This window comes from Pseudomonas sp. H1_F01, from assembly GCF_054681425.1.
In genome coordinates this window covers 3,837,564-3,951,769 of record NZ_CP162823.1, presented here as the reverse complement: position 1 = coordinate 3,951,769, position 114,206 = coordinate 3,837,564, and the positions used below count along the sequence as shown (strand labels likewise).

96 protein-coding genes and 2 pseudogenes (2 of these 98 cut by a window edge) are annotated in these 114,206 nt (G+C 61.0%); 53 read left to right on the top strand and 45 right to left on the bottom strand.

Going from position 1 to position 114,206, the window contains the following annotated elements; genetic code table 11:
* The 8 genes and pseudogenes from AB4O09_RS17985 to AB4O09_RS17950 form a co-directional block, all read right to left on the bottom strand.
* Window positions 1-453 (bottom strand): annotated as a pseudogene (locus tag AB4O09_RS17985) (hypothetical protein) (it extends 689 nt beyond the left edge of the window).
* Window positions 432-1,877 carry an alkaline phosphatase family protein gene (locus AB4O09_RS17980; protein ID WP_003201051.1) on the bottom strand — a complete coding sequence of 482 codons (1,446 nt, stop codon included), beginning with the start codon at window positions 1,875-1,877 and terminating at the stop codon, window positions 432-434. The pseudogene AB4O09_RS17985 and the gene AB4O09_RS17980 overlap by 22 nt, the downstream one beginning before the upstream one ends.
* Window positions 1,867-3,096 (bottom strand): metabolite traffic protein EboE, encoded by a 1,230-nt coding sequence (gene eboE / locus AB4O09_RS17975; RefSeq protein WP_003201053.1) that lies wholly within the window; start codon window positions 3,094-3,096, stop codon window positions 1,867-1,869. The genes AB4O09_RS17980 and eboE overlap by 11 nt, the downstream gene beginning before the upstream one ends.
* Complete coding sequence (locus tag AB4O09_RS17970; protein WP_003201055.1) at window positions 3,093-3,977, bottom strand: TatD family hydrolase; 885 nt, start codon at window positions 3,975-3,977, stop codon at window positions 3,093-3,095. The genes eboE and AB4O09_RS17970 overlap by 4 nt, the downstream gene beginning before the upstream one ends.
* Before the next feature lie 39 nt (window positions 3,978-4,016).
* Window positions 4,017-4,790, bottom strand: coding sequence for an EboA domain-containing protein (locus AB4O09_RS17965; protein WP_460107281.1), 774 nt, complete (start codon window positions 4,788-4,790; stop codon window positions 4,017-4,019).
* A complete protein-coding gene (locus AB4O09_RS17960) occupies window positions 4,787-5,677 on the bottom strand; it encodes a UbiA family prenyltransferase (RefSeq protein WP_003201058.1) in 891 nt (296 codons plus the stop codon). The genes AB4O09_RS17965 and AB4O09_RS17960 overlap by 4 nt, the downstream gene beginning before the upstream one ends.
* Window positions 5,674-7,548, bottom strand: a complete 1,875-nt coding sequence (locus tag AB4O09_RS17955; protein ID WP_013693132.1) for a 3-dehydroquinate synthase — start codon at window positions 7,546-7,548, stop codon at window positions 5,674-5,676. The genes AB4O09_RS17960 and AB4O09_RS17955 overlap by 4 nt, the downstream gene beginning before the upstream one ends.
* Before the next feature lie 243 nt (window positions 7,549-7,791).
* Window positions 7,792-8,607 (bottom strand): helix-turn-helix transcriptional regulator, encoded by an 816-nt coding sequence (locus AB4O09_RS17950; RefSeq protein WP_013693133.1) that lies wholly within the window; start codon window positions 8,605-8,607, stop codon window positions 7,792-7,794.
* A gap of 93 nt (window positions 8,608-8,700) precedes the next feature.
* On the opposite strand from AB4O09_RS17950, the gene AB4O09_RS17945 reads away from it, so the two are divergent.
* The gene (locus AB4O09_RS17945) at window positions 8,701-9,657 is read left to right on the top strand and encodes a threonine dehydratase (protein ID WP_039011729.1); all 957 of its coding nucleotides are present in this window, start codon (window positions 8,701-8,703) and stop codon (window positions 9,655-9,657) included.
* 356 nt (window positions 9,658-10,013) lie between these two features.
* Entirely contained in the window at window positions 10,014-10,961 is a 948-nt protein-coding gene (locus tag AB4O09_RS17940) for an ABC transporter substrate-binding protein (RefSeq protein ID WP_003201065.1), read from the top strand.
* 16 nt (window positions 10,962-10,977) lie between these two features.
* Here AB4O09_RS17940 and AB4O09_RS17935 read toward each other — a convergent pair whose 3' ends face one another.
* From AB4O09_RS17935 to gstA, 3 genes are all read right to left on the bottom strand, one after another.
* Window positions 10,978-11,937 carry a quinone oxidoreductase family protein gene (locus AB4O09_RS17935; protein ID WP_013693135.1) on the bottom strand — a complete coding sequence of 320 codons (960 nt, stop codon included), beginning with the start codon at window positions 11,935-11,937 and terminating at the stop codon, window positions 10,978-10,980.
* Between the two features lie 75 nt (window positions 11,938-12,012).
* Entirely contained in the window at window positions 12,013-12,804 is a 792-nt protein-coding gene (locus tag AB4O09_RS17930; RefSeq protein WP_038859257.1) for an AraC family transcriptional regulator, read from the bottom strand.
* A gap of 180 nt (window positions 12,805-12,984) precedes the next feature.
* Window positions 12,985-13,602, bottom strand: a complete 618-nt coding sequence (gene gstA / locus AB4O09_RS17925; RefSeq protein ID WP_038859346.1) for a glutathione transferase GstA — start codon at window positions 13,600-13,602, stop codon at window positions 12,985-12,987.
* Between the two features lie 112 nt (window positions 13,603-13,714).
* Here gstA and AB4O09_RS17920 point away from each other — a divergent pair, with 112 nt between their 5' ends.
* The 3 genes and pseudogenes from AB4O09_RS17920 (at window position 13,715) to AB4O09_RS17910 (ending at window position 16,060) form a co-directional block, all read left to right on the top strand.
* Entirely contained in the window at window positions 13,715-14,620 is a 906-nt protein-coding gene (locus AB4O09_RS17920) for a transcriptional regulator GcvA (protein WP_028237081.1), read from the top strand.
* A gap of 84 nt (window positions 14,621-14,704) precedes the next feature.
* A pseudogene (locus AB4O09_RS17915) lies at window positions 14,705-15,472 on the top strand (PAS domain-containing protein); the annotation flags it as partial.
* Window positions 15,446-16,060, top strand: a complete 615-nt coding sequence (locus AB4O09_RS17910) for a methyl-accepting chemotaxis protein (protein ID WP_371914646.1) — start codon at window positions 15,446-15,448, stop codon at window positions 16,058-16,060. The pseudogene AB4O09_RS17915 and the gene AB4O09_RS17910, both read left to right, overlap by 27 nt.
* Here AB4O09_RS17910 and AB4O09_RS17905 read toward each other — a convergent pair.
* From AB4O09_RS17905 to AB4O09_RS17895, 3 genes are all read right to left on the bottom strand, one after another.
* Entirely contained in the window at window positions 16,041-17,678 is a 1,638-nt protein-coding gene (locus AB4O09_RS17905; protein WP_003201074.1) for an ATP-binding response regulator, read from the bottom strand. The two genes, AB4O09_RS17910 and AB4O09_RS17905, sit on opposite strands and share 20 nt — an antisense overlap.
* A 105-nt stretch (window positions 17,679-17,783) precedes the next feature.
* Entirely contained in the window at window positions 17,784-18,281 is a 498-nt protein-coding gene (locus AB4O09_RS17900; protein WP_003201077.1) for a hypothetical protein, read from the bottom strand.
* A 320-nt stretch (window positions 18,282-18,601) separates the two neighbouring features.
* Entirely contained in the window at window positions 18,602-19,240 is a 639-nt protein-coding gene (locus tag AB4O09_RS17895; protein WP_003201079.1) for a response regulator, read from the bottom strand.
* Between the two features lie 103 nt (window positions 19,241-19,343).
* Between AB4O09_RS17895 and AB4O09_RS17890 the strand changes: the two genes are divergently transcribed.
* From AB4O09_RS17890 to AB4O09_RS17870, 5 genes are all read left to right on the top strand, one after another.
* On the top strand, window positions 19,344-20,951 hold the full coding sequence (locus tag AB4O09_RS17890; protein ID WP_460108426.1) for an ATP-binding response regulator: 1,608 nt from the start codon (window positions 19,344-19,346) through the stop codon (window positions 20,949-20,951).
* A gap of 199 nt (window positions 20,952-21,150) precedes the next feature.
* Window positions 21,151-23,205, top strand: coding sequence for a 2Fe-2S iron-sulfur cluster-binding protein (locus AB4O09_RS17885; protein ID WP_038856975.1), 2,055 nt, complete (start codon window positions 21,151-21,153; stop codon window positions 23,203-23,205).
* A 135-nt stretch (window positions 23,206-23,340) separates the two neighbouring features.
* Complete coding sequence (locus AB4O09_RS17880) at window positions 23,341-23,970, top strand: glutathione S-transferase family protein (RefSeq protein ID WP_003201089.1); 630 nt, start codon at window positions 23,341-23,343, stop codon at window positions 23,968-23,970.
* A gap of 78 nt (window positions 23,971-24,048) precedes the next feature.
* Complete coding sequence (locus AB4O09_RS17875; RefSeq protein WP_003201095.1) at window positions 24,049-24,969, top strand: LysR family transcriptional regulator; 921 nt, start codon at window positions 24,049-24,051, stop codon at window positions 24,967-24,969.
* Window positions 24,969-25,874 carry a LysR family transcriptional regulator gene (locus tag AB4O09_RS17870; RefSeq protein WP_003201098.1) on the top strand — a complete coding sequence of 302 codons (906 nt, stop codon included), beginning with the start codon at window positions 24,969-24,971 and terminating at the stop codon, window positions 25,872-25,874. Before AB4O09_RS17875 ends, AB4O09_RS17870 begins: the two co-directional genes overlap by 1 nt.
* Window positions 25,875-25,877: 3 nt before the next feature.
* Here AB4O09_RS17870 and AB4O09_RS17865 read toward each other — a convergent pair whose 3' ends face one another.
* Entirely contained in the window at window positions 25,878-26,801 is a 924-nt protein-coding gene (locus AB4O09_RS17865; RefSeq protein ID WP_013693143.1) for an AraC family transcriptional regulator, read from the bottom strand.
* Window positions 26,802-26,911: 110 nt separating this feature from the next.
* Here AB4O09_RS17865 and AB4O09_RS17860 point away from each other — a divergent pair, with 110 nt between their 5' ends.
* Window positions 26,912-27,259 carry a carboxymuconolactone decarboxylase family protein gene (locus AB4O09_RS17860; RefSeq protein WP_003201101.1) on the top strand — a complete coding sequence of 116 codons (348 nt, stop codon included), beginning with the start codon at window positions 26,912-26,914 and terminating at the stop codon, window positions 27,257-27,259.
* 280 nt (window positions 27,260-27,539) lie between these two features.
* Window positions 27,540-27,764 (top strand): hypothetical protein, encoded by a 225-nt coding sequence (locus AB4O09_RS17855; RefSeq protein ID WP_123350860.1) that lies wholly within the window; start codon window positions 27,540-27,542, stop codon window positions 27,762-27,764.
* A gap of 164 nt (window positions 27,765-27,928) precedes the next feature.
* Here the strand turns inward: AB4O09_RS17855 and AB4O09_RS17850 are convergent, their stop codons facing one another.
* Window positions 27,929-28,327 (bottom strand): VOC family protein, encoded by a 399-nt coding sequence (locus AB4O09_RS17850; protein WP_003201106.1) that lies wholly within the window; start codon window positions 28,325-28,327, stop codon window positions 27,929-27,931.
* A 90-nt stretch (window positions 28,328-28,417) separates the two neighbouring features.
* Complete coding sequence (locus AB4O09_RS17845) at window positions 28,418-29,374, bottom strand: DMT family transporter (RefSeq protein WP_003201108.1); 957 nt, start codon at window positions 29,372-29,374, stop codon at window positions 28,418-28,420.
* Between the two features lie 74 nt (window positions 29,375-29,448).
* Between AB4O09_RS17845 and AB4O09_RS17840 the strand changes: the two genes are divergently transcribed.
* Window positions 29,449-30,303 carry a LysR family transcriptional regulator gene (locus AB4O09_RS17840; RefSeq protein ID WP_460107278.1) on the top strand — a complete coding sequence of 285 codons (855 nt, stop codon included), beginning with the start codon at window positions 29,449-29,451 and terminating at the stop codon, window positions 30,301-30,303.
* A gap of 50 nt (window positions 30,304-30,353) precedes the next feature.
* On the opposite strand, the gene AB4O09_RS17835 is transcribed toward AB4O09_RS17840, so the two are convergent.
* The gene (locus AB4O09_RS17835) at window positions 30,354-32,060 is read right to left on the bottom strand and encodes an amidase (RefSeq protein WP_460108423.1); all 1,707 of its coding nucleotides are present in this window, start codon (window positions 32,058-32,060) and stop codon (window positions 30,354-30,356) included.
* A 244-nt stretch (window positions 32,061-32,304) separates the two neighbouring features.
* Here AB4O09_RS17835 and AB4O09_RS17830 point away from each other — a divergent pair, with 244 nt between their 5' ends.
* The 7 genes from AB4O09_RS17830 to AB4O09_RS17800 are packed head-to-tail and all read left to right on the top strand — an operon-like array spanning window position 32,305 to window position 38,599.
* On the top strand, window positions 32,305-32,982 hold the full coding sequence (locus tag AB4O09_RS17830; RefSeq protein WP_003201114.1) for a thermostable hemolysin: 678 nt from the start codon (window positions 32,305-32,307) through the stop codon (window positions 32,980-32,982).
* A complete protein-coding gene (locus AB4O09_RS17825) occupies window positions 32,972-34,453 on the top strand; it encodes an AMP-binding protein (protein WP_363806663.1) in 1,482 nt (493 codons plus the stop codon). The genes AB4O09_RS17830 and AB4O09_RS17825 overlap by 11 nt, the downstream gene beginning before the upstream one ends.
* A complete protein-coding gene (locus AB4O09_RS17820; RefSeq protein WP_003201118.1) occupies window positions 34,450-35,124 on the top strand; it encodes a TenA family transcriptional regulator in 675 nt (224 codons plus the stop codon). Before AB4O09_RS17825 ends, AB4O09_RS17820 begins: the two co-directional genes overlap by 4 nt.
* Window positions 35,111-35,920, top strand: coding sequence for an SDR family oxidoreductase (locus AB4O09_RS17815; RefSeq protein WP_053162455.1), 810 nt, complete (start codon window positions 35,111-35,113; stop codon window positions 35,918-35,920). The genes AB4O09_RS17820 and AB4O09_RS17815 overlap by 14 nt, the downstream gene beginning before the upstream one ends.
* The gene (locus AB4O09_RS17810; RefSeq protein ID WP_003201121.1) at window positions 35,917-36,561 is read left to right on the top strand and encodes a tetratricopeptide repeat protein; all 645 of its coding nucleotides are present in this window, start codon (window positions 35,917-35,919) and stop codon (window positions 36,559-36,561) included. Before AB4O09_RS17815 ends, AB4O09_RS17810 begins: the two co-directional genes overlap by 4 nt.
* Before the next feature lie 11 nt (window positions 36,562-36,572).
* Window positions 36,573-37,235: a response regulator gene (locus tag AB4O09_RS17805; RefSeq protein ID WP_003201124.1), complete on the top strand. Its 663-nt coding sequence runs from the start codon at window positions 36,573-36,575 to the stop codon at window positions 37,233-37,235.
* Window positions 37,232-38,599: a sensor histidine kinase gene (locus AB4O09_RS17800; RefSeq protein ID WP_003201126.1), complete on the top strand. Its 1,368-nt coding sequence runs from the start codon at window positions 37,232-37,234 to the stop codon at window positions 38,597-38,599. Before AB4O09_RS17805 ends, AB4O09_RS17800 begins: the two co-directional genes overlap by 4 nt.
* Before the next feature lie 46 nt (window positions 38,600-38,645).
* Here the strand turns inward: AB4O09_RS17800 and AB4O09_RS17795 are convergent, their stop codons facing one another.
* From AB4O09_RS17795 to AB4O09_RS17765, 7 genes are all read right to left on the bottom strand, one after another.
* Window positions 38,646-39,737 carry an ArsO family NAD(P)H-dependent flavin-containing monooxygenase gene (locus tag AB4O09_RS17795; RefSeq protein ID WP_013693149.1) on the bottom strand — a complete coding sequence of 364 codons (1,092 nt, stop codon included), beginning with the start codon at window positions 39,735-39,737 and terminating at the stop codon, window positions 38,646-38,648.
* A gap of 96 nt (window positions 39,738-39,833) precedes the next feature.
* Window positions 39,834-40,022, bottom strand: a complete 189-nt coding sequence (locus AB4O09_RS17790) for a YgaP family membrane protein (protein WP_013693150.1) — start codon at window positions 40,020-40,022, stop codon at window positions 39,834-39,836.
* A 13-nt stretch (window positions 40,023-40,035) separates the two neighbouring features.
* Window positions 40,036-40,455, bottom strand: coding sequence for a DUF6691 family protein (locus AB4O09_RS17785; protein WP_003201132.1), 420 nt, complete (start codon window positions 40,453-40,455; stop codon window positions 40,036-40,038).
* Between the two features lie 2 nt (window positions 40,456-40,457).
* A complete protein-coding gene (locus AB4O09_RS17780) occupies window positions 40,458-40,892 on the bottom strand; it encodes a YeeE/YedE family protein (protein ID WP_003201134.1) in 435 nt (144 codons plus the stop codon).
* Between the two features lie 40 nt (window positions 40,893-40,932).
* Window positions 40,933-41,736, bottom strand: a complete 804-nt coding sequence (locus tag AB4O09_RS17775; RefSeq protein WP_013693151.1) for a sulfite exporter TauE/SafE family protein — start codon at window positions 41,734-41,736, stop codon at window positions 40,933-40,935.
* A 28-nt stretch (window positions 41,737-41,764) separates the two neighbouring features.
* Window positions 41,765-43,435 carry a bifunctional protein tyrosine phosphatase family protein/NAD(P)/FAD-dependent oxidoreductase gene (locus AB4O09_RS17770; RefSeq protein WP_003201137.1) on the bottom strand — a complete coding sequence of 557 codons (1,671 nt, stop codon included), beginning with the start codon at window positions 43,433-43,435 and terminating at the stop codon, window positions 41,765-41,767.
* Between the two features lie 46 nt (window positions 43,436-43,481).
* Window positions 43,482-44,360, bottom strand: a complete 879-nt coding sequence (locus AB4O09_RS17765; protein WP_003201139.1) for an MBL fold metallo-hydrolase — start codon at window positions 44,358-44,360, stop codon at window positions 43,482-43,484.
* Window positions 44,361-44,586: 226 nt separating this feature from the next.
* Between AB4O09_RS17765 and AB4O09_RS17760 the strand changes: the two genes are divergently transcribed.
* The 6 genes from AB4O09_RS17760 (at window position 44,587) to AB4O09_RS17735 (ending at window position 49,381) form a co-directional block, all read left to right on the top strand.
* Window positions 44,587-45,909: a sigma-54 interaction domain-containing protein gene (locus AB4O09_RS17760; RefSeq protein WP_013693153.1), complete on the top strand. Its 1,323-nt coding sequence runs from the start codon at window positions 44,587-44,589 to the stop codon at window positions 45,907-45,909.
* Window positions 45,910-46,077: 168 nt separating this feature from the next.
* Window positions 46,078-46,254, top strand: coding sequence for a cytochrome oxidase putative small subunit CydP (gene cydP / locus AB4O09_RS17755; protein WP_033028102.1), 177 nt, complete (start codon window positions 46,078-46,080; stop codon window positions 46,252-46,254).
* Window positions 46,251-47,822 carry a cytochrome ubiquinol oxidase subunit I gene (locus AB4O09_RS17750; RefSeq protein WP_027912290.1) on the top strand — a complete coding sequence of 524 codons (1,572 nt, stop codon included), beginning with the start codon at window positions 46,251-46,253 and terminating at the stop codon, window positions 47,820-47,822. Before cydP ends, AB4O09_RS17750 begins: the two co-directional genes overlap by 4 nt.
* Window positions 47,815-48,951 (top strand): cytochrome d ubiquinol oxidase subunit II, encoded by a 1,137-nt coding sequence (gene cydB, locus AB4O09_RS17745; RefSeq protein ID WP_027912289.1) that lies wholly within the window; start codon window positions 47,815-47,817, stop codon window positions 48,949-48,951. Before AB4O09_RS17750 ends, cydB begins: the two co-directional genes overlap by 8 nt.
* Window positions 48,952-48,974: 23 nt before the next feature.
* Window positions 48,975-49,097 (top strand): cytochrome bd-I oxidase subunit CydX, encoded by a 123-nt coding sequence (cydX, locus tag AB4O09_RS17740; protein WP_003201151.1) that lies wholly within the window; start codon window positions 48,975-48,977, stop codon window positions 49,095-49,097.
* Entirely contained in the window at window positions 49,094-49,381 is a 288-nt protein-coding gene (locus tag AB4O09_RS17735; protein ID WP_027912288.1) for a cyd operon YbgE family protein, read from the top strand. The genes cydX and AB4O09_RS17735 overlap by 4 nt, the downstream gene beginning before the upstream one ends.
* 91 nt (window positions 49,382-49,472) lie before the next feature.
* On the opposite strand, the gene AB4O09_RS17730 is transcribed toward AB4O09_RS17735, so the two are convergent.
* Genes AB4O09_RS17730 through AB4O09_RS17720 form a run of 3 tightly spaced genes read right to left on the bottom strand, consistent with a single transcriptional unit; the run spans window position 49,473 to window position 53,732 of the window.
* Window positions 49,473-49,958 carry a hypothetical protein gene (locus AB4O09_RS17730; RefSeq protein WP_003201154.1) on the bottom strand — a complete coding sequence of 162 codons (486 nt, stop codon included), beginning with the start codon at window positions 49,956-49,958 and terminating at the stop codon, window positions 49,473-49,475.
* Window positions 49,959-50,001: 43 nt separating this feature from the next.
* A complete protein-coding gene (locus AB4O09_RS17725; RefSeq protein ID WP_039011752.1) occupies window positions 50,002-52,749 on the bottom strand; it encodes a cation-transporting P-type ATPase in 2,748 nt (915 codons plus the stop codon).
* Window positions 52,750-52,808: 59 nt separating this feature from the next.
* Window positions 52,809-53,732 (bottom strand): universal stress protein, encoded by a 924-nt coding sequence (locus AB4O09_RS17720; RefSeq protein WP_003201159.1) that lies wholly within the window; start codon window positions 53,730-53,732, stop codon window positions 52,809-52,811.
* Between the two features lie 257 nt (window positions 53,733-53,989).
* Between AB4O09_RS17720 and AB4O09_RS17715 the strand changes: the two genes are divergently transcribed.
* Both AB4O09_RS17715 and AB4O09_RS17710 read left to right on the top strand, forming a co-directional pair.
* On the top strand, window positions 53,990-55,240 hold the full coding sequence (locus AB4O09_RS17715) for an MgtC/SapB family protein (protein WP_003201161.1): 1,251 nt from the start codon (window positions 53,990-53,992) through the stop codon (window positions 55,238-55,240).
* 100 nt (window positions 55,241-55,340) lie between these two features.
* Window positions 55,341-56,252, top strand: a complete 912-nt coding sequence (locus tag AB4O09_RS17710; RefSeq protein WP_003201162.1) for a universal stress protein — start codon at window positions 55,341-55,343, stop codon at window positions 56,250-56,252.
* A 51-nt stretch (window positions 56,253-56,303) separates the two neighbouring features.
* Here AB4O09_RS17710 and AB4O09_RS17705 read toward each other — a convergent pair whose 3' ends face one another.
* Window positions 56,304-56,867: a GNAT family N-acetyltransferase gene (locus tag AB4O09_RS17705; RefSeq protein WP_003201164.1), complete on the bottom strand. Its 564-nt coding sequence runs from the start codon at window positions 56,865-56,867 to the stop codon at window positions 56,304-56,306.
* A gap of 246 nt (window positions 56,868-57,113) precedes the next feature.
* Here AB4O09_RS17705 and AB4O09_RS17700 point away from each other — a divergent pair, with 246 nt between their 5' ends.
* Window positions 57,114-58,007 carry a universal stress protein gene (locus AB4O09_RS17700; RefSeq protein WP_003201166.1) on the top strand — a complete coding sequence of 298 codons (894 nt, stop codon included), beginning with the start codon at window positions 57,114-57,116 and terminating at the stop codon, window positions 58,005-58,007.
* On the opposite strand, the gene AB4O09_RS17695 is transcribed toward AB4O09_RS17700, so the two are convergent.
* A complete protein-coding gene (locus AB4O09_RS17695) occupies window positions 57,997-58,980 on the bottom strand; it encodes a zinc-dependent alcohol dehydrogenase family protein (RefSeq protein WP_003201167.1) in 984 nt (327 codons plus the stop codon). The genes AB4O09_RS17700 and AB4O09_RS17695 overlap by 11 nt on opposite strands.
* Window positions 58,981-59,149: 169 nt before the next feature.
* Here AB4O09_RS17695 and AB4O09_RS17690 point away from each other — a divergent pair, with 169 nt between their 5' ends.
* From AB4O09_RS17690 to AB4O09_RS17680, 3 genes are all read left to right on the top strand, one after another.
* A complete protein-coding gene (locus tag AB4O09_RS17690; protein ID WP_043042589.1) occupies window positions 59,150-61,522 on the top strand; it encodes a phosphoketolase family protein in 2,373 nt (790 codons plus the stop codon).
* Window positions 61,523-61,588: 66 nt separating this feature from the next.
* Window positions 61,589-62,479: a universal stress protein gene (locus AB4O09_RS17685; RefSeq protein WP_003201170.1), complete on the top strand. Its 891-nt coding sequence runs from the start codon at window positions 61,589-61,591 to the stop codon at window positions 62,477-62,479.
* A gap of 100 nt (window positions 62,480-62,579) precedes the next feature.
* The gene (locus AB4O09_RS17680) at window positions 62,580-63,935 is read left to right on the top strand and encodes an MBL fold metallo-hydrolase RNA specificity domain-containing protein (protein ID WP_003201172.1); all 1,356 of its coding nucleotides are present in this window, start codon (window positions 62,580-62,582) and stop codon (window positions 63,933-63,935) included.
* A 197-nt stretch (window positions 63,936-64,132) separates the two neighbouring features.
* Here the strand turns inward: AB4O09_RS17680 and AB4O09_RS17675 are convergent, their stop codons facing one another.
* The 4 genes from AB4O09_RS17675 to ftsH all read right to left on the bottom strand — a co-directional run bounded on the left by AB4O09_RS17675 (window position 64,133) and on the right by ftsH (window position 69,192).
* The gene (locus tag AB4O09_RS17675) at window positions 64,133-64,672 is read right to left on the bottom strand and encodes an Hsp20/alpha crystallin family protein (protein WP_027912285.1); all 540 of its coding nucleotides are present in this window, start codon (window positions 64,670-64,672) and stop codon (window positions 64,133-64,135) included.
* 88 nt (window positions 64,673-64,760) lie between these two features.
* Window positions 64,761-66,254 (bottom strand): arginine-ornithine antiporter, encoded by a 1,494-nt coding sequence (gene arcD, locus AB4O09_RS17670; protein ID WP_003201174.1) that lies wholly within the window; start codon window positions 66,252-66,254, stop codon window positions 64,761-64,763.
* 129 nt (window positions 66,255-66,383) lie between these two features.
* Complete coding sequence (gene fnr, locus AB4O09_RS17665) at window positions 66,384-67,136, bottom strand: fumarate/nitrate reduction transcriptional regulator Fnr (RefSeq protein ID WP_003201177.1); 753 nt, start codon at window positions 67,134-67,136, stop codon at window positions 66,384-66,386.
* Between the two features lie 229 nt (window positions 67,137-67,365).
* Window positions 67,366-69,192, bottom strand: coding sequence for an ATP-dependent zinc metalloprotease FtsH (gene ftsH, locus AB4O09_RS17660; protein ID WP_003201179.1), 1,827 nt, complete (start codon window positions 69,190-69,192; stop codon window positions 67,366-67,368).
* A 259-nt stretch (window positions 69,193-69,451) separates the two neighbouring features.
* Between ftsH and AB4O09_RS17655 the strand changes: the two genes are divergently transcribed.
* The gene (locus tag AB4O09_RS17655; protein ID WP_003201181.1) at window positions 69,452-69,712 is read left to right on the top strand and encodes an Lpp/OprI family alanine-zipper lipoprotein; all 261 of its coding nucleotides are present in this window, start codon (window positions 69,452-69,454) and stop codon (window positions 69,710-69,712) included.
* Here the strand turns inward: AB4O09_RS17655 and AB4O09_RS17650 are convergent, their stop codons facing one another.
* On the bottom strand, window positions 69,713-70,684 hold the full coding sequence (locus AB4O09_RS17650) for a DMT family transporter (RefSeq protein WP_028237066.1): 972 nt from the start codon (window positions 70,682-70,684) through the stop codon (window positions 69,713-69,715). It lies immediately after the preceding gene.
* 93 nt (window positions 70,685-70,777) lie between these two features.
* Between AB4O09_RS17650 and AB4O09_RS17645 the strand changes: the two genes are divergently transcribed.
* Window positions 70,778-71,719, top strand: coding sequence for a LysR substrate-binding domain-containing protein (locus AB4O09_RS17645; protein ID WP_460107273.1), 942 nt, complete (start codon window positions 70,778-70,780; stop codon window positions 71,717-71,719).
* Between the two features lie 43 nt (window positions 71,720-71,762).
* On the opposite strand, the gene AB4O09_RS17640 is transcribed toward AB4O09_RS17645, so the two are convergent.
* Window positions 71,763-73,106, bottom strand: a complete 1,344-nt coding sequence (locus AB4O09_RS17640; RefSeq protein WP_013693164.1) for an OprD family porin — start codon at window positions 73,104-73,106, stop codon at window positions 71,763-71,765.
* 42 nt (window positions 73,107-73,148) lie between these two features.
* Window positions 73,149-73,571: a helix-turn-helix domain-containing protein gene (locus AB4O09_RS17635; protein WP_003201189.1), complete on the bottom strand. Its 423-nt coding sequence runs from the start codon at window positions 73,569-73,571 to the stop codon at window positions 73,149-73,151.
* 275 nt (window positions 73,572-73,846) lie between these two features.
* On the opposite strand from AB4O09_RS17635, the gene AB4O09_RS17630 reads away from it, so the two are divergent.
* The gene (locus AB4O09_RS17630) at window positions 73,847-74,836 is read left to right on the top strand and encodes an MBL fold metallo-hydrolase (protein WP_013693165.1); all 990 of its coding nucleotides are present in this window, start codon (window positions 73,847-73,849) and stop codon (window positions 74,834-74,836) included.
* Window positions 74,837-74,907: 71 nt separating this feature from the next.
* On the opposite strand, the gene AB4O09_RS17625 is transcribed toward AB4O09_RS17630, so the two are convergent.
* The 4 genes from AB4O09_RS17625 to AB4O09_RS17610 form a co-directional block, all read right to left on the bottom strand.
* Window positions 74,908-75,867 carry an FAD:protein FMN transferase gene (locus tag AB4O09_RS17625; protein WP_460107270.1) on the bottom strand — a complete coding sequence of 320 codons (960 nt, stop codon included), beginning with the start codon at window positions 75,865-75,867 and terminating at the stop codon, window positions 74,908-74,910.
* Window positions 75,851-78,031, bottom strand: a complete 2,181-nt coding sequence (locus AB4O09_RS17620) for a PepSY domain-containing protein (RefSeq protein WP_460107268.1) — start codon at window positions 78,029-78,031, stop codon at window positions 75,851-75,853. The genes AB4O09_RS17625 and AB4O09_RS17620 overlap by 17 nt, the downstream gene beginning before the upstream one ends.
* Window positions 78,032-78,055: 24 nt before the next feature.
* Window positions 78,056-78,526: a DUF2271 domain-containing protein gene (locus AB4O09_RS17615; protein ID WP_003201197.1), complete on the bottom strand. Its 471-nt coding sequence runs from the start codon at window positions 78,524-78,526 to the stop codon at window positions 78,056-78,058.
* Between the two features lie 86 nt (window positions 78,527-78,612).
* A complete protein-coding gene (locus tag AB4O09_RS17610; RefSeq protein WP_013693168.1) occupies window positions 78,613-78,936 on the bottom strand; it encodes a PepSY domain-containing protein in 324 nt (107 codons plus the stop codon).
* Window positions 78,937-79,067: 131 nt separating this feature from the next.
* Between AB4O09_RS17610 and AB4O09_RS17605 the strand changes: the two genes are divergently transcribed.
* The 10 genes from AB4O09_RS17605 to AB4O09_RS17560 all read left to right on the top strand — a co-directional run bounded on the left by AB4O09_RS17605 (window position 79,068) and on the right by AB4O09_RS17560 (window position 89,539).
* The gene (locus AB4O09_RS17605) at window positions 79,068-79,727 is read left to right on the top strand and encodes a response regulator transcription factor (RefSeq protein WP_028237064.1); all 660 of its coding nucleotides are present in this window, start codon (window positions 79,068-79,070) and stop codon (window positions 79,725-79,727) included.
* Window positions 79,724-81,082 (top strand): sensor histidine kinase, encoded by a 1,359-nt coding sequence (locus tag AB4O09_RS17600; protein WP_149632304.1) that lies wholly within the window; start codon window positions 79,724-79,726, stop codon window positions 81,080-81,082. The genes AB4O09_RS17605 and AB4O09_RS17600 overlap by 4 nt, the downstream gene beginning before the upstream one ends.
* 89 nt (window positions 81,083-81,171) lie before the next feature.
* Window positions 81,172-81,903: a GntR family transcriptional regulator gene (locus AB4O09_RS17595; protein WP_363806694.1), complete on the top strand. Its 732-nt coding sequence runs from the start codon at window positions 81,172-81,174 to the stop codon at window positions 81,901-81,903.
* A 122-nt stretch (window positions 81,904-82,025) separates the two neighbouring features.
* Window positions 82,026-83,315 carry an MFS transporter gene (locus tag AB4O09_RS17590; RefSeq protein ID WP_060613807.1) on the top strand — a complete coding sequence of 430 codons (1,290 nt, stop codon included), beginning with the start codon at window positions 82,026-82,028 and terminating at the stop codon, window positions 83,313-83,315.
* Between the two features lie 28 nt (window positions 83,316-83,343).
* Window positions 83,344-84,174, top strand: coding sequence for an amidohydrolase family protein (locus AB4O09_RS17585; RefSeq protein WP_013693171.1), 831 nt, complete (start codon window positions 83,344-83,346; stop codon window positions 84,172-84,174).
* A gap of 109 nt (window positions 84,175-84,283) precedes the next feature.
* Entirely contained in the window at window positions 84,284-86,467 is a 2,184-nt protein-coding gene (locus AB4O09_RS17580; RefSeq protein ID WP_363806698.1) for a PAS domain-containing sensor histidine kinase, read from the top strand.
* Entirely contained in the window at window positions 86,464-86,865 is a 402-nt protein-coding gene (locus tag AB4O09_RS17575) for a response regulator (protein WP_003201215.1), read from the top strand. The genes AB4O09_RS17580 and AB4O09_RS17575 overlap by 4 nt, the downstream gene beginning before the upstream one ends.
* 238 nt (window positions 86,866-87,103) lie before the next feature.
* Window positions 87,104-87,547, top strand: a complete 444-nt coding sequence (locus AB4O09_RS17570; protein ID WP_003201216.1) for an HIT family protein — start codon at window positions 87,104-87,106, stop codon at window positions 87,545-87,547.
* Between the two features lie 181 nt (window positions 87,548-87,728).
* Entirely contained in the window at window positions 87,729-88,247 is a 519-nt protein-coding gene (locus tag AB4O09_RS17565; protein ID WP_013693174.1) for a hypothetical protein, read from the top strand.
* Between the two features lie 110 nt (window positions 88,248-88,357).
* Complete coding sequence (locus AB4O09_RS17560; protein WP_003201222.1) at window positions 88,358-89,539, top strand: (R)-mandelonitrile lyase; 1,182 nt, start codon at window positions 88,358-88,360, stop codon at window positions 89,537-89,539.
* Here the strand turns inward: AB4O09_RS17560 and AB4O09_RS17555 are convergent.
* Entirely contained in the window at window positions 89,527-90,420 is an 894-nt protein-coding gene (locus AB4O09_RS17555) for a LysR family transcriptional regulator (protein ID WP_038859072.1), read from the bottom strand. The two genes, AB4O09_RS17560 and AB4O09_RS17555, sit on opposite strands and share 13 nt — an antisense overlap.
* Window positions 90,421-90,672: 252 nt before the next feature.
* On the opposite strand from AB4O09_RS17555, the gene AB4O09_RS17550 reads away from it, so the two are divergent.
* The 5 genes from AB4O09_RS17550 to AB4O09_RS17530 all read left to right on the top strand — a co-directional run bounded on the left by AB4O09_RS17550 (window position 90,673) and on the right by AB4O09_RS17530 (window position 109,182).
* A complete protein-coding gene (locus tag AB4O09_RS17550) occupies window positions 90,673-92,379 on the top strand; it encodes a ShlB/FhaC/HecB family hemolysin secretion/activation protein (RefSeq protein ID WP_460107266.1) in 1,707 nt (568 codons plus the stop codon).
* 24 nt (window positions 92,380-92,403) lie between these two features.
* A complete protein-coding gene (locus AB4O09_RS17545) occupies window positions 92,404-107,136 on the top strand; it encodes a two-partner secretion domain-containing protein (RefSeq protein ID WP_460107265.1) in 14,733 nt (4,910 codons plus the stop codon).
* Window positions 107,114-107,701, top strand: a complete 588-nt coding sequence (locus AB4O09_RS17540; protein ID WP_233839781.1) for a hypothetical protein — start codon at window positions 107,114-107,116, stop codon at window positions 107,699-107,701. Before AB4O09_RS17545 ends, AB4O09_RS17540 begins: the two co-directional genes overlap by 23 nt.
* 122 nt (window positions 107,702-107,823) lie before the next feature.
* A complete protein-coding gene (locus tag AB4O09_RS17535) occupies window positions 107,824-108,378 on the top strand; it encodes a hypothetical protein (protein ID WP_123423063.1) in 555 nt (184 codons plus the stop codon).
* 462 nt (window positions 108,379-108,840) lie between these two features.
* Window positions 108,841-109,182 carry a DUF6124 family protein gene (locus AB4O09_RS17530; protein WP_003201229.1) on the top strand — a complete coding sequence of 114 codons (342 nt, stop codon included), beginning with the start codon at window positions 108,841-108,843 and terminating at the stop codon, window positions 109,180-109,182.
* Between the two features lie 114 nt (window positions 109,183-109,296).
* Here AB4O09_RS17530 and AB4O09_RS17525 read toward each other — a convergent pair whose 3' ends face one another.
* On the bottom strand, window positions 109,297-111,156 hold the full coding sequence (locus AB4O09_RS17525; RefSeq protein WP_039011776.1) for an ABC transporter ATP-binding protein: 1,860 nt from the start codon (window positions 111,154-111,156) through the stop codon (window positions 109,297-109,299).
* 171 nt (window positions 111,157-111,327) lie between these two features.
* Here AB4O09_RS17525 and AB4O09_RS17520 point away from each other — a divergent pair, with 171 nt between their 5' ends.
* The 3 genes from AB4O09_RS17520 to AB4O09_RS17510 all read left to right on the top strand — a co-directional run bounded on the left by AB4O09_RS17520 (window position 111,328) and on the right by AB4O09_RS17510 (window position 113,014).
* Window positions 111,328-111,630: an ArsR/SmtB family transcription factor gene (locus AB4O09_RS17520; RefSeq protein WP_046062264.1), complete on the top strand. Its 303-nt coding sequence runs from the start codon at window positions 111,328-111,330 to the stop codon at window positions 111,628-111,630.
* A gap of 62 nt (window positions 111,631-111,692) precedes the next feature.
* Window positions 111,693-112,667, top strand: coding sequence for a zinc-dependent alcohol dehydrogenase family protein (locus tag AB4O09_RS17515; RefSeq protein WP_460107263.1), 975 nt, complete (start codon window positions 111,693-111,695; stop codon window positions 112,665-112,667).
* A 41-nt stretch (window positions 112,668-112,708) separates the two neighbouring features.
* Window positions 112,709-113,014, top strand: a complete 306-nt coding sequence (locus AB4O09_RS17510) for an antibiotic biosynthesis monooxygenase family protein (protein ID WP_431093314.1) — start codon at window positions 112,709-112,711, stop codon at window positions 113,012-113,014.
* 26 nt (window positions 113,015-113,040) lie between these two features.
* Here AB4O09_RS17510 and AB4O09_RS17505 read toward each other — a convergent pair whose 3' ends face one another.
* Together AB4O09_RS17505 and AB4O09_RS17500 are read right to left on the bottom strand one after the other, a co-directional pair.
* The gene (locus AB4O09_RS17505; protein WP_431093387.1) at window positions 113,041-114,000 is read right to left on the bottom strand and encodes a hypothetical protein; all 960 of its coding nucleotides are present in this window, start codon (window positions 113,998-114,000) and stop codon (window positions 113,041-113,043) included.
* A 115-nt stretch (window positions 114,001-114,115) separates the two neighbouring features.
* A protein-coding gene (locus AB4O09_RS17500) for a LysR family transcriptional regulator (RefSeq protein ID WP_028237056.1) crosses the window boundary here: on the bottom strand, window positions 114,116-114,206 show its 3' portion. The gene runs 794 nt beyond the window's last position; only the last 91 of its 885 coding nucleotides appear in the window; its start codon lies off the right edge, out of view; it ends in the stop codon at window positions 114,116-114,118.

The following is a 114,206-nucleotide window of genomic DNA, read 5'->3' as shown; positions in this document are numbered from 1 at the left end:
CAGCAACTGAAAGCGTACGGGGTGGCCTTGTTGGGCATCGGGCACGGCACCCCCCATTTGCAGGATCAGGCCATCGACCTGTTGGGTGGCATTGATGTTATGGAAGGATCGGGACAGGTCCATGCCTTGTGCCTTGGCTTGCGTCACCACCGCGGCCGGGAGCGGTGCGGAGCTGTCATAGGCGCCCGGTGGTGCGCCGTTGGGCAGGTAGACCTGGTCCGAGGGCTTCATCATCTCCCACACCAGATTGCTGCTTTGCGCGGTACTGGGTTGGTTCAAGCAGACGAACCAGTTCCAGGCCATGGTCTCGGGACTCTGGGCAAACGCGGTCCGAGTCTGGTTGATGTCTGCTCCAAATTGCAGGAAGTTGCTGCAATCGAAGTTGTTGGTGTCCTGTGCCTGGGCCAAACCGGCCAGGGCACTGAGAACGGTTATGGAAATGGCTCGCCGCATGGAAGCTCCTTGGCATTCGCCGTATCGGCATGAGGGTGCCCCCGGAAGTGTTCCAGGAGCAGTTGCTTCACCGCCGTGGCCGCAAGGTGCTGTGGCAACGACAGATCACAATTGGTGATGAGCAGCGGGCCGGTCTTCTCGCTCGTGGGCAGCCGTCCGTGGCTGCCGCGGACCAGGCGGGTGTCCAGCGGAATCAGGTCCATGTAGTAGCGAAAGCCGAGCTTTTTCTGGAGCAGGCGGCGCGCCACTTTCAATTTCGGGAAGCGAATGGCCGGGTCGATGAACAGCTCGAGCGGGTCGTAACCTGGCTTGCGATGGATATCCACGGTGCGGGCAAAGTCGGGAGCCTTGCGCTCGTCGAACCAGTAGTAGTAATCGAACCAGTAACCGGGCGCGGCCACGGCCACCAGCTCGCCGCTGCGGGGATGATCCAGTTGCCAGGCCTGTTGTTCGGTTTTATCCAGTACCTGTTCGATGCCGGCCTGGCGTTGCAACAGCGCCTTGACGCGGGGGATGTCGCGCGCATGCTTCACGTAGATGTGCGCGACCTGATGATCGGCCACGGCAAACGCTGCACTGGCACCGGGATCGAGCAACTCCCAGGTCAGCGATTGGCGTACCTGCAACAAGCCCTCGGCACGTAACAACCGGTTGATGGAAACGGATTGGGTGACGGCTTCGATCCCGTATTCGGACAGCAGCATCACTGCCGCGCCTTGCGCTTGGGCAAAGTCCAGCAGACGCCCGACTTCGCTGTCGATGGCGCGTACCTCGTCGGCAATCGACGGGTGATCGGGCCCCAGGCGTTGCAGGCTGTAGTCGAGGTGGGGCAGGTAGATCAATTGCAGGTCGGGGTGGTTGAGCTGGAATTCGGCAATGGCACAATCGACGATCCAGCGACTCGAGGCGATGCCGGCCGCCGGTCCCCAGAAGCTCGGAAAGGGAAACTCGCCGATCTGCTGTTCGATACGCTCATGCAACGAGGCCGGCGCCGAATACAGGCCGAACATCTTGCGACCATCGGCCGGGTAGTGGGGCCGTGGGGTAATGGCGGCGTCCACGTCGGCATACATGTTGTACCACCAGAACAACTGGCTGCAGCGAAACCCGGGGTACTGACGCTTGAGTGTCTGCCAGACCTTTTCCCCCTGGATCAGTGCGTTGGGTTGCAGCCAGAAACGCACTTCGGCCTGGTCGCGGAAATACCAGCCGTTGCCGATGATGCCGTGTTCCGACGGTGGCTGTCCCGTGAGGATCGAGGCCTGCACGGTCGAAGTGACCGCCGGGAACACCGGTTGCAGCGTGGCCATCTTGGCCGTTTTCAACAGGGCATTGATGCAGGGCGTCGCGGCACCCAACAGCGCGGGCGTCAGGCCGACCACGTTGATCAGCAGCAGCGGCTGGCGCGCAGGATCAGAGCGCATGGGCATGGGCCTCCAGCGCTTGAGGTTGCAGCAAGCGGCGCTGCTGCAACTGGTCCTCGACCCAATGCAACTCCGCCGCGATGCCCTGGAGTTGGGCGTGCTCGGTCGTGGGCCGCAATTGGCTGGGCAGGACGCCCCAGCTGTAGGTTTCCACTTCCAGTACGGGGCGAAAATCCCCATGGTCGGCCAAAAAGTCGAACGTTTGCGACAGGGCAACCTGGCTGCCGCTGAGTTCGGGCAGCAGCAACTGCTCGCTGAACAGCGGAATGTGGAAGTGAATCCTCAGTTCGGGATGAGAGACGCGGTTTTGCTCACAATCATCCAGGGCCGCGGGGAGGTCCGCCCAGGCCGATAACCGGTCCTGTCCATTGCGGGCCTTCACTTGATGCAGGTAGGTGGGTTCGGCAAAACCGCTCAATGTCTTGAGCACCTGTTCGCGCCGGTGCTCGTCCTCAGGCAGGCGACAAATCAGTGCATTGGATAACTGGATCTTGCCGATGGGGACCCGGGCCTGACGCAATCGGTCCAGTGATTGATAGCAGTCTTCGAACATCACGGCCTGGTGGCAAACGTCAAAGCACAGCGCCAGGTGTTCATGGTGCGGGTCCGTGGCTTGCCAATGGCGGAAGAAGGCGATGGCCTGGTCGGTGTTTTCCAGCACGCAATCGGGCTCCATTTCCAGGCAGACCACGATCTTCTTGCCCGTCTCCCGTTGCAGCCGGGCCAGCCCGGCAGTGAGCTCGCGCAGTTGGTGCTCGGCATGTTGCTGTAGCGTCGGGCTCCAGTGGGCGGCATAGCCCAGCGGCAGGCTGGAGATCACCCCCTGGGCACAGTCCGCTGGCAGGGCCTGGGCGAGAAATCGAGCCAGGTCCAGGCTGTACGCCAGCCGCTGCGGATCGGCCCAGCTGGGCAGGTAGACGTCGGCTTTCACCGCGCCCTGGTGAAATTGGCCGTAGGGAAACCCATTGAGTGAGGTCAGGCGTAGCCCGCTGCGTTGCAGCAGGTCGAGGAAATCCGCACGGGTCGGCGCTTGTTGGAGTTCGGCGACGGCGAGGGCGCTGATCCACAATCCACTGTCCTGCGTGTCGAGCCCGCGCAGTGTGCGCACGGTGTGGAAATGCCGTTCGACGGATGCGCGCAGCCCGCCCAGGTCATGGGTCGGGTGCACGTTGCTGCAATAGCCGATCTGCGTGGCCGTCCAACCCGTGCGGGCGCTCATTTGATCACCGGTTCCTGGCCCCGCAGGGCGGAGTTGTCCTGCCATTGCCGCCGCTGATCGATGGGCAGGGGCGTGCTGACCAGGGCTTTGTCCAACTGGCCGCTCTGGGCAAAAAAGTCCACCGGGTTGTGGAACAGCACTTGTTCGACCTGGTCTTCACTGAAGCCTGCGGCCAACATTGCCTGGCCGGTCTTGGGCACCTTGAGCGGGTCGCTGATGCCCCAGTCGGCGGCGCTGTTGACCACCATTTTTTCCGTGCCGTACTGCTGCAGCAGCGCGACCATGCGCTGTTCCGACATCTTGGTGTTGGGGTAGATGGAGTGGCCGCGCCAGCAGTCGCTGTCCAGCACCAGGGGCAGGGTCAGTTCGTTGAGGTGGTCGATGATCACCATATGTTCGGCAATGCCGACCTCGCGAATGACCGCGAGCGTGCGTTTGGTGCCGCCGATCTTGTCGCGGTGCGGCGTGTGCACCAGCACCGGCAGATTGAATTGCTTGGCCAGCTCCAATTGCGCGGCGAGGAAGCGATCCTCTTCCGGGGTAATGTCGTCGTAGCCGATTTCACCCACCGCCACCACGCCGTCTTTCACCAGGTAGCGCGGCAGAATCTCCAGCACCTCGTTGGCCACCGACAGGTCATTGGCCTCCTTGGGGTTCAGGCCAATGGTGCAGAAGTGATGGATGCCAAACATGCTGGCGCGAAAGCGCTCCCAGCCCAACAGTGTGTCGAAGTAGTCGATGAAGCTGCCGACGCTGGTCCTGGCCTGGCCCTGCCAGAAGGCCGGCTCGATTACCCCGGTGATGCCGGCGGCCGCCATGTTCTGGTAGTCGTCAGTGGTGCGGCTGACCATATGGATATGCGGGTCGAAGTACTTGAGCATGGTGAATCCTCGTCAAAAAAAGCGGGGGACGGTGGGGCATCAGTTCGGCGAAACGCCGCCCAGGTGCTCGTGCCATTGCGCCGGCAAGCGTCGTCGCTGGCCCAGGCCGGCCAGGCGCTGACGCTGCGCCGGGCTCAGCAGGTCGAAGGCAATCACGTGGGGCAGTCCGGCGGACACCGTTCGTTCGGCGGCGAGTTGTTCGTCCAGCAGGTCGAGGGCCAACTGGTTGAGGGTGACGCTTTGTCGTTGTGCCAGGCCGATCAGGCGTCGTACGTCGAGGCCCATGCCCAGCGCTTTCAACACCAGTTGGCTGAAGGCCTGTTCGTTGTAGTGACGCGACGGGTAGGCGGTGTCCAGGGCGAGGGCGGCGAACACCTGGCTGTTGCTGGTGCGTCCGGCCTGGCGTGCAAGCTCCACGCACGTCCCGCGGCTATCGAGCCAATCGAGGGCTTTCAAGGTGGCGACCTTTTCCTGGTCGTCGCCCCACAGGAACAATTGGTGCAGCAGGGCGACTTGCCCGGCGGCGGGCTGCTGTTCCAGCACCTGGGCCAGCAGCAACGCCCGCGCCATTTGGACGTTACTCCAGCCGGCGATATCGGGCAGTGCTCGCTCCTTGAGGTTGCGCTTGCACTGGCTGCTCAAGAGTGACGAGGTATTGGAGTCCGGGCGCTGGGCAAGTTGCTCCTGTGCCTGACGCCACCATTGCCGCTCGGTTTCTTCGAGTTGACGAATGAAATTTTGCCGTTGTTCGTTCACGCAGTCGTGGCGCATGTCGAGGGCCGCCGATGCCGGTGCAGTAACGTCCGTGTTCATGTTGGTTTGATCCAGCGCTGGAAATGAGGAAGCAGGAAAAACACCAGGACACATAACAGGCTGCCCAGGGGCTGGTTAGCCACGGCCAGCACCAGGGCATCGAACAGCGGCAGGGCTGCCAGGCCAGCGCCGATAAAGACGCGGACCTGCCGTTGCCGAGGGTTGGCCAGGTTGCGCCAGTAGTGCCAGCCCAACCAGCCAAGCCATAACAGCAGCACCGGCCAGAACCAGGCGCTGCCTGCGTAGATCGCCAAGGCCAGTGGGCTCAGCATCAGCAGCAGGGGGAGGCGGCTGATCAGTTGGTTGCGATGTTCCTGGCGAGCCAGGTAGGTCAGGCCGCTGATGTAGACACCGAGCAAAATGGCGCAGAGCCAGATCGGTCCCGGCGGCACCGCCAGGCTTGCCGCTGCGGTGAGGTAGAGCGCCGAGCGGCAGGCTCCCATCAGCCAGACGCTGTGGGCGTATTTCTTGTGCAGCAGGTTGTAACCGAGGATGCAGCCCACCAACAGGGTGGCGCTGCCCAGCAGCCAGTGCGGCTGCTCGATCAACCGGCTCAGGCCCAGCAGTGAGGCCGCGGCCAGCACCAGCAACAACGCAGTGGCCAGCAGCACTTGCTGGCGGCTGACCAGGCCCAGGGTGATGGGGCGGGGGTTGTGGTGTTGTTGGTCCCAGTCGGCGTCCAACAGGTCGTTCAACAGCATGCCGGCCAGGTACAGCAGCGACAGTGCCGCCAGCAGCAGGATCCATACCAGGGAAGACGGCGGAGCCAGGGCCCCGGCGCTGCTGGCGAGCAGGGCGGCGGCCAAGGTGTTGGTCCACACCGTGGGCAGGTTGGACACACGGCCGAGGGTCAGCCAGGCCTTGAGGTTCGGCGCGGTCTGGTTCATTGCGCACAGCGCTCGTTCAGGGGTAGCGCAAGCTCGACCTGGGTGGACAGCCGCTGCAATGCCTGCTCCATTCGCGCGGTATCGATTTCATGCAAGTCCACCGACTCGCCGATCCGGCTGAGCATGGGGATGGAGAGTTGCCCACCCAGATGCTGGCGGAACTCCTCCAGCCCCAGCAAAACCTGCGAGCGGCCCAGTGCATCTTTCAAGATCAGTTCCGGCGGGTTCAGGCAGAAGCCGAGCTTGAGCAGCAGGTTCAGCACCCGTTCGGTGTCGCTGTCGTTCAACAACCCCAAGGCATTGGCGTAGAGTCCATCCAGAGCCATGCCCACCGCGACGGCTTCACCATGGCGCAGTCGGTGCTGACTGAGATTTTCCAGTTTGTGAGCGGCCCAATGCCCGTAGTCCAAGGGCCGCCCGTTACCGCGTTCGAAGGGGTCGCCAGCACCGGTGATGTGCGCCAGGTGCAATTCGGCGCAGCGGCGGATCGCATAGCGGCTGGCCCCATGTTCGAAGCAGGCGAGGGCGTCGGCCTGTTGCTCCATCCACTGGAAAAACGCCTGGTCCTTGATCAGCGCCACCTTGACCGCCTCGGCCAGCCCGGCGATCTGGTCGCGCCGGGTCAGGCTGGTCAGCAATTGAAAGTCGTTGATGACTGCGGTGGCGGGATAGAAGGCCCCCAGCAGGTTTTTCTGGCCGAAGGCGTTGATGCCGTTTTTCACACCGATGCCGGCGTCGTTCTGGGCGAGCACGGTGCTGGGGATGCGAATCAGGCGAATGCCGCGGTGGAAGGTGGCGCAGGCGTAGCCCACCGCATCCAGCACCGCGCCGCCACCGACGGCCAGCACATGGCAATGCCGGTCCAAGCCATGTTTCAGCATGTCGGTGTACAGCCGCTGCAACACCTTAGAATCCTTGCTCGACTCGCCGGCCGGGACCGCGATCGGCGGCGCCTGCAGGTGCAGGTCTGGAAAGTGGCTGACGAAGTAGGCGTTGATCTGTTCCAGCAGGTGCGAGGCGCTGTGCAGCAGTTGTTCATCGGCGAATATCAACACCGTGACCGGGCCCCTGTGGCCGGCCATGAGCTGGCGGTGCAGGCAGGGATTGAGTGGATCGAATACATGATCGGTGAATACCACCGGGTAGTCGTAGCTGACCTTGAAGCGCCCGTGCAACGGTTGCTCCGCGTCGCTGCGGCGAAGGCTCTTGAACAGGCTGTACCCGGCGATGAACAGCCCGGGCAATACCATGCTGGCGAGCAGGGTCACCAACAGCGCGTTCTGCTCGACGAGAAAGGTGCCAATGGCGCTGTAGGCCAATGCCAGGCCAGCATTGGCCAGGGTGGTGACGAGGATGAACGCGCGCAGCGGGTAGCGTTGCATCCCGGCGGCGACGACCGAGGTTTCCGCCAGCACCGGGACCCCGCGCAGGCAGATCAACGACAGTGTGCCCAACCGGTACGCCAGTTGCCCCGGCTGGCGCTGATGCAGGCCCAGGCGGCCGGCCAACAAACGCAAATAGCCGGCTCCCAAGGCATAGCCCAACCCGGCGCCCAGGCACAGCCCCACGAAAATCGCCAGGTAACCCCCCACGCTGCCAAGCATCGCTACGGCCAGCAGCGCGACCATGCTCGACGGCACCGGCAGCACCACGTCCAGCGCCAGCAGGGCGATCAGCAGCAACGCCAGGTAGAGTTTCTGCGCGGGCGTCGAGGGCTGGTACAGGTTGAGATGGGTCAGGAAATCCTGGATCTGTTGTTCGAACAGCAAGAAGCTGGCGATCACCAGGGCTGAAAAGCAAACCAACGACAGCCAGAAATGTCCGGCTGCGCCTTTTTGCGAGAGCAAACGATACCCACGGCCATGCTTCATCAAGCATCCCTCTTGTTGTTATTGACTGATTCCGTGTCAGTAATTGAAAGCAACGCCAAGTGTGTGTTTTAGGCCAATAGACGCTCTCGCCCGAAGGGCTGTCAGGTGTGGTTGATGATGTGGTTGGAGACAGGTTTGAATCTAGACGGCCCGGGTGTTTTTGCAAGGTCATCTGATGGCAATTTGATTTGGGCTGCCACTGCGCGTTTCAGGTACCCCGTACCAGCGGCTTGTCCCGCTCGTTCAGGGCCTCGAATACCCGCGCAACTGCGCCGGGCTGACGCCAAGGCGTTGCTTGAACAGCGTGGTCATGTGCGCCTGGGAGTTGAAGCCACAAGTGTGGGCGATATCGGTCAGTCGGGCGGTTGAATCGCGCATCAGCGCCCGTGCCTTGGCCAGGCGCCGGTCGATCAGGTAGCTGTGTGGACTTTTGCCGGTGGCATTCTTGAATGCCCGCATGAAATACCCTTCGGACAAGCCAAGCAGGCCGGCCATTTCCTTGACCCCCAGCGGACCGTCGAGACCGGCGTCGATGAACTCGTCGAGCAGGCGCATTCGCCCGCCGGTGATGGCCCCTTGTACGGGGGCCGAAAACGTCTTGGGGTCCTTTACCCGTTCAGCCAATCCGAGCGCCCAGGCCTCCCAGTCATCCTCTGCGCTGGCACGCAGCAATGCGCTGCGCATTCTCAGCGCGAGGGTGATGGCCTGCGGGTCAATACGGTTGTTGAACGCATGCTCCCCCGGCAACGCCATACCGTCGGTGCGCACGACCCGCAGGTATTCACCGCCCCTGGGGGACTCGGAGAACACGTCGCATTCGGCGGGGACGAATGCCAGGCCGTTGGGGATCGCCTCGAAGGGCTGCACGCGGTCGCTGCCGATGGCATGCAGGCCGCGCTGGCTGTCGAAGGCGAAGCCGATCGCCGACTGGGTGGCGACATAGCGGGTGGCGTAGGCGCAGCCGGGCAGCAATTCGATCGCCCACGGTCCTGCCTCGATGCGACGGACCGGTTCGGACTGGGGCGGCTGGTGGCGGTTTCGAGGGTTCATGAACAGCATAGTAGTGAAGAGAGGGCCTGAAAGTCAGGTCAGTTTTCTGAAAGCCCGCCGGTGGTGCCCTGATTAGACTGGGCAAAAACCCGGAGGCCCATCATGCACACACTGACTCGCGACGATATCGAACAAGCTGCCCGCCACTTATACGAAGTCATGCCCGCCACCGCCCAGTACGCCTGGCCCTTGCTGGCTGAGCGGTTGGGTTGCACGGTGTGGGTCAAGCACGAGAACCACACCCCGACGGGGGCCTTCAAGGTGCGCGGCGGCCTGACCTTCGTGCGCTGGCTCATGCGCGAGCACCCAGAGGCAAAAGGCATCGTCACGGCGACTCGCGGCAACCATGGCCAGAGCCTGGCGCTGGCGGCCAGCGCATTGGGTTTGAAAGCGTTGATCGTCGTGCCGCGCGGTAACTCGCTGGAGAAGAACAACGCCATGCGCGGTTTTGGCGGCGAGGTGGTCGAGTATGGCCGCGATTTCGATGAGGCCCGTGAAGAGGCCGCACGCCTGGCCCAAGTGCATGGCCTCTACCTGGTGCCGCCGTTCCATCCCGAGTTGGTCAAGGGCGTGGCGACCTATGGGCTCGAGCTGTTCAACGCGGTGCCGGACCTGGACACTGTCTATGTGCCGATAGGCTGCGGCTCGGGGATCTGCGCGGTCATCGCCGCCCGCGATGCCTTGGGCCTGAAGACCCACGTGGTGGGCGTGGTGTCCACCGAGGCCGTCGCGGCGAAGTTGTCGTTTGAAACGGGCAGGCTATGCGAGACCGATTCGGCGAATACCTTTGCCGACGGCTTGGCCGTGCGCAGACCCATTCCCGAGGCCTTTGCCATCTATGGAGCCGGGGCGGCGCGAATCGTAGCGGTCAGCGACGCTGAAATTGCCGGGGCCATGCGGGCGTATTACACCGACACCCACAACCTCGCCGAAGGTGCCGGCGCTGCCGCCTTGGCAGCGCTGATGCAGGAGCGTGAAACGATGCGGGGGAAAAGGGTGGCGGTGATTCTGTCCGGTGGGAATATCGACCGGCCGGTGTATGCGAATCTGATTGGCTGAGGTTGGGCTTGCCGCCGTCATCGCGAGCAAGCTCGCTCCCACAGTGGTTCTGTGTCGGATATGAATTTTTTATTCAATGGAGATTGAATCTGGGAGCGAGCTTGCTCGCGATGAGGCCTGTAAGCCCAATATCCATCGTTATTGCAGGCTCTGTGTCATAGCCGGCGAAAGGGCGGTCTGCGGGCGCTGCCACAAAGTGAAAGCTTCAGGGAGATGTTGCCCAGCCAACAGTCTGTTGCGGCACTGTTGCGCCCTGGACATTGGCTGCCTGTGACTATGAGCTTATGCTTTAAAAGAATTTCTAATGTGAATTCCAAGAGCGTTATGTTCTATGAAATTCACTCAGGAATGTCTTCATGAAGTTCGCCCGATCCCTGCGCCGTCTGTTCCTCAGCACATTGTTCGCCGCCCCTTTGGTCCACGCCAGCGAGCCCTTGGTACTGCACGTCGGCGACCAGAACTATTACAACGTACGGGCATCGGTGGAGGCTTCGGGTGTGCTTGAGGGCGCACCTTACCAAGTCGACTGGAAACACTTCCAGGCCGCCGCGCCCCTGGCCGAGGCGCTGAATACCGGCGACCTGGACCTGGGTTTCCTCGGCGATTCGGGTTTTCTGTTCCTGGCTGCCAAGCAGGCACCGGTGAAATTGATCGGTGTCTCGCGGCAGAACCCGGACACTATCGCGCTGCTGGTGCCCAAGGATTCACCGGTCAAGACCATCGCCGACCTCAAGGGCAAGAAAGTCGCCTATTGGCCCGGTGCCTGGAGCCAGCAACTGACTTTGCGCGCCCTGGAGCAGGCCGGTTTGCCAGAGAACCATGTGGCATTCATCAAGCTGATGCCGATCGACGCGGCGGCGGCCTTGCCCCAGGGCAGCATCGATGCGTTTCCGGTGTGGGAGCCCTACATCTCGCAACAGATCCTGTTCTCCGGCGCCCGACCGATCCTGACGGCGAAAAACCTCATGCCCGGCCTCAGCGCCATTGCCGCTTCGACGCCGGCCATCGACAGCAAGCGCGAAGCCATCGCCGACTTCCTCGGGCGTGTGAAACAAGCCCGCGCCTGGGTCGACAACCACACCGACCAATACGCGGACCTGTGGGCGAAAAAGGCCAACCTCGACCAGAACGTCTCGCGTCATTGGTTGCGTCAGGCACACATGAGTGTCGGCCCGGTGGACCAACAGGCTGCCGCCGACCTGCAAAGCACGGCGGACTTCCTGTTCAAGGTCAAGGCGCTGCCGGCACCGCTGGCCACTGCCGGGATTATCGACACGTCCTTCAACCAGGCCTTGAGCGAATAAACCGAGCCGCTCTGGATCAGGGCACCAGTACGGCTTTTGCGCTGCTGCCCTTGGCGATCAGCGCGTACTGGGCCTTGCCGTCCACCAGGGGGATTTCAAGAATATCCGTGGGAGCGTCGATGACGCCTGCCTCGAAGTGCTTGCCAAATTCTTCAAGCATCCGGGCGCAATCGGTATTGTCATAGAGCAGCGAGTTCACCCCGATCAAGATGCCGCCTTTGCGATAGAGCGCCAGGGCGGGGAAGTGCACCATCCCATCCGGCGGGGCAGCAATGATCGCGATGCGACCGAAGTTGGCCAATGCCGATACCGCCTCTTGCAGCCAGAAGCCGGTGGTGTCGAAGATGACCTGCGCCCCTCCCGGAAACACCGCGTTGACCTGCTCTGCAAGGCTGCCGGGCGCGCTGGTCACGATGACGTCGTAGCCTTTGGCTTGCAACTCGGCGGCCCGCTCCGGTCGCCGTACCGCCGCAAGCACACGGGCCCCGCGGGCCTTCGCCAGGGCAAGCGCCGCGCTGCCTACCGCGCCATTGGCGCCAATCACCAAGAATGTCGTGTCGCGCTGCACGTGGGATCGTTCAACGGCATCGTAGGCGGTGGTAAAAGGCACGCCCATAGCCGCCGCCTGGACGAAGGACAAACGCTCGGGCTTCAGGGCCACGCCACTTGCCGGAACCGTGAGGTATTGCGCATGGGAGCCGTCACGCAGGAAACCTGGGCCCCTGCCGGTTCCCCAGACCGCTTTGCCGAGCAGGTGTGCCGGGCCTTGCTCAACCACCCCGGCGAAATCACGGCCGGGCACGCGGGGCAAGGTGGTATAGGGGAAGCGGCCCTCGACATTCTTGACATCACTGGGGTTGAGCCCAGCCGCCTTGACCCGGATGAGGACCTCGTCGGGGCCCGGGACGGGTGTCGGCAAGTCAACGAGGCAGAGGTGGTCCAGGCTGCCGGTGGCGGAAAACTGTAGGGCTTTCAAGCTGCAATACTCCTCGACGAAATGTGCATCGAGGATAGCGTCCGGGCCGATAGTGAGCCCGCCAGAGAGTTTCGTCTATCGGACAAATCCCCTTGATGCCATCGCGTTTTTATACGCCGACGGTGCAACGCCCAGGGAACGGCGGAACATCTCGCTGAAACTGCTCAGCGTGTAGCCCAACCGCGCCGCTATCGTCCCCACCGAGTCACCCTCCAGGAGTGCGGCGACGGCGTGGGCCAACTGCACTTGGCGTCGCCACTCGGTGAACGTCAGGCCAAGCTCGGCATGGAACAACCGGGCCAAGGTGCGGGTGCTGGCCCCCACCGACTCGGCATGCTGCTCAAAGGACATGGCCAGGCCGGGGACGTCGAGCACCGTCTCGCACAAATTGTGCAAGCGCCTATCCCCGCCGGCAGGCATGGGCACCTTGAGCACCGCCGAGCGCTGCTCGCGAAGTTCCAGCACCAGCAGGTTGTCCAAGGCATCACGCAACGCAGGATCAGGACGGTTACCCAGCGCCACTCGCCGGATGATCAGCTCGCGCAGCAGTTTGCTGACATCGAGCACTTCCAGCTCAAGCCCCACGCCCATGGCCAGTTCTGCGCGTAAATAGAGATTGCGCATCTCCAAGGGCGAAACCACTCGGATCCCATGTGTGACCCGCGGCGGCAGCCACACCGCGCGCTGCGGCGGGACCAGCAGCGCAGCACCGGGTGTATCGACCCACATGAGACCACTTTGCGCGTAGAGAAGCTGGCCCCATTCATGATGATGAGGCGCGATCAACGTCCCGGATGAGTAGGTGCGGGAAAGCGGTTGAACAAGATGCGTCGTGTCCGTCAGATCGGGAGGTGAAGCAAGGGCCATGACCGGAACTCAGAACGATAACGGTGCTTTTTAGCACAAGTGCGCAAGCGTTGGGGCCTGGCGTGGCTGTACCGCCGCTATCGCGAGCAAGCTCGCTCCCACAAGGGATCCGGGTGTATCTCGAATCTCACAATCACCCCGGACACCTGTGGGAGCGAGCCTGCTCGCGATAGCGGTGGGTCAGATCGCACCGAGATTGGATGCCGCCTCCGCAGCCATGGCCGCCCGGACGCTAGGGCGTGCGGCGATTCGCGCCATGAACGCCGCCAGCGCCGGCCAGTCCCTGATCTGGATATTGAATAACGGCAGCCAGTTCAGGACGGTAAACAAATAGCCGTCGGCCAGGCCAAAGGTGCCCATCAGGTAATCCTGTTGTTCAAGGGCCTGGCTGAGGTAATCCAGGCGCCTGAACAGCTTTGCCCTGAAGATGGCCTTGGTCGGCTCTGCAATATCGGCGTTGAACAGTGGCGCACATCCGCTGTGAATCTCGGAGGTAATGAAGTTCAACCATTCCTGCAGGCGAACCCGCTCCCAGGTGCCATTGACCGGCGCCAGTGTGTTTGCGGGAACCAGATCGGCCAGGTATTGGACGATGGCGGGCCCCTCGGTCAGGACATCACCGTTATCCAGCACCAAGGCTGCCACGTAGCCCTTGGGGTTGATGGTCAGGAAGTCGAGCCCATCGGCAGTTCGTTTGGTCTGGTTGTCGACCCGAATCAATTCAAAGGGCAGGCCCAATTCCCGCAGCACGATGTGCGGGAACAATGAGCAGGTCATGGGGGCGAAGTACAGTTTCATGGTTTCCTCAAGGTCGGGGGGCGTGCCGCCAGAATCCGCGAGGGCCGGAACATTTTCAAAGGACATCTTCAGTGCTAGCGTATGACAAAATCTCATGAGAAAGCCAAACCCAATGGCCACACGAATCCCATCTCTAAATGGCCTGAAAGCATTCGAATCGGCCGCTCGCCACATGAGTTTTACCAAGGCCGCGCTAGAGCTGAACGTCACTCAAACAGCCATCAGCCATCAAATTCGCCGGCTCGAAGAGGAGCTGGGCGTGCGCCTGTTCCTGCGGCTCAAGGATGGTCTGGCCCTGACAGACGAAGGACATGGCTATTTCCCAGGCGTTCGTGCGGCGTTCCATGAGTTGCGCTATTGCACGCAGACGTTGCTGGAGAGCCGCAACAACAGCGTCTTGACCATCAGTACGCTGGTGTCCTTTGCCTCCAAATGGTTGTTGCCGCGACTGGCGTCTTTCCAGCAGGTATTTCCCAACATTGACGTACGCGTTACGGCCTCCACCGAACGGGTGGATTTTCGCAAGGGCGGCGTCGATGCGGCCATTCGTTACGGTTCCGGGGATTGGAAGGGCTTGCGGGCGGACTGGCTGATGGCCGATGAGATCTTTCCGGTGTGCAGCCCCAGGCTGCTGCAAGGTCCGACAGCCCTGGAGAATCCGGGCGATCTGGCCCGGCACACCTTGTTGCAGGTCAGTGGGGTGACCCACGACGACTGGAGTGCCTGGTTGAGTGCCGCCGGCCAACCGAAAAAACTGGCCGAAGGCAGCCGGTTGACTTTCGACCTTGCCATGATGGCTGTTCAGGCTGCGGTTGACGGCCTGGGGGTCTGCATCGGGCGTTCAACCTATGTCGAGGATGACCTGAAGGCCGGACGATTGGTTGCCCCCTTTGATCTGCGATTGAAATCTGACCTCGGCTTTTATTTCGTGAGCCCGCTTGAAACAGCCGACACCCCAAAAGTGCAGGCCTTTAGAACCTGGTTGATGGATTCGGTGAGTTTTGGCGCCAAAACATAATTACAGCGTACCGTTCAGCCTCCAGCCAGCGAGCCGATATGAATAAAAGGTCCGGTTACTTTCAGGGTTCACCGAGGGTACGTCATGTTTAATAAAACACTAAAAAATGAACTGACGGCTAGGACGGCCGAATTGGCAACATACAAAGGACTGGTCGGCGCCTTGGAGCGGTCGATGGCTGTCATCGAGTTCAGCCCCGATGGCAAGGTCCTTCGGGCGAACGAGAATTTTCTTGGCACGATGGGCTACCGTGCGGATCAGTTGGCCAGCCTGTCCCATCGGGATTTTTGCACCCCAGCGCTGGTGGGCAGCGCCGAGTATCGTGAATTCTGGAACCAGCTGCGCGCCGGCCAATTTGTTTCCGGCACGTTTCAGCGCCGTAGCGCGCAAGGCCAGAACGTGTGGCTGGAAGCTAGCTATAACCCGGTAGTGGACGAGCAAGGCCGCGTCGTGAAGGTGGTCAAGTACGCACTCGATGTCACCGCCAAGGTTGCCAGCGAGGCAGAAACACGTGGCCGGCTGGCGGCACTCGACCGGGCCATGGCAGTGATCGAGTTTGACCTGGGCGGCAACATCCTGACCGCCAACGACAACTTCTTGAATGTCATGAATTACACGTTGGCAGAGCTCAAGGGCAAGCATCACCGGATGTTTTGCGAACCGAGCCTGGTGGGCAGTTCGGAGTACAGTGATTTCTGGCGTCGTCTCAACGCCGGCGAGTTTTTCAGTGGCCAGTTCAAGCGCCTCGGCAAAAACGGCAAAGTCGTCTGGCTGGAAGCCAGCTACAACCCGGTCTACGACGCCGAAGGCAAGTTGTGCAAGGTTGTGAAGTTCGCCAGTGACATCAGCGAACGGGTGGAGAAGTTCGAAGAGGATTCGCGTGGCGCTTCCCGTGCGTACCATATCTCCGCCGAGACCGAGCGAGTGGCCGAACAGGGCGCCCAGGTGATCCACCAGACTGCCAAGGAGATGCGCGAGATCGCCGACAACATTGGCTCTTCCGCGCGTCTGGTTGGGCAGTTGGGGGCGCGTTCGGAAGAGATCACAGCCATCGTCAACACCATTCGCGGCATTGCCGACCAGACCAACCTGCTGGCCCTCAACGCGGCTATCGAGGCCGCGCGGGCCGGAGACCAGGGGAGGGGATTCGCGGTGGTGGCCGACGAGGTCCGGCAACTGGCCGGGCGCACCAGTCGCTCCACCTCGGAGATTGCCGAAATGATCGGCATGATTCTCTCCGAAACCCGCGACGCCGTCGCCAGCATGAACGTGACCCATGAAGGCGCATTGCGCGGTGTAACCCTGGCAGACCAGGCCGGCTCGGTCATCGTGCAAATCAGGAACGGGACCACGGATGCACTCGAGGCCGTGAGCATGTTTGCGTCCAAACTCGACGAGTCCGAGGTGATTCCCAAGACGGCTATCGGCTGGGTGGGCTGAGGTGAGCTGAGTCCTCGCCCCAGCGATCCATGCGCTTGACCAATTCAAGCAATACCGCTCGCAGTTCCGGCGGTCGCACGGGCTTGGCCAGCACCGAGATACTCAGGCTTTGCAGCGATTGGCGTATCCGCTCGATCTCATGCCCGGTGATGACCAGCGCCGGGACTTGCCAGCCGCGCTGCTCGCGTAGCGCGGCAATGCATTCGGCGCCCGAGACTTTTGTGCCCAGGTCGAAATCGGCGATGACGATGTCGCAATCGCTGGTCAGCCCTTCACCGTCGCTGTGGGCCTCCACCTCGCAGCCCCATTTTTCCAGCAGCGCCGAGGTCGCCATCAGCACGTTGGCGTCGTCTTCAACCAAACACACCCGCAACCCGTCCAGGCGATTCTGGACGGGCACCACCTTGGGCGCCATGACACGTGGTACCGCCGGTTTCAGGCCGCTGATCGCCACCCGGGTGCCTTGTCCGACCTTGGAACGGATGTGTATATCGACATTGAGCATCTGGCTGATGCGCTTGACGATGGACAGGCCGAGGCCGAGCCCCTCGACATCCTTGTCGCGCGCATGGCGAACGCGGTAGAACTCCTTGAACACCTCGGGCAAATGTTCGGCGGCGATGCCGCGCCCCTTGTCGTAGATCACCACGGCCAGGCGCTGGCCCTGGCGTCGCACGCCGATCAGCACGGGTTGGCCGGGTGCGTATTTGAGCGCGTTGGACAGCAGGTTCTGGACCATCGTGGTCAGCAAGCCGGGATTGACGCTGACCCAGTAAGGACAGGCGCGCAAACGCAGCTCGACGCCGGCCCAGCGGGCCGCTTCGGTGTTCTGCTTGACGACGTCCTGCAGCAATTGGCCCAGGTGTACGGTGTCGGCCTTCGGCATCGGTTGGCCGTGATCGAGGGTGTAGATATCGAGGATCGAGCGGAACAGTTGCGACACGGTGTGCAGCGAACGGTCGATGTTGTCCACCAGCCGCAATTCTTCCAGCCCCAGCCTGGCGTCACGCAGGCAGGCCGTAAACAGACCGATGGAGTGGATTGGCTGGCGCAGGTCATGACTGGCCTGGGCCAGGAATCGCGATTTCTCCTGATTGGCCAAAATGGCTTCTTCGGAGGCAATGCGTGTGCGCTTGAGCAAAATGTGCGCGTAGGCGGGCACCACAATGGTGGTGACGATCAACATCAGGAACATGTAGGGCTGCGTATGCCAGAACGGGGTCAGCCAGAAAACCAGTACCAGGGTCGACAGCGCGATAACGGTCGCCAGCGCCAGGTAGCGCGAGCCGAAGCGCATGCCATTGCCCAGCGTGACCCAGAGTAATGCAGCGTACACCGGGAGCGTGCCCTCTCCACCCACGATCATGGCAAATGCGATACCGGCATAGTCATGCAGCATCGTGAAAAGGCGCCGCCAGAAGAAGTGTCCAGGCCAGCGCTTGATGATCATGCGCAGGAACACCGAGACGAAGATGAACGTACAGATGTAGATAATGATGGGTACGTAGCTCGCGGCCTCTTCTGGATAGAGGCCGGCGAGGATGACGATATACAACAGCGCACAGGCGCTGACGGTCAGGCGTAACGTGGCCTGGTCGAGTTCACTGTTCTTTTCCACTGGCTTTGGCACCGCATGACCTCTGATGCCTCCAAGCGTAGCGGCTAGCCTCGGTGAAGGTTGGGAACAGACGTGATGCTGTCCCCAACGGGCGATGCCATTGCGTCAGTAGACCCTGTAGTACTTCACGACATCATCGACGAAATAGATGGTCAATACCGAACCCTGGCTCTGGCTCTGGCCTGTTTTCGTGCCGGTCACGCTGCTGACGTCATTGGCTACGGTTTGCGCCTTGGACAGTTGTGCCGAGGTTTCATACATCTTCAGGCTGGTTTCGGTCGAGACGTACTTATGGGCCAGCTTCATGTACTTATCCAGGCCTTCATCAGTCTTTTCATAGGTCCAGTTCGACTCGTTGCTGGAGCTCGTCGAATTGAGTTCTTCATTGGTCGGCGCGCCGAACATTTGAGTGATCTGGCCTTTTGTCGTCTTGCCCGGAATGATTGTTTGCTTGAGGTACGAGACGTCGTATTTTTTGGCGCCCTGATTCAAGGAACCCATCAAGTTGCCCAAGTCGCCGGTGTTTGCACAACCGTTCAGTACGCCCGCCAGCACGCACAGCGCCATTCCATTTCTAAGTGTTTTTCCATATTCGAAGGACATGATGACTTACCTTGAGTTAATGTCAGGACCATTCCATTTCAACCGTGCAGACGGTGAAGTTGACCCAGCATTGCGCCGCCTATCGATTTATAAAATCCATAGGCTTCGCACGTCATAACGTTTCAATAGGTACAGTGATACTGCACGGCGCATGGCATGTTGGCTTTCTTTATGTTTGGCTGTTCGAACAGCCTTTTTATGGAGCGTCCACAGCTTAGGGGGAGAGTACTGGGCGACGCTATAGTACAAGTGTGCTATGGCCTCGGAGATGGGCAGGCAGGGAGGGTGATGCTCAATTAATATTCGCGGTCGTTATACATTTAATTGTCTTGTTTTCCCGGCCATCCACCATTGCCTGGGAAGTTGGAAAACTGCGCCGCAGCCGCCGCGCGCGTGGGCACCCCCAGGGATTTGAGCAGGCTTGAGACATGGATGCGCACCGTGAACGGGGAAATGCCCAGGTCCCGGGCTATCTCCTTGTTGGTCTTGCCGGCGGCGATCAAGCCAAGCACTTGCCGTTGGCGCGCGGTCAGTTGGGAAAGTGCATCGTCCAGGATCGCGTTTTCGGCCTGATACTTCACCACCACTTCGCCTTCGCGTATTGCCATGATGGCGTCGGCAATACCGGCGGGGTCGATATTCTTGCCGATGAATCCGTCGGCACCCAGCGCCATCACTTGGGAAATAACGTCGACATCATCCACCATTGAAACCACAATGATCGAGGTGCGCTTGAACTCACTGCGCAACTGGCCGATTACTTGCAACGATTTGATCCCGGGAAAGCGCAAGTCGAGTATCAGGGAGTCCACTTCCATTCCGGAACGTGCCAGCGCCAATACTTCGTCCAGATTTCCAGCCTGTTCTATGGATGCTGTCGGTATGAGTCGTTCAATGGTCCTCAGCATACCTTCGCGAAACAAAGGATGGTCATCTGCCACAATTACTCTGCACGTCATGCTTCAGATCCTTCTGATCTTCCAGTTCACGAATCGTAACCTAAACTGCCCCCTTGGGTTTCAAGTTTGAAACAACCTTTCATGTTGGAATAATCCAGTGACTATGACGGAAAAGAATAGCGAGCTTGATCAGGCTACCTTGAGATTGACGGTCGGGGCCTGTGCTTCACTCTACGTCATTGTGGTGGCCTGTCTGGCCAGTGACTTCGATACCTATGTACCGATCCTGTGGTACATGGCCTTTTTTTTCGGCGTCGCGGTCCCGCTGCGCATGGCGATCAAGCGTTGGCCCGGGCACTTCATCCTGCGTCGTCTTTTTGCCATGACCCTCGACTATGCAAGCCTCGCCTTCGCCTTGATCGTGGGTGGGGAGGGGTTGCTACCGGTGTACGCCGCATTGCTCTGGGTCACGTTGGGCAATGGCATGCGCTTCGGCTCGCGCTACCTGGCTGCCGCGACGTTGATCGCTCTCGCTACCTTGGTGGTGATCTTCCTGCTCACGCCGTTCTGGCGTGGTCAGCCCTACGTGTTCCTGATGCTGATCGTCACCACCATAGTGGTGCCCGCCTACGCGCATATCCTGCTGACCCGAACCCGCATCGCTTCGGAGGAGGCGATTGCCGCGAACCAGGAGAAATCCCGCTTCCTGGCCCAGGCCAGCCACGACTTGCGCCAACCGATTCACTCGATCGGCTTGTTCACCGCCTGCCTGCGCGATGCCCGGTTGGGCCAGGAAGAGTTGCGACTGGTGGACAACATCGACCGCTCGTTGCACATCGTCTCGCAGCTGTTTCGTTCGATCCTCGATATCTACACCCTCGATAACGGGCAGCTTGAACCGCAGGCCGAACCTGTACACCTGGGCGCGTTGCTTCAAGATGTGGTCAAGCAGAACACCGAAGCCGCACGCTGGGCCGGTGTCGAGTTGCGCCTGCGGCCTTGCCGGCATTGGGTCAATGTCAACGCCGGCCTGTTGGCGACCATGGTGCAGAACCTGGTCTCCAACACGCTCAAATATGCCTCCGGCCAACCAGTGTTGATCGGCGTGCGGCCGAAAGGCAGCGGCCTGGCCATCGTCATCTACGACAAGGGCCGGGGCATTGCCGCCGAACACCTGCCCGAGGTGTTCAAGGAGTTCTATCGGGTGCGCCACGTTCGTGACAAGGACGTCGAGGGGCTGGGCCTGGGGTTGTCCATCGTCAAGCGAATCAGCCTCCTGATCAATCTGGACATCCAGCTGGACTCCCGGCTCGGCAAGGGCACGCGCGCCATGATCCAGGGGCTGGAAACGGTTGCGCCAAGGGCGATGGTGGACAGGCCGGTGTCCACCCATAGCCGTTTGCAAGGCTTGCGGGTGTGCCTGGTGGAGGATGACGCCAACGTGCTGATGGCGACATCCGCGCTATTGGAGAAGTGGGGGTGCGAAGTGGAAACCCACATCGACGGGGTGGGCGTGACCAGCGACTGCGACATCATCATTGCCGACTTCGACCTGGGCACGAAGGTCTCCGGTTCCGAATGCATCGCCGCGATTCGCGAGCAACGGGGTTGGGAAGTCCCCGCCATGATCATGACCGGCCATGAAATCGAAAGAATTCGCCACGCGCTGCACCACATGAACATCTCGATCCTGGCCAAGCCTGTGCGGCCTCCGGAGTTGCGGGCGACCTTGCTCGAGCTGACCAAGAACTTTGCCAGCGTCAGGACCTGACCTCCGTTCGGGCCATGCCTCGTGCTTCCACCATTCCATTTTATGAAACGGTGGATTGCAGTTTGTGCGTATTCCTGCGCCGTCGCTTTGGGCAGAAGATGAGTCCAGCCATTTGCACAGCCGTGCAAACGATGGCGGAGAATCCCTAACCGTAGCGCACTGGCGCAGGCGTTCATGCTGCGAGCGCGAGGAGTAGCTGATGGACGAAGCCTTGCAAGCAAAAACCTCGCCCTGGCACGAAGGAGAGCTGGCCTTGCAGCGCTCCGTCGGGGCAGTCGACATGATGGCCGGTGTCGGGCAACGGCAACTGGCGCGCACGTGGATGCCGGACCAGCATCGGGAGTTCTACGCCCAACTGCCTTTCGTGGTGCTGGGGGCGGTGGATCGGCAAGGCGATGTCTGGGCGACCTTGCGCGCCGGGCAACCAGGCTTCATGAACTCGCCCGATCCGCAGACCCTGCACATCGACCTCGAGCCTGAGCCGAACGACCCGGCCCAGGAGGGCATGGGCGAGGGCGATGCCATCGGGATGCTGGGGATCGAGTTGCACACCCGCCGGCGCAACCGCATGAACGGTGTCGTGCGTCGTCAGCTCGACCCTGGGCTCGAGATTTCAGTGAGCCAGGCGTATGGCAACTGCCCTCGCTACATCAACCTGCGCCAGTACCACTTTGTCGACGCGCAGGCCGTTGCGCCGCGTCAACTGACCGTGTCCGACCCACTGGTGCGGCGCCTGGTGACGGCGGCCGATTCGTTCTATATCGCCACCTACGTGGTGCGCGACGGCGAGCGGCAGGTCGATGCTTCCCACCGTGGCGGCAAGCCGGGGTTTGTGCGCATGGACGAAGACGGATCGCTGACCATTCCGGACTTTTCCGGCAACCTGTTTTTCAACACGCTGGGCAACATCCTGCTCAATCCGCGGGCCGGGCTGGTGTTCGTCGATTTCCAGACGGGCGATCTGCTGCAAATGAGCGGCTCGGCGCAAGTCCTGCTGGACGACCCCGAGATCAGCGCGTTCCAGGGCGCCGAGCGGCTGTTGCGCTTTACCCCGCAACGCATCGTGTATCGCCCGGCGGCCATTGCCCTGCGCTGGAAGGACCAGGACGAAGGCGACTCGCCCAATTCAATGATGACCGGCAGCTGGGAGCAGGCCGCCGAGCGCTTGCAGGCCGAGGCGCTGCGTAGCCGCTGGCGTGCATTGCAGGTCGCGCGGGTGGTGGATGAAAGCCACAACATTCGCTCGTTCTACTTGCAGGCAAGCGATGGCTTGGGTTTGCCCCGGTTTGAAGCCGGGCAACATTTGCCGGTGCGGATCTTGCTGGAAGGACAGAACGCGCCATCGATCCGGACCTATAGCGTATCCAGTGCGCCGTCGGATGATTTTTTGCGCATCAGCGTCAAGCGCGATGGTTCGGTGTCGTCTCACCTGCATGATCAGGTGCAGGCGCTGCACGAGCTTGAGGCGCGGGCGCCCCAGGGCCATTTCACCGTCCAGGCCACCGAGCGACGTCCGTTGGTCTTGCTGGCAGCGGGCGTGGGCATCACACCGTTGTTGTCGATGTTGCGCGAGGTGGTTTACCAGGGCCAACGCATCAGCCGCATGCGCCCGGTCTGGCTGGTGCAAAGCGCCCGCTCGGTGGCCGACCTGGCTTTCCGTGACGAGATCGACGAACTGGCCGCCCGTGCCGGCGACAAGCTGCAGGTGCTGCGCATGGTCAGCCAACCACCCACTGATGGAGGAGGCGCTGAAGGTTATGACCTGACCGGCAGGATCGATGTGGAACTGCTCAAGAAGCTGCTGCCGCTCAACGACTACGACTTCTATTTGTGCGGGCCGGGCAGCTTTACCCAGGCGCTGTACGACGGGCTGCGCAAACTGCGCATCCCTGACGATCGCATCCACGCGGAGACCTTTGGGCCCTCAACGCTCGTGCGGGATCTCGAAGTGAGCATGCCGGCGCCAGAGCAAGTGCCGGCTGCGAGTGAAGCGGTGAAGGTCTTGTTCGCCAGTTCCGGCAAGGAGGCACGTTGGGAGCCGGGCAGCGGGACGTTGCTGGAGCTGGCCGAAGCGCGCGGCCTTAATCCGGAATTCAGTTGCCGCGGCGGTTCCTGCGGCACCTGCAAAACTCGCTTGAGCCGCGGCCAGGTGCATTACCTGAGCCAGCCGGCCGAACCGGTTGGTGAAGGTGAGGTGCTGATCTGTTGCGCGGTGCCGGCCCAGGGGAGCGAGCCGTTGGTGCTCGAGGTCTAGGCTGACCGCCTGACTGTTTCACCGGATGAAATGCTGGATTGTAGAAGCTGGTTATTCCGCTGTCCGGGGCAGGAGCAGAGGATAGCGCCATCGACGCGATCACCGCTTCGAGCCCAAAACAACATGGAGTACGTCATGTCTGAGAAAGCGATCAAACTTTATCGCCACCCGCTGTCGGGGCACGCCCATCGTGTCGAGCTGATGCTCTCGCTGCTTGGCTTGCCAACCGAGTTGATATTCGTGGACTTGATGAAAGGTGAGCACAAGACTCCGGAGTTTCTCGCCATCAACAGTTTTGGCCAGGTGCCGGTGATCGACGACAACGGCACCGTCCTGGCCGACTCGAACGCGATCCTGGTCTACCTCGCGGCCAAGTATGGCAAGGGGCAATGGCTGCCCAGCGATCCGCTTGCCCAGGCGCGGGTGCAGCGCTGGCTGTCGGTGGCGGCGGGCCAGATCAACCAGGGGCCGGCCAACGCCCGGTTGATCACCGTGTTCGGCGCCGGCTATGACGCCGAAGACGCCATCAAGCGTTCCCATGCCCTGTTGAAGGTGATGGAGACGGAGTTGGAGCAGAGCCGGTTCCTGGCCGGTGAGCAACCGACCATCGCGGACGTGGCCGCGTACACTTACGTGTCCCATGCGCCGGAAGGCAACGTCGCGCTGACCGACTACCCGAACGTCCGGGCCTGGCTGGGCAGCATCGAAGCCTTGCCGAATTTCGTCGGCATGCAACGCACCGCCAAGGGCTTGCAGCAAGCCTGATTCACACCGCAGGTGCTTGCCGGGGGGCATCTTCCGGCAAGTACATTCAAGCCACGTGCCCTCAAGGCTGGATCGCCCATGGATCGCTTTCAGGAAATGCAGGTTTTCATGGCGGTTGCCGAGGAGGAAGGGTTCGCCGCTGCCGCCCGTCGACTGCGTATATCACCGCCAAGCGTGACGCGCGCAATTGCGGCGATGGAGGAGCGGATTGGCACCCAGCTGTTGTCGCGCACCACCCGCAATGTGTACCTGACTGAAGCGGGGCAGCGCTACCTGGAGGATTGTCGACGGATCCTGAGTGAGCTCGATGAAGCCGAGGAGGCCGCTGCCGGCAGCTATTCGATCCCCTGCGGGTATCTGACGGTCACCGCCCCGGTGCTGTTTGGCGAGCTGTACATCGCGCCTTTGCTGACGGATTACCTGGATCAATTTCCCTCGGTACACCTCAACGCCTTGTTGGTCGACCGCGTGGTGAACATCGCTGACGAAGGCATCGACGTGGCGATCCGCATCGGCCATTTGCAGGAAAACAATCAGCACGTCATCAAGGTAGGTGAAGTGCGCCAGGTGATTTGTGGCGCCCCGGCCTATTTCCAGCGACACGGACGGCCAACCCATCCTGGCGAGTTGAGCAAGGCCAATATCGTGATGTCTTCGGCCAGTCATTTGCTGAGCCACTGGCAGTTCATGGACGAAGCCAATTCGCTGAGCCTGCGCTTTGATCCACGCCTGGTGGTGACCGCTAATCAGGCGGCAATCAACATCGCCTGCCAGGGTTGGGGCGTGACCCGGGTCTTGTCCTATCAAGTGGCCCGGCAGGTCGCCGACGGCGAGCTTGAGGTAGTGCTCAAGGCGTTCGAGCCACCAGCGTTGCCGATTCACGTGGTGTATCAGAAGAGCAATCGAGTGCCGGCCAAGGTGCGCACGTTCGTGGACTTCCTCGCTGATCGGTTGGGGGACGACGTCACGCTCAAGCCTGTCGTAAAAGGCATCGCCTGATGGCTCGCCACCATGAAATGCTGATGTTCCATGCGCTGTCGCAGTGCCCCAGTCTCGCCTCGGCAGCCCAGCGCCTCAACGTTTCCGGACCGACCGTGATGCGTGCCATCGCTCGGCTGGAGGCGCGACTGGGTGTGCAGTTACTGTCACGCAGCACGCGCGGGGTCGTGCTGACTGAAGCCGGGGTCGGCTTCATGGCTGACTGTTCACGGATCCTCAATGCGATTGACGAGGCCGAGGCGTCGGCCAAGGGCTGGCATGTCCAGGCCCAAGGCAACCTGACGATCCTGTTGCCCTTGCTGTTCAGCCGCTATGTCATGGCCCCGGTGCTGGCCGGCTACATGGATCAGTACCCCGAGATCAGGGTATTTGCCCACTACCACGATCGTTTTCCGAACATGCATGAGGAAGGGCTGGATGTGGCGGTGTTGGTGGGGAATCTGCCCAACTGCTCATTGATCGCACGACCGGTCGGCAGCGTTCGTTCGCTCGTCTGCGCCAGTCCTGGCTACCTGGCGATTCATGGTGAGCCGGTTGTGCCGCAGGATCTGCACAATCATCGATTGATCGCCACGCAGGCCAACCAGGATTGGGTCCAGTGGCCTTTCCAGCAGCAGGCCAGCGGCCTCAAGGCACGCACGCGGCTCAGTTGCGCCACGCTGCAGGCGGCCATCGACGCGGCGGCTCATGGGGCTGGGTTGATGCGCTGCTTGAACTATCCGCTGTACGACTATCTGAACAGCGGACGCTTGCGCCGGGTCCTGCAACCCTATGAACCGCCCTCGATACCGGTTCATGTGGTCTACCGCGAAAGACGCAAGGCGCCGATGCGCGTGCGCAGTTTCGTGGACTACATCGTCGAGCACCTGCGCGAGCACCCGGCGCTGCGAGCGGATGTTTCTTGAATATCAGCTCGCGCGTGGACCCAGGATCCCGCGGCGCACACGGCCTGGCGCCTCACCGAAGACTTCCTTGAATTTCTTGCTGAACGCGGCCTGGGATTGGTAGCCGACCTGTACGGCAATATCGCTCAGCCCCAAGTGTGAGTGACTGAGCAGGCTGAAGGCCAACTCCATGCGGACTTGCGTCAACAGCACCCACGGCGAGACACCGGCCACCTTGACAAATGCACGCATGAAGTTGGCCCGGGACATGCTCGCGATGTCCGCCAGGCCTTGGATGGTCCACTCGTGCGCAGGGTCCGCCAGCATTGCCTGCCAGGCCCGGCCCAGACGCTTGTCGCCGAGCAGGGCCAGCGAGCCGCTGTCCTGTCCCTGGCTGGCCAGATGCGCACGCAGAATCAGGGTGAACAGCGCCTGTGACAGGGCATCGAGCAAGAAGCGCGCGCCGACCTTATTCCCATCTGCTTCTGCGCGCATGACCTCCACCAGCGCCGGCAACGGCCCATTGGCCGGTAATGCGCCGCTGGGAATCACCAGGTATTCGGGCAAGGCGCCGAACAGCAACGAAGCCCGGTTGAAGTGAAAGCCTCCGCAAAGCATGTCCAGCTCCGCGCTGGCGCCGCCAATGCGATGAATCGGCAAGGTGCCCCCGGTCAGGATTCGGGGGGAGGTCGGCGTTACCGTTTTGCCAGGGCTGTGCATGACGTGAGGGGCACCGCGCGGCAACAGCAGGATGTCACCGGCACGCATGGGCAAGCGCTGCCCATCGGCAAACTCGACGCGGCATTCGCCGGCCAGCACGATGTGATAGGGCGCTGTGCCCAGGGCTTGCTGCCCGTGATCCATGGCCCAGTCGCCCTGGAACTGACAGCGCAGGTCCAGGCTGCCGCGCACGTTGGCCAGGCTGATGAGTTTATCGATCGCATTCATTTGAGCATTTCGCCAAAAAAACTGAGCGCATTGAGCAAACCCGAGTGGCGCCAGGGTGAAAAACTGAGGGCGTCAAAACAGTACACCCAACCCACTCAGGAGTTAATGCCATGTTCAATAACTGGTCCGAATTGTTGCCCACCATTCAGAAGGCCTTTGGCGCACTGGGCCGCAGCAACCCGAAAATGGTCAAGGCCTATATGGCGCTAGGGGAAGCCGCCAGCGAAAACAATGTGCTCGATGCCAAGACCCGCGAGCTGATCTCGATCGCCATCGCCGTCACTACCCGCTGCGACGGTTGCATCGCCGCCCACACGGACGCGGCGATCAAGGCCGGCGCGAGTCGCGAGGAGGTCGCCGCGGCCCTGGCAACTGCTATTTCGTTGAATGCGGGGGCGGCCTATATCTACTCGCTGCGGTCGCTTGAGGCGTATGACATGCTGAAAGCGCCGGTGTGATTTATATGGGGGCATATCCGTTGCTGCGGTAAGGGCGGAACCATAAGCCGCCGTTACCGCAACAACGGATATACACACCAAAAAAACACCCCTCTCGGAACGAAATATCAAAACCTCGGTAAGCCTTTTTTGTTCAGTCAGCTGCGATTGTTTCAGATTACGCAATCAAGTCATGTAATTCCTGGACATTCTCTAAAAACCGTCCGCCAGTGAAACTGATCCCAGAAGCGATTGACCGTTTCGGGTCGTCGCAGCGTTCTCCATCCATCGGGAGATTCCCATGATCGACACGACTTGCACCGGCAACCCTCGGCCCGATACCTCCGTTGCGACTTACCAGGAGCACGAAAGCGGATTCCTGTTGCCCCAATTGATGGGCGCCTTGGCAAGCGAGTCCGCAGGTTTCGTCTCGAACGACCTGTGTCAGCAACGCGCGCACGGCACTTTGCTGGCGAAGGCTGGCGCCTTGGTGATGCGGGTGCTGAAGCTAACGCCGATCGGCTAACGCAGAACCCGTGGCGAGGGCGCAAACAATGAAGCGTCGCTTCGTGCGCACTTGAACATGGGGATGAAAGAGGTCGCTACTTTTCCGTTCAACGGGTTTGAGTTCGCTGTTTATTCGTACATTGGCTAGGCAGAAAACGAAAGCGGGCCATGCATTACGATCGACTAAGTCGACACCGAATCATGGCAGCAGACGCAAAGCTTGTTGCCATCGAGATCTCGAAAGTAGGCGCCGTAATAATCAGGGTGGTAGTGGGGTCTCAAGCCGGGTTCTCCCTCACACGTCCCGCCCAGTGCCAGCGCTGTCGCGTAGCTGTTCCTCACCGCTTCCCGGCTGGGGGCAAGCAGAGCTACCATTTGTCCGTTGCCGGGTTGGTGCACCTTGCCGTCAAAGGGTTTTCCAATCACGAAGATCGGGCGCGGTGAATGCTCGGCAATCCAGCCCGCCCAGCCTTTGTGGGCGTCGCTAAATTTCAATGTCAGGCCCAGCCCGGCCATGACCTTTGAATAGAACCCGAAGGCGCGATCAAAATCGGCGATACCTAGAAAAACATGCGAGATCATGATGACTACCGTTTTGCCGTGGGCGCGAGGGTTGTTTGAAATTCCAGCCTACGCTGCCACAGGAATCATCGCGCTGCCAAGTCCGGGCGGTTAGCGCTCCGGCTCAGACGCTCGGCGCCTGGCCTGCCGGGCTTCGGTGCCGACGACCAGCCAGATGCCAATCCCGGAGACCGCCATGCCCGAGACCATTTGCCATGAAAGCGGCTCGTTGAACATGGCCCACGCCCAGAGCATCGTAATGGGCGGGCTGAGGTACAGGACGCTGGCGACCCGGGTGGCGGTTGCGCGGCGCAGGCACAGCCAGTAGAGCCCATAGCCGCCCATCGTCGACAGGCCCGCGGTCCACAATACGCTCAGTGCAAAGCCTGTGCTGGGTATCGGGGCGAGGCTGCCATGGGCGGCTTCGACCAGGGCGAAGGCCAGTCCCGAAACGCAGCATTGCAGCCACAGGTTAGGCAACAGACCCAGCGATTGCGCGGGGGGGAGATATTTCTGCCACAAGGTCGCGACAGCGAGCGAGAGCATGCCAAGCAGCGGCAGGCCATAGGCCCACCAAGGCGCGTTGCCCCACGCCAGCGCGCCTTGGGTCACCAGCATGACGCCGAGCAGGCCGATGAGCAGCCCGGCCCAGATCTGCCAGGCCAGTCGTTGCCGCAGTACACCCGCAGCCAACAGCGCCAGGCCCATCGGCAGCAGGTCGGCGACAAGCGCGGCCAGGCCCGCCGGCACACCCAGGGCAATGCCTTGGGTGATACCGGCCAGGTAGCCCGCCATCGCCAGAAGGCCGATACCGGCATTTTTCAACAACACGACGGGCGAGGTTCGGCGCAGCGCTCTGGCGACGAAGGGCAACAGGACGAGCGTGACCACGACGCAACGCCAGAACACCACCAGCAATGCTGGCGCGTAATCAATGGAAAAACGCGCGCCGACGAAGCCGGAGCTCCACGTCAGCAGCAACGCCGCCTCGAGCAACGGCAACGGAATCAGCCAGTGCCAGTCGGGCTTGGGCAGGGAAGGGCAGTCCATCGATTTGGTCGGGTTCATGACCACAGGCTACGAAACCCGCGTAATCTAATAAATCAAAATGTAGTGCATCAGTTCTTCACGAAGATTGAATCATGACGGCCATACTCGATATCGACTTGATACGTACCTTTCATGCGGTGGCACGGATCGGCAAATTCAGTGCGGCGGCAGAACAGCTGCACAAAAGCCCGGCGGCGGTCAGTGTGCATATTCAGCGTCTGGAAGCGGTCGCTGGCGGGCGTTTGCTCAACAGGGACAATCAATCCGTATCCCTCACCGCCTTGGGCAAGCGTCTGCTCGTGGCGACGACGGAGCTGCTGAGCACCCATGATCGGGTGCTGGCCGATCTGCACGGAACCCGGCTGGCGGGACGCATTACGCTGGGGGTGCCGGATGAATACGCCGAACATGTCATTCGCGACATCCTCCCGACCTTCGCCGCCGGGTGGCCCAACGTGGTGCTGGAACTCAAGACCGCGCCCAGCTACGCGCTACGTGACCTGGTCCAGCGTGGCAAGCTCCAGGCAGCGGTCGTTGCGCAGCCGAAGGGGCAGGTCAGTGCTGGCGGGCAAGTGCTGGTTTCCACCACGCCGGTCTGGGTCGGTCCGGTCCACACAACAGTGGCCTCGATGGAGCCGCTGCCGCTGGCGGTGCATGCGGCGCAATGCCCTTATCGGCAAGCGATGATGGAGGCCCTCAGGCAAAGCGGCCGCAGGACCCGAGTCGTCCTGGAAAGCCCCTCCAACCAGGCCGTCAAGGCGTGTGTGGAGGCAGGGTTGGCGGTCAGCCTGATAGACCGCGCGCGGGTGACGGACGCCATGCAGATCCTCGAAGGCCTGCCGGTTATTCAGGAGCATGAGGTGGTGTTCATGCGAGCGCAGGCGTCACACGGCGATGAGGCCGTGGACCTGCTTTCCCGTGCCATGCAACAGTCTTTCCGGCTGTAGAGCCGGTCCAGGGACTGCTGCGCAGCCCCAAGACCAAACCCGCCAAACGATCAAGCCGACAGCGGCGGCGTCCGCGGCGGGATCAGGCGTTTGGAGCCAATCGATTCAAACGCCGAAGCCAGTCGCAACAGCGTCGAATCGTCATAGGCGCGGCCAGCGAACGTCAGCCCGACGGGCATGCCGATGTCCGCCATGACGCCCATCGGCACCGTGACAGTCGGCACGCCCAGATGGCGGATGGCGAGGTTGCCATTGGCGACCCAGACGCCGTTGCTCCAGGCGATATCGGCAGACGCCGGGTTGATGTCCGCATCCGCCGGCCCGACGTCGGCGACGGTCGGGAAGATCACCGCGTCCAGGCCCAGCCGCGCCATCCAGTCTTCCAGATCGATTCGACGTGTCTCTTCAAGCCCCCGCAGGCCGTCAGGCAGGGTCGGGATCTGGTCCCACGGCGTGATGCCGCGCTGGGCCATCTTCACGTACTCATCCATGCCGGCGGCCAGATCGTCCTCCCGGTTGGGCAGGGTGCCCGGGTCGTGGGGGAAGATCTTCGGTCCGTCGACGTCGGCCAGGCGATTCAACTTCGGATCGCCGTTGGCCCGCAGGAAATCATCGAATGCCCAGGCCGACAGGTCCCACAACTCATGGTGCAGGAACTCCTTGGAAACCAGGCCGCGGGTGAAGACCGTCGGTGCGCCAGGACGATCGCCCTCGCAGTTGGATACCAGGGGGAAATCCACCTCGACCACTTCGGCGCCACAGGCCTCAAGCGCCTTGCGCGCTTGCTCCCAGAGCTCGATCACCGAGGCGCGGGTGATGATTCGTTGCCCCGTCGGGCCGCCGATGCCGGGGGCCTGGGCCGTGCCCGCTTCAGGGTCGGCGTTGATGTACATCCGAGGAACGCCGAACCGAACGCCTGCCAGCGCACTTGGGTGGCTGGCAAGGCTCGGATACGAGGCCGGGCGAACCGAGTCGACGCTCGGAATCGGCACCCAGGGTTGCAGGCGCCACAGGTCGCCACGGGTGTCCAGGTCCTCGGCGACCACCACGTCCAGCACTTCGAGCAAGTCGGCCATGGTCCTGGCGTAGGGCACGACGACGTCCATGGTCGGCGTCAACGGCCAGTTGCCACGCACCGAGATCACGCCGCGCGACGGCGTATACGCGCACAAGCCGTTGTTCGACGCCGGACCGCGTCCGCTCGACCAGGTTTCTTCGGCAAGGCCGAACGCCGCGAAACTGGCGGCAGTTGCCGTGCCCGCACCGTTCGAGGAGCCCGAGGCAAAGGGCGCGGTGAGGTAGTCGCCGTTGTACGGGCTTTCGGCACGGCCATACACCCCGCGCTGCATGCCGCCGTTGGCCATGGGCGGCATGTTGGTCTTGCCCAGGCAGATGGCGCCGGCGGCGCGAAGCCGCTCGATGGTGAACGCATCGCGATAAGCAACCAGGTCCTTGAACGCCGGGCTGCCGGAAGCGGCAGTGAGCCCCTTGACCAGGTAACTGTCCTTGGCCGTATAGGGAATGCCGTCGAGCGGCCCCAGGGTCTGGCCGCTGGCCCGACGGGCATCGGAGGCCTGGGCCTCTTTCAATGCATCGGGGTTGCGCACCACCACCGCGTTGAGGGCTGTGGGCGTATCGGGGCCGTCGTAGGCATCGATCCTGGCAAGGTAGGCCTGGACAAGCGCCACCGCCGTTGTCTGGCCCGACTCCAGCGCAGCGCGCAATTGGGCAATGGAGGCTTCGGTGATTTCGATCATGCTGTTAGCGCCGCGGCAGAGGGATGGCGGGGTGTTCGGGTCCATTGAAGTTGCTCCTGAGACTTCAGGTCATCTCAAAGTGGATATTTATCGGACTTGCGCACTGTACTACGGAATAGCGATCAGGGGCAGTTCAGGTTTGACCGAACTGCCTCTCTAACGAGCCAAAATTTTCCACCTTCAGACTTCGTTAAGAAACGACCTCGATACTTTCCCCCAATAGCCCGAGGGAGAACGTTGACCCATGCCCGATTTCGACTGGAACATCCACCTGCCGCTGGCCTTTGGCGATGCCGGCCCGCCGGTTCGCCACTTGCACCGGGCTTTGCCGGGACAACCTCGGCGAGATGAGTTCGAAGCGTTCATCCAGCAGCGTTTCCGCCAGGTCCACGGTGCCGATATTCGTCACTTCATGCCGGAGCTGTTCGGGCTCGACGATGTCCACGGCACGCTCTGCGCTGCCGCTGGCGTGCGCCGCGCCGCACAGGGGCCGCTGTTCCTCGAACGTTATCTGGACAGCCCCATCGAGCCCTTGATCAGTGCCGCCGCTGACCGTCCGGTGGACCGCGCCGGCATCGTCGAGGTTGGCAATCTGGCCGCCAGCGACACGGGCAGCGCCCGGCTGAGCATCATCGCGATCACTTATCTGTTGGCCATGGGCGGTCTGGAGTGGGTTGCGTTCACTGGCAACATCGGCCTGGTCAACAGCTTCCATCGCCTGGGTCTCAAGCCTGTGACGCTGTGCCCGGCCGACCCTCAGCGCCTCGGCGAGGACCGCCATCTCTGGGGCCGCTACTACGAAAGCCAGCCGTGGGTTCATGTCGGAAACATCCGCGCCGGTTTCATTCATCTGCGCAATACCGGCCTGTTCAATCGTCTGGGGCTGCCGACGGACCTCGGAGAAACCAGCCATGTCGCCTGAAATGGAACGCTTCAAGCGCACCCTGCGTGGTCATGCCGAGCGCAGGGGCCACGCCGTGGCGCTGTGGGGCGACGGCTCGCAGCTCGACTACGCGACGCTTTATTCCGAAGTGGTATACCGCCAGCAACGCCTGCGCGATGAACACATCAGCGTGGTCGCCCTGGCCCTGGACAATGGCATCGAAGCGATGCTCTGGGACCTTGCCGCACTGTTCGAAGGGCTCACCTGCGTCATCCTGCCCGGGTTTTTCAGCCAGGCTCAACGTCGGCACTGCCTGGAACAGAGCCAGGCCGAGCGAGTGATTGCCGAGCCTGCGTTCGAGGCGGAGCTGCAAGCCGCTGGCTACCAGCACAGTGGCGAGTTCTGGCGGCGGCACTTCGACGGGCCGAGCCGTCTGCCGGTGGGCACCGCCAAGCTGACGTTCACCTCCGGTACCACCGGCACGCCCAAAGGCGTCTGCCTGAGCGCCGACAGCCTGTTGCGGGTGGCCCGTGAACTGGAGCAGGCCAGCCAACCGGTCGAGGCCAGGCATCACCTGGCGTTACTGCCCCTGGCGATTCTGCTGGAAAACCTTGGTTGCTACGCGGCGTTGTATGCCGGTGCCATGCTGAGCCTGCCCAGCCAGAAGACCCTCGGCATCCAGGGGGCCAGTGGGGTCGACCCGACGCGTCTGCTGGGATGCCTGGCCGAGCGTCGGGCGCAGAGCCTGATCCTGGTTCCGCAGTTGCTGTTGATGTTGGTCACGGCTGCCGAACAGAAGATGTTCAACCCGCACATCGTGCGATTCGCTGCCGTCGGCGGGGCACGGGTGTCCCACGATTTGTTGCAGCGGGCCCAGCGTGTTGGCCTGCCGGTGTTTGAAGGCTATGGGCTGTCGGAATGCGCCTCGGTGGTCTGCCTCAATCGGCCACAGGCCCACCGTGCCGGCAGTGTCGGCCAGCCGCTGCCCCATGTGGAGATCCGCTTGGCCGATGACGGCGAAGTCCTGATCAAGGGCTCGACGCTGCTCGGTTACCTGGGTGAGCCACCGCACACCAGCGAATGGTGGCCCAGTGGCGACCTGGGCGAGTTCGACGAAGAGGGTTTTCTTTACCTGCGCGGGCGCAAGAAGCACCAGTTCGTGACCAGTTTCGGGCGCAACGTGAACCCCGAATGGGTTGAAGCCGAACTCACCCAGGGCGGTGACATTGCCCAGGCCTTTGTCTATGGCGAAGCCATGCCGCACAACCATGCACTGCTCTGGCCCGCCCGGGCCGACTGCACGGATCAAACGCTGGAGCTGGCCGTGGCCAAGGCCAACGACACGCTGCCCGATTACGCGCGGGTCCATCACTGGACGCGCCTGGACCAACCCTTCAGCGCTGCCAACGGCATGCTCACCGCTAATGGCCGGCCACGCCGGGAGGCCATCGTCGAGCATTACCGCGCGCAGCTCACTTCATCTGTCTTGTCCGAGGAATCCCCATCATGAGTTTTTTTGACACGTTGCAAGAAGCCACCCAGCAAGAACGCCAGACCCTGTTCAATCTGCCGATCATTCGTGACGCCCTCAACGGCCAGGTCAGCCTGGCCAGTTACCGGGGCTTCCTGATCCAGGCGTATTACCACGTGCGCCATACCGTACCGTTGATGATGGCGTGCGGGGCGCGGCTGCCGACGCACCTGGAATGGCTGCGCAAGGCCGTGTGCGAATACATCGACGAAGAGTACGGCCACGAGCAATGGGTGCTGGATGACATTGCCGTGTGCGGTGGCGATAAGGAAGCGGTGCGCAACGGCCAGCCCTCGTTGCCCATCGAGCTGATGGTCAGTTACCTCTACGACTTGATCGCCCGAGGCAACCCGGTAGGCCTGTTCGGCATGGTCAATGTGCTGGAGGGCACCAGTATCGCCCTGGCGACCCATGCCGCCGACAGCATCCGCGAGCGCCTGGAATTGCCGCCCACGGCGTTCAGCTACCTCAGTTCCCATGGATCGCTCGACATCGAGCATATGCAGACCTATCGCGGCCTGATGAACCGCCTGGACGATCCGGCGGACCAGGCTGCGGTGATCCATGCCTCCAAGGTTGTGTACCGGTTGTACACCGACATGTTCCGCGGCCTGCCGCGCGACGGGGAGCATGAACATGCGCTTGTGTGATGCGCGTGTCGTGCTGACCGGTGCCAGCGGCGGAATTGGCCAGGCCATCGCCGCCGCCCTGTGTGCCAGTGGCGCGCGGGTCCTGGCCGTGGCCAGGCATCGCGAAGCCTTGCAGCCGTTGCTGGAGCAGTATCCGCAGCACTTGAGCTGGGTCGAAGCCGACCTGACCTTCCTCGCTGACCGGCGCAAAGTGCTGGTCGCCGCCGAAGCCCAGGGCGGCATCAACCTGCTGATCAATGCGGCCGGCGTGAACCACTTCGCCATGCTCGAGCAACTCGACGACAGCGAGATCAACGCCATGCTGGCGCTGAACATCAGCGCGCCGATCTGCCTGACCAAACTGCTCTTGCCGCTGCTCAAGCAAGCTGACAGTGCGATGGTGGTCAACGTCGGCTCGACCTATGGATCAATCGGTTACCCGGGATACGCCAGCTACTGCGCCAGCAAGTTTGCCTTGCGCGGTTTTTCCGAAGCCTTGCGCCGGGAGTTGGCCGATACCCGTGTCGGGGTGCTCTACGTAGCGCCCCGGGCCACCCGTACCTCGATGAACAGTCCGGCGGCCGATGCGCTCAACCAAGCCCTCAAGGCCAACGTCGACGACCCGCAAACCGTGGCGGCGGCGGTGATCCACGCGATTATCGGCGACCGACGCGAGCTGTATCTGGGCTGGCCCGAACGCTTTTTCGTCGGCCTCAACAGCCTGCTGCCCAACCTGGTGGACCGTGGCCTGCGCAAGCAGTTGCCACTGGTGCGCCGTCTCAGTCACAAACCCGAAAACGAGCACCTCAAGCCATGAAAAAAATCTTCGCTTGCCTGTTGATCGGCACCCTGAGCCAAAGCGTCTGGGCGTTGGAGGCGGCCGACCAGCAACGTCTCGGCGACATCCAGCAGAGTTGGGCCCATATTCAATATGAAGTGCCTGAAGGCCAACGCGCCGATGCGTTCGAAAAACTCGCAGTCCAGGCATCGGCGTTCAAGCAGGAGCGCCAATCGGTGGCCGAAGCGTGGATCTGGTCTGGCATCGTCAACAGCAGTTGGGCCGGTGCCAAGGGTGGGATCGGCGCGCTGGGCAAGGTCAAGGATGCCAAGGGCGACCTGGAAAAAGCCCTGACCCTGGACCCCAAGGCCCTGCAAGGCTCGGCCTACACCAGCCTCGGCGCACTCTACGACCGGGTGCCGGGCTGGCCCCTGGGTTTCGGCGATTCGGACAAGGCCGAGCAATTGCTCCAGCAGGCTTTGCAACTCAACCCGAACGGCATCGACAGCCTGTACTTTTGGGGCGATCACCTCTACCGTCAGAAGCGCTATAGCGAAGCCAAGGCAGCGCTGCAAAAAGCCTTGCAGGCAGCACCGCGGCCAGGTCGAGAAACGGCCGATGCCGGGCGCCGCAAGGAGATCGACGCTTTACTGGTGGATGTGAACAAGAAACTGAACTGACAGGAGCGGATGTGCGTTTATTACTGATCGAGGATGACGTGGCCTTGGGGGAGGGCATCCATCAGGCCCTGAGTCGCGAAGGTTATACCGTCGACTGGGTGCAGGACGGCAGCAGCGCCTTGCATTCGTTGCTCAGTGAAACCTTCGACCTGGCGGTGCTCGACCTGGGCCTGCCACGCATGGACGGCCTGCAAGTGTTGCGGCGCTTGCGTGACAGTGGTTCCAACCTGCCGGTGCTGATCCTCACCGCCCGCGATGCCACCGAGGATCGCATCGCCGGGTTGGACGCCGGGGCCGATGATTATCTGGTCAAGCCCTTCGATCTGGCGGAACTCAAGGCCCGGCTACGGGCCTTGTTGCGCCGCAGCGCCGGCCGCGCCCAGGCGTTGATCGAACATGCCGGTATCAGCCTGAACCCCGGTACCCAGCAAGTCAGTTACCAGGGCAAGCCGGTGGCGCTGACACCCAAGGAATATCAGCTGCTCCATGAGCTGCTCTCGCCGCCGGGCCGAGTCATGACCCGCGATCATCTGATGCAGCTGCTCTACGGCTGGAGCGAGGAGGCCGAGAGCAACACGCTGGAAGTGCACATCCATCACCTGCGCAAGAAATTCTCCACCGACCTGATCCGCACCATCCGCGGTGTCGGTTACCTGGTGGAGGAGCGTCGATGAGTTCGATCCGGCGTCGTACCCTCACGTTGATCCTCGGCCTGCTGTTCCTTGGCCTGTTGATCATCACCGTATTCAACCTGCATGACAGCAACCACGAAATCGCCGAGGTCTACGATGCCCAGTTGGCGCAGAATGCCCGGCTGTTGCAGGGCGTGATGCGCATGCCGATGGCGAGCAAGGAACACGCCGAGCTGTATCAGGCGTTCAATTCGGCGCTGGGGCAGGCGGTTCCCAGGGTCGATGGCCATCCCTATGAAAGCAAGATTGCTTTTCAAGTCTGGAACTCACAAGGTTCGGTGCTGGTTCATACCTCCAGCGCACCCTCGTTCACCTCACCGCCGGGCGCGCCCGGTTTCAGTGAGGTCGTGGACCAGAAGAACCGTAAGTGGCGGGCGTTCGTCCTGGACGATGCGCAATACGGCTTGAAGATCTGGGTGGGCGAGCGCGACGACGTGCGTGCCGACCTGGTCGATCGCATTGTTCGTCACACTGTCGTGCCCAACCTGATCGGCAGCGTGGTGCTTGCCGCAGTGATCTGGCTGGCCATCGGCTGGGGGCTCAAACCCCTGGTCGATATGGCGGCGAAGTTGCGCGCCAGGCATCCCGGCTCACTGGAACCCCTGCAAATGATGCCGCTCCCTACGGAGCTTGAGCCCATGCAGGCGGCGCTCAACCGCGTCTTGGCGCAGATCCAGGAGGTGATGGGCCGTGAGCGGCGTTTCATTGCCGACGCCGCCCATGAAATGCGTACGCCCCTGGCCGTGCTGCGGGTGCATGCACAGAACCTGATGGAGGCGGGAAGCGAGCAAAGCCGGCGCGAGTCCCTGGAGCACCTGATCGCTGGCGTCGATCGCACTACGCGCCTGGTCAATCAACTGCTGACCATGGCGCGGCTCGAACCGCAGGCAGGTGTTCCGACGCCTGCGGTCATCGACCTGCCCGCCACGGTTCGTGCGAGCCTGGTTCAACTGACGCCCTGGTTGTTGAGCAAGGGACTCGAGCCGGTGCTGGACGTCAGCGATGACATCGGCCCGGTTCGAATCGACCCCGTGGCCATCGACATCGCCTTGAACAACCTGGTGACCAACGCGGCCAATTTTTCGCCGGCCAACGGCACGATCACCGTACGCCTGGCCAGGAAGGGCGATCACTACGAGCTGTCAGTCGAAGACCAGGGGCCGGGTATCGACGAGACCGAGCGTGAGCGGCTCTTCGAGCGGTTCTACAGCCGCGGCAATGACCAGGGGGCTGGGCTGGGCCTGACGATCGTGCGCACCATCGCGGATCGTCTGGGAGGGCGCATTCGCTTGGAAAATCGCACCGAGGGTGGGCTGTGCGCGACCTTGGAAATAGGGCGCTTCTAAGCGGTTTCTCGACGCCATGACAGGTGGCCAGCCCCTGGTGGTGGGCTCAAGCCGGCGTATCGGCCGTGGATTGTTCGGCGAGAAAGGCGACTATCTCGTCGACCGTGCTGCGTGCCGTGCGTGTAACGCCGATCAGGGTGGCGGAAGCCGACCCCGTCCACTCGCCGTAGCCGACCAGCCACAGCCTGGGCTCTTGTATCGAGCGGGTGCCCTCGACTTCCACACGGCCGTCGTTGTTGAGCACTCCCAGCGTATCAAGGTGCTGCAGGGCGGGCCTGAACCCGGTGCACCAGATCACCACGTCCACTGCTGATTCGCGGCCGTCGGCCCAGATCACGCCGTTGCGGGTAAAACGCTCGAAAGGCCTGACAGACTGAAGGACGTTGCGTTCACGAGCCTCGACCACCGGCGGCACCATGACGATGTCACCCAACCCTCCCACGGGTTGGTCGATGACGCGACCTTCCTGTTGGGCCTTCCAGCGTTCGGTGGCGCGCTCGAACAACACGCGCCCATCCACTTCGTCGGGAAGGAACAGTGGCTCGACGGGAGTGACCCAAGTAGTCTCGGCGATTTTCGACACCTCGGCCAGAATCTGCGCCCCTGAATTGCCGCCGCCCACCACCAGGACTCTCTTGCCAGCGAAAGGGGACGCCTCGACATAGTCCGCCGAATGCAGTTGCTGGCCGGCGAACAAGGCCGCATCAGGGTAGCGAGGGATGTAGGGGTTGCTCCAGGTACCCGTTGCGCTGACCACGACCCGTGCGTCCCATTGCCTGTCCCGGGAATGGACGCGCAAACCCGTTTCCGTGGGTTCCACACGGGTGACCTGTACCGGCCGTACCACGGGAAATCGATAGCGCTGTTCATACTGCTTGAGGTAGTCGATCACGTGGTTTCGTGACGGATAGCCATTTTGTGTGGGGGGCATCATCCAGCCGGGGATCGAACTCCAGGTCGCCGGGGAAAAGAGTCGTAGCGAGTTCCAGCCATGCCGCCAGGCACCACCGGGTTCTTCCTGGGCGTCGAGGATGACGAACGACAGAGGCGTACGCCGCAGGAAATAGGCCACCGCCAAGGCCGCTTGGCCGCCACCGATGATGACTACGTCAAATGTATCGGGCTGTGAGCGGGGCATGACGGCGAATCCTTTGGTTGAGCAAGCCTGTTGCAGGACTCCAAGGGTGACTGGCAAGGTTCAATGGCCGTTCCAAAAGAACGGCCATTGCGCCTCTCAGCTATGTTTGCAGGTCTTGATGCCCAACAACGAATAGATCGGGCAGAAGCGCATGAAACCGGTGGCCAACGGCACGAGGCCGATCCAACCCCACGCGCCGATCAAGCCCGTCAGGCTGAGGATGATGAGGACAAGCCCCACAGCGATACGTGCGCCCCGGTCAATGGTTCCAATGTTGGCTTTCATGACAATCTCCCGATCAATGGACGCGCCGGGTTTCCAGCGCGGAGAACAACAACATGCCCGCCAACATGGCCAGCATGAACACAAAGGCTTGCCAGTGTCCGGTCAGCAGGATGGCCACGGCAGGGCCAGGGCAGATGCCGGCGATGCCCCAGCCGATACCAAACACCAGGCTGCCACCGATCAGGCGTGGGTCCAGTTCTCGCTTGACCGGCAACTGCATGGGGCTGCCCAGCAGCGACTGAGTCTGTTGGCGCGCCCAGGCCAGGGGGGCGATGGCGGTGCCAATCGCTCCGATCATCACCAGCGCCAGGGACGGGTCCCAGGTGCCGGCCAGATCTAGAAATCCCAACACCTTTTTCGGGTTGGCCATGCCTGCCAGGAGCAGCCCGAAGCCAAAGAGCAGGCCAGCGATGAATGCCGTCAGTTTGCGCATGTTCAAACCCCTATCACGTGACGCAGGACAAATACCGTGGCGAAACCGCTGAGCATGAAACACGCGGTGGCGACCATCGAGCGCGGTGAAAGGCGCGATAGGCCACACACGCCATGGCCACTGGTGCAGCCCGAACCGTAACGAGTGCCGACCCCCACTAACAGGCCGGCGACGGTGAGGCCGAGCCAGCCGTTCTGGAACTCGATCGGCGGCAAGGTGGCAAACACGCCCCATAACAGCGGCGCGACAAGCAGGCCCAGGAGAAACAGGGCCTTCTCGCCCAGCCCTTCGCTGCCACGTTGCAAGAGGCTGCCGATCAGCCCGCTGATGCCGGCGATCCGGCCGTTGGCGACCACGAACAGGCTGGCCGCCAAGCCAATCAACATGCCGCCGGCCAGGGATGCCCACGGCGTAAAGTTGAGCCAGTCAATATTCATCAGCGTTCTCCGCTACACATCGTTGATATTCCATCTGGTTTCAACCCAGGACCTTTACCAGCAGGGCGACCGCTACCAGCGTCGACACCAGGGCAAAGCCTCTTTGCAGATAGGGTTCCGGCAACCTCGCGGCGACCAGGCGCCCGCCGAGCATGCCGACGATGGCCCCCATGGAAAAGGGTAGCGCTATGGGCCATTGCAGGTGGCCCATCGCCGAACTCGCCAGCACCCCTGACATGGAAACCAAAGCGATGACGGTCAGCGACGTGGCGAGCACCGACTGCGTGGTCAAATTGGTGTACCGCTGGAGCGCCGGAACCATGACGAAACCACCGCCCACGCCGAGCAGTCCGGAAAGCACCCCAGCGACCATGCCCGAAGCCGTGAGCGCCCACGCGCAAGGGCCGGTCCAGTTCAGCTTGCCGCGATTTTCGTCCAGGACACAGGGCGGCGGTTTGCGTGTTTCGGATGCCTTTGCTCTGACATGAGAGGGCAATGATTTTTGCAATGCCCGGAACGCCACGTACATCAGCAACAAGGCAAACAGGATCGTCAGCGGACGGTTGGGCGTGCGCTGCGCCAACCAAAGGCCCAGCGGCGAACAGATGACCCCCGCACTGGCCGTCACCAGTGCAGCCTTGTAGCGCACGATGCCATTGCGCAGGCCCATCACGGCGCCCAGGGTGGCGGCCAGGCCCACCGCCAGCAATCCAATGGGCCCGGCTTCGGCCATGCTCAAGCCCACGCCAAAAACCAGGAACGGGACGGCGAGTATGCCGCCGCCGGCACCGGTCAGCGCCAGGATCACGCCCACCGTAAAACCCAGTACCAGGACGGTAATCATCTCGGTCTCCTGGAGGTGAAGGTTGATTTCATAGGTCCGCCAGTTCAGGTTTCGCCAGCCATTCACGGCCCTTGAGCATGGCTTTCCAGTACAGCGGTGGAAGAATGCGCTCTTTAAGTAGCCAGGCGAGCCGCGAAGGCCTAGTACCGTCGATCAGCCAGGACGGGAAACTGGGGGCGAGCTTGCCGCCATAGGTGAATTCAGCGAGAACGACCTTGCCCCGTTCCACGGTCAGCGGGCAGGAACCGTAGCCGTCGTAATGGGCGCTGCCCTTGGCCTTGCCCATGGCCGCCAGCACGTTATGAGCGACCACGGGCGCCTGCTTGCGCGCCGCCGCTGCGGTCTTTGCGTTGCTGGTATTGGTCGCATCGCCCAATGCGTGAATATTCGCCCAGGCCTTATGCCGCAAGCTGTCGGGGTCGACATCGATCCAGCCCGCCCCATCGGCCAGAGGGCTTACGCGGATAAAATCCGGCGCCACCTGAGGGGGCACCACATGCAGCAGGTCGAAGTCGTGCGTCACCAGGTGCGTACTGCCATCGGCCTTGACGCACCTGAAGGTCGCCGTTTGTGCCGGTCCATCGACAGACGTCAGCGTACTGCCGAAATTCAGGTCGATCCCATAGGCGTGGACGTACTCCATCAAGGCTGGCACGTAGTCGGGAACGCCGAACAGGACTGTCCCGGCGCTGCAGAAGTCGATCTCGATATCGCCGAGTACCCCTTGGCGTCTCCAGTGGTCGGCGCACAGGTACATCGCTTTTTGAGGGGCCCCGGCGCATTTGATCGGCATGGGGGGCTGCGTGAAAATGGCCCGGCCACTGCGCAGTTGCTGCACCTGTTCCCAGGTGTAGGGGGCCAGGTGGTACAGATAGTTCGAGGTGACGCCGTTGCGCCCCAGTGTCTGCGGCAAACCTTCAATGGCATGCCAATCCAGTTTAAGGCCCGGGCACACGATCAACTGCTCGTAGCGGACCACGCGGCATCCATCGAGAATAATGGCGTCGTTTTCAGGTTCGAAGGCCGCGACAGCCGCTTTGATCCAATGCACGCCCCGGGGAATGGTCGCGCCCATCGTGTGGGCCGTTCTGTGCGCGTCGAAGACGCCACCGCCGACGAGGGTCCAGCCGGGCTGGTAATAATGCACATCCGCCGGGTCGATAATGGCAATGTCCAGGCCCGGCTCGCGGGCCAATAGGCTTGAAGCTGCCGCGATGCCCGCCGCACCGGCGCCGACAATGACCACGGCATGCCGGGCTTCGGCCACGCCAACGGGCGTGCGTCCCTCGTTGGCAATTCTACGGATGACGCCTTTCATGTCGAAGCCGGCTTTGCTGGCTGTTTCGACAATCCGTGGCAAGGGCTGCTGGCCGGCCTGGGACAGGGCCCACATCGTCGTCGAGCGCATGCCGGAGCGGCAATACGCCAACACTGGCTTGGGTAAGGACTCGAACAATTTACCGAAGGCAACGCCCTGTTCGTCGGTCACCTTGCCGGACTCTGCGGCAAGGTAATGCGCCTCGATGCCCATCGCTTGTGCCGCACGCTGGATGTCGGCAAACAAAGGTTGATCGCTGCCTTCACCATCAGGGCGGTTACAGATGATGGCGCGAAAGCCGCTGGTTTTGATCTCACTCATCTGGTCGGGATGAATCTGCCCTGAGATCGAGAGGCCGGACGCAAGGTGGCGGATGTCCATGACTGTCTCCGTGATGACGGTTTTTCTTATGAGAGGGGGCGGGTCTTCAGAGCCGATTGAGTGGGATTTTCAGGTAGCACGTGCCGTTCGACTCCGGCTCCGGGAAATGCCCGGCCCGCATGTTGACCTGGACCGATGGCAGGATGAGCGTCGGCATGTCCAGCGAGGCATCGCGCTGGGTGCGCATCGCCACGAATGCTTCTTCACTGATGCCGTTACGGACATGGACATTGTCGGCACGTTGCTCGGCGACGGTGCTGGAAAATTGCACCTCGCGGCCACCCGGTTGGTAATCGTGACAGGTGTAGAGGAGGGTGTTGGCCGGCAGGCTCAAGACCTTGTTGATGGATCGGAACAACGTATGCGCGTTGCCCCCGGGGAAATCACACCGTGCGGTACCGTAGTCGGGCATGAACAAGGTGTCGCCGACGAATGCCGCTGTTTCCTGGCCATCGCTGATGACATACGTCATGCAGGCGGGGGTGTGGCCCGGTGTATGAAGCGCACGGCATTGCAGCGTTCCGACTGTGAACGACTCGTCATTGACGAACAGATGGTCGAACTGACTGCCATCGCGGGGCATCTGCCCACCTGTGTTGAACAGCGTGCCAAAGACTTCCTGCACGGCGGTAATCTGGCTGCCGATCCCTATCGTGCCACCGAGTTTTTCCTTCAGGTACGGGGCGGCGGTGAGGTGGTCGGCATGGACGTGGGTTTCAAGAATCCATTCGACCTTCGCCCCCAGCTCGATCACCCGGGCCATCAGCTTGTCGGCCGAGGTGGTCGTGGTACGGCCTGATTTGGGATCGTAATCCAGGACGCTGTCGATCAACGCGCACTGGCGGGTCACTTCGTCCAGCACCAGATAGCTGACAGTGTGGGTCTCAGGATCGAAAAATCCTTCGACGTACGGTTTTACGGTCATGAACGGTCTCCTTCGGGGCTCTCAGCCGCTTGAAGAACAGACACAGCAATAATGCTGCCATGTCGATTATGGGTTGCTTGCAAACGATAACCATATGATTTTATTGGTTTAAATTCATGGGTGCCGACAAGGTCTCTTCCGATGTCCAGACAATTGAACTGCCATTGGCAGCGTTTGTTGGCATAGTGGCAGTGTCAACCTTGCTGGATGAATCACTGGAGCCGCGATGACACACAGCCTGCCGCCCACCCAAGACCTGCTTCCCCATCCAGACCAGGTGCAGTCCCTGGTCTCGTTTCTGGAGCACGAGCCCCAGCCGATGATCGTCCTCGATCCCGATTACAACATCCTGGCGGCAAACACGGCTTACCTGCGTCAGTTCGGCAGCGCCGACAAGCCGTTCATTGGCCATAAGTGTTATCGGGTTTCCCACCACTACGATGTGCCTTGTGACCAGGCCGGTGAGAACTGCCCGATGAAAAAGGCCAGGGAGATGCGCAGTCCGGATCGGGTCTTGCACATTCATCACACACCGCGCGGGCCCGAACACGTCGATGTGGAATTGCGCCCGATCCTGAATGAGCAGGGTGTCATCACCGCTTATGTGGAACGTCTTACCCAAGTGCGTAGCGCATCGGCACGGCCGAGCAACGAGGGGCTGGTGGGCAGTTCGCCGGCCTTTAATCAGGCACTGCTGGAGCTGCAGCGGGTAGCGCCCTCGATGTTACCGGTCCTGCTGCTGGGAGAGTCCGGCACAGGCAAGGAGCTGTTTGCCCGCGCCGTTCATGAAACCAGCGAGCGGGCCGCGGGGCCTTTTGTCGTGGTCGATTGCTCCGGGTTGACCGAAACCTTGTTCGAGAGCGAGCTGTTCGGCCACGAGAAGGGCGCGTTTACCGGCGCCACTGTGCGCAAGGTGGGCCTGGTGGAGACGGCCCAGGGCGGCACGCTGTTTCTCGATGAGATAGGCGACGTTCCCCTGGCCATGCAGGTGAAACTGTTGCGACTGATCGAGTCTGGAACCTATCGCCGTGTCGGCAGTGTGGAAACCCTGCACGCGGATTTCAGGCTGGTGGCCGCGACCCATAAGCCGTTGGAGAAAATGCTCGAGAAAGGCGAGTTCAGGCAGGACCTGTACTACCGCATCAGCGTGTTTCCCATCCATTTACCGCCCTTGCGGCATCGCCTTGAAGACATCGGCTTGTTGGTGGATTCGTTCCTGCAACGTTCCGGGATCGGTAAGCGTCGACTGACCATCGATCCCGAGGCGCTGATGCAATTGCAGCGGTTTTCCTGGCCGGGCAATATCCGCGAGCTGCGCAATGTCCTGGAAAGAGCTGCGCTGTTTGCCGACGACGGCGTCATTCACGCCTTGCATCTGCCCGCGCCCCCCCTGGCGTTGTTCGCCCCAGCCTTGACGCCTGCGCCCGACAGCAGGGACCTGGACCAGCTCCTGGCCACTTTCAAAGGCACCCGCAGCGAACTGGCCAGACACCTGGGCGTGAGTGAACGCACGTTGTACCGGCGGTTGAAAGAACAAGGCCTGGCCTGAGCCCCATCGAGCCTTGACTGCCAATGACTGCCAGCCCCTGGCAGTCATTGGCAGGTTCTCCTCCCTCCAAACCAATCGCTGAGCTTCGGCGTTTATCGCTAAATAATTGGTTTTTAAGCATAAATAATAAATTCAGGCGTTGGCATGAGCCGTGCTAATGCTTGCCCCATGACTATTTCCGATAAACGACTGCGTCGCCATCTGCTCACAGCAGTACTGATCAAACTGGTCGTGCTGACAGTGCTGTGGTGGCTGTTCATCAAGGATTCGCGCGTCAGCGTCGACTCGAACACCATCAGCGGCAGGTTCGGCGTACCCACCTCGGCTCAAGGGGCAAGCAAGTGATCTCAGAACAACTGGTGGATCTGTCACGGCTGCAATTCGCAGCGACTGCGCTGTACCACTTTCTATTTGTGCCGCTCACCGTGGGGATGGTGTGGCTGCTGGTCATCATGGAAAGCGTCTACGTGATGACCGGCAATGTCATCTGGAAAGACATGACTCGCTTCTGGGGCAAATTGTTCGGTATCAACTTCGCGTTGGGCGTGACCACCGGCATCACCTTGGAGTTTCAGTTCGGCACCAACTGGGCGTATTACTCGCACTACGTCGGGGACATCTTCGGTGCCCCGCTGGCCATCGAGGGCCTGATGGCGTTCTTTCTTGAATCGACCATGATCGGGTTGTTCTTTTTCGGTTGGGATCGCCTGAAGAAAGAACATCATTTGCTGGTCACGCTGCTGATGGCCATTGGCACAAACCTGTCGGCGCTGTGGATTCTGATCGCCAATGGCTGGATGCAGAACCCGGTGGGTTCGGAATTCAGTTACATCACCATGCGCATGGAGATGGTGGATTTCTGGGCCGTGGTCTTCAACCCGGTGGCGCAGGCCAAGTTCGTCCACACCGTGTCTGCCGGTTACGTCACCGGTTCGATGTTTGTGTTGTCGATTTCCAGTTGGTACTTGCTCAAGGGGCGTGATGTCGAGTTCGCCAAGCGCAGTTTCCGGGTGGCGGCCGCCTTCGGCCTGGCCTCGGTGCTGAGTGTCATCGTCCTGGGGGATGAGTCGGGTTACACGGTGGGCGAGGCGCAGCAAACCAAGCTGGCGGCCATGGAGGCCATGTGGGAAACCAAACCCGCACCGGCGGGCCTGACCCTGGTGGCCAGCATCAATGAAGCCGAGTCCAGGAATAACTGGGAACTCGATGTGCCGTGGATGATGGGCTTGATCGGCACGCGCTCGGTCAGCAAGCAGATTCCGGGCATTCATGACATCAAGGCGAAAAACCGCGCACGCATTCTGCGGGGCATTACTGCGGTCAATGCGCTTGAAGCACTGCGCGCCGATCGCACCGATAAGGCCGCGTTCGATACTTTCGAAGCGTACAAGGCCGATCTGGGTTTTGGCCTGCTGCTCAAAAAGTACGTCGAGGATGTCAACCAGGCCTCGCCGGCCATCATCGACAGGGCTGTGAACGATACCGTACCGCGCGTGACCCCGATGTTCTGGGGGTTCCGGATCATGGTCGGCCTGGGCTTTGCCATGCTCGTGCTTTTCGGGCTGGCCTTCTGGAGCACCTTGAAATCGAGCGGCGCACATCATCGGGGGTTACTGCGCTGCGCACTGTTGATGCTGCCTGCGCCATGGCTCGCCTGTGAACTGGGCTGGTTCGTGGCCGAGTACGGCCGCCAACCCTGGACCATCTACGGTGTGTTGCCGACCCACATGAGCGTTTCCACCCTCAGCGTCGATAACCTTTACGGCTCGCTGGCTGGGTTCGTCGTTTTCTACACGGTGCTGCTGGCGGTGGAAATGTTCCTGATGGTCAAGTTCGCCCGCCAGGGGCCCGGCAGCCTCGGTACAGGTCGGTATGTCCACGACGCCAAGTTGAAGGAGCTTCACCATGCTTGATTACTTCACGCTCAAGATCATCTGGTGGGCGCTGGTCGGCGTCCTGCTGATAGGTTTCGCCATCATGGATGGCCACGACATGGGCGTCGGCACGCTGCTGCCGTTCGTGGGTCGCAATGACATGGAGCGCCGTGTCGTGATCAACACCGTGGGCCCTCATTGGGATGGCAATCAGGTCTGGTTCATTACGGCCGGTGGCGCGTTGTTCGCCGCATGGCCGGTGGTCTATGCCACTGCATTCAGCGGATTCTATTGGGCGATGATCCTGGTGCTCTGGGCGTTGTTCTTCCGCCCGGTGGGTTTCGACTACCGCAGCAAGATCCACCATCCGATGTGGCGCAGTACCTGGGATTGGGGGCTTTTCGTGGGTGGGGCCGTGCCGCCGCTGGTGTTCGGCATCGCATTTGGCAACCTGTTGCAGGGCGTACCGTTCCACTTCAATGAGTACCTGGTGTCAACGTACACCGGCAGCTTCTGGCAGTTGCTCAACCCTTTCGCGCTGCTGACCGGCCTGGTCAGCAGCGCCATGATTACGCTGCAGGGGGGCACGTACCTGGCCCATCGCACCGAGGGTGGGATTCAGTCCCGGGCGATCAAAGGCGCGTTAGGCGCTGCCATCGTGCTGGTGTGTTCGTTCGTCGTAGCGGGTATCTGGCTGCAATGGATCGAGGGGTATCGCATCACGTCGCTCGTGGATACCGCCGGGTTGCCTGACATTCTCGGCAAGTCGGTCGTGAGGGAGGCGGGGGCCTGGATGGCCAACTATGGTCGCTATCCTTGGTTGTGGCTGCTGCCCGCGCTTGGACTGGCCGGCGCAGCCGGTGCGGCGCTGTTGCTGATGAGGCGCCGTACCCTTTGCGCGTTCGTTGCGTCTTCGCTCGCGGTGGTGGGCGTCATCAGTACGGCAGGGGTATCGATGTTCCCCTTTGTCATGCCGTCGTCATCGATGCCAGCGGCAAGCCTGACCGTGTGGGACAGTGTTTCCAGTCACCTGAGCCTGGCCATCATGTTCTGGGCCACGTTGTTCTTCATGCCATTGATCGTGATCTATACCGCTTGGGCGTATCGCGTCATGCGCGGCAAGGTCACGGCCACCCAGATCAAGGCCAACGAACATTCGGCGTACTAGTGTCGACAGAGGAGTAAAGCAATATGTGGTATTTCGCCTGGATGCTGGGAGTCGGTTTCGCACTGCTGCTGGCGATACTCAATGCAATGTGGGGTGAGAACGAGGCAGGACGAGCCATGAGTGACCGTGACGAGGCGCAGCCATGACGCCGGATGTCGCTGACGTGCAGCCCTCGTCACGGCTGCATTGGCTGAGCCTGGCCGTCGCGGTGACGATCATGTTGGCCTGTACGCTCTACCCGCCACTGATGACGGCGCCGGATGGGAAAGCCGACCATGCGCTGGCAACGGCATTGTTCATCGCCATGAGCGTGGCCTTTGTAAGAGGGGTGGGGTTCATTCCGCGCAGGCTTGTCTGGCGAAGGATGTTCTCGGGCTGGACCTGCCTGGGGGCACTTGCGCTTGCCGGCGGGTTGAAGTTCTTGCACTGAAGCCTGACGAGAAGCCCGGCGATGGCCGGACGGTGATCAAAAAACTCACCTGCCGACGCGGCAGGTGAGTGGGGCAGTCCTGGAGGCCGGCCTAGCGAGCTGGCGGGCTCATTTGCTGTTGTTGCATCATCTGCTCCATCATCATCTGTTGCATGCCCATGTACCTGTCCATCATGTACTGGTGCTGCTTCATCTGCTCGGGCGTCATCTGGGAATAGTGGTTGCCCATTTGTTTCCAACCCATCATCGGGCCGTTTCCCTTCATGTGGCCGCCCATCATGCCACCTCCGCAACACCCCATCATCCCATTCATCATCTGCATGCTTTGCCGCATCGAGGCCTGGTGTTCTTGCATGAGTTTCTGGCGTTGCGCCGGATCGCTGGTGTTCTGGATCTGGGTCATCTGTTCCTGCATTTTTTTCAGGTTTTCCTGGGCCGTCGCCATCTGCTGATCGAATTGCTCGACGCTCATCGACGACTGGGGCGCCTTGGCGGCGTCGGTGGCTTGCTGGGCAAAGGTCAGCGTGGGGAAAAACACCGCGGTCAGAGCGAGGGCGGCGAGTCTGGGTGCGTTCATGGTTCAGTTCCTTGCAGGCTGGTGGAGCGGGGGAGCGGGATCGTCACGGTTGACGATCGGACTCGGTTAAACGCAGTCGAAGCTGTTTTTCAATTTCGATGATGGCGAACAGCGCGATGCCCACCGCGATGATCAGCAGTCCGTCCTTGAAGGGGACCGCTTGGGTCGCGAACACGGTTTGCAGCGGCGGCGCGTAGGTGATGGCGAACTGAGCGACGGTCACCACCGCGATGGTCGCCCACACAACCTTCGTACCTCGAAGGCCCTTCCAGGTCAGCGACGTGCCGTAGAGATTGCGGATAAAGAACAGATGGAAAATTTCCATCACGACCAAGGTGTTCACCGCCAGGGTGCGAGCCAGTTCGACGGAGTAGCCTCGGTCCAGGGCATAGGTAAAAATGCCGTAGACGCCGCACAGGAACAGAATGGAAACGAGCACCATATGCCAGACCAGTGCGCCGCTGATCAACGGCTCCTGTCGTGAGCGCGGAGGCCTGCGCATGGTGTTGTCTTCGGTCGGTTCGAACGCCAGCGCGATACCCAGCGTGATGGCGGTAATCAGGTTGATCCACAGGATCTGTATCGCAGTGACTGGCAATGTAAGGCCAAACAGCAGCGCGACAATCAGGGTCATTGTCTCGCCCGCATTGGTGGGTAACGTCCAGCTCAGGACTTTCTTGATGTTGTCATAGACCGTCCTGCCTTCACGCACAGCGGCCACGATGGAGGCGAAGTTATCGTCCGCCAGGACCAGGTCCGCGGCTTCCTTGGCCGCTTCACTGCCTTTGCCGCCCATGGCGATGCCGGCATCTGCGCGTTTGAGCGCTGGCGCGTCGTTGACGCCGTCGCCGGTCATGGCCACGGTCATGCCGTTGAGTTGCAGCAACGTCACCAGCCGCAGCTTATGTTCGGGGCTGGTGCGCGCGAAGATGTTCACTTGCTTGAGCGATTCCCTGAGGGTGGCATCGTTCATGGCGTCCAGGTCGTTGCCAGTCAGTACCTTGTCGGGGTTGTCCAGGCCGATCTGATCACCGATGGCGCAGGCGGTGCCGGCGTGGTCCCCTGTGATCATCTTCACGACAATGCCGGCCGCCTGGCATTGCTTGATCGCCTGGATCGTTTCCGGGCGGGGCGGGTCGATCATTCCTACCAGGCCAAGCAAGGTCAGTGTCCCTTGCACATCGGCAAATTCCAGGATGGCGTGTTCGGGTGGGACGGACCTGACGGCGAGCGCCAGCACGCGTTGGCCTTTGCGGGCGATGGCATTGGCCTGCGCGTGCCAATAGTCGGCATCGAGCGGGGCTGTTGCCCCTGTGCTGCTACGTTGGCGCGTGCACATGGTCAAAATCTGCTCCGGCGCGCCTTTGACATAAATCGCCGCTTGCCGGTCATGGTTGTGATGCAGTGTCGCCATGAAGCGGTGTTTGGCGTCGAACGGAATGGCATCGGTGCGGGCCCAGGTGCCGCGTTCCTCCTCGTCGTTGATGCCGGCCTTGGCGCAAAACACCAGCAGTGCGCCCTCCATGGGGTCCCCTTCGACTTTCCAGGTGTCTTCGTGCTGCCTCAAGCTTGCGTCATTGCAAAGGCTGGTCGCGCGCCCCAGTTCGGCCAGCACCGGGTGATGGGAGGTATCGATCAACTGATCGGCAAGGTTCATGTTGCCCGAAGGCTGGTAGCCGACACCGTCGACCGTGAAGGTCAGGTCACTGGTGACGACGGATGCCACCATCATCTCGTTACGGGTGAGGGTGCCGGTCTTGTCCGTGCAGATGACTGATACCGAGCCCAGGGTTTCGATGGCCGGCAGGCGCCGAACGATGGCGTTGCGATGGGCCATCGCCCGCACGCCCACCGCCAGGGTGATGGTGAGTACGGCGGGCAACCCCTCGGGTATGGCCGCGACCGACATGCCCACCACGACCATGAATATCTCGGTGAAGACGTAATGCCCGACAAAGTGGCCATAAGCGAGTAGCAGGCCGGCGATCAGCAAAATCAATAGCGTCAGCCAGCGGGCGAAGACATCCATTTGCTGTATCAGGGGTGTTGTCAGTGGCTCCACTGCCGACAGCAGGTTGCTGATGCGCCCGATTTCAGTCGAGGTTGCCGTGGCGACAACGACCCCTGTTGCTTGTCCGCAGGTCACCAGGGTGCCACTGAAGGCCATGCAGGCACGATCACCCAGGGCTGCTTCGATGCGTACCGGCTCGGTATTTTTTTCAGCCGGTGCGGACTCTCCGGTCAGGATGGCTTCCTGCACCTGGAGCCGGTTGGCATGCAGCAGGCGCAGATCCGCCGGGACTTTGTCGCCAGCCTCCAGCAAGACGATATCGCCGGGTACCAGTTCTTCGCCGGCGATGCCCAGGCGTTCGCCGGCACGTATCACCGTTGCACGGGGCGCCAGCATGTTGCGGATGGCATCCATGGCCTGTTCGGCCTTGCCTTCCTGGACATAGCCAATGATCGCATTGGCCACCACGACAGCGAGAATGACCACCGTGTCCCACAGGTGTTGCAGCGTTGCGGTGATTGCAGCGGAACCGAGCAGCACATAAATCAGGATGTTATGAAATTGCAGCAGAAATCGCCGCCACGCTGGCCGCCGGGTTGACGCTGACAACCGGTTGAACCCCGTACGCTCAAGCCGGGCCTGGACTTCGGCGATGTCCAGCCCGGCTTGCTCATCGACACCAAGGTGTTTGAGCGCCTGTTCGGCGGGCAACGTGTACCAGGCCAGGCCCTGCGAGGGCGTTGTCGGGTGCGCCGCTGGTATGTTGCTCGGTCGGTTCATCAGCCGCGTTCCTGTGGGTACGGAGCGGTTGTTCTACAGGCCATCTGCGCAGGTCTGCCTCAGCCAACTTGCTGCGGCGCAATCACCCACAGGCTGCAGGGCATCTTGTACAGCAGGCCTTCGACGGTGCTGCCGATCAGCTTGTCCAGGCTGCCATAGCGCACGCGCCCCATGACGATGACATCAATGTCATGGGACGCGGCGTAGCTCGCCAGCACCTTGGCCGGGTCACCCATGATCATGCGTCGCTGGTCCGGGGCGATGCCATTGCGTTCGGCCAGTGCATCGAAGGCCGCACCCTGGGACTCGTAGAGCTGGCGGGCCAGGGTCGAGGAGAAGAACATCGAACCGTTGCCAAAGCCGTATTCAGCGGCAGTGATGGACGAAAGGTCATAGGCGTAGATGACTTCCAGCGTCGCGTCGCAGCTGGTGGCCAGCTTGTTCGCTTCGCTCAGGATCCGATCATTGAGGCCTTCGTAGCGGCCGTCCTGATGGAACGGGTCGATGGCCGCCAGGATCTTGCGCGGACGGGCGTGGGTGACCTTGTTGACGAAGTGCAGTGGAACCTCGCATTCGCGCAGCAGATGCACGTCCAGCGGCGTGAACATCAGTCGGGAAAACCACGACTCGGGGTCCACCGACTTGATCAGCGCATCCATAGGCGCTTCCTTGAGGTGGACCAGGATCTCCTGCAAGGGGCGCTCGACCCACGTCACTTCTGTCGTGACCTCGATACCGAGGTTGCGCAGGGGCCTGGCCTGTTCTTCCAGCCACTGCCGATGGCGCTCGATGTAGCCCAGGCGCATCTGCTCCAGCGCCTGCTCGTTGACCAGGCCGGCCGTGGCCAGGCCTTCGAGGTAGTCAAAAGCGACGATGTGCAGCGCCGCGCCTTCGGCCTTGGCCAGTGCGGCAGCCCGGTCGAACGCCGGGCTGTGTTCCATCAGTGGCGAGACGACCAGCATCAAGCGTGATTGCGTAGACATGACAAACCTCCCGGGCAAGGACCTGTTGGCGCCGGGCGAGGTTTCGCGCGGCGTGGTGTCTGTCATTGATCATGAGCGCCATGGAGCTCGCTAACTTGATTTGCATCAAACACGCTGCAAAGCGTTGAATTGAAGGCGGCAACGGCGAGGCAATCGCGCTATGTTTGAGCATGATCAGTCGCCCCAGGGCACGAGTGCAGCCGGCTCGGACCGCTGGATTGAGTGACAACCGCAGACAGTGCCAGGGAGCCGTAACCATGACTGAAACCCTGGCCTTCGCCAATGCCGCCGCCGCGCTGGGAATCGGCCTGCTGGTGGGGCTTGAGCGCGAACGACGCAAAGGCGAGGGCGACCGGCGCGACTTCGCCGGTTTGCGCACCTTCGCCATCACGTCCGTGCTCGGCTACCTGGCGGTCCAGGCGGGCGGCCCCCTGTTACTGGGGGGCATGACCCTTGCCCTGGGCGCTTTGGTGACCGTGGCCTATTGGCGAAACCTCGACAAGGACCCCGGGATTACCAGCGAGGTGGCCTTGTTCGCGGTATTGGCACTGGGCGCGCTCTGTGCGAGCGCCCCGGGCCTGGCGACCGCGATTGGGGTGGTGATGGCCGGGCTGCTCGCCAGCCGCCAGGCGTTGCACCACTTTGCCCGCAAGCAGTTGACCGCTACCGAGATGCGCGATGGCCTGGTGCTGTTGATCGCCGCGCTGGTCGTGCTCCCGCTGGCGCCGGATCGCTTCCTCGGACCTTATGACGCAATCAACCTGCGCAACCTGTGCACGCTCACCGTTATGCTGATGGCGGTGGGTGCACTGGGGCATGTCGCGGTTCGAACCCTGGGGACCCGCTATGGCTACGCTCTCAGTGCGATTGCCTCTGGATTCGCCTCCGCCACGGTGACGGTCGCGACCATGGGTGGCATCGCGGCCAAAGACCCGATCAATCTCAAGGTGGTGAGCGCCGCGGCAGTGTTATCCAACCTGGCGACGGTGGTTCAAATGGGCCTGATCCTCACGGCCGTGGACCCCGCGCTGTTGCGTTGGATGTGGGGCCCGCTGTTGTGCGGGATGCTGATGGTATTGCTCTACGCCGGCGTGCTGATGTTTCCCCGCCCAAGGGCGCGGGCCGATGAGCCCATCAAGCATGGCGGTGCCTTCAGCCTCAAGCTGGCGGTGACGATGGTCCTGGCGATGACCGCTATCACCGTCCTCTCGTCGGCAATGCTCGATGCGTTTGGCCAGGCCGGGGTGACCGTCACCGCGATTTTCAGCGGGTTGCTCGACGCCCACGCCTCGACAGCCTCCATCGCTTCCCTGGCCAAGGGCGGGTTGTTGCCCTTCGACGGCGTCGCCGTGCCGATCTTGATCGCGTTTAGCAGCAACTCCCTGAGCAAGTGCGTGGTGGCCTGGCTCAGCGGCGGACGGAGGTTTGCCGCGTATGTAATTCCCGGCCAGGTGCTGATAACGCTGGCAATGTGGGTGGGGCTGTTGCTCCCGAGTTTGTCAGCCTGAATGATGGCCGTTTGATAAAGATCAAGTCCCGTCCCTGGCATATGTTCATTCTGGAACCTTCAATCCTTTAAGTGGCTGTCGCCACGTGCCGAGGTGTTCCATGTCCCAGACTCAACGTTTATTGCTAGTGGCGCCTGACGCCATGATCCGTACGCCGGCGTTCGACCGCGCCACCGAGTTGGCCCTGGCGCTGGACCTGCCCCTGCACATCGTGGCGTTCGACTACCTGGAGTTGCTCTCGGTGGCCGGTCTGTTCGCCCCGGAGCAGGTCAAGCAAGCGCGTGAGGGTTATCTGGAAACCCACCGGCATTGGCTGTGGCAACAGGCCGAACTGGCGCGCCGGCACGGCGTCGAGGTGACCTGCGAGGTGGTTTGGAGCAAGGATGCCTTCCAAGCCTTGCAGCAATACGTCAAGGAGATGCCGATGGCGTTGATCATCAAGGATGCGCAGCCGGAACCGGCGATGAAACGGGTGTTTTTCACGCCCCTGGACTGGCGCTTGCTGCGTGACTGCCCGGTGCCAGTGCATCTGGTCACGGATTCGCGTAACCCGCGGCCTCGGCGGATCCTGGCGATTGTCGACGTGCTGCGCAGCGAGGATCAGGACCTGGTATTCAACGACCAGATCGTCGACGCCGCGGTCAAACTGGCGGAACAATGCAACGCCCAGGTCGAGTTGCTGCACGCCTTCGATTGGACGGCTGTCTACGCCTCGGACATGGGCATTGGTGCGCTGCCCCTGGCCACCGGGCTCTATGAAGCGTTGGGCCAGGCACAGCATGAGGTGTTCGAGTCCCTGGCCGAACGGCATGGGGTTGCACCGCAGCAGCGCCACTTCATCGAAGGGGCGCCGCTGAACAGCATTTGCACGTTCGCCAGCGATCACCAGATCGATGTCATCGTCATGGGCACCACGGAGCATCGTGGCCTGGACAAGCGCCTGGGCACCACCGCCGAGCTGCTGCTGCAACGGGCGCCTTGCAGCGTGTTGGCGATCAAGCCGCAAGTGTGATTGGAGCAACGCTGCGCGAGGCCATACCAAGGCCTCGCGCGGCGTCCGGAGCTAAAGGTAGAGCCGGTGGATGACCTGCCGGGTGTCGTCGGGATCGCTGTGGGTTTCAAAACCCAGGCTATGGGCCAAGTCCCGCATCGGGGCATTGCTGGCCGCGTCCACGGAGTACATCTGGCGGTAGCCGTTTTTACGCGCGGTGTCGATCAGGTGCTCCATCAATAACGTCCCCAGCCCCAGGTGTTGCCAAGGGTCGGCGACCGTCACTGCGCACTCGCATTCGTGTTCCTGGGTCGAGCAATAGCGGCTGACCCCGATCTCGATCAACTCGCCGTTGTCATGGACCAGGGCGATGTAGGCCATGTGCGTCTTGCAGTCGACATCCATCAATTGATCGAGCAGCGCCGCGCCTGGCTCATTGATCTGCGCCAGGAAGCGCATGTGCCGGGACTCCGGTGACAGGCGCATGATGAAGTCGTATTCGCGCTGGCGGTCCTGCTCCCTGAGCGGGCGGATCAAGACATGCCGGCCGTCCTTGAGTGCCTGGATCCAGTGTTTGCCACTGATGCTGGCATACAGGGCAGCGGCGCGTTCGTTGTGGTCTTTGACAGTAAGCATGGTGCGATCCTCCCTCGGATGTGCACGTGCGGTGCGATAAATAGCTACGCATTCGGTACTGTTCTACGCCCGCCACGGCGATCGATTCTGATCTGGATCAGTGCCCGCGTATCCGTCCATCGATTGCCCTGCCTTTGATTCAGATCAAACCGTCCGGGGCCTTGATGGGCGCACGCTGAAGATCGCGCCGGAAAAGGCCGGTGCAAGGTTTCGGGTCTGAGTCGATCTGCCCGATGGAGGTGTGCGATGGGGCAATACCAGCGTCTGCTATTGATCGTCGAACCGGATCTGCACCCCTCCGCAGCGATGCGCAGGGCCTGTGCCCTGGCCCGGGCCAGCGGCGCGGCGCTGCATTTGTGCGCTTTCGTCCAGCCGCCGGCGCGTACCCACTTGTGGGGTGAAAAAACCGACGAAGCGAGTGTGCAGCGCTATTTGCACCACTACCGTCGCTGGATGGTAGAAGAGGCGGAGCTGCTCAAGGAGGAAGGCCTGGATGTGACGACTCACGTGGTGTGGACGCTCCATCCGTTGCTGGACATCCTGCGCTATGTCGAGCAGTTCCAACCTGACCTGTTGATCAAGGACGTCACCCTCGAACCTTTGCTCAAGCGCGTGTTCGCCACGCCCCTTGACTGTCATTTGTTGCGCGACTGTCCGGTGCCGGTGCATCTGGTCAACCAGGCGGTACACGGCTTGCCGCGCCGGGTCGTGGCGGCGGTGGACCCCTCGGACCCCGAGGCCAATGCCTTGAACGAGCACATCGTCCAGACTGCCGACGCGCTGGCCCGGCAATGTGACGCCTCGTTGAATCTGCTGTATGCCTGCGACCTGTCGCCGGCCTTCAATGGCGAAACCTCGTTGCTGGCCGGTGCCTGGGATGACGACTTTGCCGACGCCCTGCGCGAATCGCTGCATGCGGCGTTTATCAGCCTGGCCGAGCGCTGTGGCGTACCGGCGGAACGTCGGCACTTTGTCGTTGGCCTGCCGGTGCCGGTCATCCGTGAGTTCATCGACGAATTCGAGGCCGACGTGGTGGTGATGGGCACTGTGCACCGCGCCGGTCTTGAGCGTTTGATTGGCAGCACGACAGAACGCGCCTTGTATTCGGTGCCGGGCAGTGTGCTGGCGGTCAAGGGATAAGTACGATAGCCCCGTTGACCTGTCCGCTCCTCAGGCGCTCCAGGGCCTGGTTGGCTTGGACCAATGGGTAGCAGGTCACGTTGCAATGCACGGGCGTACGCTGGATCTGCTCGAAAAACGCCACGCCGTCCGCGCGGGTCAGGTTGGCTACTGAACGCACGCTGCGCTCCTGCCACAACAGGCGATAGGGAAAGGTGGGGATATCGCTCATGTGAATGCCGGCGCACACCACGCAACCGCCTTTGGCGGTGGCTTGCAAGGCCAGCGGCACCAGTTCGCCGACGGGGGCGAAGATCAGGCTGGCGTCCAGCAGATGTGGCGGGAGCTGGTCCGATGCTCCGGCCCAGGTCGCGCCCAGCGAACGGGCATAGTCCTGGCCGCTGTCATCACCGGGGCGAGTGAAGGCATAGACTTGCTGGCCCCGGCCCACGGCGACCTGGATCGCCAGGTGCGCAGCGGCGCCGAAGCCATAAAGGCCCAAGTGAGGGGCGTTCTGCGCCATCTGCAAGGCCCGGAAACCGATCAGCCCTGCACACAGCAGGGGTGCGGCTTCGGCGGCCTCCAGTGTATCGGGCAGAGGGAAGCAGAACCGCGCGTCGGCGACGGTGTAGTCGGCATAACCGCCGTCCAACTGGCAGCCGGTGAACAGCGCCTGGTCGCAGAGGTTTTCCCGGCCCGAGCGGCAGAACTCACACACGCCACACGTCCACCCCAGCCAGGGCACGCCCACCCGTCGGCCGATCCAGTCCGAGGCAACTTGCGCGCCAACGGCGGTGACCTCACCGACAATCTCGTGGCCCGGCACCCGAGGCAACCGGGCCTGGGGCAGTTCACCGTCGAACAGATGCAAGTCGGTGCGGCACACACCGCAGGCTTGCACCTTGATCAGCATTTGCCCGGCGGCCGGCGTCGGTTGGGGACGTTCCTCCAGTTGCAAGGGTTGACCAATCGTGTGCAGGACCATGGCGCGCATGAGCATTCTCCTGTGTGAATGGGCGCTCGCCATGCCAGTGAGCGGCGCCAGGGCATCGAGCAAGCACCTTGTATGACCTTAGCGTCCCTGGTTCTGATGTAAATCAAGTCACCCTTATTCCCGCGTTCCAGAATCAGGCATGGCAACCCTGTTTTTTGTGGAGGACGTGATGAGCGATTTTCTCAGCCCCGACCAACTGGAAGGCATTGACGCCTACTGGCGTGCGTCCAATTACCTGGCTGTGGGGCAGATCTACCTCAAGGACAACCCGTTGCTGCGCAAACCGCTGCAGCGCGATCACGTCAAGCCGCGCCTGCTGGGACACTGGGGCACGACGCCGGGGCTGAATCTGATTTACGTGCACCTCAATCGCCTGATCAAGTCCCGTGACCTGAACATGATCCTGATCACCGGCCCCGGTCATGGCGGCCCGGCCATCGTCGCCCAGAGTTACCTGGAGGGCAGCTTCACCCAGTGTTATCCCTCGGTGGAGCAGAACGAAAACGGAATGCTGCGCCTGTTCCGGCAGTTTTCCTGGCCTTATGGCTTATCCAGCCATGTCTCGGCGCAGATTCCCGGCTCCATCCATGAAGGTGGAGAGTTGGGTTATTCCCTGGCCCATGCCTATGGCGCGGCGTTCGACAACCCTGACCTGATCGTGGCTTGCGTCATCGGCGATGGTGAGGCCGAAACCGGCACGTTGGCGGCAAGCTGGCACTCCAACAAATTCCTCAACCCCAGGCGTGACGGCGCCGTACTGCCCATTCTTCATCTCAACGGTTTCAAGATCGCCAACCCCACGCTGCTTTCGCGCATCAGTGAAGACGAACTGTCGGCCCTGATGTATGGCTACGGCTACGATCCTTATTTTGTCGAAGGCGACGATCCGCAAGCGGTGCACCAGCAGTTGGCCAGGACCCTGGACGGCATGTTGCTCAAGATTCGCGAAATCCAGCGCATGGCCCGTGCGGATTCGTCGGGACGTACCCTGGAACGCCAGCTCTGGCCGATGCTGGTGTTGCGTACGCCCAAGGGCTGGACCGGTCCGAAATTCGTCGATGGCCAGCAGGTTGAAGGCACCTGGCGCGCCCACCAGGTGCCGCTTAGCCACTTCGAGCTGCCCGTGCATTTGACGCAACTGGAACAATGGCTCCAGAGCTACCGTCCGCAGGAATTGTTCGACGACAACGGGGCGTTGCTCCCGGACATTGCCGCGTTGGCGCCGACGGGACATCGGCGCCTGGGCGCCAATCCCCATGCCAATGGCGGCATGCTGCTCAAACCCTTGGAACTGCCTCGGTTCACTGATTACGCCGTGCAATTCAGCGCGCCCGGCAGCGTGCAGGCAGAGGCCACCCGGGTGTTGGGTGGTTTTGTCCGTGATGTGATGAAGCACAACCTGCGGGCAGGCAATTTCCGCCTGTTCGGTCCCGACGAAACCGCCTCCAATCGCCTTGATGCGGTGTACGAGGTCAGTGGCAAGACCTGGATGGCGGCCCTGGAGGCGGGCGATACGAACCTGGCGTGCGACGGCCGGGTGATGGAAATTCTCAGCGAGCAAGTGTGCGAAGGCTGGCTGGAGGGCTATTTGCTGACTGGCCGGCATGGGCTGTTTTCCTGTTACGAGGCGTTCATCCACATCGTCGATTCGATGTTCAATCAGCATGCCAAATGGCTCAAGACCGCCGCCCAGATCCCGTGGCGCGCGTCGATTGCTTCGCTCAATTACCTGCTCACGTCCCATGTCTGGCGTCAGGACCACAACGGCTTTTCCCATCAGGACCCGGGGTTCATCGACCTTGTGGCGAACAAGAGCGCTGACGTGGTGCGTATCTACCTGCCAGCAGACGCCAATTGCCTGTTGTCCGTTGCCGATCACTGCCTCAAGAGCCGCGATTACATCAATGTGATCGTGGCCGGTAAACAGCCGGAATGGCAGTGGCTGGACATCGATTCGGCCGTTCGGCACTGCTCGGTCGGGATCGGTCGCTGGGCCTTTGCCTGCAACAACGACGAAGACCCGGACGTGGTGATGGCCTGTGCCGGTGACGTGCCAACCTTGGAAACCCTGGCCGCTGTCACGCTGCTGCGTGAATACGTGCCAGACCTGCGCGTGCGAGTGGTCAATGTTGTCGACCTGCTGGCCCTGCAACCGCCGCAACAGCATGCCCACGGATTGCCGGACGCCGAGTTCGATGGGTTGTTTACCGTGGACAAGCCAGTGATTTTCGCCTTCCACGGCTATCCGTCGCTGATCCATCGGCTGATCTACAAGCGTCACAACCACGATAACTTCCATGTCCGCGGTTTCATGGAGGAGGGCGCCACCACTACGCCGTTCGACATGGCGGTCATCAACCACCTGGATCGCTACCAACTGGCGCTCGATGTCATCCAGCGCGTGCCACGCTTGCAGCCGCTGGTGGACAGCGCTCGGGATCGCTACTGGGCAACCATGGAAAAGCATCAGCTGTACCTCATCGAGCATGGGCAGGACATGCCCGAAGTCTTGAATTGGCGCTGGGCGCCGACGCCGCAATGACGGCCAACATGCCTCATGGCATCGACGCTGCGCCGTGGCGTTCGAGCCCGACTTTGGAGACCCATCATGAGCCAGTACCAACGCCTGTTGCTGATCCTCAACCCGGCACAACGTCATTCGCCCGCCCTGCATCACGCCGCGGCCCTGGCGGCGGCCAGCGGGGCGCACTTGCATGTCATCGCCTTGATTCCCTCGCTGGACATTCTTTCGCTGCTTGAAGAGAGGCCCCGTGAGGAGGCGCGGCAGAACTATCTCCAGGATCATCGCCATTGGTTGGAGGATGAGGCGGACAAGATGCGTCGCCGTGGCCTGCGGGTCACCACTGAGGTGGAATGGGCCCAGAAGATGGGCAAGCAGATCCTGCAACACGTTACGCAGATCCAGCCGGATCTGCTGATCAAGCAGGTACAACACGAGCCCATGCTCAAGCGGGCATTTTTCACCCCGCTGGACTGGCAACTGCTGCGCAACTGCCCGGTGCCGATGTACCTGGTGGGGGCCACCGGTCATGCGCTGCCGCGCACCGTGGTCGCGGCGGTGGACCCTTCCAGTGCGTTTGCCCAGAACAGCGGGCTGAACGACCGGATCATCCGCCAGGCAATGGGGCTGGCCTTGCAGTGCGACGCCGAGCTGCATCTGGTTCACGCTTATGAGGTGTCGTCAGTCTATCTGGGGGATGTCGGCGGTGGCGGCCTGTCGCTGTCGCAGCTCAGCAAGGAACTGCGCAGGAGCCTGGAAAAAACCTTCCTGGAACTGGCGAACCTGTTTGGTGTGCCGGCCGAGCGCAGGCATTTTCTGCTTGGGCATCCGGTCTCGGCCCTGAGTGAATTTGCCCTGGAGCATGAAGTGGACGTGATCGTCATGGGGCGATTCCAGCACGACGATCTGTATGGGCTGCTGGGCAGCACGACCGAGCACATCCTCTACCAGGTGTCGTGCAGTGTTCTGGCGGTGTGATGAATCGGACTTGACCGCTGAGCTGTTGACAAAGATCAACGGCAACGAGGTCAAACAATGGGACCAATAGACCTATTATCGATTGTCCAGGAGCACCGCCATGCGCATGACATTTCTCGGGGCCGCCGGTACGGTCACCGGCAGCAAGTACCTGCTGGAACACGACGATCAGCGCATCCTGATCGATTGCGGCCTGTTCCAGGGCTACAAACAATTGCGCCTGCACAACTGGGATCCCTTCGAACTGCCGATGCGTGACCTGGATGCGATCGTACTGACCCATGCCCACCTGGACCACAGCGGTTATCTGCCGGTGCTGGTGCGTAATGGCTATCGCGGCCCTATCTATGCCTCGCCGGCGACCTGCGAGCTGGTGAAGATCCTGCTGCGCGACAGCGCCCGCCTGCAGGAAGAAGAAGCCGAATACGCCAACCGCAAGGGCTTCTCCAAGCACGCGCCGGCCTTCCCGCTGTACACCCGTGAACACGCTGAGCGAGCGCTGAAGCTACTGCGCCCGATTGCATTCGAACATCCGGTGGAGATCGCCCGGGGGATAACCATCTTGCTGCGTCGCGCCGGGCACATTCTCGGTGCCGCGACGGTACAGGTCCAGGCCGGTGGGGTGACGCTGGTGTGTTCCGGGGACTTGGGGCGGCCCGAGGATCCGGTGATGTTCGCGCCGAAGGTCGTCGAGCAGGCGGATATCTTGCTGGTGGAGTCCACCTATGGCGACCGTCGACACCCACACGAGTCGCCGGAAGACCAATTGGCAGAGGTGATCACTCGCACCGCGCTGCGCCGTGGCATCACGTTGGTGCCCTCGTTCACGGTTGGTCGTGCCCAATTGCTGATGTACCACTTGTATCGCCTGAAGCAACGCCGGGCGATCCCCGATATCCCGATCTACCTCAACAGCCCCATGGCCATCGACGTCACCCGGTTGTACCAGCGCTTTGGCGACGAGCATCGTCTCTCCAGGGAAGAGTGCGAAGGCATGTGCCACATCGCCCATCCGGTGCGCTCGGTCAAGGACTCCATGGCGCTGGACCTGCAACGCACCCCAGCGGTGATCATCGCCGCCAGTGGCATGGCCACCGGCGGGCGCGTGCTGCACCACCTCAAGAGCCTGGCGCCCAACCCGATCAACACCTTGCTGATGCCCGGTTTCCAGGCAGGCGGTACGCGAGGTGCGAGGATTGTGGCGGGCGAGCCTGCGGTGCGCATCCATGGCAAGGATGTGCCGATCAACGCCGAAGTGGTGCCCATGCAAACGCTCTCGGCCCATGCCGATGCCGACGAAATCATGCAATGGCTGCGCGGCTTCAAGACACCACCCCGGCACACCTATGTCGTGCATGGCGAACCCAATGCGTCCGATGTCTTGCGTCACCGCATTTGCGATGAATTGGGTTGGTCGGTGTCGGTCCCGGAGTACCGCGATAGCGTCGAACTCTGACCCACCGCCTTCGCGAGCAGGCTCGCTCCCACAGAGGATTTTCTGTGCCCGCCGGATCTGTGCCCGCCACGACCCAGTGTGGGAGCGAGCCTGCTCGCGAAGGGGCCGGCCGCTTCAACGACGCATTCGGCCTGAAATAAGCGCAGGCATGAAAAAGCCCCTCGTCGTTGGCCGGCGAGGGGCAGGGTTCAAAACGATCAATCGGCCTTGATCGGCACGACCTTTTCCGCTTTCAGTGCTTCGGGTTTTTTTGGCAGTGTCAGCGTCAGCACGCCTTTGCTGAACTGGGCTTCGATCTTGTCGCTGTCGACGCCTTTTGGCAGGTTGAACACGCGCTCGAAGGAACCGTAATGGCGCTCGGAGAGGTGATAACCCTTTTTCTTTTCTTCCCTGGTTTCTTTTTTCTCCCCCTTGATGATCAGGTTGCCGTTGGCCAGGCGGATTTCGATGTCTTTCTGATCCATGCCGGGCAGCTCGGCGGTGATTTCAAAGCTCTTTTCCTTCTCGCTGATGTCAACGGCCGGCAGGCTGCTGGTGGAGAACTCGCGACGCCAGAAGGGCTCGACATCGAACAACCCGCGACTGAATGGAGAAATCCCAGTGCCCCGGTTGAAGTCATCGAACAGGCGATCCACCTGCTGGCGAAGCTTTTCAAATGGATGCCTGAGGTCAGTCTTGGCGGGATGTGGCGCGTTTTCTTCGGTTTTGACCGGCATTTTTTTCACTGAATTGGACATTTGATTTTCCTCTTTGGTGATGTCCGGGCGAGTACCTGGCCAGATGACCAGGCACCGTCGCCGAACGGGTCAATGCACGCTTGCGAACCTACAAAGACAGTTGGCCGGACCAGAGCATCCAGCCGGCGAAAATCGCCGCCGCCCAGATCACCAGCAGCAGGCCCCAGCCAAACCCATTGAAGGCCCGGCCCGTCCTGGCCCGTTGGGCGCTCAGGTAGATCAGCGAGCCGGGGGCATAGAGCAGGGCACTGAGCAGCATGTACCGGGGGCCGGCAGCGTAGAGCAGCCAGACGCAATAGCCCGTCGCGACCACAGCGATGGCCATGTCGCGCAGTTGCAGGCCGCGATGGCCGGCGTAGGTCTGGCCTTGCCAGGTCATCTTCAGTGCATACAGGCCACTGAACAGGTACGGCAGCAGGATCATCGAGGTGGCGAGTGAAATCAGCGCCAGGTAGCTGGCGCTCGAATACAGGGTCAGCAACAGGAACAGCTGAATGCAGCCGTTGGTGATCCACAGCGCGTTGGCCGGTGCGCCATGTTGGTTTTCCGTGGCCAGCAGGCGCGGCATGACCTTTTCCTTGGCCGGCGTGAACACCGATTCGGCTGCCAACAGCGTCCAGGCCAGCAACGCGCCGCCCACCGACACAATCAGGCCAATGCTGATCAGCACCGCACCCCAAGGCCCGGCCACCGCTTCCAGTACACCCGCCATGGAGGGGTTCTTCAGCGCGGCCAGTTCGGGCTGTCTGAGGACACCCAACGACAATAGGGAAACAGCGATCAGCAGCAACAATGTGAGGACGAAGCCAATCACGGTGGCGCGGCCCACATCGGCCCGTTCGGCGGCCCGGGCGGAGAATACGTTGGCGCCTTCAATACCGATGAACACCCAGACCGTCACCAACATGGTGCTCTTGACCTGGTCCAGCGTACTGCCCAGTGCCGGCGCACCCCAGAAATCCACCATGAAGGTGTCCTTGGAGAAAGCGGCAATGACCAGCCCGATGAACAACAGCAACGGCACCACCTTGGCGATCGTGGTCAGGGCGTTGGCCTTGGCGGCGGTGCGCATCCCGCGCAGGATCATCCAATGCAACGCCCACAGCACCACGGACGCGCCGAGGATCGCGGCTTTGTTATTGCCTTCGCCAAACACGGGGAAAAAGTAACTGAGCGCGGCGAACAGAATCACCAGGTAGCTGACGTTGCCGATCCAGGCGCTGATCCAATAGCCCCACGCCGAATTGAAACCGAGGAATTCACCGCCCAGGGCACGGGCGTAGGCGAACACACCGTTGTCCAGTTCCGGTTGGCGGTTGGAGAGTGTCTGGTAGACCAGGGCCAGCGAGAGCATGCCCACGCCGGTGATGAGCCAGCCGATCAGGATCGCCCCTGCACCGGCGCTGGCTGCCATGTTCTGGGGCAGGCTGAAGATGCCGCTGCCGATCATCGAACCGACGACCAGGGCGATCAGCAGGCTCAGCGACAGGCGCCGGGGCTCGACCTTTCGCAAACTGCCGGCCAAAGGGTGGGGGGTGACGGTCGGGATGACCGGTTTTGTACCTTGCAGGTGCGTTGCCATGATCAAAGCCTCCATGAGACGGGAGGTTCGGTAACCTTCGTCGATACAAAGGTTCGAACGCTAGTCTTAATGTCGACCTGTAGGCATTGGGGGGTATTGATGTAGATCAGATGTCATGCAGGGCGGGCGTTACAGCTCGGAATGACGATGGCAACCGGCGACCTTCTGCCTGAGGCCGGGCAAGTCCAGAATGGTGACATTGCGCCCATGCATGTCCACCAGTTCCTCCTGGCGTAGGTGGGCGATGCCCCGGCAGATGGTTTCCAGGCGCAGGCCCAGGTAGGAGCCGATGGCTTCGCGGCTCATGCGCAGCACGAATTCCCTGGAGGAATAGCCGCGCATGTTAAGCCGCTGGGACAGGTTCAATAGGAATGCCGCCAGGCGTTCGTCGGCGTTCATGTTGCCGAGCATCAACAGCATGCTGTGGTCGCGCACGATTTCCTGGCTCAGGAGTTTGTTCAGGTTGTGCTGCAACGACGGTAAATCGTGGGCCAGTTTTTCCAGGAGGTTGAAAGGCAGCGGGCAGACTTCGCTGTCTTCCAGGGCAATGGCATTGCAGGCGTAGTGATCGGTACTGATAGCGTCCAGGCCAAGCATTTCGCCTTGCATCTGGAAACCGGTGACCTGTTCGCGACCGTCTACCGAAAGGACGCTGGTCTTGAAGAAGCCCAACCTCACGGCATACAACGAGCGCAGCGGGTCGCCGGTGCGATACAGCGCTGCGCCTTTCTTGACCTTGACCCGCTGGGCGATCAGCGTGTCCAGGCGCTCGACTTCACCGCCCGTCAGGCCGATGGGCAGGCACAGTTCGAGCACGCTGCAGTTCGAGCAAGCGGTCTTGAGCGCATGCACGTGCAGAAGTCGCGGTTCAAGCTCGCTCATGGAAAAATTTCCTTTATCTGGTGCAAGCATAGAAGAACAATGCAGCTGCGCTTGTTTTTTGTCGGCCTAAAGTGTTACCGACTGTCGATAGACGCAGAACGGGTACAAAGGATGGGGGTGCAAACCTTCACTATGGGGCTTGCAGATGACGCTATTGCGTCGTGGGTGTGCGTACAGGGGGCGTTGGATTCGTTCACGCCGTGACAGATCGATCAACGGTCAGGCGCTGTCAAACCAGTCGCAAGGTCAGCGCAGCGTGTTTAAGCGGCAGGAGCGGGGCAAACTCTTCAGGTGTCAGGGTTTCCTTTTCCACCAGCAGATGGGCCCCGGTGTCCAGGTCTTCCCGATGGCTTTCCAGCAGTGTGCTGGCGCGTTGATAGGCTTCAGCGAGCAAGGCGCGAATAGCCAGGTCGACTTCCCTGGCGGTTTGTTCCGAATAGTCCTTGTCACCGATTTCCATGCGTTCGCCCAGGTAGCTCGCACTTTTGCGCTCCAGCACCGCCAGGCCAAGCTCTGTGCTCATGCCAAAGCGGGTGATCAACTGCCGGGCGATATCCGTGGCGTGGGCCAGGTCATCGGCGGCTCCGGTCGAGACTTGGCCATAGGCCAGGCATTCGGCGGCACGTCCCGCCATCAGGACGACCATGCGGTCCTTGAGCATCTGGTAGCTGACAAGAAAATGATCTTCCGTCGGTCGCTGCAAGGTATAGCCCAGCGAGCCAATGGCGCGCGGCACGATCGAGACCTTATGGACCGGGTCCATGTCCGGCAGGTTGCTGGCCGCCAGGGCATGGCCCATTTCGTGGTAGGCCACCACTTGGCGTTCATCGGGGTGCAGCAGGCTGCCCTTGCGTTCGATCCCGGCAACGATGCGTTCCACCGCCGCGGTGAAATCGTCGAGGCTCACCGTTTCGGCACCGCGTCGAGTGGCGATGATGGCCGCCTCGTTGACCAGGTTGGCCAGGTCTGCTCCGGTAAAACCGGTGGTGATGTCGGCGATACGCTCGCTATCGAGGTCCTGGCCGGTGACGATTTTCTGAAGGTGGACCTTGAGGATCGCCTGGCGGCCTTTACGGTCGGGGCGATCGATCAGGATCTGCCGGTCGATCCGGCCGGCTCGCAACAGCGCCGGGTCCAGTACCTCGGGGCGGTTGGTCGCCGCGAGCAGCACGACACCCTCACGCGGGTCGAACCCATCGAGCTCTGACAGCAATTGGTTGAGGGTTTGTTCTTTCTCGTCATTGCCCCCGAAGGCGCCAACGCCGCGCATTTTGCCCAGCGCATCGAGTTCATCGATAAAAATGATACACGGCGCTGCCTGCCGGGCCTGTTCGAACAAATCATGCACGCGAGCGGCACCAACACCGACGAACATCTCGACGAATTCCGACCCCGATATCGAGAAGAAGGGCACGCCAGCTTCTCCGGCGATGGCCTTGGCGACCAGGGTCTTGCCGGTGCCGGGCGGGCCGACCAGTAACGTTCCCTTGGGGATGTGTGCGCCCAGGCGCGCATATTTCGCCTTGTCCTTGAGAAAGGAGACAATTTCCACCAACTCGACCTTGGCTTCGTCGATGCCGGCGACATCGGCAAAGGTCACCCCGGTATCGCGTTCGACGAACACCTTGGCGCGGGACTTGCCAATGTTCATCAGCCCGCCCAGGCCCTGCTTCTCGGCCAACCCGCGAAACAGGAAGTGCCAGACCGCCATGATCAGCACGAAGGGCAGCAACCAGCCCAGCAAACCGTTCAAAAAAGTGTTTTCGTTGATGCCTGTAAAACCGACACCTGATTGGGCGAGGTCCGTTGCCAGAGCCGGATCGACTCGTACGGTCGAGAACAGATTGTGACCCTCAATCGGTTCCTGCAATTTGCCGCTGATGTGTTCTTTTTCGACGCGTAAATCGCTGACCTTCTGATTGCTCAACAGCTGTAGGAACTGGCTATAGGGGATGACCTGCACCGCGGGACGTTCGAAAAACAGGAACTGCACAAGGCTGAACACGGCCAGTGCAATGAAGAAGTAGGACAGGTTCCATTGGTGGGTTTTTTTCATGGCCTCGACTCAATAAAAGGCCTCGGATGAACAGGCCGTGCATAAATGGTCGGGGAGATCGCAGGCTCCCCGGTTTGCTTTTTCTACGCCTGAGGGCTGCAAAGACATTGAGCTAAATCAACTAGGTTCAAGTGAGCCACGGTGTGGATGTCGGACGAGCCATGCAGTTGACAAAGATCAGAGTGCACCGGGGGTGTTGCCCGATACTCGAGCCAGTTGTTAGCCGTTTTTCCTGCTGCGCTTAACCGAGGAAATAACCATGGCCTTGAATAGATACTTACCTGTCGTATTGATGAGCATTTTTCTGGCGACCACTGCCGGGTGCTGTAACAAGCTCGCCCAAGAAGTGGATGCCCGACTGGAGTCGGCGGAGAATAACGCCGCGACGGCAAGGCTCAGGGCGGATGAGGCCTACAGGAAGGCTGAGCAGGCCGAGATAATGTCCGAGCAGGCGCAACGTACTGCCGAGGAGGCAAGCATCCGTGCCACTCGGATGACCGATAAGGCCAAGCGCAAGTAATCAGCGGATGAAGGAGGCATTTCTATCAGGAACAGTGGACGTCAGAATGATACGAACTGCCATCATCACCCCCACCAGCACGCCAGTAAGACCGGACGCTTCTAGAAGCGTTGGCAGCCGCTGATGAAACAACAGGCCCAGTAGTGTGGCAAATAGTGATTCCAGGGATATCAACTGCCCGGAAAGCACCATGGGAAGGCGACGGGACGCCGCGTTCCACGCCCAGGCCCCGATGACTGACGACATCAGCGCAATCACAAGACCCCAGGCATACAGGTGTCCCGCCAGGGAAACACTGAAACCCAGGCTTGGCAGCTTGAGAAGATCAAACGCTTGCGCTGCTGGTAACAAGCACAAGGTGCCGATCCCTGCGCCGACCATCATGAGGCCGGTCCAGGCCCCCGAAGCGCTGGCCGACAGGTTGACCAAGGCGCCCTGGTTCAACCAACTGAATACGATCCACAAGAGCACCGCACCGATCGAGAAAAACACGCCCGTCAACCATGAACCGTCGTCGCTCAGGGGCTGCTGGATACTGCTGATGTTCGACAGCAATAGCCCTCCCGTTAAAAAAACCAGCGGTATCGCCAGCCTTCGCCATGGGAGGGTTTTGTGGGTGGCGTTGCCGAGCAGTGCCTGCAGGATCGGCACCATGCCAATAAACGCCGGGGTCAGTACCGGCCCGGCAAACATGACGCCTGCGGCAATGCAACTGCTGTAGCCGAGATACCCGATGACCCCCAGGCTGGCGCCAAGTAGCAGTTGGCTGCGACGCATACGCCGGAGCTGGGTTCGATAGCCCACCACGACAGCCACGCCCAGCGCCCCGGCGATCAGGAACCGTATGATCATCAGATCGTGGATCGTGTAGGCACCGACGACGTAAGGCGCAATGAAATTCAACGCCCAGCTCAGCGTCGCGACGACGGCAAGGCTCACGCCGGCGAGGGTGTTCGAGTAGGCATTGGGCATTCATGCATATCCTTAAGGCATTGAACTCATGTTGCACAGCGTCGCAGCTATGCTACAAACGAGTTCTCGGCCCCGGATGCATTACCTCTGATTATGAATACCCTTGGAAAATCATTGCCGCCGCTTGCCAGCTTGTTGCCCTTCGAAGCGGCTGCGCGCCTGGAGAGTTTTTCCAAGGCCGCCGAGGAACTGCACATCACCCAAGCGGCGATCAGTCGGCAGATCCGTGGGCTCGAAGAGGACTTGGGGCTGAAGCTTTTCTGCCGTCGTAACCGCGCCGTCTTCCTGACCCCCCAAGGACGTGAGTTGGGCCGTGTGGTGAGTAACGCGTTGCAAAGTATCAGTGCCAGTGCTGTCAGCCTTCGTCAATCGCCAGGTAAAAACCGCGTCGTTTTGCTGTGCCAATTATGTGAAGCGTTTTATTGGTTGATGCCGCGGCTCTCGACGTTCCACCAGCGATACCCGGAAATCGAGATACAGGTGGCCACATCCACCGGGCCGCTGACTGAGTTCAATGAGCATTTTGACGTGGCCCTGCAAAGTACGGGACGGCCCAGCGGCGTCCATGGCTTGATGTTTACCGCCGCTGATGAAGTGTTTCCCGTATGCAGTCCTCATTACCTGCGTACCCACAAAGTGTTGCAAGTCCGTGACCTGAAGTCCCACACCCTTTTGCACTATCACGCTACGCCGCCTCATTGGATGCAGTGGGGTGCCTGGTTCCAGGCGTTTGGGCAGTCGTTCGACAATTCTTCCGAGGGGTCGGTGTTCGATAGCTACCCCTTGATGCTCCAGGCGGCGGTCGAGGGGCATGGCATCGCATTGGGGTGGCGGCGCACCGCCCAAGGGCTGCTTGAGAGCGGTGCGTTGGTGAGGCCTTGCGCAGAAAGTGTCCCTTTGCCTGATGCGATATCGGTATTCAGCCGGCCGGGCGGGGAAGGTCGGGTTGAGGTAAGCGCGCTGCTCGACTGGCTTGAAGGTGAATTGGGAAGTGATCGTCAGGCCGGCTTCGGTCAGTCGCGGTTAAACCGTTGAAGCTGCCATGACGGATAAAGTATTGGTATCCATTGTGGCTGGGTCAGAACGGCCCCAGCTTGAGGGGGTACTGGATGACGATATACAGCCGGTCGATGTCATCGCCGCCCTGGCTGCTATTGGCGCGATGGGTGACATGGGACAGTTGCAGCGACAGGTCCTTGGCCGGGCCTGACTGCACGATGTAATGCAGGTCCAGGTCGCGCTCCCAATGGCGTCCGCCAGCGCCTTGTTGCGGACTGTAAGTGCCAGTGTCGCTATCGAACAGGTTGTAGGCGCCGCCTTGGGGGGCATGGCTGCCGTCTATCCCGCGTCCAGTCACATAGCGGGCCATGAAGCTCAGGCCGGGGACGCCCAAGGTGCCCAGGTCAAGGTCGTAGCGCGCTTGCCATGAGCGCTCACCCGGGCCGTTGAAGTCGGCATATTTGATCGAGTTGGCCAAGTAGATGGAGTCGCCGCCGACGAAATCGAAGGGCGTGTCGCCGTTGATTTTCTGATAGGCCAGGGTGAACGCCTGGGCATTGAGCCGGTATTTGCCACTCAGGCTATAAGCTGTGGTGTCGATGGCCCCGGCGTTGGCCTTGCCATAGTCGCGGGTGTGATACAGGTTGCCGTCAAGGAACAGTTCGCCAAGGGTGGCATGCAGGTTGGCATAGTACTGGCGCCAGGTGTCGCTCAGTTCGGAGGCGTAGAGCGCGCCGCCCAGGGCTTGGCCGGTGAACAGGTCGGCGCCGATGAAGTCGATGGCGCCGTTGCGCGTCGTCGCCCCATACCCGGAAAAGTCACCCTTGCTGGTCGAGGCGTCCTGATTCTTGAACGCACTGAAGTGGCCCGCCTGCAGATCGACCCCTTCGACCTCGCGGCTGGAGAGCAGCAGGCCGCTGGCGTATTCGGGTTGCAGGCGCTTGTCTGCGGTGTCGAATACCGGGCTCTGCACAGTCATTTCGCCGACCGCCAGGGTGGTGCGTGAGGTGTTGAATTTCAGCGCGCCACCCGCACTGGAGTAGTGATCCTCGCTTCGTCCGTTCTCATCCAGCGGCAACAATCCCGTTCCGGAATGCCCCTTGCCGCCGTCCAGTTTCAACCCCAGGAACGCGTGGGCATCGATGCCTACGCCGATCGTGCCGGGGGTGAAGCCGGACTCGAACGAGGCGATGAAGCCCTGGGCCCATTCCTGTTTGTAGCTTTTGCCGGCCGGTGTCGGGGTGCGATAGTCATTGTTGAGGTAGAAGTTGCGGCTGAGGACTTCCAGCGTCGCGCCGTCGAGAAAGCCAGGCGTGCTTTGCGCGAGCTGCGCTGCCATCGCCGGTGCGGCGCTGCCGGTGAGCAGGGCAAGCAGCCAGAGCGGTTTCAGGGTGACGGTTGAGTGGTGTTGTGCAGGCAACATGCTTCATTTCCATGTGAAATTGGGCGGGCGAAGGGGGCGGTACTACGCGCAGCCAGGTGTGTACGGCTGAGCGCGCAGTTCCCGACACCGCCAGGCAAACGGATTGATGCCTTCGCTGTGGGTGAAGATGTGACAAAAGTGCGCCTGGTCGCAGAACCCGCATTCCAGGCTGATTTGCGTCAGGGTCAAGTCGGTCTCCCGGATCAGTTGCTTGGCCCGGGCGATGCGCTGGCTACGGATCCAGGCTTGAGGGGACTGGCCGGTGCTGCATTTGAATGCTCGGGAAAAATGACTGCGGGACAGGGCGCAGGCCTTGGCCAGTTCGGTGATTTCCAGCGTGTCGCTAAGGCCGTCGAGAATCACTTTCTTGACCAGGCTTTCGCGCCAGGGAGACAGGCCCCCGGTGCCGGTTTTGCGCGTTGGCTTGATGGCCGCCCTGACGGTGGTGTGTGATGCACGAGCCATGACAAAAACTCCGTGTCAGTGGGAAATGCCGGGCGCACCGTACGGTGGACGGCCAGCTTCCCGCTTGAGAAAACAGGTCTGGGCAGAGGGCTTCATTCTTGGGTGTGAGGCGCGAGCGTGCGAGTTAAACGTTGTTAATTGCGTTCAGGTGCAGCACCGGACGCAGTACTCACTCAGCACATGCCTGCAAGTTCTGCGGTGTGAGCCGAGTGCATGATGACCTTCTCCGGCTGGTGTATGAGTGGCCGTTCTTCTGACTCGATCAAGGTGAAGGTATGAAGCATTCTCTGGCGTGCACACTGCGTGGGGCGGGCCTGGCATTGGCGCTGACATCGCTGGGCGCCCTGGCCCAGGCGCCGCTCCAGGGCACTCAAGTACCCGGTTACTACCGCTTGACGGTGGGCGACTACGAAGTGACGGCGCTGTTCGATGGCTACAACGATCTGTCGCCCAAGCTGCTCGAAGGCCTGAGCCAAAGCCAGATCCGCGCCTTGCTAGCCCGTCGCTCGATTGAAACGCCGGGGGTGCAGACCGCGTTCAACGCTTTTCTGGTCAATACCGGTAAGCAACTGATCCTGGTGGACACCGGTGCCGGCCAATGTATCGGCGCCACGGCTGGAATGCTCTCGGCGAACATGCAGGCCGCCGGTTATCGCCCGGAGCAGGTCGATGCCATCTTGCTCACTCATTTGCACCTGGATCACGTGTGCGGGCTGGTCGACGACAAGCAGCAACCGCTGTTTGCCAACGCTACAGTCTATGCCGCGAAGGCAGAAGCCGATTACTGGCTCGATCCCCAGGCACTGGCGAAGGCGCCGGCCGGTGCCCGGGAATTCTTCAAGATCGCTCAGGATTCCACCGCCCCTTATGTGGCAGCCGGCCGCTTCAAGACCTTCGCCAGCGGCCAGTCGCCGCTGCCCGATGTCGACGCCGAGCTGGAGCCAGGGCATACGCCCGGCAGTACCACGTACCGGTTTACCTCCCAAGGCCAGAGCATTCTGTTCATGGGGGACCTGGTGCATAACCTGGCGGTGCAGTTCGAGCATCCTGAAGTGTCGATTCGTTTTGATGTCGACAATCAACAGGCAATCAAGAGCCGGGCCAAGGTGTTCAATGCCGCGGCCACTACCAGGACCTGGGTGACAGCGGCGCATTTGCCGTTTCCGGGGATAGGGCATATCAGTGCAGTGGGCGGGCACTTCCAGTGGGTACCGGTCGAGTACGGGCCTTATCAACGGGCAGCCAAGGTGCCGATGATCGAGTGAAATCCAATCGCTCGCGCCGTTAGAACAGGTGTTGCCTCACGGCCGGAGACCTCGACACCCGGGCGTCGGCGTCAGCGCGTTTGAACCTGAGGCTGCAACTGTCCGCCGACTATGGATATTTCCTTGAGCTGCAAACCGTCGCGCATGACGAACAATGCGTCCATCCCGCGTTCTTGTGCCAGGCGGGGGCCTTGGGTTTCGCCCAGTACCATCAGCGCTGTGGCCCAGGCGTCGGCGAGCATGCATGAAGTCGACACCACCGTGACGGCTGCGAGTGCGTTGCACAGTGGGGTGCCGGTGGCCGGGTTCATTGTGTGGGCGAAGGATTGCCCACAGACGTCGACCCAGTGTCGATAATCCCCGGAGGTGGCGATGGCGGCGTCGCTGAGTTCCATCACACCCATGACCTCACGCACGCCCCGGCGGGGCTTTTCCATGGCCACGACCCAGGGCTGCCCATCTGGTTTGTTGTCGCGGGCACGCATCTCGCCGTCGATGCCTACCAGGTAGCGCGCGATGCCAAACCTGTCCAGGCAGCGGGCCAGCTCATCGACACCAAAACCTTTGGCAATGCCGTTCAAGTTGAGGTTAAGCGGTGCCTGTTTGCGCACCAGGTTGTGTTGTGAATCAACGACCAGCGCTGCACTGGTCGAGCGTCGAGTTGGCGCAGGCACCGGTTCGGTGACGGACAGCTCGCCGGGACCGAAGCCCCAGGCGTCCACCAGATCACCAACGGCGATATCGAAGGCGCCGCCCGATTGCCGGCTGACGCGCAGCGCCGCAGACAATACCGTGGTCAGTTCCTCGGGCAGCGCTATCCATTCCTGCAACGGTGCGTTGTTGAGGCGATTGAGGTCCGAATCGGCTTTCCAGGTCGACATTTGCTGGTCCACCCGGCCCACGGCGTGCGCCAGGCTGCGACTGATCGGGCGGGTGTCGAGTTCGGTTTCGGCATAGAACAGGGCGGTATAGCGCGTGCCCATGGTTTCGCCGCTCAGGCTGTAGCGTTGCAATTCAGTAGACGTCTTCACGATAGCGTCCTTGTGCCTTGAGGGTCCGCACATTCAGGTTCAGCGGTGCCAGTACTTCGTCCAGGGCCAGCATCACCCCCTTGGCCATCTCGCGACCGCCGCAAACCAGTACCTGGGCGCCTTTTTCGATCAGCCGACGCAACATCAGGGCGTCGCTGATCAGCCGGTCCTGCACGTAGGAACGGTCCATGACCTGGGAAAAGGCTGCGTGCAATGCGGTGAGACGCTGGTCCGCCAAGTAATGGTTAAGCTCGGCTTCGTAGAGGAAATCCGAGGTCGGGTTGCGCCCGCCCCAATACAAGTGCATGGGGTGGTGGGCCTTGTTGTTGCGGATAAAACCGGTCAGCGGGCCGATGCCGGTACCGGCACCGATCAGGATCACCGGATGAGCGCCCGACGCGGGACGAAATTGTGGATTCGGTTGGATAAAGGCGTCGATGGTCGCCCCGATCTCCAGGCTGTGAAGGAATGACGAGCACAGACCTCCTTTGTGTTTGCGTACGCAGATCTCCAGCACGCCGTCCTGTGAACTGCTGGCCAGCGAGTAGAACCGCGGGAGGGGGTTGCCAGGGGGCAGGATGCCGACCAGATCACCGGCTTCAAAGGCCGGTAACTTCCCTGGGGCTTTGAAACGCAGCACGTGGGTGGGCGCGCCTACCTGTTCACCATAGGCAATGCGTTCGACCAGGATCAGTTGATCGGTGCGGGGCGGCTGTGGGGTGTGGATCAGCGTCAAGTCATGCCCCAGCACTTCACCCACGGCGTGGCCCCACCGAGCGAACTCCTGGGAGGATTGGCGGTTGATGGTTTCCAGGCCAATCAAAGGCGTGCCACCGGCCTGCAACAAGGCTTCCTGTACCTGATGGGCAAACTGACAGAACTGCGCAAACTGCCGGTCGCCAAAACCCAGCACGGCAAACGGCTGGCCAGGTTTCAGGCCGGCTTCGGCCAGCCGTGCCAGGAACTGCGAAGCCGAGGCCGGGGCATTGCCGTCACCGTGGGTCGCGGTGAGGATCAACACGCGTTGAGCGTTGCCGTAGTCGTTGGCGTATTGATTCATTGCCGCGCTGTGAACGCGGTGGCCGGCTTGATGCAAGGCTTCATGCAAGGTGTTGGCAAAGCCCCAGGTGCTGTTGGTTTCGCTGCCGACCAGGATCACGGTGTCGGCGGTTTGCGCAGCGCTGTTATGGCGGATATTCGGCCCGGCCTGGCGGCGACGCCACCAGATCAGGATGCCGGTGATGCTCATCACGGGCACGCCGAGGGCACAGAGGCCCAGCAACAGGCCCAGCCACCAGAGCCCTTCACCGGTGTGCAACTGATAGATCAACTCGTAGACGTTGCGCATCGAGTCGTGAGCTTGATAGGACAACAGGGCACCGCTGACCGGGTCCACGTAGCCGTCACCCTGGGCCGTGCGCAGGGAAAACACGTCTTGCGGATTATTCGGGCTGGGATAGACGAGCTCGCGCAGGTCAGTCAGATCGGTGGCCTGCAAAGCTTGCAGGCTCGCCACGGGCGAGGCCGAGCCTGCGCTGATGTGGTCGGGGAATGCAGGCTCGCTCTGACTGCCATCGGCGATGAAGTCGAAGGTCGTGGCGCACATGTAGAGCCCGCTCAGTGCCGATAACAGCAGCCCAAGCAACGCTAAGCGACCGACCTCAGCGTGCCAGCGCTGGCTGAAGTCGCCCCGCAATGGCCGCAGCAGGTTGCGCCAGCCGCCGACCCGCCGGACCAGCAACAGCGCCCCGGACACAGACAGCATCAGCATGAACAGCGCGCCGACGCCTGACACCCCGTGGCCCGGCGTGCCAAGAAACAGCGAGCGGTGCAGGTCTTTCATCCAGCGTGAGAAAGCGGAGGGTTCGTAGGGGGCCAGGCCTCGCCCGGTCAGTGGGTCGACCTTTTCGGCCCCGACCCGGCCGTCCTGATTGAAGTAGACAATGACGGTCCCGGACGCTGTGCGCTGGATCTGCTCCACGCCCGGAAAGTGACTGGCAACGCGTCCGGCCAACTGGCCGACATTGACTTGCCCGGCCGCAGTGGACGTGTTGTTCAGGCGTTCAAGGGCCGGATCGATAGACAACGTCGCGCCGCTGATGGCCAAGAGCATGACCAACAGGGCGGCGATCAGACCGGGCAGGGAGTGGAGCTGGCGAAGCATGTTCGGCCTCCGAACAGGTAGGTGCTACAAATCGTAAGTAAAGGATTCGACGTAGGTATTACCGGCCGCCGGCTTGCCTGCGCCTTCGCGGGTCAATGGCACGCTGACGTCGGCGCGGGCATCACGCTTATCCTCGACGGCGCTATCGATACGGATCTGATACCCGGCATCGATCAGGGTGTCTGCCAGCTCGACGCTGACTTTGAGGGTGTCGCCGCTGCCAACGCTGGCGCCGCTGACGCCGTCGTACTCGCTGGGGTTCAGCTTGCTTCCACGGGCCCAGTCGGCCAGGTGCTTGTAGTACTTGGCCTTTTTGCCGGCCACCCAGAGGGTTTTCTGGTACTGGCCGCTGGCGTCGGTGACGTAGATCGCCAGGTACGCATCGTTGCCGCTGTAGCGCTTGAGCTGGGTGGTGAGGGTTACTTCACGGGCCTGAGCCAGCCCCGGCAGGATGATGGCGCCGGCGAGGCAGGTTGCAGCGATGATTTTTTTCATGGAGGTTGTCCTTTTGATCGTTGGGGCGAGAGCCTGGACCTGCTTGCTGACAGCAACCTGAACGGCAGGATCAACGCGTCGAAATGTCACGGTGCGGGGGCAGGGGCGAGGTAAGCGCTGGCATCGTCATCGTCCCGGAAGTAGATCTCGAGCTTGCGCAAGTGCAGCGACGCCGGTGCGTAGCGGGCCTCGATGACATTGCCCTGGCGGTCCAGGCCCTTGAGCTTGTAGCAGCCGTCGTCGACCTTGATGCGCTGCACCTTCCAGCCGTATCGCTGTTCCACCTGCAGGCGCAGGGTTTCCCGTGGCTGCCAGTCGTTGACCGGTTCGCCGCAGTCGTCATCGGCCAAGGCGTAACCGTTGGCCAGCACACTTATCAGCGCAGTGCTGGCGATAAAACCTGATTTCATGATCTGTCTCCTGCCGGGGGCTTCGTTGTGGGCATACCCTACGGTGCATTCCTGACAGCCAGCTGAATCTTCAGATTCACGTCAGGTAAGGCCGCTAAGGTGCGGCAAACCACGATTACAGGAGCTGCCCGATGCGGGTTTTATTGGTTGAGGACTCGCCACGGTTGGGGGATGCGGTGCGCGAGCAGATCGCCGATGACGGCCATGCCGTTGATTGGGTGCAGAACCTTGCCCAAGCACGCAGCAGCGTGAGCACCACCGCTTATGACCTGATCCTGCTTGACTTGATGTTGCCGGACGGTCGAGGGCTGGACTTCCTGCGTCAGCGGCGCAGCGCAGGTGACGCGACTGCGGTGATCATCCTGACGGCCCAGGACCAGATCTCTGATCGAATCGCCGGCCTCAATGCCGGCGCCGACGATTACCTGGTCAAACCCTTCGATCTGTTTGAACTGTCGGCCCGTGTGGCTGCGGTGGCTCGTCGTTACAGCGGCAACCCCAATCCCCAGATCAGGCTTGGTGAGCTGCACGTCGACATGACGGCCCGTACGTTGCATCGGGCCGGCATGGCCGTGGACCTCACGGCCCGGGAATGGGCGCTGTTGGAGGCATTCATCCAGCGTCCCGGCGCGCTGCTGTCCAAGGGGCAACTCGAAGATCGGCTGTACGCCTTCGGTGCCGAAATCGAAAGCAACACGATCGAGGTCTATATCAGTCGATTGCGCAAGAAGCTCGGGCGCGACCTGATCGAGACCGTGCGGGGCATGGGTTACCGGATGGTGTCGGCATGAAGACGACCTTCAGCCTGCAAAAACGTCTGGGCCTGGGCCTGACGCTGGGCATGACGTTGCTCTGGCTGGTGGCGACAGTCGGCACCTGGCGCGGGGTACGACATGAGTTGAACGAGGCCTTTGACAGCGCACTGGAAGAGACCGCCCAACGCATCCTGCCCCTGGCCGTGCTGGAAATCAGCAACCGGGAAACCCCGGGCGAGGCGCAGCAGGTTGCCACTTTGAAGATGCACAAGGAGTACTTGAGTTATCTGGTGCGCGATGCCGAGGGCAAGGTCCTGATGCAGTCCCACGATGCCAACCCGAAGGTATTCAGCAAACATCCGATTGAAGGTTTCTCCACGACTGGAAAGTACCGTCTGTATGGCGCCAGTGCGCTGCGCGAGACGGTATTCATCGAAGTCGCCGAGCCGCTGCGCCATCGTCGTGGGGCCGCACGAGAAGCCTTGTTTGCCTTGTTGTGGCCATTATTGGCGCTGATCCCCATCAGCCTGTTGGGGACCTGGCTATTGGTGCGCATGAGCCTGGGCAGCGTGCTGGCCTATCGTCACGCCGTAGAGGCCCGCGGCGTGGGTGATCTGTCGCCGATCAAGGTGTCGCGCCTGCCGGCAGAAATCAACCCCTTGGCGGATGCGGTCAACCGCCTGCTGGAGCGCTTGCGCAAAGCCCTGGAGGCCGAACGCAGCTTCACCGCCAACAGCGCACATGAGCTGCGTACACCCTTGGCCGCGACATTGGCGCAAGTCCAGCGGCTATACCAGGAGGCCCCTGAAGGTCCGTTGCGTTTACGTGCGAAAAAGATCGAAAGCGCTTTGCGCGAATTGGCCCGGTTATCGGAAAAACTCATGCAACTGGCCAAGGCTGAAGGGGGCGGACTGCTCTCGCAAACGCCCCAGGACCTGGTCCCATTGTTGGCTCACGTGGTGGATGAGTGGCGGCACAACAGCAGCCGCCAGATCGCGCTGCAACTTCCTGCCCAGACCCATGTGTATTCGACCGTCGACCCGGACGCCTTCGGCATCCTGTTGCGCAATCTGATCGAGAACGCATTGAAGTACGGTGCGATGGATCAACCCATCGAAGTCACCCTCACGGACCAGGCACTGCTGCGGGTGATCAATGCCGGACCGGTGGTGCCGGTGGCCGTCCTGCAGCACCTGACCGAACGTTTCGTGCGCGGCCAGAGCGAAACCAGTGGGTCGGGATTGGGGTTGGCGATCGTCAAGACGATCGTGCAGGGGATCAATGGGCGCATCGAACTGTTGTCTCCGGCAAAAGATCGGCAGGAGGGGTTCGAGGTTCGGGTCTGGCTACCGCTTGCCACTGTTGCCACCGGCCATTCGTCAGCCAGCTAACCTGCGCATTCTTGACAAGCAATCGACCTTGAGCAAATACTCTCGTCCATATTCATATATATGACTAGATAACAAGGTGAATAAGGTCAATGAAATCTCTCTCCAGTGATGTCCGCCTGCCGCTGTATCAACGTTTACGCGACCAATTGGCTGAACAGATCGCCAATAACCGTTGGCGTCCGGGGGAGGCGATTCCTACTGAAGCGGTACTCTCGGCCGAATACCAGTTGTCTACCGGCACGGTGCGCAAGGCCATTGATGCGCTGGTCAGCGAGGGCGTCCTGGAGCGCCAGCAGGGGCGCGGCACCTTCATTCGCCGGGCGCAATTCCAGTCGTCGCTGTTCCGGTTTTTCCGCTTTCAAAGCGCTTCAGGCGAACGCCGGGTTCCCGAGAGCCGGATCCTGTCCGTGGAGCCGGTGGCCGCGCCTTCGGCGGTGGCCCAGGCGCTGGGACTGCCGCCGGATGCGCCGGTGATTCGCATCGTGCGGGTGCGTCTGCTGGATGTGGCGCCGGTGCTCGCCGAAGAAATCTGGCTGCCCCGCAACCGTTTCCAACCCTTGCTCGAGATCGACCTGAGTCAAAAGGGACCGCTGCTTTATCCCATCTATGAAGAAACCTGCGGTCAGGTGGTCGCCTCTGCCGAAGAAACCCTCACCGCTGAATCGGTGAATGAGGTGTACGCGCGGCTGCTGCAGGTGCCGGTCAACAGTCCGGTGGTGGTGATCGAGCGTCTGGCGCGGGACTACGCCGGCAATCCCCTGGAGTGGCGACGCTCGCGCGGGCATGCCGAGCACTTCCGCTACAGCGTGGAAATCCGCTGAGCCTACCGGGTTAGCGGCGAGTCGGTCGCCGCAGCCCTTATCGTTTTGTTTGCCATGACTGGCCCTGTAGCGGCGCGGTTCGCTCTCGGCTGCCTTTCGTTCCACTTACAAGGATAAGAATCATGTTCAGCTGGTATCGCCAAGTCACTGCGCGGGAGCGTAAAACGTTTTGGGCCTGTTTCGGCGGATGGTCGCTCGACGCGCTGGAAGTACAGATGTTCGGCCTGGCGATACCGGCGTTGATCGCCGCGTTCGCCCTGACCAAGGGCGATGCCGGGCTGGTCAGCGGCGTGACCCTGGTCACTTCGGCCATTGGCGGCTGGGTTGGCGGGACGCTGTCGGACCGTTACGGACGGGTGCGCACGCTGCAATGGATGATCCTGTGGTTTTCGTTCTTTACCTTCCTGTCGGCGTTCGTCACCGGCTTCCACTCGTTGTTGATCGTCAAGGCGCTGCAGGGCTTCGGCATCGGCGGTGAATGGGCCGCCGGTGCGGTATTGATGGCCGAGACCATCAACCCCAAGTACCGCGGCAAGGTCATGGGCACGGTACAAAGCGCCTGGGCGGTGGGTTGGGGTCTGGCGGTCGGCGTCTTCACGCTGATCTACTCCCTTGTGCCGCAAGACATGGCCTGGCGGGTGATGTTCATCGTGGGCCTGCTGCCGTCGTTCCTGATCATCTGGGTACGACGCAACGTTGAGGAACCCGACAGTTTCCAGCGCCTGCAAAAAGCCAATGTCATCCCGCAAAGTTTCTTCAAATCCCTGAGCGGTATCTTTCGCCCTGAGCTGATCCGCGTGACCTTGTTTGGCGGGCTGTTGGGGCTGGGGGCGCACGGCGGTTACCACGCGGTGATGACGTGGCTGCCAACCTTCCTCAAGACCGAGCGCAACCTGTCGGTGCTCAACTCCGGCGGCTACCTGGCGGTGATCATCTTCGCCTTCTGGTGCGGCTGCGTAGTCAGTGGCCTGTTGATCGATCGCATCGGGCGTCGCAAGAACATCGTGCTGTTCGCGCTGTGCTGCGTGGTGACCGTACAGTGCTATGTGTTCCTGCCGTTGAGCAACACCCAGATGCTGTTCCTGGGGTTCCCGCTCGGCTTCTTCGCGGCGGGTATTCCAGCGAGCCTCGGGGCGTTTTTCAACGAGTTGTACCCGGCGGATGTACGCGGCGCCGGCGTGGGGTTCTGCTACAACTTCGGCCGGGTGCTCTCGGCGGTGTTCCCGTTCCTGGTCGGTCACATGAGCGACTCCATGTCCTTGGGCTCGGCCATTGGCATCGACGCCGGGATTGCCTACGGCGTGGCGGTGATCGCGGCGCTTTGCCTGCCGGAAACCCGCGGTCGCAGCCTGGAAGCCACTGCTGCATCGGTGCTTGCGGTGGAGAGTGACGGCCAGGGCGCCCGAGCCTGATTTCCCTTATTTTCGATAGATGAAACCCATGGTTGATACCCGCACTACGCCGATCACCGGCATTGACTGTCACGCCCACGTATTCAGCAGCGAGCTGGAACTGGCGGCTGTCCGGCGCTACACACCTGACTATGACGCCACGCTCGCCCAGTACCTGGGCCATCTGCACGCTCACGGCTTGAGCCATGGCGTGTTGGTGCAGCCAAGTTTTCTCGGCACGGATAACCGCTACTTGCTGGCCGCGCTACGGCAAGCGCCAGAGCAATTGCGCGGGGTCGTGGTGGTGGCGCGAGACGTCAGTCGAGCCGAGCTGGACGACATGGCCCGGTTGGGCGTGGTCGGTGTTCGCTTGAACCTGATGGGCCAAGCTTTACCTGATTTTCGCGACCCCACCTGGAAAGGCTTTTTGGGCCACATCGCGGAGCTGGATTGGCATGTCGAGTTGCATGCCAACCTGGCGGACTTGCCGGGGCTGATGAGACAGCTGTTGCCATTGGGCATCAAACTGGTGGTCGATCACTTCGGTCGTCCGGATGCGCGTTTGGGGCTGGATCAACCTGGCTTTGCCCAATTGATGGAACTGGGGCAGGGCGGGCAGGTGTGGATGAAGGTGTCCGGCATCTATCGATTGGGCGCAACAGCCCCGCGGAATCTTGAATTCGCCCGCGCCTCGTTGACGTTGCTGGAACACCACTTCGGCCCCGAGCGCCTGGTATGGGGCAGCGACTGGCCGCACACCCAGCATGAAGAACACGTGGGTTTCGAAACGGTGATGGAGCAGTTGTGCGCATTGGAATGTTCGGGGCCACTTATGCGGGCGTTAATGGTCCAGGCACCCCAGGTACTGTTCAAGTTTTGAGGCCCGAGGCTTGTGACATTGAGTTTTCCTGAACTCGCCCGATGAATAGGGATCTAGACTCCATTGATGCCCTGTGAAAGGTTTCAGCCAGGCGGTTTGAGGATGACTGATGTCGAACATTGAAGAGCTATCCAGGGAAACGCGTGCGCCAAGCGAGTACGAGAGCTTGATCTCGATGGGGACGAGCGCACTCGATGCCATTCCTGGTGCGGTGTACCTGTGCGATCGCCAGGGGTGGCTCGTCAGGTACAACAGTGAGGCGGCCGAGCTGTGGGGAAGGGCGCCGGCACTTGGAGAGAACGGTGACCGTTTCTGCGGCGCCCATCGACTGTTCCAGACTGACGGTACACCGCTGGCGTTCGAACACTGCCCGACAGCCTCGGCACTCAATACCGGCATTGCCTCGCGTAATCAGGAAGTGCTCATCGAGCGTCCGGACGGCTCGCGGTTCGTGGCGCTGATGAACATCCGCGCCCTCAGGGATCGGCAGGGGGGCGTCCAAGGAGTGATCAACTGCTTCCAGGACGTCTCGGCGCACCACGCCATGGCCGAAGAGCTTCGGCGCAAGAGCGACGACCTCGAAGACTTTTTCGAAAACAGCGCGGTGGGCCTGCATATCGTCAGCGGCGAAGGCATTATCCTGCGCGCGAACAAGGCGGAGCTGACGCTACTGGGCTATTCGGCCGACGAATACATCGGCCGCCACATCACCGAATTTCACCTCGACGAGCCGGTCATTGGCGACATCCTCACCAAGCTCGGCAGCGGCGACTGCCTGGAAAGCTATCCGGCGCGACTGAGGGCAAAGGACGGCTCGATCAAGCATGTCATGATCACTTCCAATGGCCGATTCGAAGACGGAAAACTCTTCAATACGCGCTGCTTCACCATCGACAGGAGCTGTGTCCATGCGGCCGAGGCGGCGCGCCAGGACAGCGATGACCGGCTTTCGGCGACCTACGAGGCGGCGACCATCGGTATTGCCGAGGCCGGCGTCGACGGTCGCTTGCTGCGCGTCAACGATGCCCTGTGCAACATGCTGGGTCGCTCGCGCGAAGAGCTCCTGTCGATGACATTCCTGGACTATACCCACCCCGATTGCATACCGCAGGACGCGGGGTTGTACGCCCGCCAGGTGGCCGGTGAACTTGATAACTACGTGCTTCGCAAGCGCGCCGTGAAGCCCGATGGCGAGGTCGTTTACCTCGACATCCACAGTTCCTCGGTGAGGGACGTCAGCGGTACGTTTCGGTATGGCGTGCGAGTGCTGCAGGACGTCACGCTGGCGCGGCGGATGGAAAACCAGGTCCGCGAAAGCGAACGGCACATGCGCAATCTTCTCGAGGCGTTGCCTGCCGCGGTGTACACCACCGACGCCGATGGCCGCATCACCTTCTACAATCGCGCCGCTGTCGAACTGTCCGGGCGCACACCTCGGCTGGGCGACCAGTGGTGCGTGACCTGGAAACTGTTCAACACGGACGGCAGTTTCCTGCCCCACGACCAATGCCCGATGGCGGTGGCCCTGAAGGAAAACCGGCCGATTCGCGGCGTCGAGGCAATTGCAGAGCGGCCGGATGGTAGCCGCGTTCCGTTCACGCCTTTTCCCACGCCTTTGCATGATGCCGATGGAAACCTGGTGGGCGCCATCAACATGCTGGTGGATATCTCCGAGCGAAAGCAGGCGGAAAACCGGCAGAAGACGCTGATCGATGAGCTCAATCACCGGGTCAAGAACACCCTGGCCACGGTGCAATCGCTGGCAGCCCAGACGGCACGCAACGCAGAGGATGCGAAAGACGGCTACAGGCGTTTCGAGGCGAGGCTCCTGGCGTTGTCACGGGCACACGATCTTTTGACGAAACGGCATTGGGGGCAGACGCCGCTCGACACCCTGGCCCACGAAGTGCTGATGCCGGTGTTTGGGCATGAGCCTGGTCGTATTGTGATTGAAGGCCCTTCTATGGACGTCGGTACTCGCGTGGCGCTCAACCTTACGATGACCCTCAATGAATTGGCGATCAACGCGCTGAAATATGGCTCGATGTCGGTCGAGACCGGGACGCTTGCAGTCACTTGGCACCTGCAAGCCCAGGCGGACGGAACGTTGCTGACCCTCGACTGGCGCGAACAAGGAGGGCCACCCGTGTCACCGCCGGAACGGGAAGGGCTGGGTTCGCGCTTGATGAGGCGCTGCATCGAGCGCGACCTAGCCGGCAAGTTCGACCTCACCTACGCTCCAGAAGGCGTTTGCTGCCGCTTTTCGTTCCTGATTGGGGTGACCGGGGCATGACCCCATTTGTTGGCGTCAGGGTGCTGGTCGTCGAGGACGAAGGCGCGGTCGCCCTGTTAATCGAGGACATGCTGGAGGAGTTCGGATGCGAAGTGGTGGCCTCAGTCGCCCGGCTCGCTGCAGCACGTGACATGGCCGGCTCGGTGCAGGTTGATCTGGCGATCCTCGACGTCAACCTGGCTGGCGAGCGGGTTTTTCCGGTGGCCGAAATCCTTCGCGGTCGCCATATTCCCTTCCTGTTCAGCACCGGATACGGCGCCAGTGGACTTCCAGCCGAATACGCCGAGTGCCCGGTCCTGCACAAGCCGTTTTCGCAAAGTGAGTTGCAGCAGAAAATTGCCGTTACGCTGAGCGGGGCTCGCGAAAGCGGCTTGGCTGCCAGCACCGATGTCGACTGACCCGCCGCCTTCGCGAGCAAGCTCGCTCCCACCTGGGATTTGCGGTGGTCACTCAATCAAGCTCCACCGCTGATCCAATGTGGGAGCGAGCTTGCTCGCGATAACGGTGGCACAGGCAATCTCATCGCCAACGAATACAACACCGTCGCGAGCAAGCCCAGCCCTTGGCTTCAAGTAGGCCTCTGACTGTGCTAAATCTCTTACCGGTAACCAACCTCCCAAACTCCAAGGAGTGATCATGAGTCTCCACGGTCATTACGATCCGCAGAACATCTTTGCGCTGATCCTTCGCGGCGATGCGCCGTGCTACAAGATTTATGAAGACGCCGATGTGTTGGCCTTCCTGGATCTCTTCCCTCAATCGCGCGGGCATGTCCTGGTCATTCCCAAAGCCTCCCAGGCGCGAAATATCCTCGAGGTCGAGACCGCCGTCCTGGGGGCGATGATGTCTGCCGTGCAGCGCCTGACGCGGATCATCGTGGACGAATTGCAGCCGGACGGGGTTCAGGTCGCGCAGTTCAATGGTGCTGTGGCCGGGCAAACGGTCTATCACATTCACATGCACATCATTCCTCGTTGGGACGGTGAAGCACCCGGTATACATGGCAGGGGCAAGGCCGATCCCGAAGAGCTGGAAGCACTCCAGGCGCGTCTGGTCGAGCGCATTCGCTCAGAAGCCTGATGCTGGGCAGGACGCCGTAAGGGGCACAGGGCGTGCCCCACTCATCAAAATGCTCGGCGACCTTGCCACAACGTCCAAGGCTGTGCACCCCACCACAAAACCTATCAACAATGGGCTACCAAATCCCTGGCCAACCGCTACCATTGCGCGCTGATCTCCCAATACCCCGGACCTCACCTTCATGAAATTGCGCCTGCTGACCGCCGCCTTGTTTTTCACCTGCACCCTGACTCACGCCGCTGAATCGAAACCCGTTCCGAAAGCCCTGGAAGTACAGATCGGGCACTTGGTAGCGCTCATCAAGGACAGCTATGCCACCGGCTATCCTGAAGCGACGCTGGTGCAGACGCTGGACACCGGCGAGGACAGCCAGGTCACCCTCGCGGTCTTCACCATCGAAGGTTTCGGTATGGGCAATAACTACAGCCAATACCTGGCGGCCTTTACGCCCGAAGAGAACGAAGAAGGTGTGCCGCACTACAGCCTGTTGGACGTGATGCGCATCGGTGGCGACAGCTGGCGTGCCATCGACAAACTGGATGCCAAGCTGGTCAGCGACCCGACCGGGGAGCAGACCCTGATCGACATTCCCGTGATGGAGAATACCGACGAGGACGCGCCGAACTTCCCAAGCAAGGCCGCCGTGATTCACTTGTCGCTGGACGGATCACAGGCAGTGCGGTTGGTTGAGATCAAGTAAAGCGGATTTATGCGATTGCGATATAAGTGCTATGTAATTGGCATGGTTTATCGATTAATGCAGCAAGGTTAAATTTGTTTCTCTACGATATCAATCGAGAGGAAAGCCAAATGACTCTGCGTTCAACCGGTAGCCTTTGTTTTGCGCTATGCGCGGCGGCGCCTTTTGTCGACGCCGCCAGTACAGAAAGCACCAGCGAGTCCCGGACTTCGCAACAGATCAGTCGGGCCGGCAGCCAAGCGTCGGTCGCAGGCCCGGCGGACTCTTTCACCGGGCGCGTGCGGGTCGATCCTCTGTTCCCGGCAACCGATGAAATCGATGCTTCCGGCGCCTACGTCAGCTTCGAACCGGGCGCGCGTTCGGCCTGGCATACCCATCCTGCCGGACAGCGGTTGGTGGTGATTTCCGGTGTCGGTCTGACGCAGGAATGGGGCAAACCTGTGCAGCAGATCCTCCCGGGCGATGTGATCGTCTGCCCGCCTGGCGTCAAGCACTGGCATGGTGCCGCGCCGACGAGCGCCATGACCCACTTGGCCGTGACTGGCACGGTGGAGGGCAAAAACGTGGAGTGGCTGGAGAAGGTCAGCGAAGAACAATACAGCGCCGCTGGAGTGTCGACGCCATCGACCAAGCCGGATGCCGTGGCGGTTTCGCAAACCCTATCGGCCAAGCAGCAAGCCATCCCGCTGATTGCCGCCGCCATGGCGACGAGCAACATGCCCGGCCTCAATACCGCCTTGAATCAAGGGCTGGATGCCGGCCTCTCCGTCAGTGAGGCGAAGGAAATCTTGGTGCAGCTTTACGCCTACAGTGGCTTTCCCCGCAGCCTCAACGCCCTCGGCGAATTGATGAAAGTGGTGCAGGCGCGCAAGCAACGCGGCGTCCAGGACGACCCGGGGCGCGAGCCCGTTCGCCTGATCCCTACCGGCGATGCGCTGCTGGCGGCGGGCAAGGCCAATCAGACGCGCATTGCCGGTGCGCCCGTCCAGGGACCGTTGTTCGACTTCGTCCCAGTCATCAACCAGTACTTGCAGACGCACCTGTTCGGCGACATTTTCGAGCGTGACAACCTGGACTGGCAAAGCCGTGAGCTGGCGACAGTCGCCGCGCTGGCGGTCACCCCCGGTGTGGAGTCACAACTGCGCTCGCACATGGCCGCCAGCCTGCGCGTCGGCTTGAGCGCCGCGCAACTGCGGCAACTGATCCAGCTACTGGGCGAGCAGGGCGATGCCGCCGCGGCCAAGCGCGCCGCCGAAGCATTGGACACCGTCCAGGCCAGTCAACCCTCGTAGCGCAAGGCTTCGCGCAGCAGCGTGAAGGCCGGTGAACTTTGGCGGCGACTGGGATAGTAGAGGTGGTAGCCGGAAAACGGCTCGCACCAATCTTCCAGCACCCGAATCAACCGGCCTTGCGCGACAGCATCCTGCACCAGGTCCTCCGGCATGAAGGCCAACCCCAAGCCTTGCAGCGCAGCCTCCAGGCGCATCGCGATGGTGTTGAACACCAACTGGCCTTCCACCCGGACTTTCAGTTCCTGTCCGTTTTTCTCGAACTCCCAGATGTAGAGGCCGCCATGGGTCGGCATGCGCAGGTTGATGCAATTGTGCGCCGTGAGGTCTTCGGGAATGACTGGCTTGGGGTACCGGCCGAAATACGCCGGCGAGCCCACCACCGCCATGCGCATGTCAGGGCCGATGCGCAGGGCAATCATGTCCTTGGCCACCTGCGGACCCAGCCGCACACCGGCATCGAAACCCTCCGCGACGATATCGGTAAAGCCATAGTCGACGATGATTTCGATATTGAGGTCGGGATGGTCAGGTAGCAGCCTGGCGAGAACGGATTGCAGGATGGTGATCGCGGAGTGCTCACCGGCAGTGATGCGCAGCTTACCCGCCGGCTTATCGCGAAACTCACTGAGCATCGCCATCTCGTTATCGATCTCTTCGAAGCGCGGCGCGACCACCCGCAACAGGTGTTCACCGGCTTCGGTCGGGGCAACGCTGCGAGTGGTGCGCGAGAGCAGCCTGACCCCCAGCCGCTCCTCCAACTGACGTATCGCCCGGCTCAGCGCCGGTTGCGACATGCCCAGTTTGGCCGCCGCGCGAGTGAAGCTACGCTCCTGGGCGACGGCGGCGAAGATGGCGAGCTGGTCGTAGCGTTCGGTGGTCATTGATCCGTCTCTGGTATGAGCAAGGGACTACAGCTGAAGCGCGAGTCTATGGGTGAGCGCTGCCTGCCCGTTTGTAGGAAGTTTCCAGACCTGCCTCGGGACTTTTCATACCTCCGTGCCGGAGCCATCTAATTTCAGATGAATGGTTTGCGCAATAGCCTCAAAGCCAAAATCATTTAGTTGACGCCAAAATGATGGCTCTTTAGTATCGCGCCACTATTTTGATGTCACTTTCCGCTCGAGGGATCGAACATGTCCTCACCCGCCTTTTGGGCGAGGTTGTGCGTGGCTTTGCTGTGCCTTTCTCCACTCACCCTGGCTCACGCCGCCCCCACGCCTGGCGACACGGACCTGATCCGCGAGCGACAGAACCGTTTGCTCGAAGAGCAGCGCCGTCGCCTGGAGGAACTCAAGGACTTGCCCGGCAAGGAGGCGAGGCCGACCCAGCCGACCGCACCGGCCGATACCCGTTGCTTCCCCATCAAGACCATCGAACTCAAGGGAGCCGACAGTCTTTCCGCCGGCGAACGTGAGCACCTGCTCAAGCCCTACATCGGCCAATGCTTGGGCGTGCCGCAGCTTAACGAGCTGCTCAAAGTCATCACCGATCACTACATCGAAAAGGGCCTGGTCACCAGTCGTGCCTATCTGCCGCAACAAGACCTGTCCAGCGGACATTTGAGCGTGTTGGTGGTGGAAGGACGACTCGAAGGCCTGAAGGGGGCCGAGAACAGCAAACTGTCGGACCGCGAGTTGGCGATGGCCTTTCCCGGCAAGGCCGGTGACTTGGTCAACCTGCGGGAGATCGAGCAGATGGTCGATCAGCTCAATCGCCTGCCGTCGAACCAGGCAAAGATGGAGCTGACCCCCGGCCAAAACGTCGGTGGCAGTGAGGTGCGGGTCACCAATGAACCGAAAAAGCCTTGGCGCGCCGGACTGTCGCGCAGCAACGACGGCCAGCGCAGCACCGGCGAACAGCAGTGGGGCAGCAGTTTCGAGTGGGATAGCCCGCTGGGCCTGGCCGATCAGTTGATGTTGCGCGGCGGTCACGACGCGATGACCGACCACCAGCACACCTCCCGCAACGCCATGCTCTATTACAACCTGCCGTTTGGCTGGTGGAACGTCAGTTACACCTACAGCCAGAGCGAGTACCGTTCGCAGATCCCGGCCAACGGTTTCAACTTCAAGCAGACCGGCGACAGCCAGAACCATCAGTTGCGGGTCGAGCGGGTGATCCATCGCGACGCCCTGAGCAAGACCTCCCTCAACACGGGCCTGGCGTACCTGCGCACCAACTACTTCATCGAAGACAGCAAGCTGGCGGTGAGCAGCAATCGGCTCAGCGAAGCCCAGTTCGGCATCAACCATGGCCGGCGGGTTGGCAATGCTTTCGTCAACCTCGACCTGGGCATGCAAGAGGGTATCGGCGCCTTCGATGCCCAGGGCGACGACGATCCGGGCCCCGGCCAGGCCGATGCCCGTTACCGCAAATACACCGCCACCGCCAGTTACCTGCAACCGTTCCAGGTGTGGGGCGAATCCTTCAGCTTCAGCAGCCTGATGACCGGCCAGCGCAGTGAAGACGTGCTGTTCAGCCCGCAGCGCATGAGCCTCGGCGGGCAATCGTCGATTCGTGGCTACAAGGATCAATCGCTGTCCGGCGACAGCGGCGGTTACTGGCGCAACGACCTGCGCTGGAGCCGCCCGGTCACCCTGGAATGGCTGCGCCCGGTGTTCGGTGAATACGGCACCAGCCTCGGTTATGACCAGGGCGTGATTCGTGGCGATCGCTACAACGGCGACCAGCACGGGCGCATGTCGAGCAACTCGCTGGAGCTGTTCGCCCGTGGTGAGCACCTGAGCGCCAGCGTCACCTTCGCCCATTCCCTGGAACGTCCGGATGCCCTGACCGAGCGCGAGGCGCCGATCTACTTCCGCGTGGATGTATCCATCTAATTTTTGCTGCAACGAGACCTGATCATGGACGACCGCCAATACGCCTTCCTGGCCCGCCAACCTTCCGCTGCCCTGAAAAACCGCGAGCGGTTTCTCGGCATGCCCAAGCGCGGCCTGGCGTTCCTGTTGGCCAACGTCATGTTCTGGCAGCCCATGTGGGCCCAGGCCGACGGCATCGTCGTCAGCGCGCCGGGCACCGGCCTGGACCGGGCGGGCAACGGCGTGCCCATCGTCAATATCGTCAAGCCCAACGGCAGCGGCCTGTCCCATAACCAGTTCCAGGATTACAACGTCGGCAGCAACGGCGTGATCCTCAACAACGCCACCGCCCGCACGCAGTCCACGCAACTGGGCGGAATCATCCTCGGCAACCCGAACCTCCAGGGTTCAGCCGCCACCACCATCCTCAACGAAGTCAACGGCGGCAACCCCAGCCAGTTGCGTGGCTACACCGAAGTGGCGGGGCAGTCGGCCCATGTGATCGTTGCCAACCCTTACGGCATCACCTGCAACGGCTGCGGCTTTATCAACAGTCCGAAAGTGACCTTGAGCACCGGCAAACCGATGGTGGAAAACGGCCAGTTGAGTCGCTATCAGGTGGACCAGGGCAGCGTCACGATTGAAGGCGCTGGCCTGAACGCCAATAACGTCGATCACTTCGAAATCATCACCCGCAGCGCCAAGATCAACGCCGAGATCCAGGCCAAGAACCTGACCATCGTCGCCGGGCGCAATGACGTCAATGCCGACACCCTCAACGCCACCGCCCGTGCTGACGACGGCAGTGCGAAACCCGAACTGGCTATCGATTCCTCGGCCTTGGGCGGTATGTACGCAGGCACCATCAAGTTGGTGGGCACCGAGGCCGGCGTTGGCGTGAAGCTGGACGGCAAGTTGATCGCCAGCGGCGGCGACATCCAGCTCGATGCTAATGGTCATTTGAGCCTGGCCGAGACTTCGGCCAGCGGCGCCATCGACGTCAAGGCTGCCAGCCTCGATGCTCGGGGGGCCGCCTACGCGGGGACCACGCTGAACGCCCAGACACAGGGCAACTTGAGCAACCAGCAAACCCTCGCGGCGCGGGACAGCATCACGCTGAATGCGGCTGGGCAACTGAGAAATAACGGGATTATTGAAGCGGGAGTCAATGCTGACACGACGCGCAATGCGACGGGGGATGTGAGCCTCACGGCGCAGAGCCTCGGCAACAGCGGCAGCGTGATTGCCAGCCGCAACCTGACGGCCAATGTTGCGCAGACGTTGAGTAACCAGGCCGGCACCCTGAGCTCCGGGCAAACCGCGACGATCAAAGCCGAGACCCTGGACAATCAAAACAAGGGCAGGGTGCTGAGCGGCACGACGCTGAACATCACCGCCGATAAGCTCATCAACACCCAGGGGCTCGTCAGCAGCAATGGCACCCTGGCGGCCAATGTCGGGCAGTTGAACAACGGCAGCGGTGAACTCAACAGCTTGAGCAACGTCACGTTACGCGTCGCCTCGCTGGATAACGTGGCTGGTCTGATGGCGGCGGGTCAAATGCTCGACATCAACGCCAGCGGCCAGGTGAACAACCGGAGCGGGCGTCTTTCCGCCAGCAAAAGCGTTCAACTGACGGCAGCATCCCTGGACAATACGGCAGGTCGTGTGCTCAGTGCCGGCGGGCTCACCGCTCAGATTGCCGGACAACTGCTGAACCAGACCGGGCTTTTCAATTCAGGCGGCAATCTCCAGCTGAGCACCGCTGTGCTGGATAACCGCAACGGTGAAATCTCCAGTCTCGCTAATCTGACTTTGAGCGGCAGCCAGGCTGATAACAGCAGCAATGGTCGGATCCTGGCCAACGGCGACATTACGCTTTCGCTCGACAACCTCGACAATCAGCAAAAAGGTCAGGTTGCCGGGCAGCGCGATGTACAACTCAACGTCGGGCAGTTGGATAACAGCGACGCCGGTAGCGTGTATGCCAAGCGCAACCTCAACCTGGTCGTGACCAATCAACTGAACAACACCCAAGGTGTGCTACGCGGTGACGGCACACTCACCGCGCAGGCGGCGAGCCTAGGCAATAACGGCGGCAGTATTTCCAGCCTGGGCGGTTTGAGTGTCACCAGCAGCGGCGCCCTTGCCAACCAGGGCGGAACCTTGCTCACCGACGCCGGATTGACCCTGACCAGCGGCAGTCTCGACAACAGCCAACAAGGTCGTATCGCGGGCAACGGTGTGGTGCTCAAGACGGGAGCCTTCGCCAACCAGCAAGGCGGGCAACTGACCAGTACCGGCGTACTCCAGCTCACGGCGAACGAGGTGGATAACAGCAGCGCAGGCCGTATCGCCAGCGCTATGGCATTGACTGCGACAGTCACCGGCCTCGATCAACAAGCGGGCGGTCAATTGTTCAGCGCCACTGATGTCAGCCTTGACCTGAATAAAGGGCGGTTGAATAACAACGGTGGCTTGATCACTGCACCGGGCCAATTGCTGTTGAAAAACCTCCGCACTGTCGGCAACCAGGGCGGGGAAATCTCCAGTGCCAAGGCATTCACCCTGGCGGCGCAAAGCCTCGATAACACGGACGGTAAACTGGTCAGTGATCAAGGGTTGACCGTACGCATCGATCAGGCGCTGGCTAACGTCCGCGGAGCCATCTCCGGGCATGGTGTCGATCTGCGCGCGGCTCAGTTGGATAACACTGACGCCAGCCTCAGCAGCGATGCTGACTTGAGCCTGCAGCTGAGTGGGGTCTTACTCAATCGCAATGGCGAGCTGTCCAGCGCCGGTAACAGCACCATTAGCGCCATGACCTTGGGCAACGGCGGCGGCCAGATCACCGCCGATCAACGCCTGAACCTGACCATCAGCGGCACCCTGGATAACCAGGCCGGTACGCTGGGGGCTGGACAAGGCTTGAGCGTCAGGGCCGGGAGCCTGGATAACCGCCAGGCGGGCAGCCTGGTAACGGACGGCAACCTCGACGTCACCCTCGACGGGCTACTGAATAACCAGGGCGGCGGCAGTCTCTTGGCCAAGGGCTTGATGAACGTGCGAGGCCTGAGCCTGGACAACCGCGGTGGTCGTCTCTCGGGGCTGAATCTGCTGACGTTGCGCACGACCACGACGGATAACCGTGGCGGTGTCGTTCGCGCCGACAAGGACCTGCAACTCTTCGTCGATCAAATGGACAATCGCCAGCAAGGTTTGCTCACCAGCAAGGCCGGCATCGGTTTCACCGGTCAACGTCTGGATAACCAGGGCGGTTTGCTTAGCGCCGTGGGGTTGGTGCAATTGCAGGCCGGCGTCGTGCTCAATAACGCCGGACGTATTGCCAGCCAAAGTGACCTGGTCGCCAACGTTGATGCACTGACCCAGCAGGGTGGTGAACTGGTCGCCCAAGGCACGCTGACATTGACCGGTGCCTCGCTGGATAACAGCCAGGGTGGTTTGGTAGGGGCAACAAAAGCGCTGAAACTCAATGTCGGCAGCATCGACAACCGCGCGGGCGAAATCTCCAGTCAGGTCGATGTCGGTCTCACCGGCGATCAATTGAATAACAGTGACGGCGGCAAGGTGCTGGCGGGCACCGCGCTGGGACTGAAGGTCGCGCGCCTGATCAATCAGAACAAAGGCCTGCTGTTTGGCAGCACCCTCAACCTGACCGGCACGCGTCTGGACAACGTTGGTGGGACGCTTGCCGGCCAGCATGACCTGCTGCTCAACCTGACGGCCGATTTGGACAACCGTGCCGGCCTGCTCAGCAGCGACGGAACCCTGACCCTCGATGCCGCCAGCGTGGACAACGCCAAGGGCAGCCTGTCCAGCGCGGCTGCGCTGAAGGTGACCACCACCGGGGCGTTGAATAATCAGGGCGGCTCGATCAATACCGACGCGGGGCTGACCCTCAACAGCGCTACCTTGGATAACCAAAACGGCGGCGTGCTGTTCGGCAAGGGCAAAACGCAGGTCACCACTGGCGCTTTCGACAACAGTCACGGCGGTCGCCTGACCAGTGCCAACACCCTGGACCTGACCGCAGCCCAAGTGACCAACCAGGACACCGGTCGCATCGCCAGCGCCATGGCCTTGACAGGCTCGCTCACAGGCCTCGACCAGCAGGGTGGCGAGTTGTTCAGCAACACGGCGTTGACCCTCGACCTGAACCACGGCCAGTTGAATAACCAACATGGCTTGATCAATGCCCCTAGCGCGCTGCTACTGAAAAATCTCGATGGTGTCGCCAACCAGAGTGGGGAAATTTCCAGCGCCCAAGCCTTCTCTCTCGAGGCCCGGACGCTGGACAACAGCGGTGGCAAGCTGCTCAGCAATCAGGCGCTGACGTTGCGCTTGGCGCAAGCGATGAACAACGTCAACGGCATCATTTCCGCGGCCGCGTTGAATACTCGCAGCGCCAGCCTGGACAACACCGGCGGCTTGATCAGCAGTCGCGATGAGCTGGACCTGCAAGTCGACAACCACTTCACCAACCATCAGGGCACCGTGGTTGCCGATGGCAATCTACTGCTCGATGCCGTCACGGCGGATAACAGCCAGGGCCAGATCGCCAGTAAAAAAGATCTGAGCGCGACCCTTGGCAGCTTGCAGCAGCAAGGCGGGCAATTGATCGCCCAAGGCAAGCTGAGCTTGACTGGCAATAGCCTGGACAACCGCGCCAATGGCCTGGTCGGTGCGACCGGTGCACTGGACATCAAGGTTGGCGACATCGACAACCGCGGCGGCGAACTGTCCAGTCAAGGGGCATTGAGCCTGGTTGGTCAGCAACTGGACAACAGCGACAGCGGGCAAATCCTCGCCCAAGACACATTGGCGCTGAAGGTCGATCAAATCATCAACCGCAACAAAGGCCTGCTCTCGGGCAAGACCGGCTTGAGCGTGATCGGCAGCGAATTGGATAACACCTCCGGTGCCGTGCTCAGCGCGAAGAGCATCGACGTCAACCTCGGCGCTACGTTGGACAACAGCCTGGGGCTGTTCAGCAGCGAAGGCTCACTCGGCATTCGCGCGGGTAGCCTGATCAACACGGCGGGCAGCCTGTCCAGCGCCGGCGCCTTGAGCGTGAACAGCGTTGGTGCGATCAGCAACCAGGGCGGGCAACTGATCACCGATGCCGACCTGGACCTGCACAGTGCCAGCCTCGATAACCGCCAGGGCAGCATCAGTGGCAAGGGGGCCGTGAGTGTCACCACCGGCCAGTTCGACAACAGCCATGGCGGACAACTGAACAGCGCCAGCACCTTGAGTCTCGACGCGGGCAAGGTCACCAACCAGGACAATGGCCGGATCGGCAGTACCGGGGCCTTGACCGCCAATGTCACTGGCCTGGATCAGCAGGGTGGTCGTTTATTCAGCAGCACCCATCTGGACCTGGACCTGCACAATGGCCATTTGAACAACCAGAATGGCCTGATCAATGCGCCGATTCTGGTCCTGAAAAATCTCGCGGAAGTGACCAACCAGAACGGCGAAATTTCCAGTGCCCAAGCCTTCGCCCTGACGGCGGACCGCCTCGACAACAGCAACGGAAAATTGCTGGGCAACCAGGGCATCACGCTGCGCATCGCTCAAGCACTGACTAACGTCAAAGGCTTGATCGCCGCTGCCAGCCTGGATGTGAAGGCGGGCTCCCTGGATAACAGCGGCGGCATCCTGAACAGCCGTGGCGACCTGATGCTCAATGTCGACGGTGTATTGACCAACAAGGGCGATGGCCTGATCAATGCGGCACAGGCTCTTAACATCAGTTCCGCCGATCTCGACAACCAGGGCGGGCAGGTGCTCGCCGTCACTGATCTGACGCTCAACGCAACAGCCCTGGATAACCGTGGCAATGGCCTGATCAATAGTCAGGGTACGTTGAGCCTGACCGCCAACAGCCTGGACTCCAGCAACGGCGGCGAAGTGTCGGCCAAAGGCGATATCGGCCTGAACCTGAGTGCATTGACCCAGAACGGCGGTCGCCTGCTCGGCAATGCCGGCATCTCCCTCGACCTGGGCGGTGGTGACCTGAATAACAGCAGCGGTTTGATGACTGCCAAAGGACCGCTGACCATCAGCCGGTTGCGCGACCTCAATAACCGCGGCGGCGAAATCTCCAGCAGCCAGAGCTTCACCCTGGCCGGACGCACCCTCGATAACACCGGCGGCAAGCTGATCAGCAGCAATCTGCTCAACCTTGACGGCAACAGCCTGCTCAACCAGAACGGCCTGATCTCTGGTTGGCAAGGGCTGCAGGTCAACGGTTCCAGTCTTGATAACCGCAACAACGGCACGCTCTCCAGCCGCAATGGAGACGTCGGCGTCATCCTCAGCGGGGCACTGCTCAACAGCGCTGCCGGTGCGCTGGTCGGCCAGAAAAAGCTCACTGTCAGCGCCGCCAGCCTGGACAACAGCAGCGGCGGGATACTTTCCAGTGGCGGCGATCAGACCCTGACCGTCACTGGCGGTTTGCTGAACAACGCCCAAGGCGGCCTGATCGACAGCGGCGCCCTCCTGGTCATGAACGCCATGACCCTGGGCAACGTCGGCGGTACCGTCAACGCGCAAAAAGCCTTGAGCTTCACCGGCACCACACTGGACAACAGCGGCGGCAAGCTGATCGGCAATGCCGCCGTGACCCTGGACCTGCTTGGCGCCCTGACCAACACCAGCGGCAAGATCGCCAGCGTCGGCCCACTGCGTGTCGAACGCACCACACAGATCAATAACCAGGGCGGCCAGATCGCCAGCCAGGGCTTGTTGACCTTGCTCACCGATGGCCTGGACAACCGCAACCGCGGTACCGTCGCGGCCAATGATTTGTTGGTCTTGAATACCTCCGGCGCAGTCCAGAACGACACCGATGGGTTGATCTACAGCCAGAACGGCGGCGTGGAAATCGACGCGACCAGCCTTACCAACGGCAAGGGTGTGGTGCAAAGCCAAGGGGATCTGAAACTCACCGTCGATACGGACATCGATAACCAGAGCGGTCGAATCCAGGCCAAGGCCGGCGACGTGACCGTAACGGGTCGCCATCTCGATAACCGTGGCGGCGTGCTCGCCAGCCTGCAGGGTTTGCTCACCACGCAACTGACCGGGGTGCTGAAAAACGGCTACGACCTGAACAACAACCGCCAAGGCGGCATCACCCAGGCCCAGCGCCTGAACCTGACCGCACGGGGCGGCTTCGACAACTATGGTGGACGCATTTCCGCACAAAGCGGTGATGCCATCGTCGTCACCCGCAACTTCGACAACCGCAACGGCGGCCTGTATGCCAAAGGCAAGGTCAACGTCACCGGTAATGACTTCGATAACAGTGGCGACAACGACGGCCAGATCGCCGGCAGCCAGATCGACCTGAACCTGACCGGCGCGCTGAATAACCGCCTGGGTATTATTGAAAGCGACAGCACCCTGGCGATCAAAGCCGCCAGCCTGGATAACCAGACCGGTCAGCTACGCGCCTTGGGCGCCAGTGGCAAGACCAACTTCCAGATTGGTGGGTTGTTCGACAACCGCAATGGCACCCTGGAAACCGCTAACAGTGACCTGACTCTGGGTGCTGGCAGCTTTCTCAACAGCGGCGGCAGCCTGTTGCATGTCGGCACTGGCACCTTCGACATTTCCACCGCGAACGTCATCGGCGCTGGTGGCACCCTCGTCACCCGTGGCGGGTTGACCATCGGTACCGACAGCTGGACCAACAGCGGCGTGATCCAGGCCGGGCGCCTGAACGTCAACGTTAATAACTTTACCCAGACCGCCAGTGGTCAGCTATTGGCTTCCGACAGTTTCAGCGGTAGTGGCGTCAACTGGTTCAACGAAGGCCTGGTAGCCAGCAACGGTAGCCTGAAGGTAGACCTGAGCGGTGCCTACTGGGGCGCCGGTCGTCTCAGCAGCCAGGGGATCCTCGGCCTGGATGCCGCACAAGTCAGCCTCAATAATTCAAACTCCAGCATCGCTGGTGGCGGCAGCACCACACTCAATATCAATGGGCAACTGGACAATATCGGCCGGTTGACCTCGGCCACCAACCTGACGGTTAACGCCGTTGGGGTCAACAACCTGGGCACGTTGGGTGGTGCTCAATTGCTGACGGTCACCGCCGGGTCCTTGGTGAACAACCAGGGGTTGATTTTCAGTGGCGGCGACATGAGCCTGCGGGTCAATACGCTGAACAACCTCAGCGCCAACATCTACAGTCTGGGCAACCTTACCGTTGACCGTAACGGTCAAGGAGCGCTGGCGAGCAGTATCGTCAACAGTTCGAGCTCGATTCAAAGCGACGGCAGCATGAGCCTGGCTGCCAGCACCATCCAGAACTTCCGCACGCTACTGACCACCGGCAGCAGCGGTATCTATACGGCAAAAATCTACGAAATTGCCTGCATCGAGGGGTACAACGCGGGGGACTGCAGTGGTAAGCAGAACCACGTCTGGGAGCTGTTACAGCGCGAGAAAACTGAAGTCACCGCGGCCAGCGCGGCCTCCAGCATCACGGCGGGAGGCAACCTGACTCTAAACGGCGGCAACTTGCTGAATCAGAGCAGCACCATCGCCAGCGGCGGCAACCTGACTGCATCGCTGGTCAACCTGACCAACAGTGGTATCGAGACTGGCGAGACGGAAACCACCCGAGTGTTCCGCTCCGAGCGGACCCGAAATGCAGGTGGCTGGTACAACGCAGCCAGCAACTTCACCAACCTTTTTTGGTATGAAAGCGCTGGTTATAACGCCAATAATCTGGGCGGCCTGGAGGCCGGCATTGCCAACTTCATTGGCATGACCGAAATGGAGTACACGAATTTAGGCAGCACTAAAAAAATCGCCGGCGGCGACCAAAGCTACGCGGCTGTGATTCAGGCCGGTGGTGCCGTCAACATCTCGACCCAGAACAATATCGATAACAGCGTCGTGCGTCCGGGCTATACCTACGTCGGCAGCGGTCCGCGCACCGGTACGAGCGCCCCGGGCAGCCAATATTCCACACGTATTACCCTGAATCAGCAACTGCCGCCCACCCTGGCCCAGCAACAGGTCAATCCGGTTGCCTTGCCTGGCTTCAGCTTGCCCACCGGCCAAAACGGCCTGTTCCGCCTGAGCGGGCAGGGTGGCAGTGGCACCCAGGCCAGCCAGGCTAACGTCGCTGCGCCAAACTGGATCTTTACCGGCGCCAGCGTTGCACAGGTTCAACGCAACCAGAGCGTGCCAGACGTTCAGGCCCGTGATATCCAACTGGGTGCCGGAACCCAGGTTTCGGCGGCCAGCCGTCAAGCGATCGCCAACGTCCGTCAAAGTGCGGGTATCGACGGCAACGCCTCGACCGTCAGCGTCAGCGCACCCGCCGACTCAGGTGCCACTGGCATCAGCGTACCGGGGCACACCCCGGATGCTGCCGGTATGACCGTTGTTGGCGGCGTGAGCGGATCTAACCTCGCAGGGCAACCTGCTGTGGTCGGCGTACTGCCTGCTTCTGCGGGCGCTACCAACACGTCTACCGTTTTCACACAAATGACCACGGCGGGTAGCCAGAGCATCGCACGGGTTCAAGGCCTGCCGAGCAATGCCAGCCAGTCCAAGCCCCAGAAATACTTGATCGAAACCAATCCGGTGCTCACTGACCTCAAGCAGTTCATGAGCTCGGACTACCTGCTGGGCAACCTCGGCTACGATCCGGACCAGAGTGCCAAGCGCCTGGGTGATGGTTTGTACGAGCAAACGCTGATCCAGCAAGCTGTGGTCGCCCGCACCGGCCAGCGCTTCATCGACGGCCAGACCTCCAACGAGGACATGTTCAAGTACTTGATGAACAACGCCATCGCCAGCAAACAGGAGCTCAACCTGTCGATCGGTGTAAGCCTCACCTCCGAACAAGTCGCGGCGCTGACTCACGACATCGTCTGGATGGAAAACGTCGAGGTCAACGGTGAACAAGTCTTGGTACCGGTGCTGTATCTGGCTAATGCCAACAACCGCCTGGCGGCCAACGGCGCGCTGATTCAGGGCAGCGACGTGACCCTGATCGCCGGCAAAGACCTGAACAACGCAGGCACTCTGCGCGCGAGCAACAACCTGTCCGCGACCGCCACCAACGACCTGGTCAACAGCGGCCTGGTCGAAGCGGGCAACCGTCTCGATCTGCTGGCGGGCAACAATCTTGTCAACAAGGCCGGCGGCATCATCGCCGGGCGCGACGTGACACTCTCCGCCACCCGTGGCGACGTGATCAACGAACGCACCGTCACCACCCACGAAAGCGACAGCGGCTACCGTCGCGAGCGCACCGACTTCATCGACAGCGCTTCGCGCATTGAAGCAGCGAATAACCTGACCATCAGCGCCGGGCGTGACATCAACAACGTCGGCGGCGTGCTGAAAAGCGGCGCCGACACCACTCTCAACGCCACCCGCGACGTCAACCTGACTTCCGCAGAGCGCATCACCAGCGGCAACCGGGGCACGCATCGCGACGAAACCATCACTCAGTACGGCTCCAGCCTCGACATCGGCCGCGACCTGACCGCCAACGCTGGCCGCGACCTCACTGCCGTCGCCAGCCAGATCGACGCCAAGCGCGACATCTCCATGAATGCCATCGGTGATCTGACACTGGCGTCGGCGGCGGATGAACAGCATTCGTATGGCAAGAGCAAGAAGGTCACGGCTCAGGAAGACCATGTGAGCCAGGTGTCCACCAGTGTGACGGCGGGTGGGAATGTGGCGCTGAGCGCGGGCAAGGATTTGGGGTTGATTGCCAGTCGGGTGAGCGCTGGGGATGAGGCTTATCTGGTGGCTGGCGCGAACCTGGTGCTGCAATCGGCTGAGGATTCGGATTACAGCTTTTATAGCAAGACCAAGAAGTCTTCTTCTGGGAAGAAGTTTCGGTTGGATGAAACCAGCAGTATCACCAACGTTGCCAGTTCGGTTACGTCGGGCGGCAACAACGTCCTGACCGCCGGCAACGATCTGCTGATCAAAGGCAGCAACGTCACTTCCGAAAAAGGCAGTGTTGGCCTGGGAGCTGGCAATGATGTGGAAATCGTTGCCGTTACCGACTCCGAGAGCGCCCGCCACGAGCGCAGCCAAAGCAAAAGCAGTTGGGGTGGCTTGAAGTCGAGCAAGGTCAAGGATCAGTTGGCCGAGACTCAGACAACTGCTGTCGGCAGCCTGATCTCGGGCGACACCATCGCCGTCGTTGCCAAACGCGATGCCACCGTCACCGGCTCGGCCCTGGTCAGCACCGATGACCTCACGGTACGCGCGGGACGTGACCTGACCATCGACGCGGCGGAGAACACTTTCTCTCGAACCCAAGTACACAAGGAAAAAAATCGCGATTTCACCGGCATCTTGACTGCCAACAATCTGGGCATCGACGACATCACTGGCAACCAGCACCTGTCGATCAGTAACCAGAAACACAACGGCACGGCATCTCAAACCACCCTGACCGGCAGCACCATTGGTTCCAGCAAAGGCAGCGTCAGCCTCGTCGCTGGTGGAGACCTCAACGTCATCGCCAGCGACCTGGTCAGCACCAAGGACATGAGCCTGCGGGGCTCGAACGTCACTATCGCTGCGGGTATGGAAACGGCGAAGCAAAGCACCGTAGATAAATCCAACAGCTTGGCCGTGGGGCGTGTCGTCGGTGGTGCGATCATCGACACGGTCAACACCATTCGCTCGTCGGTCGAAGCCGCGAAGGATGCCGATGACCCTCGGCTCAAAGCCGTGAAGCTGGCCCAGGCGGCGCTGGCAGCCTACAACCTCGGCGGGATGGCCTCGGACGCCAATGATCAGAAAACCGGCTTCGCCGACAAGCAGGGCGGCACCGCCAGTAATGGTTCGTTGATCAAAATTGGCACCGAGCTCGCCAATACCCACAGCAAAAGTACCAGCGACTACGCCAGCCAAACCGCCAAGCAGAGCACCCTCAACGCAGGCACCACTTTATCCATCATTGCCCATGGCAACGCGGCGGAGAACGATGGTGATTTGCACGTCATCGGCAGCAGTATCAAAGCGGCCAATACCTCGTTGCTTGCCAGCAATAACATCATTCTGGAAAGCGCGCAGAACACCGCTGACTGGTCCAACCACAACAGCAACAACAAAACCGCTATCGGTGCCAGCTTCAACATAGGCCAGCAAAACGGCTTCACCCTGGACCTTGGCGCGCAGCTCGCAAAAGGCATGGGTAATGGCAGTTCTGTCACGCAGGTCAACACGACGGTCGATACCGGTTCGTTGCTGTTGCGCAGCGGCGGCGACACCACGCTGGCGGGTGCTCAGGTTCGCGCTGATGAAATCAAGGCGCTGATCGACGGCAACCTCAACATCATTTCCCGCCAGGACACCCAGGACCAGAAAAGCAAGCAAAGTAGCGGTGGTTTCGGTGCGAGCATCTGTATTCCACCATTCTGCTACGGTACACCTGTCGCCGCTTCAGCCAACCTGGCTGCCGGCAACATGAACAGCGAGTACAAAGGCGTCACGGACCAGACCGGCCTGTTCGCGGGGACGGGTGGCTACACCGTTGACGTGGGTAAGACCACCACCCTTGAAGGCGGTGTGATTGCCAGCGACGCCTCGGCGGATAAAAACACGCTGATCACCGACCGACTCATCGCGCGCGACATCAAGAACATCAGTGAAATCGAGGCTCAGTCCGCAGGTATCAGCATCTCGGGCAGTTACGGTGGCGCTGGCGCAACTGCCTCGGTGGGTGGCTTGTACGGTATTGCTCTAAGCGAATCCGACAAGAGCCACACACGTAGCGCGGTGAGCGAAGGCACGATCATCGTCCGCAAACCGGAGGGTGCTCAGGATACTGTCGGCTTAAATCGCGATACGAAGAATGCCAACGAACATTTGGACAAGCCTGACGAAGAGGCGATGAAGGAGCGCGTCGAGCTGATCAAGAGCTCGGTGGAGTTGGTGAAGGGCGTTGGAGATGCGATTGCGGCGGCTAAGATCAAAGAGGCGAAAGATCAGAATAGTGAGGTCTTTAAGGCGGCACACCAGAAGTTACTCGACAACGGAGTTGCTGATCCGAGCAGCGAGCAAGTCGCCAAACAGGTTCAGAGTGACTATGGCGTTGGCAGCAGTTTCCAAAAAGCTAGCCAGGCAGTGTCCGCAATCGTTCAAGGATTGATCGGTGGAAATATTGGCGGCGCTATAGGGGGCGCAGCTGCGCCTTATCTGGCGCAAACGGTCAAGGACATGACAGAGGGGGACGCAACAGCCAACTTAATGGCTCATGCGGTTCTAGGTGCTGTAATCGCGAGAGCAGGTGGCAACTCTGCTTTAGCGGGCGCGACTGGTGCGGTTGCTGCCGAGGTAACAGCTCGCCTTATCAGAGAAGAGCTCTACGGCGAACTCAGCGACGAGGAGCTGACGCAAGACCAGAAACAAACCATTTCTGCGTTAGCTACATTGGCTGCCGGCATTGGCGGGGCGGTCACAGGCAAGGATGCCTTGTCTGCCGTGGCATCGGCTCAGGTCGGGAAAAATGCGGTAGAAAACAATTTCCTGAGCCCCGCTGATCAGACGCTGCTGGACCGACTACGTCAACAGAGGTTGAACGGAGATACCCGCGTCTCGGTTGCCAAGAAGCTGGTCGAACTGGATAAGTTGGATCAGATTTCAAATGCGCTGATGGAGCGTTATCGTCTGCACAGTGACACGATGTCCGATGCTGACAAGGCACAGCTCAACGCCTACCTGCAGGAGTATACCTACGCCCTGATAAATGCTTATGGCCCAGAAGCGGCGCAAGCAAAAATCAATGCGATGACACGGAAAGTGCCGTTAAAGCAAAGCGATACCGTCGCCTATGCGAGTTACGGTGCGGACAAGCAGGCGTCACTGGATAGGCTCTACCCGGGCGGAATCCTTGACCAAATGAATCGCCCGCTGAGTCAAAACGAGCAACTCTATCTCGATTCACTTGGCACCCTGCGTATCAATCAGGACTACCAAGCGCTCGCTGATGTAGGCACTCCTGCACTGTATGTGATGAGCGGCAGTTTGGGCGCCGGCATCCGTCTACTCGCCGCAGAAAGCGGAGCGCTTCAGATTGCGTATGGTGGGGTACAAGCCTATAACGGAGATGCTTGGGCGGCCGCCGGTAACATTGTGATGGGGGCGCTGAACGTTGTTGGTTCGGGGGCTGCTGGGGGGCTGAAAGGGGGAGTAGTAGGGAGTGGGGCGAAAAGCACTGATGCTCTTACTGCTTCAAACCTTGGTCGTTCTGATCTGGGAGACTTGCTAGGTCGCGGTGGTAACAAGGATGTTTATGCTTATGGAGACAACCAAGCTGTTGGAGTCTTGCGGAATGGAACTGATTCACAGTCGATTTCTGACGAAATCGAAATGCTTGGCAAGCTACGTGATGTAGGCGTTCCTACAGTGAACCCCCAAGCAGTGGTTGTTGACGGCATCCCTGGTATATTAATGGATAAGTTCGCTCAAGGGTCGAAAGATATCGTGAAGCTTGTGGACGGGAAGGTACGTATTGTCGGTGATTCACCACTTCTCAATCAACGAAGCGTCTCAGACCTTCAAAGTATTCGAAGTAAACTGGTGGATAATAATATTCAGGTCAATGATTTGCAGTTTTTAATTGGTCGCGAAGGGCGCATTGTAGTCGCTGATCCGCTTGCTGTTAACTTTAATACTTCGCCGTCAAAAAATAATCTTCGCATGATTGATCTGTTAATTCAGGTGGCACAGAAGAATGGGCCGTTTAATGGGAGATAAGTCTATGGCTTCGATGGTGCCGTCTGCGGCAAATGAGCTTCTTCGTAAGCTTGCTGGTAAGCAGATTACCAAATTTGTCAGGTATAGTTGGTGGCCTGCATCGGAAGTTTCAACTCATTGTGATATTGAGGATGAAATGGCCTTCTCATTAACGGCTGGGCCGTTAGTCATCTACTTTGAGGGTGACATAATTCTTGGGTTTTCGAGTGATCCATCTCTGAATAGCATCATCGTTTGGGATGAGGGCGCGAGGGGCGCGAGCCAAAGTTTGATCTCCTTGGATCGCGACGAGGAACTGTTCGCTATTTCCGAGTCTGGACGGTTTGTCACTGATTTTTGGAAGCAACTTATCGGAGGTTGGGTAAGTGGTGTGACGATACTTAAACGCGGGCATATGAGTGCGAAGGAACACCAGCGCCCCAGCGAAGTAGGCCTGCGTTTTGATATTTCAGGGGGTAAAAGCTTTGTCTTGTCCCATGGGTTGCATGATAATTCTGATGATTTTTCAGTATTGGAAGAATCACAAGTGAATGCAGTTGATTTGGAAGGGATACCATTAAATTGACAGCATTGGAGTTCTCAGAAAGTAGACCACGATTTTAAGAGGGAAGTTGTGTTTCTCGATTAAATTTGGTTGGTATCCTGAATACGCAGGCTGTATTTTTTAGGATTTACTTGGAGTTACTCGTGAAGAAAGCGTCACTACTGATATTGAGTCTTATCCTGACATTGCCAAGCTGTAAATCCAATGTAAGAGACTCTTCCCCCACCGTACTCAACGACGGCATCCAACTGCACCAAAACAAAGTGACCGTCGATGCCCTGCACGCCAAAGTCATCATGAAAGCATCGGGTGCCACCTATCCGGTGGAGTTTTCGATCAGGCGCGCAGCCGATCCTGACCAGCGCATGGATGTTCAGGGAACCGTAGTGGATACCGGCCGGGGCAAGGTGTTTGGCTGGATTGCCAAGGTTAACGAAACGGTCCACAGCGCTACCTTGAAACACTTCCCGCAGTTGGAAGTACAAGCTGACCCTGATCAGCCGTTTGAGGTTTCGGGCAACGCCAGCGGCGAGAGCATCGGGACTGGCTACCGCTGCGGTCCACTCAGAAGCACTTTTACACCGGAACGAAGCAAGGTTTATCTGGTGGAGTTCCAGTTTGTGGGTGCTCGTTGTGAGCAGCATGTCTACGACGTCACCCAGCCACAGGAACGCATTCTTGTCGCAAGTCTGCCTTAGCACCTGAATCGAATGGGTGATCCAAGATCGCTCATTTTCCATTTGTTCCGCAGCTTGCGCCCGCAACCGTCTCCCAATCATATCGCACCCGTCGCGCAGCGCTTCGGTGGGGGAATGGTTGAACGAGCTTGTCGTAGGAATCGACGGAGCGAATATTCCCCATTGACTTGCAGGACATTTCCTAGAAAATTCCAGCCTCTTGCGCCTGCTGATTCCGGTGCCTAGTCTTTGTCCACCGCTGCCAATTCAGCGGTCGGGTTTAGTCGCTCGGTATTTCGTTAGGCGCAAGGTCCCCTTGAAGTCAGGCTACGGTTTTCTCGCTGATTTTATGGTGGCTGTGCGCAGGGCACTTTCGGGTGCGCCGGTTTCCTAACGTCCCGGTCGACTAACCTGCGCACAGCCGCCACCCCACTTCGTTTAGTCGCGAACAGTGGCGGATCCGACTGACGTTAGGAGGTCCATATGGACAAACTCATCCCCGACCCACCCGTTCCACCGCTGCACCTGGACATCGCAGCCGACGTCAACGCCGAACGCGTTATCGATTCCTATCTGAACCCCAAGCCCGCCCAGCCTGACAAGAAGCCACCTCCGGAGCAGCTATTCACCGTCGTGGAGGATGTCGATGCTGAAAGCCTGTTGGCCAACCTCAGCGAAACCTTGGCCTCCGCCAATGCCATGGCCGGCGATTTGGCGTTCGACCTGGAGGATTCTCGACGGCATGTTGCACTAGGGTTGCAACAGTTGATCGAGCTGGGTCAGCTATTGGCAAACCGGGCGCTGGATGTCATCGACCCTAGATAGACGTTCGTAACTGGCGTGGGATAGACCCCATTTTTCCAAGATAAATCGGGTCGGAAGCAGGGCAGCTTCCGACCCAAAACACCCGCTTGCAGATCATCCCCAAGCGCTCAGCGCTCATACCTGATCCATGTCCTCCGTCACCCCCCGATCCTCACCCAGGAACCCACCACTCTGATGGTGCCACAGCCGCGCATAAATACCGTTCTTGGCGAGCAATTCAGCATGGGTGCCCTGTTCAATGATGCGTCCATCATCCATGACAATCAGTCGATCCATTGCCGCAATCGTGGACAGCCGGTGGGCGATGGCGATGACGGTCTTGCCCTGCATCATTTCATCGAGGCTTTCCTGGATGGCCACTTCGACTTCCGAATCCAGGGCGCTGGTCGCCTCGTCGAGGAGCAGGATCGGGGCGTTCTTGAGCATCACACGAGCAATCGCGATGCGCTGGCGCTGACCGCCCGACAGCTTGATGCCGCGCTCGCCCACCAAGGTGTCGTAGCCGCTATGACCCTGGCGGTCGCTCAGTTGGCTGATGAACTCATCGGCCTGGGCATTGGCCGCGGCTCGGCGGATTTGTGCGTCGCTGGCATCGGGTCGGCCATAGGCGATGTTGTCGCGAATGGAGCGGTGCAGCAGGGAGGTATCCTGGGTGACCATGCCGATGGCGCTGCGCAGGCTGTCCTGCGTCACGTGGGCAATGTCTTGCCCGTCAATGCGAATCTGTCCGCTGTCGACATCATAGAAACGCAGCAGCAAGTTGATGAGCGTGGATTTGCCCGCGCCGGAGCGGCCTACCAGGCCGATTTTCTCGCCCGGGCGAATGTTCAGGCTCAAGCCATCGAGCACCTGGCGTTCACCGTTGTAGTTGAAGCTCACCTTGTCGAAGGTGACCGCTCCGCCAGTGGTCGCCAGCACCGCGGCGTCCGGCGCATCCTGCACCTTGGGGCCGCGGGTCAGGGTGGCCATGCCGTCCTGCAAGGTGCCGATGCTCTCGAACAGCGAGGTCATTTGCCACATGATCCAATGCGACATGCCGTTGATACGCAACGCCATGGCGGTAATCGCCGCCACGGCACCGGCGCCGACGTCACCCTGGTGCCACAGCCACAGTGCATAACCGCCTGCAGCCATGATCAACCCCACCACCAACGCTTGGTTGACGATTTCGAATTGGCTGACCAGGCGCATCTGGCGAAAGCCGGTCTGCTTGAAGTCCTCCATGGCCGCGCGCGCGAAGTGCGCTTCACGGTTGGAATGGGAGAACAGCTTCACGGTGGTGATGTTGGTGTAGGCGTCTGAGATCCGTCCGGTCATCGAGGAGCGCGCATGGGCCTGTTCCTGCCCGACTTTCCCCAAGCGGGGCACGAAGTAGAGCATGGCCAGCCCGAACAACACGATCCAGGCAAGGAACGGCAGCATCAGTTTCAGGGCGAAGCCGCCGGCCAATGCGATGATCGCAATGAAATACACGCCGATGCCGGGTGCGATCTCGATCAGAGTGAACAGCACGTCGCGCACGGCCAGCGCAGTCTGCATCACCTTGGTGGTGACCCGGCCGGAGAACTCATCGGAAAAAAACGACAGGCTTTGGCGCAGCATCAGGCGGTGAAAGTCCCAACGCAGCCGCAACGGCAGATTGATCGCCAATACCTGGTGCTGCACCATGGTCCGCAATGCCACCAGCCCGATGCTCGCCACCATGACGATGCCCATGCCCCATAGCACGCGACTTTCCTGCGCCGCCGCCTCACCACCGGCTTGCCAGGTCGAGAGCAGGTCCACGACCTGACCGAGGAAGGAAAACAGCCAGGCTTCGTAGATCGACACACCGGCGCTGAGCAGCGCAAACGCAAGGATATAGCCGCGGGCGCCCCGTGTGCAGGCCCACAGAAACCGGGCCAGGCCTTCGGGGGGCGGCGGTACCTCGTCGGGTGGGAAGGGGTCGAGTCTTTGTTCAAACACGCGAAGCATGGTGGTCTCCAGAACGATCAATTAAGGAGATTCTGCCATTTAAAGGTGGCTTTGAGGGTTCTGTGGAGTGGTGAGTATGGTTCTATTGGCATGCTGCTCAAGATATTGGGTTGCCGGGAGGGGAGCTAAGCTACGTATTGACATATCGAAAAATCTCGATATTCTCGAGGCATGGAATTGATCGAAATATTCAAAGCACTCTCAAACCCTACACGCCTGCAAATCTTGAAAGGCTTGAAGGATCCCGCCAAGAACTTCCCTCCACAGGATGAAGGTGACGTTCTCACGGTGGGTGTCTGCGTCAGCAGTATTCAAGAAGGTATCGGACTGTCGCAGTCAACGGTGTCTGGTTACCTTGCAACGCTGCAACGAGTGGGCTTGGTCGAAGTCCGGCGCATCGGTCAGTGGACCTACTACAAGCGCAATGAAGCAACCATCAGGGCGCTTGCCGAGGTCATAGGGAAAGAGCTGTAATTTTTTACCGTAGTATATCGAGATATCTCGATATTCCTTTTTGTAGATTCGAGGATTTTACGATGAAAGCAATGGTACTTAAATCATTCGGCGGGTCGGGATCGTTCGAACTCTGCGATGTGCCCAAGCCTGTGCCGCACACGGGGCAAGTCCTGGTCCGGGTACACGCAACCTCCATCAATCCGTTGGATTACCAGGTTCGACGCGGCGATTATCCCGACCTGGTGCAACTGCCGGCCATTACCGGACACGATGTATCGGGTGTCGTCGAAGAAGTTGGGCCAGGCGTGACAGCCTTCGCTCCAGGAGACGAAGTCTGGTACACCCCGCAAATATTTGACGGGCCAGGCAGTTATGCCGAGTACCACGTTGCTGCTGAAACCATCATCGGGAAGAAGCCACCCTCGCTAAGCCATCTGGAGGCGGCAAGTCTGAGTTTGGTTGGCGGGACGGTATGGGAAGCGCTGATCGTGCGTGCGGCGCTCAGAGTGGGGGAAAGCATTCTGATCCACGGCGGCGCGGGAGGCGTCGGTCATGTGGCGATCCAGATGGCAAAAGCCATGGGGGCACGGGTGTTCACGACCGTGCGCGAGGCAAACGCTGAGTTCGCACGGAGTCTGGGGGCCGATGTGGTCATCCATTACGAAAAAGAGGATTACGTCGACGCCATCATGCGGGAAACGGGTGGCCGCGGAGTTGATGTTGTGTTCGACACCATCGGCGGCAATACCTTGTCGCGCAGCCCCGACGCGCTGGCACAGCTTGGCCGCGTTGTCACGATCGTGGACATTGCACAGCCACAAAACGTTGTTCAGGCCTGGGGCAAGAACGCGAGTTATCACTTCGTTTTCACAAGGCAGAACCGCGGCAAGCTCGATGAGTTGAGCGCATTGGTCGCGCGAGGTCAGCTGCGGCCACATGTTGGCGCTGTCTATTCGCTTGCCGACATTGCACTTGCCCATGCCCGGCTGGAGAGTCCCAACAACGGCGTTCAAGGAAAAATCGCGATCGCAGTCGAGCCATCGCTCATCGCGTAAGTGCGTACTGTTAACCGTTCAAGTCATGCTCGAGGAACGCCATGATTTATGAGGTCGCTCTGCTCCCCATTCACAAAGAACGCATTGAAATGTTCAGGCGTGCATTTGCCGAGGTCGCTCCTTTGCTCACCCGCGCAAAGGGTTACTGCGGTCACCTGCTAGCGCAAGGGATTGAGTCCCCCCAACAATTCAACCTGATCGTGCGATGGCAATCGATCGAGGATCACACGCCGGGTTTCGAAGAGAGTGAAGACCATCGGATGTTCATGATGGGCTTGGAGGACTATTTTTCGGAAGAACCGAGGGTCTACCATATTGACGGGACAGCTTCCTGCTCACCGTTCTGACCGAGCGTTGGTCGAATTGACCACCTTCAGGGATTGGAACTCATCCGGCCCCGGATCGCCATGCGCAGACAACCCCAGGCGATGAATCCGATGATCAACACCTCGGCCATGCCCACCAGCATGTTGAATGAGAAGGTGAGCGGTTGCTCGGCCCAGTAGAAGGTTGTCGTGCCCGTTCGACCGCCGACACGCAGCCGCCCGGCAAACAGGGCGGGCACCAATGCGATGACGCGACTCAGCTCCAATAGTGCCAGGAAAACACCCATTAGAAGGAGCAGGGCGCGTGCGGGCGTGCCGAGTTTTTCGGTGACCTCATGGGAAGGCGTGAGCCCCTTGGCTTTGCGCTGCCTGGCTTCCCTCACCGCTGTACCGCTGGTTGGGGCTGGAGCAGGCCTGTAGGTTGCCTTCTTCACACCCGCCGCCGAGCCCACCACGACTTCGGTGGGCACTGCCACGTTCAGGTAGTCGGCCAGCTCACGCAACCACAAGTCGGTGCGTTGACTTCCTGGCACCACCGGAACGTTGTCGGTCGTCAGGCGGTGCTCGCTGCCATCGCGCATCACCAGCCACAGTTGGGTGTAGGCCGGTTCGGCATCTTGGCGGCGGCGAAGCTCGAGGCATTTGGGGGTATCGATTCTGAACACCGAATGCACACGCTCGCGGCGCCCAAAAAAGTTTCGGGTGCGGCGCTTGCCTTCACCGTCGCATCGCGATAACTGCAAAGTCTCGCGGATGCCGGTGTACACCATCAGGAGTAGGCCGAGTGCGGGAATCAACAGCAACCCGAGCACGATCAGCAGTGAGGACAGTGGATCGACGTCAATCAGCGGCGTGCCCCCATCAGCGATCACAAATACGGCGAACGCCACCGGCAAGATGAAGGCAAGCGCGCCTGTCAGCAGCACGAAGGCGCTCTGCACCCGGTTGCGCGAGTGGATGTGCAGGTCATCCTGGGCGGTGCGCTCGAAGCGATGTCCAAACAACATGCAGACCTCCTGGTGCGCCGCTTTTAGATCGATCAAGGGGACGTGACAATCGGTTGCACGTCGCAGGCCTGGATCGTGTTTCACGCCGCGCAGAATACCTCATGCCCAGACATAATCACTCCGCACTCAACTCCCACAACACATCCAGCACATGTTGCGTAGGCCGTTCGATGTCCTGACTGCGGTGGGCGATACCCAGTTGACGC

What these genes read in the sequence shown, in the direction of transcription:
- AB4O09_RS17980 (WP_003201051.1), bottom strand. Translation starts at nt 1,877, where the DNA reads ATGCGCTCTGATCCTGCGCGCCAGCCGCTGCTGCTGATCAACGTGGTC.
- eboE (WP_003201053.1), bottom strand. Translation starts at nt 3,096, where the DNA reads ATGAGCGCCCGCACGGGTTGGACGGCCACGCAGATCGGCTATTGCAGC.
- AB4O09_RS17970 (WP_003201055.1), bottom strand. Translation starts at nt 3,977, where the DNA reads ATGCTCAAGTACTTCGACCCGCATATCCATATGGTCAGCCGCACCACT.
- AB4O09_RS17965 (WP_460107281.1), bottom strand. Translation starts at nt 4,790, where the DNA reads ATGAACACGGACGTTACTGCACCGGCATCGGCGGCCCTCGACATGCGC.
- AB4O09_RS17960 (WP_003201058.1), bottom strand. Translation starts at nt 5,677, where the DNA reads ATGAACCAGACCGCGCCGAACCTCAAGGCCTGGCTGACCCTCGGCCGT.
- AB4O09_RS17955 (WP_013693132.1), bottom strand. Translation starts at nt 7,548, where the DNA reads ATGAAGCATGGCCGTGGGTATCGTTTGCTCTCGCAAAAAGGCGCAGCC.
- AB4O09_RS17950 (WP_013693133.1), bottom strand. Translation starts at nt 8,607, where the DNA reads ATGCTGTTCATGAACCCTCGAAACCGCCACCAGCCGCCCCAGTCCGAA.
- AB4O09_RS17945 (WP_039011729.1), top strand. Translation starts at nt 8,701, where the DNA reads ATGCACACACTGACTCGCGACGATATCGAACAAGCTGCCCGCCACTTA.
- AB4O09_RS17940 (WP_003201065.1), top strand. Translation starts at nt 10,014, where the DNA reads ATGAAGTTCGCCCGATCCCTGCGCCGTCTGTTCCTCAGCACATTGTTC.
- AB4O09_RS17930 (WP_038859257.1), bottom strand. Translation starts at nt 12,804, where the DNA reads ATGGCCCTTGCTTCACCTCCCGATCTGACGGACACGACGCATCTTGTT.
- gstA (WP_038859346.1), bottom strand. Translation starts at nt 13,602, where the DNA reads ATGAAACTGTACTTCGCCCCCATGACCTGCTCATTGTTCCCGCACATC.
- AB4O09_RS17920 (WP_028237081.1), top strand. Translation starts at nt 13,715, where the DNA reads ATGGCCACACGAATCCCATCTCTAAATGGCCTGAAAGCATTCGAATCG.
- AB4O09_RS17900 (WP_003201077.1), bottom strand. Translation starts at nt 18,281, where the DNA reads ATGTCCTTCGAATATGGAAAAACACTTAGAAATGGAATGGCGCTGTGC.
- AB4O09_RS17895 (WP_003201079.1), bottom strand. Translation starts at nt 19,240, where the DNA reads ATGACGTGCAGAGTAATTGTGGCAGATGACCATCCTTTGTTTCGCGAA.
- AB4O09_RS17890 (WP_460108426.1), top strand. Translation starts at nt 19,344, where the DNA reads ATGACGGAAAAGAATAGCGAGCTTGATCAGGCTACCTTGAGATTGACG.
- AB4O09_RS17885 (WP_038856975.1), top strand. Translation starts at nt 21,151, where the DNA reads ATGGACGAAGCCTTGCAAGCAAAAACCTCGCCCTGGCACGAAGGAGAG.
- AB4O09_RS17880 (WP_003201089.1), top strand. Translation starts at nt 23,341, where the DNA reads ATGTCTGAGAAAGCGATCAAACTTTATCGCCACCCGCTGTCGGGGCAC.
- AB4O09_RS17875 (WP_003201095.1), top strand. Translation starts at nt 24,049, where the DNA reads ATGGATCGCTTTCAGGAAATGCAGGTTTTCATGGCGGTTGCCGAGGAG.
- AB4O09_RS17870 (WP_003201098.1), top strand. Translation starts at nt 24,969, where the DNA reads ATGGCTCGCCACCATGAAATGCTGATGTTCCATGCGCTGTCGCAGTGC.
- AB4O09_RS17865 (WP_013693143.1), bottom strand. Translation starts at nt 26,801, where the DNA reads ATGAATGCGATCGATAAACTCATCAGCCTGGCCAACGTGCGCGGCAGC.
- AB4O09_RS17860 (WP_003201101.1), top strand. Translation starts at nt 26,912, where the DNA reads ATGTTCAATAACTGGTCCGAATTGTTGCCCACCATTCAGAAGGCCTTT.
- AB4O09_RS17855 (WP_123350860.1), top strand. Translation starts at nt 27,540, where the DNA reads ATGATCGACACGACTTGCACCGGCAACCCTCGGCCCGATACCTCCGTT.
- AB4O09_RS17850 (WP_003201106.1), bottom strand. Translation starts at nt 28,327, where the DNA reads ATGATCTCGCATGTTTTTCTAGGTATCGCCGATTTTGATCGCGCCTTC.
- AB4O09_RS17845 (WP_003201108.1), bottom strand. Translation starts at nt 29,374, where the DNA reads ATGAACCCGACCAAATCGATGGACTGCCCTTCCCTGCCCAAGCCCGAC.
- AB4O09_RS17840 (WP_460107278.1), top strand. Translation starts at nt 29,449, where the DNA reads ATGACGGCCATACTCGATATCGACTTGATACGTACCTTTCATGCGGTG.
- AB4O09_RS17835 (WP_460108423.1), bottom strand. Translation starts at nt 32,060, where the DNA reads ATGATCGAAATCACCGAAGCCTCCATTGCCCAATTGCGCGCTGCGCTG.
- AB4O09_RS17830 (WP_003201114.1), top strand. Translation starts at nt 32,305, where the DNA reads ATGCCCGATTTCGACTGGAACATCCACCTGCCGCTGGCCTTTGGCGAT.
- AB4O09_RS17825 (WP_363806663.1), top strand. Translation starts at nt 32,972, where the DNA reads ATGTCGCCTGAAATGGAACGCTTCAAGCGCACCCTGCGTGGTCATGCC.
- AB4O09_RS17820 (WP_003201118.1), top strand. Translation starts at nt 34,450, where the DNA reads ATGAGTTTTTTTGACACGTTGCAAGAAGCCACCCAGCAAGAACGCCAG.
- AB4O09_RS17815 (WP_053162455.1), top strand. Translation starts at nt 35,111, where the DNA reads ATGCGCTTGTGTGATGCGCGTGTCGTGCTGACCGGTGCCAGCGGCGGA.
- AB4O09_RS17810 (WP_003201121.1), top strand. Translation starts at nt 35,917, where the DNA reads ATGAAAAAAATCTTCGCTTGCCTGTTGATCGGCACCCTGAGCCAAAGC.
- AB4O09_RS17800 (WP_003201126.1), top strand. Translation starts at nt 37,232, where the DNA reads ATGAGTTCGATCCGGCGTCGTACCCTCACGTTGATCCTCGGCCTGCTG.
- AB4O09_RS17795 (WP_013693149.1), bottom strand. Translation starts at nt 39,737, where the DNA reads ATGCCCCGCTCACAGCCCGATACATTTGACGTAGTCATCATCGGTGGC.
- AB4O09_RS17790 (WP_013693150.1), bottom strand. Translation starts at nt 40,022, where the DNA reads ATGAAAGCCAACATTGGAACCATTGACCGGGGCGCACGTATCGCTGTG.
- AB4O09_RS17785 (WP_003201132.1), bottom strand. Translation starts at nt 40,455, where the DNA reads ATGCGCAAACTGACGGCATTCATCGCTGGCCTGCTCTTTGGCTTCGGG.
- AB4O09_RS17780 (WP_003201134.1), bottom strand. Translation starts at nt 40,892, where the DNA reads ATGAATATTGACTGGCTCAACTTTACGCCGTGGGCATCCCTGGCCGGC.
- AB4O09_RS17775 (WP_013693151.1), bottom strand. Translation starts at nt 41,736, where the DNA reads ATGATTACCGTCCTGGTACTGGGTTTTACGGTGGGCGTGATCCTGGCG.
- AB4O09_RS17770 (WP_003201137.1), bottom strand. Translation starts at nt 43,435, where the DNA reads ATGGACATCCGCCACCTTGCGTCCGGCCTCTCGATCTCAGGGCAGATT.
- AB4O09_RS17765 (WP_003201139.1), bottom strand. Translation starts at nt 44,360, where the DNA reads ATGACCGTAAAACCGTACGTCGAAGGATTTTTCGATCCTGAGACCCAC.
- AB4O09_RS17760 (WP_013693153.1), top strand. Translation starts at nt 44,587, where the DNA reads ATGACACACAGCCTGCCGCCCACCCAAGACCTGCTTCCCCATCCAGAC.
- cydP (WP_033028102.1), top strand. Translation starts at nt 46,078, where the DNA reads ATGACTATTTCCGATAAACGACTGCGTCGCCATCTGCTCACAGCAGTA.
- cydB (WP_027912289.1), top strand. Translation starts at nt 47,815, where the DNA reads ATGCTTGATTACTTCACGCTCAAGATCATCTGGTGGGCGCTGGTCGGC.
- cydX (WP_003201151.1), top strand. Translation starts at nt 48,975, where the DNA reads ATGTGGTATTTCGCCTGGATGCTGGGAGTCGGTTTCGCACTGCTGCTG.
- AB4O09_RS17735 (WP_027912288.1), top strand. Translation starts at nt 49,094, where the DNA reads ATGACGCCGGATGTCGCTGACGTGCAGCCCTCGTCACGGCTGCATTGG.
- AB4O09_RS17730 (WP_003201154.1), bottom strand. Translation starts at nt 49,958, where the DNA reads ATGAACGCACCCAGACTCGCCGCCCTCGCTCTGACCGCGGTGTTTTTC.
- AB4O09_RS17725 (WP_039011752.1), bottom strand. Translation starts at nt 52,749, where the DNA reads ATGAACCGACCGAGCAACATACCAGCGGCGCACCCGACAACGCCCTCG.
- AB4O09_RS17720 (WP_003201159.1), bottom strand. Translation starts at nt 53,732, where the DNA reads ATGTCTACGCAATCACGCTTGATGCTGGTCGTCTCGCCACTGATGGAA.
- AB4O09_RS17715 (WP_003201161.1), top strand. Translation starts at nt 53,990, where the DNA reads ATGACTGAAACCCTGGCCTTCGCCAATGCCGCCGCCGCGCTGGGAATC.
- AB4O09_RS17710 (WP_003201162.1), top strand. Translation starts at nt 55,341, where the DNA reads ATGTCCCAGACTCAACGTTTATTGCTAGTGGCGCCTGACGCCATGATC.
- AB4O09_RS17705 (WP_003201164.1), bottom strand. Translation starts at nt 56,867, where the DNA reads ATGCTTACTGTCAAAGACCACAACGAACGCGCCGCTGCCCTGTATGCC.
- AB4O09_RS17700 (WP_003201166.1), top strand. Translation starts at nt 57,114, where the DNA reads ATGGGGCAATACCAGCGTCTGCTATTGATCGTCGAACCGGATCTGCAC.
- AB4O09_RS17695 (WP_003201167.1), bottom strand. Translation starts at nt 58,980, where the DNA reads ATGCGCGCCATGGTCCTGCACACGATTGGTCAACCCTTGCAACTGGAG.
- AB4O09_RS17690 (WP_043042589.1), top strand. Translation starts at nt 59,150, where the DNA reads ATGAGCGATTTTCTCAGCCCCGACCAACTGGAAGGCATTGACGCCTAC.
- AB4O09_RS17685 (WP_003201170.1), top strand. Translation starts at nt 61,589, where the DNA reads ATGAGCCAGTACCAACGCCTGTTGCTGATCCTCAACCCGGCACAACGT.
- AB4O09_RS17680 (WP_003201172.1), top strand. Translation starts at nt 62,580, where the DNA reads ATGCGCATGACATTTCTCGGGGCCGCCGGTACGGTCACCGGCAGCAAG.
- AB4O09_RS17675 (WP_027912285.1), bottom strand. Translation starts at nt 64,672, where the DNA reads ATGTCCAATTCAGTGAAAAAAATGCCGGTCAAAACCGAAGAAAACGCG.
- arcD (WP_003201174.1), bottom strand. Translation starts at nt 66,254, where the DNA reads ATGGCAACGCACCTGCAAGGTACAAAACCGGTCATCCCGACCGTCACC.
- fnr (WP_003201177.1), bottom strand. Translation starts at nt 67,136, where the DNA reads ATGAGCGAGCTTGAACCGCGACTTCTGCACGTGCATGCGCTCAAGACC.
- ftsH (WP_003201179.1), bottom strand. Translation starts at nt 69,192, where the DNA reads ATGAAAAAAACCCACCAATGGAACCTGTCCTACTTCTTCATTGCACTG.
- AB4O09_RS17655 (WP_003201181.1), top strand. Translation starts at nt 69,452, where the DNA reads ATGGCCTTGAATAGATACTTACCTGTCGTATTGATGAGCATTTTTCTG.
- AB4O09_RS17650 (WP_028237066.1), bottom strand. Translation starts at nt 70,684, where the DNA reads ATGCCCAATGCCTACTCGAACACCCTCGCCGGCGTGAGCCTTGCCGTC.
- AB4O09_RS17645 (WP_460107273.1), top strand. Translation starts at nt 70,778, where the DNA reads ATGAATACCCTTGGAAAATCATTGCCGCCGCTTGCCAGCTTGTTGCCC.
- AB4O09_RS17640 (WP_013693164.1), bottom strand. Translation starts at nt 73,106, where the DNA reads ATGTTGCCTGCACAACACCACTCAACCGTCACCCTGAAACCGCTCTGG.
- AB4O09_RS17635 (WP_003201189.1), bottom strand. Translation starts at nt 73,571, where the DNA reads ATGGCTCGTGCATCACACACCACCGTCAGGGCGGCCATCAAGCCAACG.
- AB4O09_RS17630 (WP_013693165.1), top strand. Translation starts at nt 73,847, where the DNA reads ATGAAGCATTCTCTGGCGTGCACACTGCGTGGGGCGGGCCTGGCATTG.
- AB4O09_RS17620 (WP_460107268.1), bottom strand. Translation starts at nt 78,031, where the DNA reads ATGCTTCGCCAGCTCCACTCCCTGCCCGGTCTGATCGCCGCCCTGTTG.
- AB4O09_RS17615 (WP_003201197.1), bottom strand. Translation starts at nt 78,526, where the DNA reads ATGAAAAAAATCATCGCTGCAACCTGCCTCGCCGGCGCCATCATCCTG.
- AB4O09_RS17610 (WP_013693168.1), bottom strand. Translation starts at nt 78,936, where the DNA reads ATGAAATCAGGTTTTATCGCCAGCACTGCGCTGATAAGTGTGCTGGCC.
- AB4O09_RS17605 (WP_028237064.1), top strand. Translation starts at nt 79,068, where the DNA reads ATGCGGGTTTTATTGGTTGAGGACTCGCCACGGTTGGGGGATGCGGTG.
- AB4O09_RS17600 (WP_149632304.1), top strand. Translation starts at nt 79,724, where the DNA reads ATGAAGACGACCTTCAGCCTGCAAAAACGTCTGGGCCTGGGCCTGACG.
- AB4O09_RS17595 (WP_363806694.1), top strand. Translation starts at nt 81,172, where the DNA reads ATGAAATCTCTCTCCAGTGATGTCCGCCTGCCGCTGTATCAACGTTTA.
- AB4O09_RS17590 (WP_060613807.1), top strand. Translation starts at nt 82,026, where the DNA reads ATGTTCAGCTGGTATCGCCAAGTCACTGCGCGGGAGCGTAAAACGTTT.
- AB4O09_RS17585 (WP_013693171.1), top strand. Translation starts at nt 83,344, where the DNA reads ATGGTTGATACCCGCACTACGCCGATCACCGGCATTGACTGTCACGCC.
- AB4O09_RS17580 (WP_363806698.1), top strand. Translation starts at nt 84,284, where the DNA reads ATGTCGAACATTGAAGAGCTATCCAGGGAAACGCGTGCGCCAAGCGAG.
- AB4O09_RS17575 (WP_003201215.1), top strand. Translation starts at nt 86,464, where the DNA reads ATGACCCCATTTGTTGGCGTCAGGGTGCTGGTCGTCGAGGACGAAGGC.
- AB4O09_RS17570 (WP_003201216.1), top strand. Translation starts at nt 87,104, where the DNA reads ATGAGTCTCCACGGTCATTACGATCCGCAGAACATCTTTGCGCTGATC.
- AB4O09_RS17565 (WP_013693174.1), top strand. Translation starts at nt 87,729, where the DNA reads ATGAAATTGCGCCTGCTGACCGCCGCCTTGTTTTTCACCTGCACCCTG.
- AB4O09_RS17560 (WP_003201222.1), top strand. Translation starts at nt 88,358, where the DNA reads ATGACTCTGCGTTCAACCGGTAGCCTTTGTTTTGCGCTATGCGCGGCG.
- AB4O09_RS17555 (WP_038859072.1), bottom strand. Translation starts at nt 90,420, where the DNA reads ATGACCACCGAACGCTACGACCAGCTCGCCATCTTCGCCGCCGTCGCC.
- AB4O09_RS17550 (WP_460107266.1), top strand. Translation starts at nt 90,673, where the DNA reads ATGTCCTCACCCGCCTTTTGGGCGAGGTTGTGCGTGGCTTTGCTGTGC.
- AB4O09_RS17545 (WP_460107265.1), top strand. Translation starts at nt 92,404, where the DNA reads ATGGACGACCGCCAATACGCCTTCCTGGCCCGCCAACCTTCCGCTGCC.
- AB4O09_RS17540 (WP_233839781.1), top strand. Translation starts at nt 107,114, where the DNA reads ATGGGCCGTTTAATGGGAGATAAGTCTATGGCTTCGATGGTGCCGTCT.
- AB4O09_RS17530 (WP_003201229.1), top strand. Translation starts at nt 108,841, where the DNA reads ATGGACAAACTCATCCCCGACCCACCCGTTCCACCGCTGCACCTGGAC.
- AB4O09_RS17525 (WP_039011776.1), bottom strand. Translation starts at nt 111,156, where the DNA reads ATGCTTCGCGTGTTTGAACAAAGACTCGACCCCTTCCCACCCGACGAG.
- AB4O09_RS17520 (WP_046062264.1), top strand. Translation starts at nt 111,328, where the DNA reads ATGGAATTGATCGAAATATTCAAAGCACTCTCAAACCCTACACGCCTG.
- AB4O09_RS17515 (WP_460107263.1), top strand. Translation starts at nt 111,693, where the DNA reads ATGAAAGCAATGGTACTTAAATCATTCGGCGGGTCGGGATCGTTCGAA.
- AB4O09_RS17510 (WP_431093314.1), top strand. Translation starts at nt 112,709, where the DNA reads ATGATTTATGAGGTCGCTCTGCTCCCCATTCACAAAGAACGCATTGAA.
- AB4O09_RS17505 (WP_431093387.1), bottom strand. Translation starts at nt 114,000, where the DNA reads ATGTTGTTTGGACATCGCTTCGAGCGCACCGCCCAGGATGACCTGCAC.